This is a genomic window from Serratia sp. G204Y (assembly GCF_051172435.1).
Classification (GTDB): domain Bacteria; phylum Pseudomonadota; class Gammaproteobacteria; order Enterobacterales; family Enterobacteriaceae; genus Serratia; species Serratia sarumanii.
In genome coordinates this window covers 1,687,477-1,798,590 of the sequence record NZ_JBPIZA010000001.1, presented here as the reverse complement: position 1 = coordinate 1,798,590, position 111,114 = coordinate 1,687,477, and the positions used below count along the sequence as shown (strand labels likewise).

108 protein-coding genes and 1 pseudogene are annotated in these 111,114 nt (G+C 61.0%); 56 read left to right on the top strand and 53 right to left on the bottom strand.

Annotated features, from left to right (window positions below; all coding sequences use genetic code 11):
• The first annotated feature begins 260 nt into the window (after positions 1-260).
• The 5 genes from ACSBQQ_RS08745 (at position 261) to ACSBQQ_RS08725 (ending at position 5,695) form a co-directional block, all read left to right on the top strand.
• On the top strand, positions 261-1,190 hold the full coding sequence (locus tag ACSBQQ_RS08745; protein WP_033638124.1) for a sugar ABC transporter substrate-binding protein: 930 nt from the start codon (positions 261-263) through the stop codon (positions 1,188-1,190).
• 75 nt (positions 1,191-1,265) lie between these two features.
• Complete coding sequence (locus tag ACSBQQ_RS08740) at positions 1,266-2,750, top strand: sugar ABC transporter ATP-binding protein (protein WP_033646419.1); 1,485 nt, start codon at positions 1,266-1,268, stop codon at positions 2,748-2,750.
• Between the two features lie 15 nt (positions 2,751-2,765).
• Positions 2,766-3,806 carry an ABC transporter permease gene (locus ACSBQQ_RS08735; protein ID WP_025160279.1) on the top strand — a complete coding sequence of 347 codons (1,041 nt, stop codon included), beginning with the start codon at positions 2,766-2,768 and terminating at the stop codon, positions 3,804-3,806.
• Between the two features lie 64 nt (positions 3,807-3,870).
• Positions 3,871-4,791, top strand: coding sequence for a sugar ABC transporter substrate-binding protein (locus ACSBQQ_RS08730; RefSeq protein WP_043147241.1), 921 nt, complete (start codon positions 3,871-3,873; stop codon positions 4,789-4,791).
• Between the two features lie 139 nt (positions 4,792-4,930).
• On the top strand, positions 4,931-5,695 hold the full coding sequence (locus ACSBQQ_RS08725; protein ID WP_041034692.1) for an SDR family oxidoreductase: 765 nt from the start codon (positions 4,931-4,933) through the stop codon (positions 5,693-5,695).
• Between the two features lie 29 nt (positions 5,696-5,724).
• Here ACSBQQ_RS08725 and lhgO read toward each other — a convergent pair whose 3' ends face one another.
• From lhgO to metQ, 5 genes are all read right to left on the bottom strand, one after another.
• Entirely contained in the window at positions 5,725-6,915 is a 1,191-nt protein-coding gene (lhgO, locus tag ACSBQQ_RS08720) for an L-2-hydroxyglutarate oxidase (RefSeq protein WP_060428511.1), read from the bottom strand.
• Positions 6,915-7,634 carry a FadR/GntR family transcriptional regulator gene (locus tag ACSBQQ_RS08715; protein ID WP_033653838.1) on the bottom strand — a complete coding sequence of 240 codons (720 nt, stop codon included), beginning with the start codon at positions 7,632-7,634 and terminating at the stop codon, positions 6,915-6,917. Before ACSBQQ_RS08715 ends, lhgO begins: the two co-directional genes overlap by 1 nt.
• Positions 7,631-9,586: a TRAP transporter permease gene (locus ACSBQQ_RS08710; RefSeq protein ID WP_033646414.1), complete on the bottom strand. Its 1,956-nt coding sequence runs from the start codon at positions 9,584-9,586 to the stop codon at positions 7,631-7,633. Before ACSBQQ_RS08710 ends, ACSBQQ_RS08715 begins: the two co-directional genes overlap by 4 nt.
• Positions 9,587-9,599: 13 nt before the next feature.
• Positions 9,600-10,634 (bottom strand): TAXI family TRAP transporter solute-binding subunit, encoded by a 1,035-nt coding sequence (locus tag ACSBQQ_RS08705; RefSeq protein ID WP_033638131.1) that lies wholly within the window; start codon positions 10,632-10,634, stop codon positions 9,600-9,602.
• A 185-nt stretch (positions 10,635-10,819) separates the two neighbouring features.
• Entirely contained in the window at positions 10,820-11,635 is an 816-nt protein-coding gene (gene metQ, locus ACSBQQ_RS08700; RefSeq protein WP_033638132.1) for a methionine ABC transporter substrate-binding lipoprotein MetQ, read from the bottom strand.
• 236 nt (positions 11,636-11,871) lie between these two features.
• Here metQ and ACSBQQ_RS08695 point away from each other — a divergent pair, with 236 nt between their 5' ends.
• The gene (locus tag ACSBQQ_RS08695; protein ID WP_033638133.1) at positions 11,872-12,390 is read left to right on the top strand and encodes a hypothetical protein; all 519 of its coding nucleotides are present in this window, start codon (positions 11,872-11,874) and stop codon (positions 12,388-12,390) included.
• A gap of 147 nt (positions 12,391-12,537) precedes the next feature.
• Positions 12,538-12,963, top strand: a complete 426-nt coding sequence (locus tag ACSBQQ_RS08690; protein WP_033646413.1) for a universal stress protein — start codon at positions 12,538-12,540, stop codon at positions 12,961-12,963.
• A 43-nt stretch (positions 12,964-13,006) separates the two neighbouring features.
• On the opposite strand, the gene ygjK is transcribed toward ACSBQQ_RS08690, so the two are convergent.
• Both ygjK and ygjJ read right to left on the bottom strand, forming a co-directional pair.
• Positions 13,007-15,382 (bottom strand): alpha-glucosidase, encoded by a 2,376-nt coding sequence (ygjK, locus tag ACSBQQ_RS08685; RefSeq protein WP_080431103.1) that lies wholly within the window; start codon positions 15,380-15,382, stop codon positions 13,007-13,009.
• A 17-nt stretch (positions 15,383-15,399) separates the two neighbouring features.
• The gene (gene ygjJ / locus ACSBQQ_RS08680) at positions 15,400-16,470 is read right to left on the bottom strand and encodes a protein YgjJ (protein ID WP_039566552.1); all 1,071 of its coding nucleotides are present in this window, start codon (positions 16,468-16,470) and stop codon (positions 15,400-15,402) included.
• 331 nt (positions 16,471-16,801) lie between these two features.
• On the opposite strand from ygjJ, the gene ebgR reads away from it, so the two are divergent.
• From ebgR to ACSBQQ_RS08645, 7 genes are all read left to right on the top strand, one after another.
• On the top strand, positions 16,802-17,782 hold the full coding sequence (ebgR, locus tag ACSBQQ_RS08675; protein WP_060428513.1) for a transcriptional regulator EbgR: 981 nt from the start codon (positions 16,802-16,804) through the stop codon (positions 17,780-17,782).
• A 166-nt stretch (positions 17,783-17,948) separates the two neighbouring features.
• A complete protein-coding gene (gene ebgA / locus ACSBQQ_RS08670; protein ID WP_060435797.1) occupies positions 17,949-21,038 on the top strand; it encodes a beta-galactosidase subunit alpha in 3,090 nt (1,029 codons plus the stop codon).
• Positions 21,035-21,487, top strand: a complete 453-nt coding sequence (locus ACSBQQ_RS08665; protein WP_060428517.1) for a beta-galactosidase subunit beta — start codon at positions 21,035-21,037, stop codon at positions 21,485-21,487. The genes ebgA and ACSBQQ_RS08665 overlap by 4 nt, the downstream gene beginning before the upstream one ends.
• A gap of 58 nt (positions 21,488-21,545) precedes the next feature.
• The gene (locus ACSBQQ_RS08660; RefSeq protein WP_033646408.1) at positions 21,546-23,048 is read left to right on the top strand and encodes an amino acid permease; all 1,503 of its coding nucleotides are present in this window, start codon (positions 21,546-21,548) and stop codon (positions 23,046-23,048) included.
• Positions 23,049-23,150: 102 nt separating this feature from the next.
• Positions 23,151-23,465, top strand: a complete 315-nt coding sequence (locus ACSBQQ_RS08655; RefSeq protein WP_033646407.1) for an ArsR/SmtB family transcription factor — start codon at positions 23,151-23,153, stop codon at positions 23,463-23,465.
• Positions 23,462-23,791: an SRPBCC family protein gene (locus ACSBQQ_RS08650; protein WP_033646406.1), complete on the top strand. Its 330-nt coding sequence runs from the start codon at positions 23,462-23,464 to the stop codon at positions 23,789-23,791. The genes ACSBQQ_RS08655 and ACSBQQ_RS08650 overlap by 4 nt, the downstream gene beginning before the upstream one ends.
• 43 nt (positions 23,792-23,834) lie before the next feature.
• Entirely contained in the window at positions 23,835-24,428 is a 594-nt protein-coding gene (locus tag ACSBQQ_RS08645) for an ATP-dependent Clp protease proteolytic subunit (RefSeq protein ID WP_060428519.1), read from the top strand.
• 5 nt (positions 24,429-24,433) lie between these two features.
• Here the strand turns inward: ACSBQQ_RS08645 and ACSBQQ_RS08640 are convergent, their stop codons facing one another.
• The 6 genes from ACSBQQ_RS08640 to ACSBQQ_RS08615 are packed head-to-tail and all read right to left on the bottom strand — an operon-like array spanning position 24,434 to position 31,364.
• The gene (locus ACSBQQ_RS08640; RefSeq protein ID WP_060425000.1) at positions 24,434-25,300 is read right to left on the bottom strand and encodes a hypothetical protein; all 867 of its coding nucleotides are present in this window, start codon (positions 25,298-25,300) and stop codon (positions 24,434-24,436) included.
• Positions 25,301-25,344: 44 nt separating this feature from the next.
• A complete protein-coding gene (locus tag ACSBQQ_RS08635; protein ID WP_060424999.1) occupies positions 25,345-26,094 on the bottom strand; it encodes a fimbrial biogenesis chaperone in 750 nt (249 codons plus the stop codon).
• Positions 26,094-27,434 (bottom strand): fimbrial protein, encoded by a 1,341-nt coding sequence (locus tag ACSBQQ_RS08630; RefSeq protein WP_033638147.1) that lies wholly within the window; start codon positions 27,432-27,434, stop codon positions 26,094-26,096. Before ACSBQQ_RS08630 ends, ACSBQQ_RS08635 begins: the two co-directional genes overlap by 1 nt.
• A 29-nt stretch (positions 27,435-27,463) precedes the next feature.
• Positions 27,464-29,998 carry a fimbria/pilus outer membrane usher protein gene (locus tag ACSBQQ_RS08625; RefSeq protein ID WP_060428521.1) on the bottom strand — a complete coding sequence of 845 codons (2,535 nt, stop codon included), beginning with the start codon at positions 29,996-29,998 and terminating at the stop codon, positions 27,464-27,466.
• Positions 29,999-30,018: 20 nt separating this feature from the next.
• On the bottom strand, positions 30,019-30,771 hold the full coding sequence (locus ACSBQQ_RS08620) for a fimbrial biogenesis chaperone (RefSeq protein ID WP_223182005.1): 753 nt from the start codon (positions 30,769-30,771) through the stop codon (positions 30,019-30,021).
• Between the two features lie 59 nt (positions 30,772-30,830).
• Entirely contained in the window at positions 30,831-31,364 is a 534-nt protein-coding gene (locus tag ACSBQQ_RS08615) for a fimbrial protein (RefSeq protein WP_015377562.1), read from the bottom strand.
• A gap of 375 nt (positions 31,365-31,739) precedes the next feature.
• Here ACSBQQ_RS08615 and ACSBQQ_RS08610 point away from each other — a divergent pair, with 375 nt between their 5' ends.
• A complete protein-coding gene (locus tag ACSBQQ_RS08610; RefSeq protein WP_230200357.1) occupies positions 31,740-32,423 on the top strand; it encodes a helix-turn-helix transcriptional regulator in 684 nt (227 codons plus the stop codon).
• 179 nt (positions 32,424-32,602) lie between these two features.
• Here the strand turns inward: ACSBQQ_RS08610 and ychF are convergent, their stop codons facing one another.
• Positions 32,603-33,694 (bottom strand): redox-regulated ATPase YchF, encoded by a 1,092-nt coding sequence (ychF, locus tag ACSBQQ_RS08605; RefSeq protein ID WP_049211448.1) that lies wholly within the window; start codon positions 33,692-33,694, stop codon positions 32,603-32,605.
• Positions 33,695-34,028: 334 nt separating this feature from the next.
• On the opposite strand from ychF, the gene ACSBQQ_RS08600 reads away from it, so the two are divergent.
• Positions 34,029-35,558 (top strand): SulP family inorganic anion transporter, encoded by a 1,530-nt coding sequence (locus ACSBQQ_RS08600; protein WP_033646392.1) that lies wholly within the window; start codon positions 34,029-34,031, stop codon positions 35,556-35,558.
• A gap of 37 nt (positions 35,559-35,595) precedes the next feature.
• On the opposite strand, the gene pth is transcribed toward ACSBQQ_RS08600, so the two are convergent.
• Positions 35,596-36,186, bottom strand: a complete 591-nt coding sequence (pth, locus tag ACSBQQ_RS08595) for an aminoacyl-tRNA hydrolase (RefSeq protein ID WP_004941053.1) — start codon at positions 36,184-36,186, stop codon at positions 35,596-35,598.
• Positions 36,187-36,487: 301 nt separating this feature from the next.
• On the opposite strand from pth, the gene ychH reads away from it, so the two are divergent.
• Positions 36,488-36,766: a stress-induced protein YchH gene (ychH, locus tag ACSBQQ_RS08590; RefSeq protein WP_025302491.1), complete on the top strand. Its 279-nt coding sequence runs from the start codon at positions 36,488-36,490 to the stop codon at positions 36,764-36,766.
• A gap of 185 nt (positions 36,767-36,951) precedes the next feature.
• Here ychH and prs read toward each other — a convergent pair whose 3' ends face one another.
• The 3 genes from prs to lolB form a co-directional block, all read right to left on the bottom strand.
• The gene (prs, locus tag ACSBQQ_RS08585) at positions 36,952-37,899 is read right to left on the bottom strand and encodes a ribose-phosphate diphosphokinase (protein ID WP_004941061.1); all 948 of its coding nucleotides are present in this window, start codon (positions 37,897-37,899) and stop codon (positions 36,952-36,954) included.
• Between the two features lie 174 nt (positions 37,900-38,073).
• Entirely contained in the window at positions 38,074-38,940 is an 867-nt protein-coding gene (gene ispE, locus ACSBQQ_RS08580) for a 4-(cytidine 5'-diphospho)-2-C-methyl-D-erythritol kinase (RefSeq protein WP_033638162.1), read from the bottom strand.
• A complete protein-coding gene (gene lolB / locus ACSBQQ_RS08575; RefSeq protein WP_033638163.1) occupies positions 38,937-39,560 on the bottom strand; it encodes a lipoprotein insertase outer membrane protein LolB in 624 nt (207 codons plus the stop codon). The genes ispE and lolB overlap by 4 nt, the downstream gene beginning before the upstream one ends.
• 468 nt (positions 39,561-40,028) lie before the next feature.
• Between lolB and hemA the strand changes: the two genes are divergently transcribed.
• The 6 genes from hemA to kdsA are packed head-to-tail and all read left to right on the top strand — an operon-like array spanning position 40,029 to position 45,403.
• Complete coding sequence (gene hemA, locus ACSBQQ_RS08570) at positions 40,029-41,291, top strand: glutamyl-tRNA reductase (protein WP_033638164.1); 1,263 nt, start codon at positions 40,029-40,031, stop codon at positions 41,289-41,291.
• A gap of 31 nt (positions 41,292-41,322) precedes the next feature.
• Positions 41,323-42,408, top strand: coding sequence for a peptide chain release factor 1 (gene prfA / locus ACSBQQ_RS08565; RefSeq protein WP_033646391.1), 1,086 nt, complete (start codon positions 41,323-41,325; stop codon positions 42,406-42,408).
• Entirely contained in the window at positions 42,408-43,241 is an 834-nt protein-coding gene (gene prmC, locus ACSBQQ_RS08560) for a peptide chain release factor N(5)-glutamine methyltransferase (RefSeq protein ID WP_033646390.1), read from the top strand. Before prfA ends, prmC begins: the two co-directional genes overlap by 1 nt.
• Positions 43,242-43,282: 41 nt before the next feature.
• Positions 43,283-43,684: a SirB2 family protein gene (locus ACSBQQ_RS08555; RefSeq protein ID WP_170310367.1), complete on the top strand. Its 402-nt coding sequence runs from the start codon at positions 43,283-43,285 to the stop codon at positions 43,682-43,684.
• Positions 43,681-44,490: an invasion regulator SirB1 gene (sirB1, locus tag ACSBQQ_RS08550; protein WP_033646388.1), complete on the top strand. Its 810-nt coding sequence runs from the start codon at positions 43,681-43,683 to the stop codon at positions 44,488-44,490. Before ACSBQQ_RS08555 ends, sirB1 begins: the two co-directional genes overlap by 4 nt.
• 58 nt (positions 44,491-44,548) lie before the next feature.
• Entirely contained in the window at positions 44,549-45,403 is an 855-nt protein-coding gene (gene kdsA / locus ACSBQQ_RS08545) for a 3-deoxy-8-phosphooctulonate synthase (RefSeq protein WP_004941087.1), read from the top strand.
• A 48-nt stretch (positions 45,404-45,451) separates the two neighbouring features.
• Here kdsA and dauA read toward each other — a convergent pair whose 3' ends face one another.
• From dauA to ACSBQQ_RS08525, 4 genes are all read right to left on the bottom strand, one after another.
• The gene (dauA, locus tag ACSBQQ_RS08540) at positions 45,452-47,140 is read right to left on the bottom strand and encodes a C4-dicarboxylic acid transporter DauA (RefSeq protein ID WP_049211444.1); all 1,689 of its coding nucleotides are present in this window, start codon (positions 47,138-47,140) and stop codon (positions 45,452-45,454) included.
• Positions 47,141-47,372: 232 nt separating this feature from the next.
• Positions 47,373-47,858 (bottom strand): heme-degrading domain-containing protein, encoded by a 486-nt coding sequence (locus ACSBQQ_RS08535; RefSeq protein WP_049211442.1) that lies wholly within the window; start codon positions 47,856-47,858, stop codon positions 47,373-47,375.
• 138 nt (positions 47,859-47,996) lie between these two features.
• Complete coding sequence (gene mfd / locus ACSBQQ_RS08530) at positions 47,997-51,470, bottom strand: transcription-repair coupling factor (RefSeq protein WP_060428523.1); 3,474 nt, start codon at positions 51,468-51,470, stop codon at positions 47,997-47,999.
• Between the two features lie 22 nt (positions 51,471-51,492).
• The gene (locus ACSBQQ_RS08525; RefSeq protein WP_033646384.1) at positions 51,493-51,741 is read right to left on the bottom strand and encodes a hypothetical protein; all 249 of its coding nucleotides are present in this window, start codon (positions 51,739-51,741) and stop codon (positions 51,493-51,495) included.
• A gap of 38 nt (positions 51,742-51,779) precedes the next feature.
• Here ACSBQQ_RS08525 and lolC point away from each other — a divergent pair, with 38 nt between their 5' ends.
• Genes lolC through cobB form a run of 5 tightly spaced genes read left to right on the top strand, consistent with a single transcriptional unit; the run spans position 51,780 to position 56,748 of the window.
• Complete coding sequence (gene lolC / locus ACSBQQ_RS08520) at positions 51,780-52,982, top strand: lipoprotein-releasing ABC transporter permease subunit LolC (protein WP_039566510.1); 1,203 nt, start codon at positions 51,780-51,782, stop codon at positions 52,980-52,982.
• A complete protein-coding gene (gene lolD / locus ACSBQQ_RS08515; RefSeq protein ID WP_043147279.1) occupies positions 52,975-53,679 on the top strand; it encodes a lipoprotein-releasing ABC transporter ATP-binding protein LolD in 705 nt (234 codons plus the stop codon). The genes lolC and lolD overlap by 8 nt, the downstream gene beginning before the upstream one ends.
• Positions 53,679-54,926, top strand: a complete 1,248-nt coding sequence (lolE, locus tag ACSBQQ_RS08510) for a lipoprotein-releasing ABC transporter permease subunit LolE (protein ID WP_033646382.1) — start codon at positions 53,679-53,681, stop codon at positions 54,924-54,926. The genes lolD and lolE overlap by 1 nt, the downstream gene beginning before the upstream one ends.
• Before the next feature lie 53 nt (positions 54,927-54,979).
• Entirely contained in the window at positions 54,980-55,900 is a 921-nt protein-coding gene (nagK, locus tag ACSBQQ_RS08505) for an N-acetylglucosamine kinase (RefSeq protein WP_060428525.1), read from the top strand.
• A gap of 11 nt (positions 55,901-55,911) precedes the next feature.
• Positions 55,912-56,748, top strand: a complete 837-nt coding sequence (gene cobB, locus ACSBQQ_RS08500) for a Sir2 family NAD+-dependent deacetylase (protein ID WP_033638183.1) — start codon at positions 55,912-55,914, stop codon at positions 56,746-56,748.
• A 48-nt stretch (positions 56,749-56,796) separates the two neighbouring features.
• Here cobB and potD read toward each other — a convergent pair whose 3' ends face one another.
• Both potD and ACSBQQ_RS08490 read right to left on the bottom strand, forming a co-directional pair.
• A complete protein-coding gene (potD, locus tag ACSBQQ_RS08495) occupies positions 56,797-57,840 on the bottom strand; it encodes a spermidine/putrescine ABC transporter substrate-binding protein PotD (RefSeq protein WP_033638184.1) in 1,044 nt (347 codons plus the stop codon).
• Positions 57,770-58,087, bottom strand: coding sequence for a hypothetical protein (locus ACSBQQ_RS08490; protein ID WP_125460748.1), 318 nt, complete (start codon positions 58,085-58,087; stop codon positions 57,770-57,772). Before ACSBQQ_RS08490 ends, potD begins: the two co-directional genes overlap by 71 nt.
• On the opposite strand from ACSBQQ_RS08490, the gene ACSBQQ_RS08485 reads away from it, so the two are divergent.
• On the top strand, positions 58,077-58,778 hold the full coding sequence (locus ACSBQQ_RS08485) for a MurR/RpiR family transcriptional regulator (protein ID WP_060428526.1): 702 nt from the start codon (positions 58,077-58,079) through the stop codon (positions 58,776-58,778). The two genes, ACSBQQ_RS08490 and ACSBQQ_RS08485, sit on opposite strands and share 11 nt — an antisense overlap.
• Before the next feature lie 17 nt (positions 58,779-58,795).
• Here ACSBQQ_RS08485 and ACSBQQ_RS08480 read toward each other — a convergent pair whose 3' ends face one another.
• From ACSBQQ_RS08480 to ACSBQQ_RS08455, 6 genes are all read right to left on the bottom strand, one after another.
• Positions 58,796-60,181 (bottom strand): glycoside hydrolase, encoded by a 1,386-nt coding sequence (locus ACSBQQ_RS08480; RefSeq protein ID WP_060428528.1) that lies wholly within the window; start codon positions 60,179-60,181, stop codon positions 58,796-58,798.
• A gap of 24 nt (positions 60,182-60,205) precedes the next feature.
• On the bottom strand, positions 60,206-61,765 hold the full coding sequence (locus tag ACSBQQ_RS08475) for a PTS transporter subunit EIIC (protein ID WP_033638189.1): 1,560 nt from the start codon (positions 61,763-61,765) through the stop codon (positions 60,206-60,208).
• A 219-nt stretch (positions 61,766-61,984) separates the two neighbouring features.
• A complete protein-coding gene (potC, locus tag ACSBQQ_RS08470; RefSeq protein ID WP_033638190.1) occupies positions 61,985-62,767 on the bottom strand; it encodes a spermidine/putrescine ABC transporter permease PotC in 783 nt (260 codons plus the stop codon).
• Positions 62,764-63,624: a spermidine/putrescine ABC transporter permease PotB gene (gene potB / locus ACSBQQ_RS08465; protein WP_033646379.1), complete on the bottom strand. Its 861-nt coding sequence runs from the start codon at positions 63,622-63,624 to the stop codon at positions 62,764-62,766. Before potB ends, potC begins: the two co-directional genes overlap by 4 nt.
• Positions 63,608-64,723: a spermidine/putrescine ABC transporter ATP-binding protein PotA gene (gene potA, locus ACSBQQ_RS08460; protein ID WP_060428531.1), complete on the bottom strand. Its 1,116-nt coding sequence runs from the start codon at positions 64,721-64,723 to the stop codon at positions 63,608-63,610. Before potA ends, potB begins: the two co-directional genes overlap by 17 nt.
• Positions 64,724-64,748: 25 nt before the next feature.
• The gene (locus tag ACSBQQ_RS08455; RefSeq protein WP_126179550.1) at positions 64,749-65,021 is read right to left on the bottom strand and encodes a hypothetical protein; all 273 of its coding nucleotides are present in this window, start codon (positions 65,019-65,021) and stop codon (positions 64,749-64,751) included.
• A gap of 57 nt (positions 65,022-65,078) precedes the next feature.
• Here ACSBQQ_RS08455 and pepT point away from each other — a divergent pair, with 57 nt between their 5' ends.
• From pepT to ACSBQQ_RS08430, 5 genes are all read left to right on the top strand, one after another.
• Positions 65,079-66,308, top strand: coding sequence for a peptidase T (gene pepT / locus ACSBQQ_RS08450; protein ID WP_004941154.1), 1,230 nt, complete (start codon positions 65,079-65,081; stop codon positions 66,306-66,308).
• 299 nt (positions 66,309-66,607) lie between these two features.
• A complete protein-coding gene (locus ACSBQQ_RS08445) occupies positions 66,608-67,747 on the top strand; it encodes a tail fiber domain-containing protein (RefSeq protein ID WP_049196636.1) in 1,140 nt (379 codons plus the stop codon).
• A 38-nt stretch (positions 67,748-67,785) separates the two neighbouring features.
• Positions 67,786-70,017, top strand: a complete 2,232-nt coding sequence (locus ACSBQQ_RS08440; protein WP_265094592.1) for an S-type pyocin domain-containing protein — start codon at positions 67,786-67,788, stop codon at positions 70,015-70,017.
• Entirely contained in the window at positions 70,014-70,286 is a 273-nt protein-coding gene (locus ACSBQQ_RS08435; RefSeq protein ID WP_033638197.1) for a hypothetical protein, read from the top strand. Before ACSBQQ_RS08440 ends, ACSBQQ_RS08435 begins: the two co-directional genes overlap by 4 nt.
• 264 nt (positions 70,287-70,550) lie before the next feature.
• Positions 70,551-71,639 (top strand): malate/lactate/ureidoglycolate dehydrogenase, encoded by a 1,089-nt coding sequence (locus ACSBQQ_RS08430; protein WP_033647436.1) that lies wholly within the window; start codon positions 70,551-70,553, stop codon positions 71,637-71,639.
• A 44-nt stretch (positions 71,640-71,683) separates the two neighbouring features.
• On the opposite strand, the gene ACSBQQ_RS08425 is transcribed toward ACSBQQ_RS08430, so the two are convergent.
• The 3 genes from ACSBQQ_RS08425 to phoP all read right to left on the bottom strand — a co-directional run bounded on the left by ACSBQQ_RS08425 (position 71,684) and on the right by phoP (position 75,024).
• The gene (locus ACSBQQ_RS08425) at positions 71,684-72,805 is read right to left on the bottom strand and encodes a cupin domain-containing protein (RefSeq protein ID WP_048321478.1); all 1,122 of its coding nucleotides are present in this window, start codon (positions 72,803-72,805) and stop codon (positions 71,684-71,686) included.
• A gap of 84 nt (positions 72,806-72,889) precedes the next feature.
• On the bottom strand, positions 72,890-74,347 hold the full coding sequence (gene phoQ / locus ACSBQQ_RS08420) for a two-component system sensor histidine kinase PhoQ (protein ID WP_033638202.1): 1,458 nt from the start codon (positions 74,345-74,347) through the stop codon (positions 72,890-72,892).
• 5 nt (positions 74,348-74,352) lie between these two features.
• Positions 74,353-75,024, bottom strand: coding sequence for a two-component system response regulator PhoP (phoP, locus tag ACSBQQ_RS08415; RefSeq protein WP_033638204.1), 672 nt, complete (start codon positions 75,022-75,024; stop codon positions 74,353-74,355).
• Between the two features lie 380 nt (positions 75,025-75,404).
• Between phoP and ACSBQQ_RS08410 the strand changes: the two genes are divergently transcribed.
• Entirely contained in the window at positions 75,405-76,424 is a 1,020-nt protein-coding gene (locus ACSBQQ_RS08410; protein WP_060428533.1) for an ADP-ribosylglycohydrolase family protein, read from the top strand.
• Between the two features lie 21 nt (positions 76,425-76,445).
• On the opposite strand, the gene ACSBQQ_RS08405 is transcribed toward ACSBQQ_RS08410, so the two are convergent.
• Positions 76,446-77,210 (bottom strand): GntR family transcriptional regulator, encoded by a 765-nt coding sequence (locus ACSBQQ_RS08405; protein ID WP_048321479.1) that lies wholly within the window; start codon positions 77,208-77,210, stop codon positions 76,446-76,448.
• Positions 77,211-77,348: 138 nt separating this feature from the next.
• Here ACSBQQ_RS08405 and ACSBQQ_RS08400 point away from each other — a divergent pair, with 138 nt between their 5' ends.
• The 3 genes from ACSBQQ_RS08400 (at position 77,349) to ACSBQQ_RS08390 (ending at position 80,151) form a co-directional block, all read left to right on the top strand.
• The gene (locus tag ACSBQQ_RS08400; RefSeq protein ID WP_043147286.1) at positions 77,349-78,863 is read left to right on the top strand and encodes a PLP-dependent aminotransferase family protein; all 1,515 of its coding nucleotides are present in this window, start codon (positions 77,349-77,351) and stop codon (positions 78,861-78,863) included.
• Positions 78,864-78,978: 115 nt separating this feature from the next.
• Entirely contained in the window at positions 78,979-79,431 is a 453-nt protein-coding gene (locus ACSBQQ_RS08395; protein WP_060428535.1) for a GNAT family N-acetyltransferase, read from the top strand.
• A gap of 15 nt (positions 79,432-79,446) precedes the next feature.
• A complete protein-coding gene (locus ACSBQQ_RS08390) occupies positions 79,447-80,151 on the top strand; it encodes a GNAT family N-acetyltransferase (protein WP_033646373.1) in 705 nt (234 codons plus the stop codon).
• 51 nt (positions 80,152-80,202) lie between these two features.
• Here ACSBQQ_RS08390 and purB read toward each other — a convergent pair whose 3' ends face one another.
• Both purB and hflD read right to left on the bottom strand, forming a co-directional pair.
• Complete coding sequence (gene purB, locus ACSBQQ_RS08385; RefSeq protein WP_060428537.1) at positions 80,203-81,573, bottom strand: adenylosuccinate lyase; 1,371 nt, start codon at positions 81,571-81,573, stop codon at positions 80,203-80,205.
• A 22-nt stretch (positions 81,574-81,595) separates the two neighbouring features.
• The gene (hflD, locus tag ACSBQQ_RS08380) at positions 81,596-82,222 is read right to left on the bottom strand and encodes a high frequency lysogenization protein HflD (RefSeq protein ID WP_033638217.1); all 627 of its coding nucleotides are present in this window, start codon (positions 82,220-82,222) and stop codon (positions 81,596-81,598) included.
• 331 nt (positions 82,223-82,553) lie between these two features.
• Between hflD and kup the strand changes: the two genes are divergently transcribed.
• Positions 82,554-84,422, top strand: a complete 1,869-nt coding sequence (gene kup, locus ACSBQQ_RS08375; RefSeq protein WP_033646371.1) for a low affinity potassium transporter Kup — start codon at positions 82,554-82,556, stop codon at positions 84,420-84,422.
• A 51-nt stretch (positions 84,423-84,473) separates the two neighbouring features.
• On the opposite strand, the gene mnmA is transcribed toward kup, so the two are convergent.
• The 4 genes from mnmA to rluE all read right to left on the bottom strand — a co-directional run bounded on the left by mnmA (position 84,474) and on the right by rluE (position 87,124).
• A complete protein-coding gene (gene mnmA / locus ACSBQQ_RS08370) occupies positions 84,474-85,574 on the bottom strand; it encodes a tRNA 2-thiouridine(34) synthase MnmA (RefSeq protein WP_060387610.1) in 1,101 nt (366 codons plus the stop codon).
• Between the two features lie 106 nt (positions 85,575-85,680).
• Positions 85,681-86,127: an NUDIX hydrolase gene (locus tag ACSBQQ_RS08365; RefSeq protein ID WP_041034763.1), complete on the bottom strand. Its 447-nt coding sequence runs from the start codon at positions 86,125-86,127 to the stop codon at positions 85,681-85,683.
• 9 nt (positions 86,128-86,136) lie between these two features.
• Positions 86,137-86,475 carry a lysozyme inhibitor LprI family protein gene (locus ACSBQQ_RS08360; protein ID WP_033638222.1) on the bottom strand — a complete coding sequence of 113 codons (339 nt, stop codon included), beginning with the start codon at positions 86,473-86,475 and terminating at the stop codon, positions 86,137-86,139.
• 22 nt (positions 86,476-86,497) lie between these two features.
• Positions 86,498-87,124 (bottom strand): 23S rRNA pseudouridine(2457) synthase RluE, encoded by a 627-nt coding sequence (rluE, locus tag ACSBQQ_RS08355; RefSeq protein ID WP_060428539.1) that lies wholly within the window; start codon positions 87,122-87,124, stop codon positions 86,498-86,500.
• Positions 87,125-87,255: 131 nt separating this feature from the next.
• On the opposite strand from rluE, the gene icd reads away from it, so the two are divergent.
• Positions 87,256-88,509 (top strand): NADP-dependent isocitrate dehydrogenase, encoded by a 1,254-nt coding sequence (icd, locus tag ACSBQQ_RS08350; RefSeq protein WP_033638224.1) that lies wholly within the window; start codon positions 87,256-87,258, stop codon positions 88,507-88,509.
• Positions 88,510-88,583: 74 nt separating this feature from the next.
• Here the strand turns inward: icd and uspF are convergent, their stop codons facing one another.
• The 3 genes from uspF to ACSBQQ_RS08335 all read right to left on the bottom strand — a co-directional run bounded on the left by uspF (position 88,584) and on the right by ACSBQQ_RS08335 (position 89,720).
• Positions 88,584-89,033 carry a universal stress protein UspF gene (gene uspF / locus ACSBQQ_RS08345; RefSeq protein WP_033646368.1) on the bottom strand — a complete coding sequence of 150 codons (450 nt, stop codon included), beginning with the start codon at positions 89,031-89,033 and terminating at the stop codon, positions 88,584-88,586.
• 213 nt (positions 89,034-89,246) lie between these two features.
• Positions 89,247-89,474 carry a YgdI/YgdR family lipoprotein gene (locus tag ACSBQQ_RS08340; protein WP_033638226.1) on the bottom strand — a complete coding sequence of 76 codons (228 nt, stop codon included), beginning with the start codon at positions 89,472-89,474 and terminating at the stop codon, positions 89,247-89,249.
• Positions 89,475-89,486: 12 nt separating this feature from the next.
• Positions 89,487-89,720, bottom strand: a complete 234-nt coding sequence (locus ACSBQQ_RS08335; protein WP_060387615.1) for a YgdI/YgdR family lipoprotein — start codon at positions 89,718-89,720, stop codon at positions 89,487-89,489.
• A 346-nt stretch (positions 89,721-90,066) separates the two neighbouring features.
• Between ACSBQQ_RS08335 and tolA the strand changes: the two genes are divergently transcribed.
• On the top strand, positions 90,067-90,510 hold the full coding sequence (gene tolA / locus ACSBQQ_RS08330; protein WP_060387827.1) for a cell envelope integrity protein TolA: 444 nt from the start codon (positions 90,067-90,069) through the stop codon (positions 90,508-90,510).
• Between the two features lie 161 nt (positions 90,511-90,671).
• Here the strand turns inward: tolA and ACSBQQ_RS08325 are convergent, their stop codons facing one another.
• Entirely contained in the window at positions 90,672-90,962 is a 291-nt protein-coding gene (locus ACSBQQ_RS08325) for a hypothetical protein (protein ID WP_060428541.1), read from the bottom strand.
• 145 nt (positions 90,963-91,107) lie between these two features.
• On the opposite strand from ACSBQQ_RS08325, the gene ACSBQQ_RS08320 reads away from it, so the two are divergent.
• Entirely contained in the window at positions 91,108-91,527 is a 420-nt protein-coding gene (locus ACSBQQ_RS08320) for a GNAT family N-acetyltransferase (RefSeq protein ID WP_060428544.1), read from the top strand.
• Between the two features lie 61 nt (positions 91,528-91,588).
• Here ACSBQQ_RS08320 and ACSBQQ_RS08315 read toward each other — a convergent pair whose 3' ends face one another.
• Positions 91,589-92,704, bottom strand: a complete 1,116-nt coding sequence (locus ACSBQQ_RS08315) for an AI-2E family transporter (protein WP_048321484.1) — start codon at positions 92,702-92,704, stop codon at positions 91,589-91,591.
• A gap of 294 nt (positions 92,705-92,998) precedes the next feature.
• On the opposite strand from ACSBQQ_RS08315, the gene ACSBQQ_RS08310 reads away from it, so the two are divergent.
• On the top strand, positions 92,999-93,136 hold the full coding sequence (locus ACSBQQ_RS08310; RefSeq protein WP_162837928.1) for a hypothetical protein: 138 nt from the start codon (positions 92,999-93,001) through the stop codon (positions 93,134-93,136).
• A gap of 64 nt (positions 93,137-93,200) precedes the next feature.
• Here ACSBQQ_RS08310 and ACSBQQ_RS08305 read toward each other — a convergent pair whose 3' ends face one another.
• A complete protein-coding gene (locus ACSBQQ_RS08305) occupies positions 93,201-94,412 on the bottom strand; it encodes an MFS transporter (protein ID WP_060428546.1) in 1,212 nt (403 codons plus the stop codon).
• A gap of 227 nt (positions 94,413-94,639) precedes the next feature.
• On the opposite strand from ACSBQQ_RS08305, the gene ACSBQQ_RS08300 reads away from it, so the two are divergent.
• Both ACSBQQ_RS08300 and ACSBQQ_RS08295 read left to right on the top strand, forming a co-directional pair.
• Positions 94,640-95,098 (top strand): hypothetical protein, encoded by a 459-nt coding sequence (locus ACSBQQ_RS08300; RefSeq protein ID WP_060428548.1) that lies wholly within the window; start codon positions 94,640-94,642, stop codon positions 95,096-95,098.
• Positions 95,099-95,197: 99 nt separating this feature from the next.
• Positions 95,198-95,614: a DUF2000 domain-containing protein gene (locus tag ACSBQQ_RS08295; protein ID WP_060428550.1), complete on the top strand. Its 417-nt coding sequence runs from the start codon at positions 95,198-95,200 to the stop codon at positions 95,612-95,614.
• A 12-nt stretch (positions 95,615-95,626) separates the two neighbouring features.
• On the opposite strand, the gene ACSBQQ_RS08290 is transcribed toward ACSBQQ_RS08295, so the two are convergent.
• A complete protein-coding gene (locus ACSBQQ_RS08290; protein WP_060428552.1) occupies positions 95,627-95,977 on the bottom strand; it encodes a GFA family protein in 351 nt (116 codons plus the stop codon).
• 140 nt (positions 95,978-96,117) lie between these two features.
• On the opposite strand from ACSBQQ_RS08290, the gene ACSBQQ_RS08285 reads away from it, so the two are divergent.
• The 3 genes from ACSBQQ_RS08285 (at position 96,118) to ACSBQQ_RS08275 (ending at position 98,262) form a co-directional block, all read left to right on the top strand.
• The gene (locus ACSBQQ_RS08285; protein ID WP_025160266.1) at positions 96,118-96,327 is read left to right on the top strand and encodes a hypothetical protein; all 210 of its coding nucleotides are present in this window, start codon (positions 96,118-96,120) and stop codon (positions 96,325-96,327) included.
• Positions 96,328-96,478: 151 nt separating this feature from the next.
• Positions 96,479-97,573 (top strand): SMP-30/gluconolactonase/LRE family protein, encoded by a 1,095-nt coding sequence (locus ACSBQQ_RS08280; RefSeq protein ID WP_230200358.1) that lies wholly within the window; start codon positions 96,479-96,481, stop codon positions 97,571-97,573.
• Positions 97,574-97,617: 44 nt separating this feature from the next.
• Positions 97,618-98,262, top strand: coding sequence for a Qnr family pentapeptide repeat protein (locus ACSBQQ_RS08275; protein WP_049234408.1), 645 nt, complete (start codon positions 97,618-97,620; stop codon positions 98,260-98,262).
• A gap of 6 nt (positions 98,263-98,268) precedes the next feature.
• Here ACSBQQ_RS08275 and ACSBQQ_RS08270 read toward each other — a convergent pair whose 3' ends face one another.
• Positions 98,269-98,670, bottom strand: a complete 402-nt coding sequence (locus ACSBQQ_RS08270; RefSeq protein WP_060428614.1) for a hypothetical protein — start codon at positions 98,668-98,670, stop codon at positions 98,269-98,271.
• A gap of 560 nt (positions 98,671-99,230) precedes the next feature.
• Between ACSBQQ_RS08270 and cspE the strand changes: the two genes are divergently transcribed.
• Together cspE and ACSBQQ_RS08260 are read left to right on the top strand one after the other, a co-directional pair.
• The gene (gene cspE / locus ACSBQQ_RS08265; RefSeq protein WP_033638238.1) at positions 99,231-99,443 is read left to right on the top strand and encodes a transcription antiterminator/RNA stability regulator CspE; all 213 of its coding nucleotides are present in this window, start codon (positions 99,231-99,233) and stop codon (positions 99,441-99,443) included.
• Positions 99,444-99,557: 114 nt separating this feature from the next.
• Positions 99,558-99,636, top strand: a pseudogene (locus ACSBQQ_RS08260).
• A 213-nt stretch (positions 99,637-99,849) separates the two neighbouring features.
• Here the strand turns inward: ACSBQQ_RS08260 and ACSBQQ_RS08255 are convergent.
• Entirely contained in the window at positions 99,850-100,527 is a 678-nt protein-coding gene (locus ACSBQQ_RS08255) for an isochorismatase family protein (protein WP_016928046.1), read from the bottom strand.
• Between the two features lie 253 nt (positions 100,528-100,780).
• On the opposite strand from ACSBQQ_RS08255, the gene ACSBQQ_RS08250 reads away from it, so the two are divergent.
• Together ACSBQQ_RS08250 and ACSBQQ_RS08245 are read left to right on the top strand one after the other, a co-directional pair.
• Positions 100,781-101,209, top strand: coding sequence for a universal stress protein (locus tag ACSBQQ_RS08250; protein ID WP_033638240.1), 429 nt, complete (start codon positions 100,781-100,783; stop codon positions 101,207-101,209).
• Between the two features lie 315 nt (positions 101,210-101,524).
• Entirely contained in the window at positions 101,525-102,280 is a 756-nt protein-coding gene (locus ACSBQQ_RS08245; RefSeq protein WP_025302549.1) for an SDR family NAD(P)-dependent oxidoreductase, read from the top strand.
• 43 nt (positions 102,281-102,323) lie between these two features.
• On the opposite strand, the gene ACSBQQ_RS08240 is transcribed toward ACSBQQ_RS08245, so the two are convergent.
• Genes ACSBQQ_RS08240 through puuD form a run of 4 tightly spaced genes read right to left on the bottom strand, consistent with a single transcriptional unit; the run spans position 102,324 to position 106,443 of the window.
• The gene (locus tag ACSBQQ_RS08240; protein ID WP_060428556.1) at positions 102,324-103,604 is read right to left on the bottom strand and encodes an NAD(P)/FAD-dependent oxidoreductase; all 1,281 of its coding nucleotides are present in this window, start codon (positions 103,602-103,604) and stop codon (positions 102,324-102,326) included.
• A gap of 11 nt (positions 103,605-103,615) precedes the next feature.
• Complete coding sequence (gene puuC, locus ACSBQQ_RS08235) at positions 103,616-105,112, bottom strand: aldehyde dehydrogenase PuuC (protein ID WP_039566473.1); 1,497 nt, start codon at positions 105,110-105,112, stop codon at positions 103,616-103,618.
• 15 nt (positions 105,113-105,127) lie between these two features.
• The gene (gene puuR, locus ACSBQQ_RS08230) at positions 105,128-105,685 is read right to left on the bottom strand and encodes an HTH-type transcriptional regulator PuuR (RefSeq protein ID WP_033638246.1); all 558 of its coding nucleotides are present in this window, start codon (positions 105,683-105,685) and stop codon (positions 105,128-105,130) included.
• On the bottom strand, positions 105,682-106,443 hold the full coding sequence (gene puuD / locus ACSBQQ_RS08225; protein WP_043147308.1) for a gamma-glutamyl-gamma-aminobutyrate hydrolase: 762 nt from the start codon (positions 106,441-106,443) through the stop codon (positions 105,682-105,684). Before puuD ends, puuR begins: the two co-directional genes overlap by 4 nt.
• 219 nt (positions 106,444-106,662) lie before the next feature.
• On the opposite strand from puuD, the gene ACSBQQ_RS08220 reads away from it, so the two are divergent.
• The 4 genes from ACSBQQ_RS08220 to ACSBQQ_RS08205 all read left to right on the top strand — a co-directional run bounded on the left by ACSBQQ_RS08220 (position 106,663) and on the right by ACSBQQ_RS08205 (position 111,091).
• On the top strand, positions 106,663-108,081 hold the full coding sequence (locus ACSBQQ_RS08220) for a glutamine synthetase family protein (protein ID WP_033646355.1): 1,419 nt from the start codon (positions 106,663-106,665) through the stop codon (positions 108,079-108,081).
• A gap of 308 nt (positions 108,082-108,389) precedes the next feature.
• Entirely contained in the window at positions 108,390-109,760 is a 1,371-nt protein-coding gene (locus ACSBQQ_RS08215) for an APC family permease (RefSeq protein WP_060428558.1), read from the top strand.
• A gap of 91 nt (positions 109,761-109,851) precedes the next feature.
• Positions 109,852-110,745, top strand: coding sequence for an aromatic amino acid DMT transporter YddG (yddG, locus tag ACSBQQ_RS08210; RefSeq protein WP_043147310.1), 894 nt, complete (start codon positions 109,852-109,854; stop codon positions 110,743-110,745).
• Between the two features lie 73 nt (positions 110,746-110,818).
• Positions 110,819-111,091 (top strand): hypothetical protein, encoded by a 273-nt coding sequence (locus ACSBQQ_RS08205; RefSeq protein ID WP_004941292.1) that lies wholly within the window; start codon positions 110,819-110,821, stop codon positions 111,089-111,091.
• The last annotated feature ends 23 nt before the right edge of the window (positions 111,092-111,114 follow it).

Here is a 111,114-nt window from a genome sequence, read left to right as displayed (position 1 = left end):
CCTAAATTATGAAATAAACATTTAATAAAACGGTAAAGACGCCGTTTGTTGTGCCAGGGGTTTATTTCAATTGGTTGTTTTTAATCTATTTTGAGACATCGATCACCATTTTTACAACGGCCTTGATACGGCGATAACGCGGTAAATTCGCCGTATCAAAGGGATAACTCCGACCGTATTGTTGTTTGAATGTAAAAAATATTTTTCATTAGCTGTCAACCAACAGACCTCTTCATTCTAACGATTAAAGGGTAACGAACATGAAGCTGAAGAAACTGATCGCCGCCTCGGTACTGATGTGCATGCTGCCGGCCAGCGTGCTGGCGAAAGACATCAAGATCGGCGTTTCCATGGCTTACTTCGATGACAACTTCCTCACCATTCTGCGCCAGTCGATGCAAAACAAAATGAAGGCCGACGGCAACGTCAGCGGCCAGTTCGAAGACGCCAAGGGCGACATCGCGCAGCAAATTCAACAAATCGAAAACTTCGTCAGCCAGGGCGTCGACGCCATCATCCTCAACCCGGTGGATACCCAGGGCGTCAAGCCGATGATCAAGCTGGCCGAGAAGGCCAAGATCCCACTGGTGTTCGTCAACCGCAAGCCGGAAGTGGCGCTGCCGGCCGGCATGGCCTACGTCGGCTCCGACTCCAAGCTGGCCGGCAAGCTGCAGATGGAGGAACTGGCCAAGCTGATGAACGGCAAGGGCAACGTGATGATCCTGATGGGCGAGCTGTCGAGCGAAGCCACGCGCGACCGCACCCGCGGCGTGGAAGAGGTGGCGGCCAACTACCCCGGCATCAAGATTATCGATAAGCAAACCGCCAAATTCTTCCGCAAAGAGGCGGTAGACGTCACCACCGACTGGATTTTGTCCGGCCAGCAGATCGACGCCATCGCCTCCAACAACGACGAAATGGCCATCGGCGCTATTTTGGCGCTGAAGCAGGCCAAGAAATCCGGCGTGCTGGTGGCCGGCGTTGACGGCACGCCGGACGCGCTGGAGTTCATCAAGAAGGGCGATCTGGCGCTGAGCGTGTTCCAGGACGCTAAAGGCCAGGGCGAAGGCGCGGTGCAGACCGCCGTTCAACTGGTGAAAGGCGAGAAAGTGGAGAGCAACGTGCTGATCCCTTACCAGCTGATCACCCAGGCCAATTACCAGCAATTCGCCGATAAAAACAAGAAATAAGCCTTGAAGCCCGCCGCGGGCGCCGGTGTGGGGCGAGCGCGGCGGAAAACGTGGGTCAGTGCGGAGGTAAGCGGTATGTACCCTTATGTTCTTGAGGCCGAAGGCATCAGCAAGCAGTTCCCCGGCGTCAAAGCGCTGGATAAGGTCTCGATTAAAATCAAACCCGGCAGCGTGCACGCGCTGATGGGGGAAAACGGCGCGGGCAAATCGACGCTGATGAAATGCCTGATCGGCATCTACCACCCGGACGAAGGCTCGATCAAAATCAAAGGCCGGCCGGTCACCTTCAGCGACACGCTGCAGGCGCTGCATTCGGGCATTTCCATGATCCACCAGGAGCTGAACCTGGTGCCCTACATGACGGTGGCGGAAAACATCTGGCTGGGGCGCGAGCCGGCGCGGCTGGGGTTCGTCAACCACGAACAGCTGAACGAACAAACCCGCGAGCTGCTGGCGCGGCTGAACATCAAACTGCAGCCGGACACGCTGGTGGGCGAGCTGAGCATCGCCAATCAGCAGATGGTGGAGATCGCCAAGGCGGTGTCCTATAACGCCGACGTGCTGATCATGGACGAACCGACCTCGGCGCTGACCGAAGGCGAAGTGGTGCACCTGTTCGCCATCATCCGCGAGCTGCGCGAGCAGGGCAAAGGCATCATCTATATCAGCCACAAGATGGACGAGATCTTCGCCATCACCGACGAAGTGAGCATTTTCCGCGACGGTACCTTCATCGCCTGCGACAAAACCGAAAACCTGACCAAACAGTCGCTGATCACCATGATGGTGGGGCGCGAACTGACGCAGATGTTCCCTAAATTCAACAACAATATCGGCGAGGAAGTGCTGCGGGTGGCGGGGCTGCGCCGCAGCGGCTGGTTCCATGACGTGTCGTTCAGCGTCAAGCGCGGCGAGATCCTCGGCGTCGCCGGGCTGGTGGGCGCCGGGCGCAGCGAAGTGATGGAAAGCCTGTTCGGCATGCACCCGGCGGACGGCGGCGAGATCTTTATCGAAGGCCAGGCGGTGAAGGTGGATTCCCCGGCGAAGGCGATCGAGAGCGGGTTGGCGTTCCTCACCGAAGACCGCAAGAAATCCGGCCTGTTTCTGGTGCTGTCGGTGGTCGAGAACATGAGCATCGTCAACCTGTCGGAATACATCGGCAAGAACGGTTTCGTCAGCCATGTGCAGATGGCCAAAGACTGCATGGAGCAGATTAAAAAGCTCAACATCAAAACGCCGACCATGGATCAGATCATCAATAACCTCAGCGGCGGCAACCAGCAGAAGGTGCTGATCGCGCGCTGGCTGCTGGCGCAGCCGAAAATCCTGATCCTCGACGAACCGACGCGCGGCATCGACGTGGGGGCGAAAGCGGAAATCTACCGCCTGATCAGCGAGCTGGCCAACCGCGGCGTCGCCATCATTCTGGTCTCCTCCGAACTGCCGGAGATCCTCGGCATGAGCGACCGGGTAATGGTGATGCACGGCGGCCGCATCACCGGCATTTTGGACAAAGACGACGCGGACCAGGAGAAGATCCTGGCGCTGGCCTCAGAATAACGAAGGGTGAACATCATGAGTAACGTAAAGATTGAGAAGCCGCTCTCCGCCGATTCAACGGGCAAGGGAACGCTGTTCTCCGGGCTGAGCGGCAAAATGCCGAAGGATACCGGCATCTTCATCGTGATGATCGGCATCGCGCTGATCTTCGAAATCCTCGGCTGGTACATGCGCGATCAGTCGTTCCTGCTGAATCCGAACCGCCTGCTGCTGATCGTGCTGCAGGTGGCGATCATCGGCATCATTGCGGTGGGCGTCACCCAAGTGATCATCACCACCGGCATCGATCTCTCCTCCGGCTCGCTGATTGCGCTGACCGCGGTGGTGGCGGCCAGCCTGGCGCAGACCTCGGACAGCATCTCGCCGATGTATCCGGGGCTGCTCGATCTGCCGGCGGCGATCCCGATCGGCGCGGGGATCGGGGTGGGCATCGTCTGCGGCTTTATCAACGGCTTCCTGATCACCCGCACCGGCATTCCGCCGTTCATCGCCACGCTGGGGATGATGGTGTCGGCGCGCGGCCTGGCGCAGTACTACACCAAGGGCAACCCGGTCAGCTTCCTGTCGGACGGCTTCACGTCGATCGGCCAGGGCGCAATGCCGGTGATCATCTTCCTGGTGATTGCGGTGATCTTCCATATCGCGCTCAAGCACACCCGCTACGGCAAATACATCTACGCCATCGGCGGCAACATGACCTCGGCGCGGGTCTCCGGCATCAACGTCAACAAGTACCTGGTGACGGTTTACACCATCGCCGGCGGCCTGGCGGGGTTGGCGGGCGTGGTGCTGGCGGCGCGCGTCAGCAGCGGCCAGTCGAGCATGGGGATGTCGTATGAGCTGGACGCCATCGCCGCGGCGGTGATCGGCGGCAGCAGCCTGATGGGCGGCGTCGGGCGCATCACCGGCACGCTGATCGGCGCGGTGATACTCGGCCTTATCAAAAGCGGCTTCACCTTTATCGGCGTCGACTCTTACATTCAGGACATCATCAAGGGCGTGATTATCGTCGCCGCCGTGTCGATCGACATGCGGCGCAACCGCAAAAAACACTGATTGCCGTGAATTGCCGCCGGCGTCAGGGTTGGCCGGCGGCTTTTTTTTACCTGGGGGGCACATCATGAACTACCTGAAAGGGCTGTGGCTGGCGGTGGCGCTGTGCGCGTCTACCCCGGCATGGGCGCAAACCATCGGCGTGTCGATGGCCTATTTCGACCAGAACTTCCTCACCATCATCCGCCAGGCGATCGACAAGGAGGCCAAGGCGCGCGGCATCACCGTGCAGTTCGAGGACGCGCGCGGCGACGTCGGCCGCCAGACCGATCAGGTGCAGAGCTTTATCAGCGCCGGGGTGGACGCGATTATCGTCGATCCGGTCAACTCGGCCAGCACGCCGGTGATGACCAAAATGGTGCAGGCCGCCGGCGTGCCGCTGGTGTACGTGAACCGCACGCCGGGCGATACCAAACTGCCGCAGGGCGTGGTGTTCGTCGGCTCCGACGAGCGGGAATCCGGCACGCTGCAGATGGAAGAGCTGGCGCGGCTGGCCGGCTATCAGGGCAACGTGGCGGTGATGATCGGCAACCTGACCGACGCCGGCGCGCTGCAGCGCACCAAAGACGTGGAGCAGGTGGTGAGCAAGTACCCGAAAATGAAGGTGGTGCAGAAGCAGAGCGCCAACTATTCACGCAGTGAAGGTATGGATCTGATGATGAACTGGCTGACCAACGGCGAAGCGATCGACATCGTCGCCGCCAACAACGACGAAATGGCGATCGGCGCAATCATGGCGCTGCAGCAGGCGGGCAAGGCGGACAGGAAAGTGCTGATCGGCGGCATCGACGCCACGCCGGACGGCCTCAAGGCGCTGGCCTCCGGCAAGATGCAGGTCACTGTGTTCCAGGACGCGGTCGGCCAGGGCAAAGCCTCGGTCGATGTGGCGCAGCGCATGATCAACGGGGAAAAACTCGAACCGTATTACTGGATCCCGTTCGAGCTGGTGACGCCGGCCACGATGCAGAAGTATGCGGCCAGGCCGTGAGTTAACCGTCAGATTCGCGTTGCCGGGGCGCTGCTTGCAGCGCCTTTTTTATTGGCGTCAGTTACATGTCCGCTTGCGGCCAGCGCGGCGCCGGATCTTGCTTCACACTGAGGATCTTTAAACCGTGTGAGGATGAGCGATGAATGCATTAAACGGCAAGGTGGCGGTGATCGGCGGCGCCAGTTCGGGGATCGGCAAAGCGGCGGCGCTGCTGTTCGCCCGCCAGGGGGCTGCGCTGGTGTTGGGCGCGCGGCGCGAGCCGCTGTTGGCGGAGCTGGTGGAGGACATTCGGCGCGAGGGCGGCCGGGCGCTTGCGGTGGCGGGCGACGTGCGCGACGAAGCCTTCGCCGAACGGCTGACGGCGACGGCGGTCGACGAATTCGGCGGGCTGGATATCGCCTTCAACAACGCCGGCACCTTAGGGCCGCTGGGGCCGTCGCTGGCGTTGAGTGCCTCAGAGTGGCGCGAGGTGTTGGAAACCAACCTGTCCAGCGCCTACTACGGCGCCAAATATCAAATCCCCGCCATGCTGGCGCGCGGCGCGGGCTCGGTGATTTTCACCTCCACCTTCGTCGGCCACACCGCGGCGTTTCCCGGTACGGCGGCCTATGCGGCCGGCAAGTCGGGGCTGATCGGCCTGACGCAGGCGCTGGCGGTGGAGTTCGGCGGGCGCGGCATTCGGGTGAACGCGCTGCTGCCGGGCGGCACCGATACGGCGATGGGCCGGCAGATGAGCCATACCCCGGAGGCGTTGGCGCAGGTGGCCGAACTGCACGCGCTGAAGCGGCTGGCGATGCCGGAGGAGATCGCGCAGGCGGCGCTGTATCTGGCGTCTGACGCTGCTTCATTCGTCACTGGCACCGCGATGCTGGTGGACGGCGGGGTGTCCATCCAGCGCGGCTGAGGCCACGGGCGCCGTGGCCTCAACGGGTGTCAGAAAGCGGACAGGTGGCGGCTCACGATCTCGCGGCCGATCTCCAGCGAGGCGGTCGCTGCCGGAGAGGGGGCATTGCACACGTGCAGCGAGCGTTTACCCTGCACGAAGTGGAAGTCGTCCACCAGCTTGCCGTCGGCGGTCAGCGCCTGGGCGCGCACGCCGGCCGGGCCGGGGCGAATATCCTGCTCCTGCAGCGCCGGGATCAGCCGACGGGCGTTCTCGGCAAAGCGGCGGCGCGACAGCGAACGGCGCATTTCCGCCAGCCCTTCGCCGAGGTAGTTGCCGGCGATTTTCCAAAAGCCGCGATAGCCGAGCACCTCGCTCAGATCGCGCAGGCTGAAGTCGCATTTGCGGTAGCCTTCGCGTTTGAAGGCCAGCACCGCATTGGGGCCGACGTCGCGCTTGCCGTTATACATACGGGTAAAATGCACGCCGAGGAAAGGGAAATCCGGGTTGGGCACCGGGTAGATCAGATGGTTGACCAAGTGGTTTTTCGCGTCGTCCAGCACATAGTATTCACCGCGGAACGGCACGATCTTCATGCCGGTTTCGTAACCGGCCAGTTTGGCGATGCGATCGCTGAACAGCCCCGCGCAGTTGATCAGCAGTTTTCCCTCGAAGGAGTCGCCGGCGGCGGTGACGGTGACGCCGCCGGCGTGTTCGCGGATGGCCTCAACCTGATGGCCGTAGGCGATCTCGCCGCCGCGCCGCACGATGATCTCCGCCAGCTTGGCGGCCACCTCCGCGTAGTTGACGATACCGGCGTCGGGCACCAGCAGCGCTTCAAGGCCATTGACGTGCGGTTCGCGCTCCCGCAGCTGCGCCTGCGACAGCCGGGTGACCTGCAGGCCGTTTTGCAGGCCGCGCTGATAGATGTTCTCCAGCCGATCCAGTTCGTTTAGCTGGGTGGCGACAATCACCTTGCCGCATTGGTCGTGATACAGGTCGTGTTCGCGGCAGAAGGCGAACATGCTGCGGTTGCCCTGTTTTGCCAACTGTGCTTTCAGGCTGCCGGGCGTGTAGTAGATGCCGGAATGCACCACGTTGCTGTTGTGGCCGCTTTGGTGCGCCGCCGGGCCGCGCTCTTTTTCCAGGATCAGAATGCGCCGCTGCGGATCCGCTTCCTGCAGCGCATTCACCACGCCGAGCCCCACCAGGCCGGCACCGATAACGATCGCGTCGTACATCACGGCTCTTGCTCCTCGTTTTCCAGGCGGCGTAATTTGCCGCGTACGTTGTTCAGATGGCTTTGCATGGCGGCGGTGGCCGCCGCCGCATCGCCGTCGCGAATGGCGATAAATACCCGCTCATGTTCGTCGATCACCCGCTGGCGCTCGGCCTGCCGCCCTAGGTTTTTGCTGAGCGAGTACACCAGCACCCCCAGATACAGCTCGTGCATGTTATCGAGGATCTGCACGAAAAAGGGGTTATGCGAAGCCTGCATGATGGCGCGGTGGAACAGGTAGTCCTGCCGATAGCCGATCTGGCCGTCGTTGAGCGTACAGTCACGAAAGGCGAGGTGCGCCTGTTCGATCGCCTGCAACTCCTGTTCGGTGCGGCGCTCGGCGGCCATGCGCGCCGCCTGCTGTTCCATGACTTCGCGCATTTCCAGCAGCGCTTCCACCTCGCAGCGGTCGGCTACCTCCATCACCAGCGGTTCGTATTTGCTCAGCAGCGAATGCTGTTCCACCCGGTGGCCGCCGCCCTGGCGTGAGGAGATGATGCCGCTGACCTCCAGCACGCCGAGCGCCTCGCGCACCGGCACCCGGCTGACGCCGAACGCGTCCGCCAACACGTTTTCCGACGGCAGCTTCTCGCCGACCGGAAAGGTGCCGTCGTTGATGCCGGCTTTCAGCTGCGCCAGCACCTGATGAGAGGCTTTCTGGCGCGTGACCTTGCGGATCATGACGCGCCTCCCGGCAGCGCGGCGCGCTGTTTATAGCGCAGCAGGTGCATGGCGGCGGCGGCGGCGATCAGGGCCGCGCCGCCCAGATCGGTCATCAGGCCCGGTTTGATCAGTAAAATCGCCGCCGCGGTAAACAGCACCCGCTCCAGCCAGTGGGTCTTCATCAGCCAGAAATTGGCGCTGGCGATCGACAGGGCGTAGATCCCCACCAGCGCGCTGATCACCATATGCAGCACCGACAGCGGGTTGAGATCGTCGCCCTGCATCAACAGCATCGGGTTGTAGACCAGAATGAACGGGATGATAAAGCCCGGCAGCGCCAGGCGCACCGCGTCCCACGAGGTTTGCATCGGATCGGCTCGGGCGATGCTGGCGGCGGTGTAGCTGGCCAGCGCCACCGGCGGCGTGATGTTGGACAACGCGCCGAACCAGAACACGAAGAAATGCGCCGCCAGCGGCAGCACGCCGGCTTTGATCAGGATCGGCGACACGGTCACCGCCACCACGATGTAGAGCGCGGTCGAGGGTAGCCCCATGCTGAGCACGATGCACACCAGCATCACCACCAGCAGGATCATCCACAGGGTGTTGTCGGTCATGGCGACGATGTTGAACGCCAGCGTGGAGCCGATGCCGGTCATGGTCACCACGCAGATGATCACGCCGATGGCGGCGCAGGCGATGGTGACCTGGATCGAGCCGCGCGCCGCGTCGTTCAAGGCCAGCGCGATTTTTTTCGGCGTCATGCGCACCGAACTGTCGGGGGTGAGCCAGCTGGCGACGATGATGGCAATGATGCCGAGGAAGCCGGCATAGATCGGCGTTTTACCCAGCAGCAGCGTGCCGATGACGATGACGAGCGGCAGCAGCAACAGCCCGCGCGCCTTCAGCACCGCGCGCACCTGAGGGATGTTCTCCTTGTTGATGCCCTTCAGGCCCTGTTTCTTGGCCTCCAGGTCGATAGCCATGATCAGCGCGGCGTAATAGAGCAGCGCCGGCACGATGGCGGCGATGACGATGGTGGTGTACGAGATGCCGAGGAAGCCGGCCATGATAAACGCCGCCGCGCCCATGATGGGGGGCATGATCATGCCGCCGGTGGAGGCGGTGGCTTCCACGGCGCCGGCGAAGCGGGACGACAGCCCGATGCTTTTCATCAGTGGAATGGTGAAGGTGCCGGTGGTGGCGACGTTGGCCACCGCGCTGCCGCTCAATGAGCCGGTCAGTGCCGACGAGATCACCGCCACCTGGGCCGGGCCGCCGCGGCGGCGTCCGGCGGCGGCCAGCGCCAGATCGTTGAACAGCGCGGTTGCGCCGCTGACGCTGAGAAAGGCGCCGAACAGAATAAACACCACGATGGCGGTGGAGGCGGTGGACAGGGTGATGCCGAAAATCCCCTCGCTGGTCATGAACAGCCGATACAGCAGGCGTTCCACCGAGAAGCCCCCGTGGCCGAAAATGCCCATGAAGTACTGCCCGAACAGCGCATAGAGGATGGCGAAAGTCGCCAGGCCGGGGATGAAATAGCCGGTGGTGCGCCGCGCGGCTTCGAACAGCACGCCGATACCGATCGCCGCCATCACATAATCGGTGGCGTTGGGGATGCTCTTGCGCACCACGTGCAGATCGACGTAGTTAACGTAGAAATAGCCGTAGCTGACCAGCGTCAGGATGATGAACAGATAGTCCCAGCGGTTGAAACTGCGGGTGGCGTGCCGGGCCGAGAAGGGGAACAGGATAAAGCCCAGGATCAGAATGCCGCTCAGGAACGTGGTGTTGCGGTAGAACTCCTGCGTGTTGGACAGCGCGTTGGCGTAGATGGCATAGGCGGAAATGGCGATCGCCAGGACGGTTGCCAGCTGCAAATAGATGCCGCTCAGCGGCCGGTTGCCGGCGCCGGCTTCCTTGTCCAGATCGACGGCGGGCTGCGGTGAAGAAGGGTGAGTGCTCATACGTCCTCCTGGGTTAGGGGTTGGCGGCCAGCGCGGCGGCTTCCGGCGGGATCAGATAATCGGGTATCTCGACGCCGGCTTCGCGGTAGTAGCGATAGGCGCCGAGGTGCAGCGGCACGGAAACGCCTTTCAGCGCATTCTCCAGCGAGATGTATTTGGCCGAGCTGTGCACCTGGTGCACTTCCGGCAGGTTCTCGAACATCGTTTTGGTCAGGTCGTACACCAGCTTTTCATCGAGCCGGCTGAGGGCCACCAGAATATTGGGCTGCGCGATGGTGGCGACCGCTTTGGGCTGGCGGGGGTAGGTCTCCGCCTTGATGTCGAAGCGGAACCAGGAGTTGGCGATGGCGTTGATGCTGGCCAGCTGTTCGTCGGTGACTTCCAGGATGCGTGCCGGCACGCCGCTGGCATACATGTCGGTGACGGCGGCGGCCGGCACCCCGGCGGGCAGGGCGCCGCCGTCCAGGCGCCCGTCGCGCATCGCGGAAACCGTGTCGCCGTAGCCGAGGTATTCCGCCGACAGCGACTTCTTGGTCAGGTTGACGCCCTGTAGGATGATCATCGTCGACTGTTCGGTGCCGCTGGCCTGCGGCCCGACGGAAAAGCGCGTGCCGGCGATATCGTTCAGCGTGCCGTCTTTGACCCGGCTTTCCAGCATCACGAAGTGTTCGACGTTGGGCCACAGCATGGAGATGGAGCGCAGATCGCCGTAGGCGCGGCCGTCGAAGTTGCGCACGCCCTGATAGGCTTCGACGGCGATCAGGCTCTGCAAAATCGCCAGCTGCGCCTCGTCCTTTTGCAGCAGATCGATATTCTCGATCGAACCGGCGGAGGATTGGCCGGTGACCTGTATCCCCTGGCGTTTCAGCCGGTTGCTCCAGACGTTGGCCAACCCGACGCCCATTGGGTAGTAGGTGCCGCCGGTGGAGGCGGTGGCGACGGAGAGGAAGGTTTTATCGGCGTTTTCCGCTTTACCGGCGATGGCCAGCAACGCGGCGCCGACCACGGCACAGGTAACAAGCAACGCTTTGATTTTTCTATTTTTCATTATTTTCCCCAGCGGTTTTTTGAAACAAATAGAAAACATTTACGCAAACTTGTATACAACATGGCAGCTTTATTCACCTAAAGCGCCGTGCTTGATTTGTGATCTGAGTGGGCGAAAATTGAACGGCGCGGCGGAGGGCGGAAATGAAAAACCCGCGGCGGGCGCCACGGGCATGCGGGGGAGGGTTACCAGCCTTTGACGGCGTCGCCCTTGTAGATGTCGGCGGCGCTGGCCGCCACTTCATCGGTCTGATAGGCCTTGACCAGATCCTTCACTTTCTCGCTGTCTTTGTTGTCGATGCGGCTGGCGAAAATGTTGACGTACGGCGAGTTTTTGTCTTCGACAAACAGCCCGTCCTTGGCCGGCGACAGGCCGATCTGGCTGGAATAGTTGGTGTTGATGATCGCCAGCGTCACTTTCTGATCGTCCAGCGCGCGCGGCAGCTGCGGCGCTTCAATCTCGACGATCTTCAGCTTTTTCGGGTTGCCGACGATGTCCAGCGCGGTCGGCAGCAGGCCGACGCCGTCTTTCAGGGTGATCAGCCCCTGTTTTTGCAACAGCAGCAGCGAGCGGCCCAGATTGGTCGGATCGTTCGGCACCGCCACCTGCGCGCCGTCCGGCAGCTGGCTGAGTGCGGTTATCTTCTTCGAATAGCCGGCGATCGGGTAGACGAAGGTGTTGCCCACCGCGGCCAGCTTGTAGCCGCGTTCCTGCATCTGCTTGTCGAGATACGGCTTGTGCTGGAAGGCGTTGACGTCCAGATCGCCGTTATTCAGCGCTTCGTTTGGCAGCACGTAGTCGTTGAAGGTCACCACCTCCACGTCCAGATCGTATTTCTGCTTGGCGACCTTTTGCACCACCGCCCACAGCGACTGATCGATGCCGGCGCTGATGCCGACCTTGATGTGGTGATCGTCCTGTGCCGTCGGGCCACAGGCGGTCAGCAGCAGCGTGCCGGCGGCGGCCAGCGCCAGGGTGAGGTTTTTCAGCGTAAATGTCATTTTCCCAGGGTCCTTGTCAACATTGCCTGCTAATTTGGGCGGGCAGAATAGTGGCAGTGACTGTAGGTAATCACTGGGATAAAACAAAATACTGATTCACTATGACTCATAGCGATTAGCTATGAGCGGCCGCCGCCTGGCGCGGTGCGGATTGTTTTGACGGCGAATCGGCGGGCTTATTATGATAGCCGTTGGCCCGCGAGGGCAGACTGGGTACTGAAACGAAGGAAAAAACAATGCGATTGAACACTTGGAGCAAGGCGCTGCTGCCGCTGGTGGTGTTGGCCTGCGTCTCGGCGACTCAGGTTCGGGCGGCGGAGAGCGATACCGGGCCGATCCCCAAACAGCTGCTGGGCAACTGGCGCGTCAGTAAAATTGTGCCGACTCAGACCACCGGCTGCTGGGATCAACAGCAGGCGCAGAGCCTGATCGGCGGTAAAATCAGCTATAAGGCGGATGCATTCAGCTGGAACGGCACGGCGCTGAAAAGCGAAGGTGCCACCGTCAGCACCGTAGAAGCGCAGGAGTTCGTCGAGGACAATTCCGGCAGCAGTTCCTACATCGATTTCCCGATGCTGGGCATCAGCACGCCGTCGGTCGAGCGCGTGGCCATTCAGCACGCGGATACCGTCATCAAAGGCATCACCGATCAGGGCACCGATGGGGTGCCCGGCGATAACGTGCTGGTGAAAGACGCCAACACGCTGATCCTGTCGCTGTGCAACGTCTGGTTTGAGGCGCAGCGCGAAAAGTAATCTCTCCCTTCCGCCCCGGCAACGGGGCTTTCCCGCCGTTATCTCTCCCGCCGCGCGCGCCGTTTCTGAACTAAAATTAACCATAACGATATGACTCTGACGTGATATCGGAGCCTCGGCTCTACCGAGTCCATGACAGGAGGCGCTATGTGTTACCACCATATTGTCATCGCCACCGATCTGAGCGATGACGGCAAACGATTGGTCGAAAAGGGGGCGCTGTTAGCGGAGGCGCTGAAGGCCAAACTCTCGCTGATCTATGTGGACGTCCACTACGACACTTACCATGCGGCAATCGGCTTTTCGGAGCACAGCTATGAGGGCGCGTCGTTCGAAGAGAAGATCCGCAAAGAGCTGGAACCCACCACGCAAAACGTCAATTATCCGATCACGGAAGTGATTATCGGGCGCGGCGGCTTTGTTGACGAACTGCGCACGGCAGTGGTGGACAAGAATATCGATCTGCTGGTGTTCGGCCACCACCACGATTTGTGGAGCAACCTGTTTTCTTCCACTCGCAACGCCATCAACCAGCTGAATATCGACGTGCTGGTGATCCCGATCCGCTCATAAACGCGGGCCACCGCCGGGCAACGATGGCGGTGGCCGCTGCGGCTTATTGCGTGAAGAAGTCGTTATACAGCATGTACAGGTGCGCCGCGCTCCAGGAGAAGTTCGGCGCGCCCTGTTGCTTGCCGGTGAGCGGGTTGTAGTTCTCGCGGATCGGCCCGTCGGCGACCAGGCCGTCGGCGTGGCGGAAGAAAGCCTGCGCCATCGCCACCGCATCGTCGCGATAGCCGTAGCGTTCCATGCCCTTGAGGCCGAAATACAACTGATCGACCCACACGCGGCCGCGCCAGTAGATGTCCGCGCCGAACGCCGGATTGGTCAGCGCCGCGGTACCGAGCGGCACGTAGGTATTGAACTCGCGCGGATCCTTCATCACCCTGACCACCGCATCGGCGTGCGGCTGGCTGGCGGCGCCGTTGAACAGCGGCGACCAGCCTTCCGGCCCTTTGCCGCGTTCGACGATCGGTTTGCCGGCGCAGCCGTTGGCCAACGGCCGGCTTTCGATGCGGATGTCATAGAAGAAACCGCTGTGCTTGTCGAACATGCAGGTGTTGATGTAGGCCGCCAGCCGGTCGGCTTTGGCGCGGAAGGCGGCGGCCTCGGCGCCGTGGCCGAGAATATCGGCCATCTCCGCCAGATAGCGGTTGTCGCTGTACATGTAGCTGGCCTGATCCACCGACTCCTGCAGCAGCGAATAGCCGAGCAGCGTGCCGTCCGGCGCGCGGTTTTCGGCGAATTTCACCTGCCAGTCTTCGCGTTTGCCGCCCTGCGCCAGGTAGCGCGCCAATTGATCCGGATCGATAAAGCCGAATACCGCCGCGTCGTCGCGGCCCGACTCCCAGGAGGCGGCGGTCTGCGCCGGGATCTCGATGCTGTCGTACTGCCCCTCGCGCACGATGCGATCGTAATTGTCGAGGCCGGCCAGCGTTTGCTCGCGCTGCCCGCGTTTGACGGTGAACAACATGCGTCCGTCGGGGGTATTGTGCGCTTTGTCGCGGGTTGCGCCGTACTCCGGCACGCCGTTGCCGTTGTGGTCACGGTTGCGCAGCCACCAGTCATGGTAGGCCACCAGCTTCGGGTACATCTCCGCCAGCCAGCCCTTATCGCCGGTGACGCGATACACCTCCATCACCGCCCAGGCCGCCAGGCTCGGCTTGGTGTTGCGCTCGTTCCAGTTACCGCCGTCGCCGCCGCGCTCCGGGCTGGGGTTGTAGGCGATAAGGTCGGGCAGGAAACCGGCGTCCCACGGGCGCAGGGCATCGCCCGGCCGGATCTGGAAGGCGAACACCGCGCGGATGTTGTCCTTGGCCACGTCCGGGTTGAAGTGCGCCATGGCGTAGGCCTGTTTCCAGGTGTCCCACGGCCAGGTCTGGTTGCCGGAGAACCAGCGTCCGGTCACCGAGGGGGTGACCGAGTCGAACTTCATCGCCCTGGCGGCGCCGCGCCAGTTGCCGTTGAGCGTTTCCATCGCTTTGACCGCCACGCGGGTTTGTTCCGCCGTGGCGTGCGGGTTGCTGAGCCCTGTGGCGAGATAGCGTTCCCAACGCTGGGCCGACGCGGCCATATAGCGCTGCGGGTGAGCGAGGATGTCGGCGATGGCGCGTTGTTCGCGCCGCGCTTCTTCGGCGGTAAGCAGGTGCGAGTAGGTGGTGTACAGGGTGGTGGAGCTGGCGATGCGCGCCGTGGCGCGGAAGCGATGGCCGTCGACCGTGGTGCGCTGCGGCAGCGATTTGTGGATCTGATACTCGGACTGGCCGGAGGTCATCAGCTGCGACGGCGCGCGCACTTTGCCGAAGGTGACGCGCAGGCCGTCAGCCGTTGGCACAATGCGGCGCGTGTAGTCAGGAAATGCCTGCTCGAGGGTCGCCGGCGGCTGCGGTTTTTGCTCTTTGGCCGCGTAGCGCTCCAGCAATTCACCGTCCCACACCAGCTCCAGCGGCGTGTCGGTCAGGATTTGGGTTTCCAGCAGCGAGGTGCGCGCGCCAGCGAAGCGCAGCGTCAGGTTGACGGCCACGCCCGGCGCGCTGAGCCGCTGCACCAGGGCACCGGGCAGGCTGTAGGCCGTCATGGTGAAATGCACCGGTTTACCGTTTCGATAGACGCTGAGCCGATCGAAATTGTTGGCCATAAAGTTGATGTACTCTTCCGTCAGCAGCGCCGGGCCGGGGAAACCGCCCATGCCTTCCGGCCCGCTCGGCAACAGGTGGCCGTGCCAGGCGCCGAGATCGAAGAACGGATTGAAGCGCTGGTGATCGTCGAAATCATAATCGAGCATAAAGTGCGGCGCGCCGCGGCGGTCGATGACGTTTTTATAGCGCTCGGCCAACGGGGCGTCGGCGTCGGGCGTTTTCGGCGCGCAGCCCGTCAGCGTCAGCGCGAGGGTGAGGGCAGTGGCCAGCGGGGTCAGGGGAGTCATGTTCATCGTAGGAGCCTCAACGGTTACCAATAGAAATATTGCATCAGGAACACCGAGTTGCTGGCGCCGGTGCTGTCGTTGCGCATGAAGAATTTGCTGTCCAGCGCGGTGGCCAGCTTGCCGCCGGCGTATTCATACCAGACGCCGCACTGGGCGTATGAGGTGGCAGTATCCGCCGCATTATCAAACCGGTGGCGGGCGTAGCTGTAGGCGGTGGAGAGATACAGCCCTTTGGCAGTTTCCGTCATCGCGCTGAGCATCAGGCCCGACTCGCTGCCGGAATGGCCGCCGCTGTCGCCTTTGCCGGTGTGGTGCCAGACGCGGCCGGCCAGGTGTTGGCCGCGCAGCCCCAGCAAAAACAGCTGCCCCAGGCCGTCGGTCACTTCCAGGCCGTTCAGCAGCGTCAGATTGTCCTGCAGGTCGTACTGGGTGTAGCCGTTGATCATCGCCCGATAGGTGTACTTGTCGGAATAGCGATCGTATTTGCCGAAGTGCAGCAGCGCCTTGCTCTCGTCGATGCGGCTTTCCGGCGCCGCCGTCACGCTGTAGCGAAAGCGCCCGGTCAGGTTTTGCAGCTTGGCGGCGTAGCTGAGATCGCGGGTGTTGGGGATCACGTAGCCGTATTCCGGCGTGAAGTCGCCCCACCATTGCAGGTCGTCGAGCGACGAGTCGTTGCGCACGCTGAGCATCATCTCGGTGCCGTCGTCGGTGCGGTAACCGCCGTAAAAGCGGTTCAACCCGCCCTCGAAGCCGCCCCAACCGTGGCCCGGCGTCCAGGCGTGGCCCTGGCTGTCCGCCTGCACGGTCCAGCCTTCGCCGTAAATCAGGCCGAACCAGTGGCCCCGTTTGATCTCCAGGCCGCCTTCGATATAGGTGCCGTCGCTGTATTGATGCTGATGTTCGCCGTTCAAATAGACGCTGCCGCCGATGCCGAGCTCGCCGTAAAAACGCAGGGCGGTCGCGGCGCTATCGGGTAACGGCGGCGGCGGGAGCTGATTGCGCTCCGCCGGGGTCACCGGTTCCTGCGCCGCCCAGGCGGGCGCGTTAACGAGCAGCAACAAGGGCAACAGGGCGTGATGGCTTAGTGATTTCATGGGGCATAGGCCTGGTGTTGGGTGGATCGGAACGTCAGCCGAGCGGCGGCTCACGCGAGGTCGCTCCCGGCTCCCTGGGAGAAAAAACCGCCCCGGCGGGACGGTAAACGGCAGGTATATTAGTAAAATATTTAGTAAAAAATATGCTTTAATCAGTAAATCGTTAACTTGATCACAGCGGGTGAAATGGGTATCTTTCGCTGCAGGCGCCCGGCAACGGCTGGCATGAGCGTGTTCTGGCCTGGTCTGGGAAGGAGAGGAGGCGGGCGACGCTGTACGCCGCGGCGCTATCCGATTAAGCTACCGTTTTTCGTCTGTGCATTGGGACTCTATGGCCACACTGAAGGAAATTGCTGAAGCCGCTAATGTGTCCGTCGCCACCGTTTCGCGCGTGTTGAATGACGACCCCACCCTGAGCGTGAAGGCGCAAACCCGCCAGAAGATCCTGGAAGCGGCGGAACGCCTCGAATACAAGATCGCACCTTCCAAACGGCAAAGCGGGCAACGCCTGCATTTCGCCGCGCTGTTCACCTATACGCAGGGCGTGGAGATCAACGATCCCTATTACCTGGCGATGCGCTACGGCATCGAGACGCAGTGCGAAAAGTTGGGCGTGGCGCTGAGCGCCGGTTACGACTGCAACGGCGACAAGGCGCTGCCGGCGGCCGACGGCCTGCTGGTGATCGGCCGGCCACAGCCCGCGCTGTATGAGCAGCTCGGGCAGCAGGAAACGCCGGTGGTGTTCATCGACGGCGTGGTGGAGGATGAGCGGTTTGACTGCGTCAATGTCGACCTGTACAAGATCAGCCGCAAGGTGATCGACTACTTCATCGGCCGCGGCTATCAGCGCATCGGCTTTATCGGCGGGCGCGACCATCCGGCCGGCATCGACCAGCGCGAGCAGGCATTCGTCGAGTATGGCCGGCAGCAAAATGTGGTGCGAGCGCAGGACATTTACCACGGCGATTTCAGCAGCCAGTCGGGCTACCAGTGCGCGAAAGCGATGTTGCAGAGCCAGAATGGCTATCCGCCGGCGCTGCTGGTGGCGACCGATTCGATCGCCATCGGCGTGCTGCGCGCGCTGCACGAACACGGCATTCAGGTGCCGGGGCAGATCGCGCTGATCAGCGTCAACGATATTCCCACCGCCCGCTTTATTTTCCCCGCCTTGTCCACGGTGCGCATCCCTTCGGAAACCATGGGCGCACAGGCCGTCAACCTGCTGGCGGAGCGGCTGCGCGATGAGCGCGCCGTCCCGCTGTCGATCTTCGTTCCCAGCTCGCTGCAGCTGCGCGACACCACCGTCGCCTGACCGGCCCCCGCCTCGGCGGGGGCGTTGGCGCTCAAAATTAACGTCATGATAAAAAAAGGCCTTTGAGATTTATTGTGATCCTGTCGTCATTTGGTAAATATCAACTGTAGTTTTTACTAAATATTTACTATCGTTTCCGCATTGCACAGGTGTCGGGAGACGTGACGTGAATAATTGGGAAAACATTGAAAAACAGTCGGAGCACCGGTTGGCGCCGCGCGCGAGCTTCTTCAGCTACGCGGACGCCGGGCAGGCGCTGAGCTTCGATCGCAACGCCAGCCGGCGTTTCCAACTGCTGAGCGGCCGCTGGCGCTTTCGCTTCTTCGAGCACCCGGCGCAGGTGCCGGCGGCATTTTACCGAGAGCCGATGAACGACTGGGGCGATATGGCGGTGCCGGGCATGTGGCAGTTGGAAGGGCACGGCCACCTGCAGTACACCGATGAGGGCTTCCCGTTCCCGATCGACGTGCCTTACGTGCCGACCAATAACCCCACCGGCGCCTATCAACGCCACTTTACGCTCGACGCCGGCTGGCAAGATCAGCAAGTGCTGATCAAATTCGACGGCGTGGAAACCTACTTCGAGGTGTACGTCAACGGCGACTATGTCGGCTTCAGCAAGGGCAGCCGGCTGTGCGCCGAGTTCGACATCAGCCCCTATGTGCGGCAGGGCGAGAATCTGCTGTCGGTGCGGGTGATGCAGTGGGCCGACTCCACCTACATCGAAGATCAGGACATGTGGTGGATGGCCGGCATTTTCCGCGACGTCTATCTGATCGGCCAGAGCGCTACCCACCTTCACGATCTGACGCTGGTCACCACCTTCGATGAGCGCTATTGCGACGCGCAGTTGGCGATCGATGCCGAGCTGCGCCATCTCGGTGTGCAGGCCGCCGAGGGCTGCCGCCTGCAGGCGCAGCTGTTCGACGGCGATCGCTGCGTGGCGGAGCAGTGGCGCGACGATCTGCGCGTCGAGCGGGCGCTGAGCTGCCGTTTCGAACTGCCGGTCAGCCGCCCGCAGCAGTGGAATGCGGAAAATCCCTATCTGTATCAGCTGTTGCTCAGCCTGTATGACGGCGCCGGCAACCTGCTGGGCGTGGTGCCGCAGCGGGTGGGGTTCCGCGAGATTGCGGTGCGCGACGGGCTGATGTACGTCAACGGCCGCTACCTCAAGCTGCACGGCGTCAACCGGCACGATCACGATCACCGCAAAGGGCGCGCCGTCGATATGGCGCGGGTGGAGCGCGATATCGTGCTGATGAAGCAGCACAACATCAACTCGGTGCGCACCGCCCATTACCCCAACGATCCGCGCTTTTACGAGCTGTGCGATCTCTATGGCCTGTTCGTGATGGCGGAGACTGATTTGGAAAGCCACGGCTTTGCCAACGTCGGCGATCTGAGCCGCATTACCGACGATCCGCGCTGGGAGCAGGCCTACGTCGAACGCATCGAGCGCCACGTGGCGGCGCAGAAAAACCACCCGTCGATCATCATCTGGTCGCTGGGCAACGAGTCCGGCTACGGCTGCAACATTCGCGCCATGGCCCGGCGCTGCAAGGCGCTCGATCCGACCCGTCTGATCCACTATGAAGAAGATCGCGACGCCGAAGTGACCGACGTGATCAGCACCATGTATTCCCGCGTGGCGATGATGAACGCCTTCGGCGAATACCCGCACCCCAAACCGCGCATCCTGTGCGAATACGCCCACGCGATGGGCAACGGCCCCGGCGGGCTGTTCGAATACCAGTCGGTGTTCAACCGCCACGCCAGTTTGCAGGGGCACTACATCTGGGAGTGGTGCGATCACGGGCTGCTGAGCCACGACGAACAGGGGCGCGAGCGCTACCAGTACGGCGGCGATTACGGCGACTACCCGAACAACTACAACTTCTGCATGGACGGCCTGATCTACCCGGACCAGCGCCCCGGCCCCGGCCTGCGTGAATACCAGCAGGTGCTGTGCCCGGTGGAGGTGACGGCGGAGGAAGGCGCAGGCGACGTGCTGCGGGTGAAAAACCGCTATTGGTTCAGCTCGCTGGCGGACATCACGCTGAAGGTCAGCGTCAAGACCGACGGCCGCCAGGTGGCGAGTTACGAATTCAAGCTGCCGCACCTGCAGCCGGGCGAGAGCGAAGACATGCACCTGCCGGTGTTGGCGCTGGGGCAGGGGGAAACGCTGATCGACGTGGCGGTGCATAAGGATAGCGCCACCCGCTACAGCGAGAGCGGCCAGCGGCTGGGACATTATCAGCATCTGCGCCGGGCGGCGACGCGGCGACCGGCTCCACCACCGGCCGATGCGCCGGCGCTGCAATGCCGCGAGGAAAATCATCGGCTGATCGTCAGCGGCGGCCGGTTCCAGCTGGCGTTCTCGCTGCTGAGCGGCGAACTGCTGTCGTGGCGGGTAGACGATGAAGAAGTGGTGGGGCGCGCGCCGCGCATCACCTTCTTCAAACCGGTGATCGATAACCATAAACAGGAATATGAGGGGATTTGGCTGCCGCATCACTTCCCCATCATGCAGCAGCACTTCCGCCGCCTCACTCGGCAATGGCAGGGCGAGGATCTGCTGATCGAGGTACATAGCCTGATCGCGCCGCCGGTGTTCGACTTTGGCATGCGCTGCACCTACCGCTGGCGCATCTCCCCGCAGGGCTACGTCAGCCTGGATCTGGCCGGTGAGCCTTACGGCGATTTCCGCCAGATTATCCCGAAAATCGGCCTCGATTTCGGCATCAGCCGCCGTTTCGAACAGGTGGAATACTACGGCCGCGGGCCGGGCGAGAACTACCGCGACAGCTGCCGGGCCAACCTGATCGGCCACTACCGGCAGCGCGCCGACGCGCTGTTCGAACACTATCCGTTCCCGCAGGACAACGGCAATCGGCAGGACGTGCGCTGGCTGAGTTTGCAGGACGCGGCGGGCAAGGGGATCTTCATCCAGCCGCGACGGCCGATCAATTTCAGCCTGTGGCCCTACAGCGCCGAGATGCTGCACCAGGCCCAGCACATCAACGAGCTGGCACCGAGCGACTGCCTGACGCTGAACCTGGACGACCAGATCCTCGGCCTCGGCTCCAACTCCTGGGGCTCCGAAGTGCTGGATACCCACCGGGTCTATCTGGCGCCGTTCAGCTACGGTTTCACGCTGGTGCCGTTCGACGGGCGGCAAACGCAGGGCGCCGCGCTCGCCGGTTATGACTTCGCGCCCGCTCACCACCACCCGCAGTCTGCGGAGGAAAACGCATGATCATTCTCGAATCCCTGGCGGAGTTCCAGCGCATCTATCACAGCGGCAAGAAGTGGCTGCGCTGCATGGATGCGATCGCCAATATCGATCGCATCAGCCCGAACGTGTGCCATTCGATCGGCGACTCGCTGACGTATCGGCTGAGCGTCGGCGCCGGCCGCCAGCACGGTTGGCTGGAGGGCAACCGCCGCTACTTCGACGTGCACTATTACCTCGAGGGGGAAGAGACCGTCGAGGTTGCCGACAAACGGGCGCTGACGACGGTGGCGCCCTATCAGGACGAAACCGACCGCGAGTTTTTCAGCGGCGAAGGCGAGAGGCGCCAGGTCGGCAAAGGCAACGTGGCGATCTTCGAAAACCACCAGGCTCACCGCTTCACAGAAAGCGGCAAGGTAAAAAAAGTCATTTTAAAAGTGACGGTGGAAGACAGCTATTTTGTTAACAAATAGCGCACTCGCCGATCGATAACAACAAACCGAAGTCCCCTACACCATTCGGAGAATCTCTATGGCTGCGTCGAACAGAAACACCATCGGCAAGTTTGGCCTGCTGTCGATGACGTTTGCGGCAGTGTTCAGTTTCAACAACGTGATTAACAACAATATTCAGCTCGGGGTCGCCTCGTCGCCGGTGTTCCTGGTGGCGACCATCATTTACTTCATTCCCTTTTGCCTGATCATCGCCGAGTTCGTCTCGCTCAACCGCAACTCCGAGGCCGGCGTTTATGCCTGGGTGAAAAGCGCGCTCGGCGGGCGCTGGGCGTTTATCACCGCCTACACCTATTGGTTCGTGAACCTGTTCTTCTTCACCGCGCTGCTGCCGCGCGTCATCGCCTACGCTTCTTACGCGTTCCTGGGCTATGACTACGTGTTTACCCCGCTGACCACGGCGATCATCAGCATCTTCCTGTTCGCCTTCTCGACCTACATCTCCAACAGCGGCGCAAAACTGCTGGGGCCGATGACCTCGGTGACCTCGTCGCTGATGCTGCTGCTGACGTTTTCCTACATCGTTCTGGCGGGCGCGGCGGTGCTGGGCGGCATCGAACCGGCCGACCCGATCAACGTGCAGGCGATGACGCCGAACTTCAACTGGGCGTTCCTCGGCATTACCGCCTGGATCTTCCAGGCGGCGGGCGGGGCGGAGTCTGTGGCGGTGTACGTGAACGATGTGAAAGGCGGCAGCCGCGCCTTCGTGAAGGTGATCATCGTTTCCGGGCTGTTCATCGGCGTGCTGTATTCGGTGTCTTCGCTGCTGATCAACGTGTTCGTCCACCGCGCTGACCTGCATTTCACCGGCGGCACGGTGCAGGTGTTCGAAGGCCTGTCGGCGCACTTCGGCCTGCCGACTGTGCTGATGAACCGCTTTGTCGGCATCGTCTCCTTCACCGCCATGTTCGGCTCGCTGCTGATGTGGACGGCGGCGCCGGTGAAGATTTTCTTCACCGAGATCCCGAAGGGCATTTTCGGCGAGAAAACCATTCGTCTGAATCGGCACGGCGTGCCGACGCGCGCCGCCTGGATCCAGTTCTTCATCGTCATCCCGCTGATGCTGATCCCGACGTTGGGTTCCAGCAGTGTGCAGGATTTGATGAACACGCTGATCAACATGACCGCCGCGGCCTCGATGCTGCCGCCGCTGTTCATCATGCTGGCCTACCTGAATCTGCGCCTGAAGTACGACCGGGTGGCGCGCGATTTCAAAATGGGCTCGCGCCTGCAGGGCATCGCCATCGTCAGCGTGCTGATCGCCATCTTCACCGTCGGCTTCTTCGCCTCGACGTTCCCGACCGGCGCCAGCATCATGACCATCGTGTTCTATAACGTCGGCGGGCTGGTGGTGTTCCTCGGCTACGCCTGGTGGAAGTACAACCGCTACGCGAAAAGCCTGAGCGCCGAGGCGCGCTACCACGAAGACATGCCGTTGGCGCGCCTCGTGCTCGAAGCGCAGGAAGGGGCGCAGGCCGGGCAATCCGCGCTGACCACGCCCGTTTGCAATAAACCGCTGTAATTTCTCCTCTATCGGCTCCGTGCTCCGGCGCGGAGTCTCGCTTTGCGCAAAAATCCTGCCCTGGCGCTTGCATAATACATAAGTGAATACTAATGTATTTGTATGAACGAAAATGACATCTTCAAGGCGCTGGCCGATCCGACTCGCCGCACCATCTTCGACAAGCTCGCCGTCGGCAGCATGAACGCCAGCGCGCTGCGCGAAGGGCTGCCCATCAGCCAGTCCGCGATGTCGCAACACCTGGCGGTGCTGCGCAATGCCGGGCTGGTGCGCGAGACGAAGCAGGGGCGCTTCGTCAATTACCAGGTCGACCCGGAAGGGCTGGCGCAGATCGCCGATTGGCTGGCGAAGTACCGCGCCTGGTGGCCGGCGCGCATCGACGCGTTGCAAACCTTGCTGAAGGATATGGATCAATGAACAAACAGGCTGAGCAGCCGCCGCGCGATCGGCTGATATTGGAGTATTCGCTCGATGCGCCGCCGGAAAAAGTGTGGCGAGCGCTCAGCATTCCCGAGCTGCGCGAGCAGTGGCTGCCTCCGGGGGATTTGGCGCAGGCCGAACCGCTGGCCGCCACGCCGGGCGAAGCGGTGAGCTACCGTCTGCGTGACGACCGGCCGCCGTTCCTTGAAAGCGTGGTGACGCTGCAGATAGTGCCGGACGCCGCTGGCGGCAGCCTGCTGCGGATTATCCACCAGCTCGACGCCGCCAATGACGGTTCGGTGACGATGATGCTCGCCGCCTGACGCGTTAAATTCATTTCCCTTTTGCCAACCCAGGAGTTCACCGATGCGTGAGAAGATGATGCTCGTCCCGATGGTGGTGGAACAGACCAGCCGGGGAGAACGTTCCTTTGATATTTATTCGCGCCTGCTGCGCGACCGGATCGTTTTCCTCAATGGCGAAGTCAACGACGACGTGGCCGAAATGCTGTGCGCCCAACTGCTGTTTCTGGAAGCGGAAAACCCGGAGAAACCGATCCACCTGTACATCAACTCGCCGGGCGGGGTGATCACCAGCGGGCTGGCGATTTACGACACCATGCAGTATATCCGCGCGCCGGTGCATACGCTGTGCATGGGCACCGCGCGCTCGATGGGCTCGTTCCTGCTGATGGCCGGAGAGCCGGGCCACCGCATGGCGCTGCCCAACGCCAGCCTGCACGTGCACCAGCCGCTGGGCGGCTTTCAGGGGCAGGCCTCCGACATCTTGATTCATGCCGAAGAGATGAAACGCACCAAAGACACGGTGATCCGGCTGTACGCCAAACATTGCGGCCTCAGCTACGAAGAGGTGGAGCGGGTGTTGGATCGCGATCGCTTTATGACCGCCGACGAAGCGGCGGCCTGGGGGTTGATCGATCGGGTGCTGCGGGAAAAGTAAACGGCTCAGCGGGGCTCGGTGGCCTGCGGCGTGTGCCAAACTCGTTCAAGCCCGAATTCGACCATCGCGAAATAGAGGCTGAAATAGCGCTCCGCCATGATAAAGAACGAACTGTTGAGTTCGATCACCACGTTATTGGTGGTGGTCAGCAGGCCGGATTTTTCCGCCGCCTGCAGAATGCGATTCACGTGCGCGCGTGAGACGGAGCACGACTTGGCGATTTTCGCCGAGGAGAGCAGCAGAAAGGGGGAGTCCTGCCGGATGCTTTCGATATGCAGCATCAGCAGCACCATGTGGCCGGCGTCCTTGCTGATAAACAGCCCGGATTGCGGCACCAGATCGATCAGGTAAATCTCCTTGAGCATCAGCTGCCCGTAGGCGGCGAAAAAGGTGGGCAGAAAGTCGGGCGCCGCCAGCAGCGCCGCGATGGGCATCTGTGGCGCCAGCGCCTGGTAGGGCCGCGCCATCGAGGCGATCAGCGCTTGGGTTTCCGCCAGCGCGTGCGGCGTAGGCTTATAGCGCAGTTGGCGCTTGTCATGTTCACAGGGTTTGACCTCCAGCCGGCGGCCGACCCGCAAAAAGAACAGAAAGGAGTCCAGGGAGTTCTCGCTGATGATGTTCTTCCCTTTAAAAAAGGCTTTGATGTCTTTCAGCCCGGCGGCGGGCTGGTGGTAGTAAATGGACAGGATGGTGGAACAAATGATGAACCGGCTGTTCCTGAAGATGATTTTGTAAAACAGCGGATGCTTCTTGTAGGTCTCCTTCAATAATTCCCCGTGTTTGACGATGGCGGTATGAAATGCCGGTGACTGCCTGATGTTGTTGGCCTGTTTCTCCAGGTGAAACTGTAGCTGGAATCTGCTTAGACTCATTTTTCCCTATTTCCTGTACTTAAAAAATGTACTGCTTTTTATCGTTATGGGGTTGCTGTGTATGACTTGACGATCTGCTGGCCCTGGTCGTTGATGAAGGTGGCCTGAACGGTGATCTGAGAAGGGAGCGTCGGCGCCGCAACGCCGTCGAGGTGATAATCCCGCATGCTGAACGGTGCGGTCATCATGTCGCTTTCTTGCCGCACCGGGTAATCGCGCCTGCCGGTTTGCACGGCGATGCGGGCGAAGGAGAGATAAAACGCCGACCGGTTGTGACAGCGCAGCAGATAGCCGCCCGGCGATTTTTGCAGCGAGAACGAGACGGCCTCGGCCGCGTTTTCGGCGTTTCCCTTTAGCGCTTTGGGGCGGTAGAAGATTTTCATCTGCGTGTTCATCGCCAGCGTCACGCGCGACGTCAGCGGCGGCCTGGTCGGCTGGCTGGGCGGGATCTCATACAGATTAAGCCAGAACACCGACTCCCGGTCGGTGGGCAGGTTCGCGCCGGCAAACAGGATCCGTAGCCCTTTCAGCGCCGAAGGCGGCAGGGCGAATACGCTGGGCAGGGTGACAAACGGCGCGCGCGACAGTTCGGGGGCGGCGTTGACGTCGCCGTTATCGACCCAGGTTTGCGCCACGATCGGATAGCCGTTGGTGTTGAGCAACATCAGGGTTTTTTCCGTGTCGCCCTCGCGGAAAATCACCCGGGTGGCGGAGGCGATGATGCCCGCCTGCGCGCCCATGGCCGCCAGCGCCAGCAGCAGGGCGCATCCGATCGTCAGATATTTCTTTCTCATCATTGCACCTTAACCCAGACGTAGGCCCTGGCGTCCACTTTGCCGGCGGTGACGGTTTGCCCGGGCAGCCGGGCGAGCGTGGCGGTGAGCTGGGTGGTGTAGTGGGTGAACCCCGCCGCGGTGCTGCCGCCGCCGCTGGCGCCGTTGAGCACCGGATACCAGCCGGCGTCGTTGCCCTGCGGGCATTGCCCGGCGCTGCAGCGCGCCCAGCCGACGAAGTTCATCGGCGCGCCGTTGCCGGCGTTGGCGAGCGCGATGCCCACGCCGGTGGCGACGCTGCTGTCGGTGCCGTAGCCGCTGGAGAGCAGGTAGCTCACGCCGCCGTTGGCGCTGACCAGCCCGAGCTGCTGCGCCGCGACATAGCTTTCATACGGCACCTGCAGGCCGAGGGCGGTATTGTTGCTGCTGACGCCGGACACGGCGGCATTGTCACATTCGATATTGATGGTGAACTGCGCCTGTGAGGTTTGCCCGGCGGTCAACTGGCTGACGGATATGGTCGGCAGGATCACCAGCGGCGTGACGTTGCGCGCCACGCAGGTGGCGGTATAGGTCAATGAGGAGATCGGTGCGGTGCCCATGCCCATCGCGTTCCAGCGCCCGGTGCCCCAAGTGGCGTAGTTGGTGGCGGAATCGCTGCCGATAGGATCCGAGGCGATGCCGGGCCCCTGAAAGGTGACATAGCCGTTCGGCTGCGTGCAGGTATAGTTCGAATTGCCGGTGGTCGAGGCCATGCCCACCAGCGGGTTGCCGGCGCTGTAGCCGCAGTAGTTGCTGGCGCCCGCGCCCGGCAGCGAGCTGATGCGGATCAGGTCGGCACGGATGGCGCTGAAGTCTTTCACCCGGATCTGAATTTTGCTGCCGACGGTGGCGTAGCGGGTAATCGGCGCCGACTGCCAGTAGCGGGTAAAAACCTTGCCGGAATCCAGATGGGTCAGGCGGATGCCGACGTAAGGGAAGTAGGTGGCGTAGTAGTTGGGGTTGCCGTCCTGGGCGCCCAGATCGTAATAGCCGCCGACGCGATCGTCGCCGTTGGTGGCGAAGACTTCATAGATCTGTCCCGCGTCGCCGGCGTCGCACTCATACAACACTTTGTTGGGATCGGGATAGCGCGTGCCGGAGGTGAGATCGAACACGCTGGTGCCCAGCGGCGTGCCGACGGGCTGCAGGTAAGTGCTGGTCAGGTTAACCCGGCCCAGCGCCGTGCCCACCCCGCAGGGATCGCAACCGGAATCGATCCAGGGGGCGACCCGGGTGCATTGCGCCAGCGCGGCGGGCGCGCCGCACAGCGACAGGGCGAGCAGAGCAAGGGCGGCGATCGGGTAAGAAATGCGTTTCATCGTCTCTCCTGAGAATCAGTGTGAACGGGCTAGCGGCACGGGGCGCTGAGCCGTTGAATCGGGCCGTCTTCCCCGGCGGGCAGACGGTAATGCAGCGTGCATTGTTGGCCGGGCGCGTCGCCCCAGTTCAGCGTCAGCGCGCCGGCATTCCGGTCGCTGCGCAGATACACCTGATTGGCCTGGCCGACCATGCCCACGCTGTTGCCCGCTGCGTCGAGGACGTTGGCGCCCATCGGGATCGGCGCGTTATCGGGCCGCTGCGCGGTGATCAATAGCGCTTGGCCGCGCACGGTGTTGAAGCGCAGGCGCACCGTGGCGCCGGCGTACGGGGCGACGCGCCGCTGGCCGTCTTCCAGCTCCGCTTTGTCGTTCATGCCCTCGGGGTTCAGCGCGACGGTGTTGTAGTGATAGGGCACCAGCGACGGCGCCAGCGCGTAGCCAAAGCGATCGACGCGCGCCCCCTGGCCGTCCATCACCCGTGCGCCGCTGGCGCCGGGCGCCTCGATCAGGGCGAAGGTGTCGCCGACATACGGCCCTAATGTCACGCCGCCGCGGTGCGCCACCACCGCCCCCTGCAGCGACAGGGAACCTTGTCGATACTGGCGTGCGGTGGAGAACGAGCCGGTGACGTTGGCGTAAGGCAGACGGGTTTGCAGGTTGCCGCCCCAGATGCTTTGTTGGCGATCGTCGTCGGTGGTGAAGTTCAGGCCGTAGCTGACCGGCTGTTCGTCGCCGACGCTGCCCGATAGCGCGGCCTGATAGTTGCCGCCCTGGCCCTGGCTGTGGTTGGCCAACAGCGAGACGCTGGGGGCGGATGATGAACGCCCGAGCGGGAAGCTCAGCGACAGGGCGGTGACGGTCTGCGCGCTCTGCGCCAGCGGCGCGCTGTAGACGTTATCCAACGGCCCGTAGCCGCGGTAGTCGCCGTTGCTGTAGCCCAGGCTGCGGGTGCGGGTGACGGAGAGGTTAAGCGCCACGCCGTTGCCGAAGGTTTTTCCCCAGCCCAGCTGGAGCTGATTGTCGCGGCCGCGCTGATCGCGGTAGTCCTGAGTCGAGCCGGACATCGTCAGGCTGCCGAACGCCCCCATCCCCTGATTGACGGCGACCTCGAAACGCGACCGCTGGCGGTAAGAGTCGGATTGCCAGTTTTGGCCGGTGGCGGCGGCGCGCCGCACGCCGAGCACGTCGCTGAGATCGCGAAAGCCTTCGGTGGAGTAGCGGTAGCCGGCGATGGACAAGGTGGTGTCCGTCGGGCTGAAGGTGCGGCTGTAAGAGAGGTGCAGCATCCAGCCGGCGGCGCCGCCGTCCGGCAGGCTGGCGTGGGAATAGGTGGTATCCATGCCGAACGCGCCCAGCCAGCTGCTGTACACGCCGCCCAGCATCATCGCCTGATAGCCGTCCGCCAACTGGTTGCCGAGGTTGAAGGTCAGGGCGTTGGTCAGGCCGTGCTGCCAGGTCACTTCGCTGAACAGATCGTTGTCGCCGACGTAGCGGGAACGGCCGACGATCGCCGAGTAGCGCGACTGGCCGGGGCGGATGGATTCCGGCACCGCGGCGAACGGCACGGTGAAGGTGCTGACGCTGCCGTCGGCTTCCGTCACCACCACGCTGAGATCGCCGGCGTAGTTGGTGGCGTACAGATCGCTGATGGCGAACGGCCCCGGCGCGACGGTGGTTTCATACAGCGTGCTTTTGCCCTGCAGCACCGTCACGCGCGCGTTGCTTTTCGCCACGCCGCGCACCACCGGCGCATAGCCGCGCTGCGAATCCGGCAGCATGCGGTCGTCCGAACTGAGCTGAATGCCGCGAAAGCCCAGGCCGGAGAAGAAGTGCCCGTCGGTAAAGCCTTCGCCCAACAGCATTTCGCTGCGCCAGGGCAAGATCGCGCGCTGCACGTAGCGGCGGCTGGTGTCCAGATGGCCGCCGAACTCCCGATCGTAGCGGTAGCTGGACTGCTGGCGGTAGCGCCATAGCCCGAGGTTGAAGCCGCCGTTCAGGTTGGCGTAGGTCGAGTCGAGATCGCGGGTTTGCCCCTGTCGGTAACTGACGTGGTACTGGTTGAGGTTGTAATTGACGAAGGCCATCGATTCGCCGCTGTCCAGGCTGGCGGGATTGACGCTGCCGCGCGGCCGGCCGTTCAACAGCGCCTGCGGAATGCTCAGATCCAGCCGCAGCCGCGAGATATCGGCGTTCACCGTGATGTCCTTCAGATCCCGGCCGGGCAGCAGGCATTCCGCTTCGGCGGCCGCCGGCGGATTTTTCAACCCGAAGCGCGCCAGCTGCGGCCGATCGAAACAGGGTAGCACCTGCTTGCCTGCGCGTACGAAGCGAATTTGATCGCGTTCGAGAAACTGGCCATTGAGGTACAGATCGATCTGATAGCTGCCCGGAGCGACGGCGTCCTGTTGGTTGAACTGGCTCAGGGCGCTGTTGCTCAGCACGCTGCCGCGCAGCAGCGCGGGATCGAAGGTATAGCCGTCGGCGGCGGCGCAGCCCAGCGGCAGCGCCAGCAGCGCGCAACACCAGCGTGCGGGCAGCGGCGTCGCCTTGCAAGCATCGAACATGAAAACCTCCCTGTCTGGTGTCAGCGCGCGACGTTCAGGGTGCGTGAGATTTCCACCCCATAGTCATTGATGACGCGCAGTGCGACCTGCCGCACCTCCCCATTCACCGGCCAACTGGCCTGTGAAAACGGCGGGATCAGATCCGCCTGCGGGATGGCGATGCGCTTCGCGCCGCTCAGGATCGCGGCCTGGCTGACGTTGGCGTAGTAGCCGGTCGGGTTGTCGACGCGCAGCGCGTTGCCGGCCTGGCGCAGGCTGAGCCGATCGATGACGTGGTTGGCGTCGCCGGCCAGCCCGGCGGGGCGATAGAACACCTTCAGCCGATTGGTGACCACCAGCAGCAGTTTGTTCTTGTCGCTGTCCGTCTGGCGCACGGCGGGCACCTGCAGGAAGTTGAGATAGAACAGCGATTCGCGATCGCGCGGCAGCGGCTGGCCGACGAACGACAGCCGCACCATCTGCCCGCTGTGCGGATTCATGCGGAAGATCTGCGGCGAGGCGACGAAAGGTGCATCGGCGTTTTCCGGCGTGGATTTGGGGTTATTGATGTCGAGCCAGATCTGCATCAGCGCCGGGGTGCCGTCGTCGTTGGTGAACTGCAGCGTTTTTTCCCGCGCCTCGGCGGGGTAGATCACGCGGTTGCCGAGCAGCGTCACGCTGGCCGAGGCGTGGGTAGCGGCAAAACTCATCAGGCAAAGCGACAGGGCGGCCCATCGGCGGGCGGAGCGGGTTATCTGCGGCATAAACGTGAACCGATAAAGGGAGCGAGTCATTCAGCGCCGCCCGGCGAGAGGCGGCGCTGGTATCAACAGGTATGGCGCCTGACGCCGGCTTATTTGTAGCTAATGGCGAACTGTGCGGTGGCGATCACCGAACCGGCCGCCACGCCGGTGTCTTCCGCGTAGTAGCGAGCCACCAGGTTCTGTGAGGTGGAGGTGGCGTCTTTCGCCAGCGTCATCGCCGACGTGGTGACGGTCGAACCGCTGGCGAACGACAGCGGCGTAGTGGCGTCGCTGTCCAGCAGTTGAATGGACACCTTGGCCGCATCGCCCGCGTTGCCCAGGTTGCCGTTGGTGGTCGGGTTGTTGCCCGCCAGCACGGTTTTGATCGCCGTATCGCTGGTTGCCGCCGCACAGCCGGTCACGTTGACGGTGAAGGTGGTGTCGCCGGCGGTGGCGCCTTTGGTGGCGAGTTTGCTGGCGGCGACGGTCGGCAGCAGAACGACCGGATTGGATTGGTTACCGTTAATATTCACCGAGCAGGTTTGCGTGCTGACTTCGCCTTTAAATTGCACCGTATTGGACGAAGCGGCCGCACAGGCGCCGGAGAGAGCCAGCATGGATAATGCGACTAATTTAACATTCATGTGAAATGCCCTTTAATTTACTTTAGATAAAAGCTTTCCTGACAGTAATAAATTACTGACGTGCGGTTGTTGATTAATCATGTTGCGCAATTGTTTTTTAAACGCGTCGGCAAACATGGATTTTCATCCTAACAAACTAAGAATTTTCCCTATAGATGTTTTGAATAAGGCAATAAGGTTATGGTGCCCGTTGTTACATTTTTTTTCATTTTCGCTTATATCATACAAAATAGAAAATAGATCTATATCATTGCGTTGCGTTTTTATTGGATCGCCAGTTTTTTCTGTTGAAATAATTTGAAACATTCATGCCTTTTTTGCGTATTAATCAACATGCTGACGGTTGCGTGATTATTTGAGAAACATGTTATCAAGATGTTTTATATCGGTGTGCTTTGCAGGCGAATTACCCCAAAAAAGAGCAGCGACAAGCCGCCTGAGGTGTGGAAGCATGCTTTCATGCTGATAAGGAGAATTAAAGTGAGAGTGATTTATATCGACGGTTCACCGCTGTGCCGGCTGGGTATGAAAACATTACTGGGCGGCGGCGTGATAACCTTATCCTCACCCAATATGAATATTATTAAAAATATAATTCCGGCGCCTGATTTAATTATTACGGAGTTTCCTCAGGAGATTTACCGGTTCGAGGCGTATTTAAATTTCATTAAATATTCACGTGGTGAATATAAAGATGTCCGGTTACTGTTCTTTATCGATAAGACTTCGCCGCTGATCCTGGCGTTTATCGCCGCGGCGCAGCCGGATGCGATTTTGCACAAACGGGAAACGCTGCAGGTGGTGCGAGAGACCTGCGCGGCGCTGGTCTGCCGTGAGGAGGAAGGTGAGCGGCGCATGATGAACCGGCATCGGGCGGCGGCAATCACGCCTGGCGAGGCGGCGGTGCTGTGTGAAACCGCGCGCACGGAAGATATTCGCCTGACCGCGCGGCGGTTGAACCTGCACCCGAAAACCGTTTATTCGCACCTCAATAACGCCGGCAAAAAGTTCGGCATCCGCAATCGGGTGGAACTGCTGAAGATGATTGCGCTGCTGTAGCGCGCCGTTAGCGGGTTTTGCAGCGGCAGCGATTCGCCGGTCACTCGGCGGCAAACCGGCCCTCGGCGTGGAAGGGGGAAATGGGAGAGTCTGAGTCTGGGGAGATAAAAACAAAAATCCACGCCGAAGCGTGGATTTTTCCGTTTCCGGCAGCCGAGAGCAATGCTGCGGGGAAGGGCTTAGACGTTGAACAGGAAGTTCATTACGTCGCCGTCTTTGACGATGTAGTCTTTACCTTCGGAGCGCATTTTGCCGGCTTCTTTGGCGCCTTGTTCACCCTTGTAGGTGATGAAGTCGTCAAAGGCGATGGTTTGCGCGCGGATAAAGCCTTTTTCGAAGTCGGTGTGGATCTTGCCGGCCGCCTGCGGAGCGGTGGCGCCGACCGGGATGGTCCAGGCGCGCACTTCTTTCACGCCGGCGGTGAAGTAGGTCTGCAGGTTCAGCAGTTCATAACCGGCGCGGATCACGCGGTTCAGGCCCGGCTCTTCCAGGCCCAGCTCGGCCATGAACTCGTCGCGATCTTCGTCTTCCAGCTCCGCGATGTCGGATTCCACGGCGGCGCACACGGCAACCACCACGGAGCCTTCGGCGTCGGCGATTTTACGCACGGTGTCCAGGTACGGGTTGTTCTCGAAGCCGTCTTCGTTGACGTTGGCGATGTACATGGTCGGCTTCAGGGTCAGGAAGCTCAGGTATTTGATCGCCGCTTTGTCTTCGTCGCTCAGATCCAGCGCGCGCAGCATGCCGGCGTTTTCCAGGTGCGGCAGGCATTTCTCCAGCGCCGCCAGCTCGGCCTTGGCGTCTTTGTCGCCGCCTTTGGCTTTCTTCTGCACGCGGTGGATGGCGCGCTCGCAGGTGTCGAGGTCAGACAGCGCCAGCTCGGTGTTGATCACGTCGATGTCTTCGGCCGGATCGACCTTGTTGTTGACGTGAATGATGTTGTCGTTCTCGAAGCAGCGCACCACGTGGCCGATGGCTTCGGTTTCGCGGATGTTGGTCAGGAACTGGTTGCCCAGGCCTTCACCCTTGGACGCGCCTTTCACCAGGCCGGCGATGTCGACGAATTCCATGGTGGTCGGCAGAATGCGCTGCGGCTTGACGATCTCGGCCAGCTTATCCAGACGCGGATCGGGCATCGGCACCACACCGGTGTTCGGTTCAATGGTGCAGAACGGGAAGTTGGCTGCTTCAATGCCCGCTTTGGTCAACGCGTTGAACAGGGTGGATTTGCCTACGTTAGGCAGGCCGACGATACCGCATTTGAATCCCATGTTGTAATCACCTTAAATATCTTAACTATCAGCCGGTTAGGTTTAATCGACTGCATAAAGGGCAAAATAATGCCGCCATTATACACGTAATGGGCGTTTATCTCGATCAGACTTGTTTGGCCGGGGCGAGCGCAGCGCCCGCGGCCGGTTTTTGATTGAGATTTGGATCACATTTACCCATACTGGCCGTTCCGATTAACCGACAGGAAACGCGCCGGATGTATTTCTTGCCTACGCCACCCTGAGCTGTGCCCGCCTGCAGTCTGCCGCACCTTGCGGTACCCCATACCCGCTACGCGGGGAGATGATGTCATCTGTCATAAGTGAATAATGCATGTTTAATCTGAGTAACGTCAGGATCGCGGACGTTAAAAATGAAGTCCTGGCGGGCTTTGTGGTGGCGGTTTCGATGATCCCCGAGGCGGTCGGCTTTTCGCTGGTCGCCGGTCTTTCGCCGATCGTCGGTTTGCACACCGCGTTTATTATCGGCCTGGTCACGGCGCTGTTCGGCGGCAAGCCGGGCATGGTTTCCGGCGCCGCCGGCTCTATTGTGGTGGTGCTGATGAGCCTGGCGGCGCAGTACGGCATGGGCTACGTGCTGTGGGCCACGCTGTTTGCCGGGGGGATTCAAATCCTGATCGGCGCCTTCCGGCTGGGCAAGTTCATTCGTCTGGTGCCGCTGCCGGCGATCCACGGCTTCGTCAACGGTCTGGCGATCGTCATCATGCTGGCGCAGCTGAAGATGATCGCCGGGCAGGGGCCGCTGATGTACGGCCTGGTGGCGCTGGCGATTGCGGTGGTGGTGCTGTTCCCGCGCCTGACCAAAGCCATTCCGTCTTCGCTGGCGGCGCTGCTGGTGGTTTCGGCGTTGGCGATCGGCCTCAATCTGCACACGCTGCGGGTGGGCGATCTGGCGGACATTTCCGGCGCGCTGCCGCACTTCAGCCTGCCGACGGCGCCGTTCACCCTGGAAATGGTGCGGGTGGTGCTGCCCTATGCGGTGGTGATTGCCCTGGTCGGTTTGATTGAATCGCTGCTGACCATGACGGTGCTGGATGAAATGGGCGGCAAGAAGGGCAACGGCAACCGCGAAAGCATCGCGCAGGGCGCCGGTAACGCGGTATGCGGCCTGTTCGGCTGCTTCGCCGGCTGTGCGATGATCGGCCAGTCGATCATCAACTTCACCTCGGGCGGGCGCGGGCGCCTCTCCGGCACGGTGGGCGCCATCCTGCTGATACTGTTCGTGGTCAGCCTGTCGCGCTATATCGGCCTGCTGCCGGTGGCGGCGCTGGCCGGGGTGATGCTGGTGGTGTGTTACAACACCTTCGAGTGGAGCTCGCTGCGCCGTTTGCGCCGCATGCCGAAGGCGGACGCGCTGGTGATGCTCGCCGTCACGCTGATCACCATCTTTACCGATCTGGCGGTGGCGGTGATCAGCGGGGTGATTATCTCGGCGCTGGTGTTCGCCTGGCAGCAGGCGCGCATCCGCGTGCGCCAGCGGCAGGTGACGGGCGACGTGGCGGTGTATCAACTGGATGGCCCGCTGTTCTTCGGCTCCGCTGCCGCTTTCGCCGAACTGTTTGACCCGCAGAGCGATCCGCAGAACGTGGTGCTGGATTTTGCCGGCACCCGGGTGATGGATTCCAGCGGCGTAGAGGCGATCGATAAGCTGACGGCGCGTTATCTGTCGGCGGGAAAAAGCATTCGGCTGCGCCACCTGAGCGGCGACTGTGTGCGTTTACTTAAACGCGCCGGGCCGTTCTGCAGCCATGAGCTGGACGATCCGCAATATTACGTGGCGGAAGAGGGCTTCACCGCCGATGACCGCCGCGTGAGCGAGGAGACCTTCAACCCGCGCGGCTAGATGCCGGCAGCGGGCAGGGCGCCCGCTGCGGCAAGGTTCAGGCCTGCGCCTTGAAGCTGTGCAGGCGCTGAACGGTTTTTTCCAGCCCGTCCTTCATCAGCATCTCGGTGCAGCGCAGCGACTCGTCGATCGCTTCGTCGATCATCTTCTGCTCGCTGGCCGGCGGTTTGCCGAGCACGAAGCCCACCACCTTGTTCTTGTCGCCCGGATGGCCGATGCCGATGCGCAGGCGGTAGAAGTTCGGGTTGTTGCCGAACTTGTTCTGGATGTCTTTCAGGCCGTTGTGGCCGCCGTTGCCGCCGCCGAGCTTGATTTTGGCGACGCCGGGCGGCAGATCCAGCTCGTCGTGCGCCACCAGGATCTCGTTCGGTTCGATGCGGTAGAAGTTGGCCATCGCCAGCACCGCTTTGCCGCTCAGGTTCATGAAGGTGGTCGGCACCAGCAGGCGCACGTCGTTGCCCGCCAGGTTCAAACGAGCGGTGTAGCCGAAGAACTTGCTCTCTTCTTTCAACTGCTGATTGTGGCGCTGGGCCAGCAGATCGACGTACCAGGCGCCGGCGTTGTGGCGCGTTTGGGCATATTCCGCGCCCGGGTTGGCCAGGCCAACTATCAATTTAATACTGCTCACTGGGAGATTCACTATGATCAGGGTAATGGAAAGGGCCTTAGTCTACCTGCCGGGGCGGCGAATGACAAAATCCGATCCCCATCGTCGCCTTAGGTAAGAAAGACGAATGATTCATTAGCTGAATAATTCAATTTGTCCGCTAATTTTCAGCGGCGCGTTAAGAAGTGTCAATAATTCTTTACCATTTGTGATCGCCTCCGCAATCCCCTTGCCGTAACAAGGACTATACTTAACTTATCAAAGTGGGTTAACAAGTTGCAGCGTTATCCCGGTTGGCACATGGCAATCATGGAGGTGGCATATGAAACGTAGAAGCGCGGACAGAATGGGCAACTTTTTTATGGGGCTGGGGCTGGTCGTGATGATCGGTGGCGTCGGATACTCCATTATTGCTGAAGTATCCCAGTTCAATTTACCGCAATTTTTCGCCCACGGCGCCATCATGAGTATCTTCGTCGGCGCGCTGTTGTGGCTGGTGGGCGCGCGTATCGGCGGCCGCGAGCAGGTGGCGGATCGTTACTGGTGGGTAAAACACTTTGATAAACGGTGCCGCAACGACCAACATCGTTCGTCGCATTGATTAAAAAATCAGAAGGGAAGCGAGAGCAGGGCAAGGGAAAATCTGCCGTGCATTAAGGTTTGAGGTCATGTTGGACTACGAGTAGAAAACCCGTTGTTGCTTACGCACCAACGGGTTTTTCTTTTTCTGCTGTCGGGCTCGCTATCTTTCCGGCGCGGTGGGCGCCGCACCGGAAAGACGACGCATCAATGCTCGAACATTGCAGAGATCGACTCTTCGTTGCTGATGCGGCGGATGGCTTCAGCCAGCATGCCGGACAGGGTCAGAGTGCGAACGTTTTTCAGTGCCTTGATTTCCGGCGACAGCGGAATGGTGTCGCAGACGATCACTTCATCAATCACCGAGTTCTTGATGTTGTCCACGGCGTTGCCGGAGAAGATCGGGTGCGTCGCGTAGGCAAATACGCGCTTGGCACCGCGTTCTTTCAACGCTTCAGCCGCTTTACACAAGGTACCGCCGGTGTCGATCATGTCGTCGACCAGCACGCAGTCGCGGCCTGCCACGTCACCGATGATGTGCATCACCTGAGAAACGTTCGCGCGCGGGCGGCGTTTGTCGATGATGGCCATGTCGGTGTCGTTCAGCAGTTTGGCGATGGCGCGGGCACGCACTACGCCGCCGATGTCCGGGGAAACCACGATCGGGTTTTCCAGGTTCTGCTGCAGCATGTCTTCCAGCAGGATCGGGCTGCCGAACACGTTGTCTACCGGAACGTCGAAGAAGCCTTGAATCTGCTCAGCATGCAGATCCACCGTCAGAACGCGGTCAACCCCTACGCTGGAGAGGAAATCGGCAACCACCTTGGCGGTGATCGGCACACGCGCGGAACGCACGCGGCGATCCTGGCGGGCATAGCCGAAGTAAGGGATAACGGCGGTAATACGACCTGCGGAGGCGCGACGCAGGGCGTCGACCATCACAACCAGTTCCATCAGGTTGTCGTTGGTCGGGGCACAGGTGGACTGGATGATGAAAATATCACCGCCGCGTACATTTTCGTTGATTTGCACGCTCACTTCGCCGTCGCTAAAACGACCTACAGCGGCGTCACCAAGGCTGGTGTACAAACGGTTGGCAATACGTTGTGCTAGTTCCGGGGTGGCGTTACCAGCAAAAAGCTTCATATCAGGCACGAGAAGAACCTCAGGCTTGCGTCCAGAGAAGATATTGTCATACGACATCGCCAAGGGGCAGTCGGCGACGCCGGCGCAATATACATACGGGTATGTAAAACTAAAATTGAGACCGCAGGCAGCGCAGGGATAACAGGGCCAGGTGTGTATGACCCTGCGCAGCGAAACGTTGAGCTACGACTCAAACCGCCCGGAACGAATGCGATGTAGTGGGGAGACGTTAACGCCGCGCGCTACAAAACCACACAACCACTCCGGGGCTTGATTTAACACCTGACGGGCGGCGATTTCTGTGTCGAATTCAGCAAACACACAAGCACCTGTGCCAGTCAGGCGTGACGGGGCGTATTCTAACAGCCATGAAAGAAGCTGTTCAACCTCGCGAAAACGTTTTCTTGCGATCGGTTCGCAATCATTTGCGTACGGTGCCTGCAACAGCTCACTTAAGGAGCGAACCGGGGTGTCTCTTTTCAATTCGGGGTCGCCGAAGATAACCGGCGTCGGGATGCCGACGCCGGGATGCGCCACCAGATACCACTTTTCCTGCGGCTCGGCCGGTTGCAGGCGCTCGCCGATGCCTTCGGCGAAGGCGGCGTGGCCGCGCACGAACACCGGCACGTCGGCGCCGAGGCTGAGCCCCAGCTCGGCCAGTTGGTCGTCGCCAAGACCGCAGCGCCACAGTTCGTTCAGCGCCACCAGCACGGTGGCGGCGTTGGAGGAGCCGCCGCCCAAACCGCCGCCCATCGGCAGGCGCTTGTCGATGCTGATGTCGGCGCCGCGCGGTGCGGTCTGCAGGCCGCGTTCATCGCAATAGCGCTGCAGCAAGCGGGCGGCGCGCACGATCAGGTTCTGCTCGTCCGGCACGCCGTCGACCGGCGTCAGCAGATGAATGCGATCGTCCTGGCGCGGGTCAATGGTCAGGGTGTCGCCGTAGTCCAAAAACTGGAACAGCGTCTGCAGCAGGTGATAGCCGTCTTCACGACGGCCGGTGATGTACAGAAACAGGTTGAGTTTCGCGGGGGAGGGCCACTGGCGGATCATTTGAGCGTCCAGTTGTCCATTTTCAGCTTGATGCGCTGGTCGCCCTGCTGCAGCTCCAGGCGGTTCGGCAGCGTCGGCTGCACCTCGTTGCTGTAGCCCTGGTAATCCACTTTCCAGGTCTGGCCGCCTTGCTGGTAGGTCAGCTTGCTCAGGCGATATTGGTCATCCAGCGCAAAATCGCCGGCTTCGCCCGGCAGACCGAGCATCCACTGGCGCAGGTTGTTCAGCGGGATCGCCATGCCGGTCAGCTTGCGGATCATCTCTTCCGGGTTGTCGCTGACGTAGCGTTTGCCCTGGTTGTCGGTCAACTGCACCACGTTTTTCTGCACGTTGAGATCCATTTCCGTGCTGCCGAGCGGGTTGGTCAGCAGCAGGCGGTAGCGCTCCGGCGAGAACTGCTGCCAGAAGAAGCGGGCGTAGACTTTTTTCTGATCAGACAAGTAGGCGAAGGAGCCGCGGGTCTGATAGGTGCTGAGCTGCTGCACCGCCTGCTCATGGGCGCGCCACTGCGGTGAGGTCGGGCTGGTGGCCGGGCCGGTCGGCTTGGTGGTGGTACAGGCGGCCAGCACCAGGCTGGCCAGCGGGATCAGACGGAGCAAACTAACTTTGCGTATTGGCATAACTTTCTCTTGTCCTTTTGTCCTTGCGGGCATGCGCGACGAAACCCGGATTCAGCGCTCACGCTAACGGGGCGGCGGCGGCGCGTCAATTTTTTGCTGCATCGCGTTGAATCTTGCCGCTTTTACCGGCGCAATGCCAACCCGGCACGCGCGTCGGGGTCGCCATTAAGCGTAACACAATCGCCTGAAGGCGGGGGAGGCGCGCCCGATAAGCGGTGCCTTCGTTGCGCAAACGCCGCCGTTGTGTACGCCGAATAGCGTGCGCGTTATCGCAAACTGCGCTAAAATTTAAGCAATCGACCTACCTCATGACTATTTATCCTGCTGTATTTATTGCTTATTCATTAATTGATGTCATCTATGACAGCGATTGAACGGAAGATGCGGTTGTTACTTTTATTGATCCCGCGCATCAAGTAGAATGCCGTTCAACGAGAACCCGTACCAAGATAAGTATTACTCGAAGCAATGACCCTGCTGGCGTTAGGTATAAATCACAAAACCGCTCCGGTTTCTCTGCGTGAAAGGGTGACCTTCTCGCCAGAGTCCATCGATGAGGCGCTGACCAGCTTGCTCCAACAACCGTTGGTGCAGGGCGGCGTCGTGTTGTCCACCTGCAACCGCACCGAGCTGTACCTCAGCGTAGAGCAGCAGGAACACATGCACGAGCAGCTGGTCGCCTGGCTGTGCGCCTATCACAACCTGCGCCCGGAAGAGGTGAAGAAAAGCCTGTACTGGCATCAGGGCAACGACGCGGTCAGCCATCTGATGCGGGTGGCCAGCGGGTTGGACTCATTGGTACTGGGCGAACCGCAGATCCTCGGTCAGGTGAAAAAGGCCTTCGCCGAGTCGCAACGCGGCCAGTCGCTCTCCGGCGAGCTGGAGCGTCTGTTCCAGAAATCCTTCTCCGTCGCCAAGCGCGTGCGCACCGAAACCGACATCGGCGCCAGCGCGGTTTCCGTGGCGTTCGCCGCCTGTACGCTGGCGCGGCAGATCTTCGAATCGCTGGCCGATCTCAACGTATTGCTGGTGGGCGCCGGCGAAACCATCGAGCTGGTGGCGCGCCACCTGCGCGAGCATAAAGTGCGGCACATGATCATCGCCAACCGCACCCGCGAGCGCGCGCAGCTGCTGGCGGACGAGGTCGGCGCGGAGGTGATCACCCTGCCTGAAATCGACGAACGCCTGGCGGACGCCGACATCATCATCAGTTCCACCGCCAGCCCGCTGCCGATCATCGGCAAAGGCATGGTGGAGCGCGCGCTGAAGGCGCGCCGCAACCAGCCGATGCTGCTGGTGGATATCGCCGTACCACGCGACATCGAACCGGAGGTCGGCAAATTGGCCAACGCCTATCTGTACAGCGTGGACGATCTGCACGCCATCATTCAAAGCAATCTGGCGCAGCGCAAAGCGGCGGCGGTGCAGGCAGAGTCGATCGTGCAGCAGGAAAGCACCAACTTCATGGCCTGGCTGCGCTCGCAGGGCGCGGTGGAAACCATCCGCGACTACCGTTCGCAGGCCGACCAAATTCGCGCAGAGATGGAAGCCAAAGCGCTGGCCGCCATCGCGCAGGGCGCCAACGTGGAGCAGGTGATACACGAGCTGGCCCATAAACTGACCAACCGTCTTATTCATGCCCCCACCAAATCCCTCCAGCAGGCCGCCGGCGACGGCGACGTGGAGCGGTTGCAGTTATTACGCGACAGCCTCGGGCTGGATCAACATTAGTTTTCTCTATTAACAGGGTTTATTACCACGCATGAAGCCTTCTATTGTTGCCAAACTGGAAGCGTTACAAGAGCGCCATGAAGAAGTGCAGGCGCTGCTCGGCGATGCCGGTGTCATCGCCGACCAAGACCGGTTCCGCGCGCTGTCGCGAGAATACGCGCAGCTGACCGACGTCAGCCGCTGCTTCCTGGAATGGCGTCAGGTGCAGGAGGATCTGGAGACGGCGGAAATGATGCTGGACGATCCGGAGATGCGCGAAATGGCGCAGGAAGAGCTGAAACAGGCGCGGGCGGCCAGCGAAGAGCTGGAGCAGCAGCTGCAGGTGTTGCTGCTGCCGAAAGATCCGGACGATGAGCGCAGCTGCTTCCTCGAAGTGCGCGCCGGCACCGGCGGCGATGAGGCGGCGATCTTCGCCGGCGATCTGTTCCGCATGTACAGTCGTTACGCCGAAGGCCGCCGCTGGCGCGTCGAGGTGATGAGCGCCAACGAAGGCGAGCACGGCGGCTTCAAGGAAGTGATCGCCAAAGTCTCCGGCGATGGCGTGTACGGCCAGCTGAAGTTTGAATCCGGCGGCCACCGCGTGCAGCGCGTGCCGGAAACCGAATCCCAGGGGCGCATCCACACCTCCGCCTGCACTGTGGCGGTGATGCCGGAAGTGCCGGAAGCCGAGCTGCCGGACATCAACCCGGGCGATCTGAAAATCGACACTTTCCGCTCCTCCGGCGCCGGCGGCCAGCACGTTAACACCACCGACTCGGCGATCCGCATCACCCACCTGCCGACCGGCATCGTGGTGGAGTGCCAGGACGAACGTTCACAGCACAAAAACAAAGCCAAGGCGATGTCGGTGCTGGGCGCGCGCATTCGCGCCGCCGAGATGGCCAAGCGCCAGCAGGCCGAAGCGTCCACTCGCCGCAACCTGCTGGGCAGCGGCGATCGTTCCGACCGCAATCGCACCTACAACTTCCCGCAGGGGCGGGTGACCGACCACCGCATCAACCTGACGCTCTACCGTCTGGACGAGGTGATGGAAGGCAAACTGGACATGCTGATCCAGCCGATCGTGCAGGAGTATCAGGCCGACCAGCTGGCTGCGCTGTCCGCCGAGCAAGAGTGATGGACTATCAACACTGGCTGAAAGCCGCCGCCGCGCGTTTGACCCACAGCGACAGCGCCCGGCGCGACGCGGAAATCCTGTTGGGTTTCGTGACCGGCAAGGCCAGGACCTTCCTGATGGCGTTCGGTGAAACCCTGCTGACGCCGCCGCAGCAACAGCAGCTGGAGACGCTGCTGGCGCGCCGCGAGCGCGGTGAGCCGGTGGCCTATCTGGTGGGCGAGCGCGAGTTTTGGTCGCTGCCGCTGTCGGTTTCGCCCGCAACGCTGATCCCACGCCCGGATACCGAATGCCTGGTGGAATTGGCGCTGGCGCGTCTGCCGCCGCAACCCTGCCACTTCCTCGATCTCGGCACCGGCACCGGCGCCATCGCGCTGGCGCTGGCCAGCGAGCGCCCGGATTGTTCGGCAATCGGCGTCGATGTGCAGCCGGAGGCGGTCGCGCTGGCGCAGCATAATGCGCGCAAGCTGAAGATCGACAACGTCCGATTTCTACAGGGCAGCTGGTTTGCGCCGGTGGCGGGGCAACGCTTCGCGCTGATCGCCAGCAATCCGCCCTATATCGATGCCGCCGATCCGCATTTGTCGCAGGGCGATGTGCGCTTCGAGCCCGGCAGCGCGCTGGTCGCCGCCGATCATGGGTTGGCGGATCTGGCCGCCATCGTGGGCCAGGCGCCGCACCATTTGCAGCCGCAGGGTTGGCTGCTGTTGGAACATGGCTGGCAGCAGGGCGAGAGCGTGCGCGCGCTGCTGCAGGCCGCCGGATTTTCCGCTGTCGCCACCCACCGCGATTACGGCGACAACGACCGCGTGACGCTCGGCCAATGGCCGGGATAAGCGCCACTGATAATAACGACGCCCGCGCCATTTAAGGGAGCATCATGACTGCATACACCGCGTTGAAACATTTCCATTTGCTGACGGTCGCCATCAGTATTACCTTGTTTGTGCTGCGTTTCTTTTGGCAGTGGCGCCGCTCGCCGATCATGGGCCGCCGCTGGGTCAAGGTAGCGCCGCACCTGAACGACACGCTGCTGTTCGTCAGCGGCATCGCGCTGGTGGTGACGTTCGGGTTTTATCCGCTGCTGGGTATGGACTCATGGCTGACCGAGAAGCTGTTTGGCGTTATTATCTATATCCTGCTTGGCTACGTCGCATTGGGCAAGAAGACCAAAAGTCAGCGGCTGCGAACCGTGGCGTTCGTGCTGGCGTTGGGCTGCCTGTACCTGATAATTAAACTTGCCACGACGAAAATACCGTTTCTGATGGGATACCTATGAGTAGCATTGCTGATTTTGAATTTAACGCCTCGCCGCTGAGCGAAGGGGTGATCCTGGTGTCGCAGTCGGTGCGGCGCGATTTCCCGGCTGCCGACGTGGAGCGCAAGCTGCAACAGCTGGTGGACGAAGCGCGCGCGGCGGTGCCGGCCGATATCACTCAGGAGCAGCAACTGGATGCGCTCATCGAGCTGTTTTACAAGACCTGGGGCTTCGGCGGCGCCAGCGGCGTGTACCGCCTGTCGGACGCCATCTGGCTGGACAAAGTGCTGGAAGGGCGGCAGGGCACGCCGGTCTCGCTGGGCACCATTTTCCTGCACATCGCCAACGCGCTGGATCTGCCGCTGCTGCCGGTGATTTTCCCCACTCAGCTGATCCTGCGCGCCGACTGGCTGGACGAAGAGCTGTGGCTGATCAACCCGCTTAACGGCGAAACCCTTAGCGAACACCAGCTGGAAGTGTGGATCAAGGGCAACTTGGGGCTGGGTGCCGAGCTGGAAGACGACGACCTCGACGAGTCGGAGAACATCATGGTGGTGCGCAAGATGCTCGATACGCTGAAGGCCGCTCTGATGGAAGAAAAACAGCTGGAAATGGCGCTGCGCACCAGCGAAACGGTGCTGTGCTTCGATCCGGAAGATCCGTACGAGATCCGCGACCGCGGGCTGATTTACGCCCAGCTGGAGTGCAACCATATCGCGATTTCCGATCTCAACTATTTTGTCGAGCAGTGTCCTGAAGACCCGGTCAGCGAAGTGATCAAAGTGCAGATCCATTCGATTGAGCCGAAACAGGTGACGCTGCATTAATTCAATGACTCCGCGCAGTGTGCAAGGCGACGGTTACAACCTTAACAAAGGCGAAAGCATGAAACAGAAAGTGGTTAGCATTGGCGATATCGACGTAGCAAACGATCTGCCGTTTGTGCTGTTTGGCGGTATGAACGTGCTGGAATCGCGCGATCTGGCGATGAGCATCTGCGAACACTACGTCACCGTGACGCAAAAACTGGGCATTCCTTACGTATTCAAGGCCTCTTTCGACAAGGCCAACCGCTCTTCCATCCACTCGTACCGCGGTCCGGGCCTGGAAGAAGGGATGAAGATCTTCGAAGAGCTGAAAAAAACCTTCGGCGTGAAAATCATCACCGACGTGCATGAAGCGGCGCAGGCGCAGCCGGTTTCCGAAGTGGTTGACGTGATCCAGCTGCCGGCCTTCCTGGCGCGCCAGACCGATCTGGTGGAAGCGATGGCGAAAACCGGCGCGGTGATCAACGTCAAGAAGCCGCAGTTCGTCAGCCCGGGGCAGATGGGCAATATCGTCGACAAGTTCAAAGAGGGCGGCAACGACCAGGTGATCCTGTGCGATCGCGGCAGCAACTTTGGCTATGACAACCTGGTGGTCGACATGCTGGGCATCAACGTGATGAAAAACGTGACCGGCGGCCATCCGGTGATCTTCGACGTGACCCACGCGCTGCAGACCCGCGATCCGTTCGGCGCCGCGTCCGGTGGCCGTCGCGCTCAGGTGGCTGAGCTGGCGCGCGCCGGCATGGCGGTCGGCCTGGCCGGTCTGTTCCTCGAAGCGCACCCGGATCCGAACAACGCCAAGTGCGACGGCCCGTCCGCGCTGCCGCTGGACAAGCTGGAGCCGTTCCTGGCGCAGATGAAAGCCATCGACGACCTGGTGAAGAGCTTCCCGGAGCTGGATACCAGCAACTAAGCGCTCGTCGCCATAAAAAAAAGCCCGACTCGTCGGGCTTTTTTACGTTTAGGCACCGGTGGCCGCCAGCGCTTCCGGCAGCGTCGGGTAGAACTGCAGGCGGCCCTCTATCGGTTGCACCCGCGCGCGCGCCAGGGTTTTCAGCGGCTGGAACGGCACGTCGGTGATCACCAGCTTTTTGTCCGCCGGCAACTCGTCGATAAAGCGCCGCAGGGCGCTCAGGCCGCCGGCGTCGAGCACCGGCACCGCATCCCACTGCAGCACGATCGTGCGGTAGCCTTCGCTGCGCGCCAGCAGTTCGGTAAAGATGCGCTCGGCGGCGGCGAAGAACAGCGGGCCATTCACCCGCAGCACCAGGCGGCCGTGGTCGGCGCTCAGCTCACTCAGCTTTGTCATACGGGCGATACGGCGCATAAACAGCAGCGACGCCAGCACGATGCCCACGGTAATGGCGATCACCATGTCGAACAGCACCGTCAGCGACATGCACAGCAGCAGCACCAGAATGTCGTCCTTCGGCGCCCGGCGCAGCAGGTAAACCACCTTGTGCGCCTCGCTCATGTTCCAGGCGACCATCAGCAGCAGCGCCGCCATCGCCGCCAGCGGCAGGTAAGAGAGCCACGGCGCCAATACCAGCAGCGCCAGCAGCACCAGCAGCGCGTGGATGATGGCGGACACCGGCGAGGTGGCGCCGGCGCGCACGTTGGCCGCCGAACGGGCAATCGCGGCGGTGGCGGTAATGCCGCCGAAGAACGGCGCGATGATGTTGCCCGCGCCCTGGCCGATCAGTTCGCTGTTCGAGTTGTGCTTCTTGCCGGTCATGCCGTCGAGCACCACCGCGCACAGCAGCGATTCGATCGCGCCGAGCATCGCCATCGAAAACGCCGCCGGCAATAGGGCGGAAACGGTTTGCCAGCTCAGGGTGAACGGCTGCCCGCCGCCGCCCGGCAGATCCCAGGGCAGCAGCAACTGCGGCAGGATCGGCGGGATGCCCTGCCCGCTGCTGCCGTCGGCCAGCAGGTAGCTGAAGCGCGAGCCGATGGTCGCCACCGGGTGATCAAACAGCGCCAGCAGTCCCATCAGCGCAGTGCCCGCCAGCAGCGCCGGCAGGTGGCCAGGCACCCGCAGGCCGAGCTTGGGCCAGAAGATCAGGATCAAGAGCGTCACCGCGCCGATCAGGGTATCACCGAAATCCAGCGTTGGCAGCGCCTGCAGCAGGGCGTGCAGTTTGCCGACGTAATTTTCCGGCGTGTGCGCCAGCTGCAGGCCGAAGAAGTCCTTGATCTGCATGGTGGCGATGGTGATGGCGATGCCGGAGGTAAAGCCGAGGGTCACCGGCAGCGGAATGTACTCGATCAGCCGGCCCAGGCGCGCCAGCCCCATCAGCAGCAGAAACACCCCGGAGATCAGCGTGGCGACCAGCAGGCCGGCCAGGCCGAACTGCTGCGAAACCGGATACAGGATCACCACGAAGGCGGCGGTGGGGCCGGAGACGCTGTAGCGCGAACCGCCGCTGACGGCGATGACGATACCAGCGATGGCGGCGGTGTACAGGCCGTACTGCGGCGGCACGCCGCTGGCGATCGCCAGCGCCATCGCCAGCGGGATGGCGATAATACCGACCGTCACCCCGGCGATAGCGTCTTTCAGCAACCGCGCCAGGCTATAAGGTTCCCGCCAGCAGGCGTCTATCAGCGCGCTGAAGGGGCGAATTTTGTTTATTTCATGCGTTTTCATCTACGGTGCGTACCAAATCTTCAAAAGTGAAAGGAATGGCGGGCCCGATGAGGTCCGTCTTGTCACGTGATAGATACCATACGCCTTTTGCTCAGCGGATTACCAGACCTGTATCAATTTGGCGCAGGAAATCAGAGAGTCGCCCTTTTGTTTGGCGCTAAATGCCGATAACAGATAAGTCAGCCGCAGATTCTGCGGCTGAAAAGCAAAGGAACAATCGAGGTTTTAACGGTTAGTGCAGGGCGGGAAGAGATAAGCCGAGAAAGTTCGCTAAAGTGCTCACCAACAGCTGATGGTCTTCTTTCTGCGGCGCGCCGGAAATGCTGATGCTGCCGACGCAGCCGAGGCCGGTCAGGGTGAGCGGGAAGGCGCCGCCGTGCACCGAATAGTCGCGCACGTTCAGCCCGTAGCGTTCCTCCAGCGACGTTTGCCGCTGCTGCAGGCGCAGGCCGATGGCGTAAGAGCTTTTGTGAAAATGGTTCACCAGATTACGCTTGCGCCGCACCCAGTCGGCGATGTCCGGCGTGGCGCCCGGCATGGCGTAATAAAACAGCGTTTGCCCGGCCAGTTGGATCTCGATGGCGATGCTCAGGCCGCGCCGCTCGGCGGCGGTTTTCAGCGCCGCGCCCAGTTCCCAGGCGGTGGCGGCATCAAAATGGGTAAAGGCCAGCGTCGCTTCCTGTTCGCTGAGCGCCTGCAGTTCATCGTCGATATTCATGCGGTTCTCCCCCGATAACACAGGGCACAGAGTAGCCTGAAGCGCCTGGGGAGGGATAGAAGGCTTGGCGATAAGATAGAACCGCCCGGCCGCAGCCGGGGATGGGAGCGTGCGCCCCGGCGAGCGGGGCGCGTGGCTTCAGGCCGCCAGCGTGTGTTCGCGGAAGGCGTCCAACAGCTCTTCGGTGAACGTCAGGCGTTTTTGGCGATCGGCCAGATCGAGCGTGAACTTCAGCTTGCTCGGGCCGTCCAGGCGGTAAACCTGCGGATTGCCCTGCAACAGGCCAATCAGATAACCGGGATCGACGCGGTTGTTGTCGCCGAACTCGATAAAGCCGCCGCGCTCGTTGCTCTCGATGCGTTTGATGCCCAGCTTCTGCGCATGCAGGCGCAGCGCCGCGCACTGCAACAGGTTGCGCGCCGCGTCCGGCAACTGACCGAAGCGGTCGATCAGCTCGACTTTCAGCTCATCCAGCTCGCCGTCGCTCTTCGCGCTGGCGATGCGCTTGTACAGCGACAGGCGGGTATTGACGTCGGGAATGAAATCTTCCGGCAGCAGCGTCGGCATGCGCAGTTCCACCTCGGTCTGGCTGCTGGTGAGATCTTCCAGTGACGGTTCGCGGCCGTTTTTCAACGCATCGACGGCGCTTTCCAACAGCTCCATGTAGAGCGAGAAGCCGACGGTGGTCATCTGGCCGCTCTGGTCTTCGCCCAGCAGCTCGCCGGCGCCGCGGATCTCCAGATCGTGGGTCGCCAGCGCGAAACCGGCGCCGAGATCTTCCAGCGACGCGATGGCCTCGAGCCGTTTATGGGCGTCGGTGCCCATGGCTTTCGGGTTTGGCGTCAGCAGATAGGCGTAAGCCTGGTGGTGCGAGCGCCCGACGCGGCCGCGCAGCTGGTGCAGCTGCGCCAAGCCGAAGCGATCGGCGCGCTCGATGATGATGGTGTTGGCGCTGGGAATATCGATGCCGGTTTCGATGATGGTGGTGCACACCAGCACGTTGAAGCGCTGGTGGTGGAAATCGTTCATCACCCGTTCCAGATCGCGCTCGCGCATCTGGCCGTGGCCGATGGCGATGCGCGCTTCCGGCACCAGCTCCGCCAGGCGCTGCGCCGCTTTCTCGATGTTTTCGACGTCGTTGTAGAGGTAGTAAACCTGGCCGCCGCGCAGCACTTCGCGCAGGATCGCCTCGCGCACCACCAGGCTGTCGTATTCGCGCACGAAGGTCTTCACCGCCAACCGGCGCGCCGGCGGGGTGGCGATGATCGACAGATCGCGCATGCCGCTCATCGCCATGTTCAGGGTGCGCGGGATCGGCGTGGCGGTCAGCGTCAGGATATCGACGTCGGCGCGCATCGCCTTGATACGTTCTTTATGGCGCACGCCGAAGCGGTGTTCTTCATCGACGATCAGCAGCCCCAGGTCTTTCCAGCGCAGATCGCTCTGCAACAGCTTGTGGGTGCCGATGATGATGTCCACCTTGCCTTCTGCCGCGTCGTCCAGCACCTGCTGCTGCTCTTTGGCGCTGCGGAAGCGCGACATCATCTCGATGCGGATCGGCCAGGTGGCGAAGCGATCGCGGAAGTTGTCGAAGTGCTGCTGCGCCAGCAGGGTAGTCGGCACCAGCACCGCCACCTGCTTGCCGTTTTCCACCGCCAGGAAGGCGGCGCGCATCGCCACTTCGGTTTTGCCGAAGCCGACGTCGCCGCACACCAGGCGATCCATCGCCAGCGGCTGACACATGTCGCTCAATACGGCATTGATCGCCTGTTCCTGATCCGGCGTGGTTTCGAACGGGAAGCTCTGGCAGAACAGCTGATACTGTTCGCGGTTGTGTTTGAAGGCGAAACCGGCCTTGGCGGCGCGCTGGGCGTAGATATCCAGCAGCTCCGCCGCCACGTCGCGCACCCGCTCGGCCGCTTTCTGCCGCGCGCGCGTCCAGGCGTCGCCGCCCAGTTTGTGCAGCGGGGCGTTTTCGTCCGCGCCGCCGGCGTAGCGGCTGATCAGATGCAGCGAAGAAACCGGCACGTACAGCTTGTCCTCACCGGCGTAGGAGAGGATAAGGTATTCGGCCTTGATGCCGCCGGCCTCCAGCGTGGTCAGGCCGACGTAGCGGCCGACGCCGTGCTCCAGGTGCACCACCGGCTGGCCGGGATGCAGCTCCGCCAGGTTGCGGATCAGGGTATCGGTGTTGATGGTGCGCCGGTTGTCCTGCCGGCGGCGGCTGACGCGCTCGCCGAGCAGATCGCTTTCGCAGATCAGCGCCCGCCGGCGCAGGCCGTCGAGGAAGCCGTGTTCCGCGGCGCCGACCATCATGTAACGGCCCGCCGTTTCCGTCTGATCGAGGCGTTGAATCAGCGCCGGCGCCAGCTTGATGCGGCCGAGCAGATCCTGCAGCGTTTCACGCCGCCCCTCGCTCTCGACGGAGAAAATTACGCTGCCGTCGAAGCCTTCGATAAAGCGCCGCAGGTTATCCAGCGGGGATTTATGCTGCGCCTGCACCGCCAGATCGGGCAGGGCATGGTAGTCCAGATTGGTATTGCCGGCCTTGGCCGGCAGCTCATCGGTTTTCAGCGCGATGCGCGGCCAGGCCTTCAGCTCGCCGAACAGCGCGTCGACGCGCAGCCACAGCGTATCCGGCGCCAGCAGCGGGCGCATCGGATCGACGCGGCGGCTTTCGTAACGCTGGTTGACGTCTTGCCAGAAGCGCTCGGCGGCGCCCTCCAGATCGCCGGTATTGACGATCAGCGTGTTGGCCGGCAGGTAGCTGAACAGCGACGGCAGCGGCTGGCTGAAGAACAGCGGCTGCCAGTACTCGATGCCGGCCGGCCAGGCGCTTTTGCTGACCTGCTGATAGATGTGTTCGGCGTCGCGGCGCACCTCGAACTGCTCGCGCCACTGGCTGCGGAACAGCTCGATGGCGTTCTTGTCGGTGGGGAACTCGTGGGCCGGCAACAGATTGATGGCCTCGACTTCGCTCAGCGTGCGCTGGCTATCGACGTCGAAGATGCGCAGGCTGTCGATTTCGTCATCGAAAAAGTCGATGCGGTAAGGCTCATCGCTGCCCATCGGGTAAAGATCGAGCAGCGCGCCGCGGGTGGCGAATTCGCCGTGCTCCATCACCTGATCGACGCTGCGATAGCCGGCCTGTTCCAGCTGCGCGCGCAGCTTGTCGCGCGACAGGCGCTGGCCTTTCTTCATCACCAGCGCGTGGCCGTGCAGGAACTCGTGCGGGCAGACGCGCTGCATCAGGGTATTGACCGGCAAAATGATCACGCCGCGCGCCATGGTCGGCAGATGATACAGGCTCGACAAACGATCCGAGATGATTTCCTGATGCGGCGAGAAGCTGTCATACGGCAGGGTTTCCCAGTCGGACAGCGTGGTCACCATCTGGTCGGTGAACTGCTGGATCTCGTCGCGCAGCCGCAGGGCGTTTTGCATGTCCGGCGCGATCAGCATCACCGGGCCAGGGTGGCGTTCGACGATCTCGGCGCACTCCACGGCGCAGGCCGCGCCGGTCAGTTGCCCCAGCTGGCGCAGATCGCCTGCGCGATCGGGCAGAGAATAACGAGGGGATGAGGAACGGTTACGGCTATCGGAAGTGCTCATTCAGGTATCTTTAATCAATGTGTTAGAGGGCGTTCCGGCACGGATAACCCAGCGCCTTTATGCTGTTTATAGTAGCCCAGCGGCCGGCAAACTGACACAGCAAAAAGCGCTGCTCATCGCTTTTTTGCCGATTATTTAACCGGTTGACGCCGTCGACTTTTTGCGGCGACGGGTCAATATTGCGCTCATCTGCCGCCGCCGTTCTCCTCTGCGCCACGCAATAAAAGATCGTCGGGTGTTCCCTAAACGAGGGAGAGCCTTTATCATCCATGATCACTTTGCTTAAGCCACGGCTATCAAACGGATTTCATGTATCAACCTGTCGCGTTATTCATTGGCCTGCGCTACATGCGCGGGCGAGCCTCAGACCGCTTCGGGCGGTTTGTTTCCTGGCTTTCCACCATCGGCATTACGCTGGGGGTGATGGCGTTGGTCACCGTGCTGTCGGTGATGAACGGATTCGAAAAGGATCTGGAGAACAACATCCTCGGCCTGATGCCGCAGGCGTTGATCACCAGCCCGCAAGGATCGGTTAATCCGCAGCAGCTGCCGGCCTCCGAGGTGCAGAAGCTGCAGGGCGTCACGCGCGTTGCGCCGCTGACCACCGGTGACGTGGTGCTGCAAAGCGCCCGCAGCGTGGCGGTCGGGGTGATGCTCGGCGTCAATCCCGACGAGGCCGATCCGCTGACCCCGTATCTGGTCAACGTCAAGCAGCAGCAGCTGCAGCCGGGCCAATACAACATCATCATCGGCGAACAGCTGGCGGGGCAACTCGGCGTCAAACGCGGCGATTCGCTGCGCGTGATGGTGCCGAGCGCCAGCCAGTTCACGCCGATGGGCCGCATTCCCAGCCAGCGTCTGTTCACCCTCATCGGCACCTTCCACGCCAACAGCGAGGTGGACGGCTATCAGCTGCTGGTCAACCAACAGGACGCTTCGCGCCTGATGCGCTACCCGGCCGGCAACATCACCGGCTGGCGCCTGTTCCTGCAGCAGCCGCTGGCGGTCGATACCCTCAGCCAACAGCCGTTGCCGGCGGGCACGGTCTGGAAAGACTGGCGCGATCGCAAGGGCGAGCTGTTCCAGGCGGTGCGCATGGAGAAGAATATGATGGGGCTGTTGCTCAGCCTGATCGTGGCGGTGGCGGCGTTTAACATCATTACCTCGCTCGGCCTGCTGGTGATGGAGAAGCAGGGCGAGGTCGCCATTCTGCAGACCCAGGGGCTGACCCGCCGCCAGATCATGTCGGTGTTTATGGTGCAGGGCGCCAGCGCCGGCATCATCGGCTCGCTGCTCGGCACGCTGCTCGGCGTGTTGCTGGCCACCAACCTGAATAACCTGATGCCGATCCTCGGCGCCCTGATCGACGGCGCTTCGCTGCCGGTGGCGGTCGATCCGCTGCAGGTGACGATCATCGCCGTGGTGGCGATGGCGGTTTCCCTGTTGTCCACGCTTTATCCTTCATGGCGCGCTGCCGCCGTACAACCCGCTGAGGCTTTACGTTATGAGTAACCATCTTTTGCTGCAGTGTGACAACCTGTGCAAGACCTATCAGGAAGGCAATCTGCACACCGACGTGCTGCGCAACGTCAGCTTTGCCATGCAGCAGGGCGAGATGATGGCGATCGTCGGCAGCTCGGGTTCCGGCAAGAGCACCCTGTTGCACCTGCTGGGCGGGCTGGACTCGCCGACCTCCGGCGAGGTGATCTTCAAGGGCGCATCGCTGAACGCCATGTCTTCGGCGGCCAAGGCCGAGCTGCGCAACCGCCAGCTCGGCTTCATCTATCAGTTTCACCATCTGCTGCCGGACTTCACCGCGCTGGAAAACGCCGCCATGCCGCTGCTGATCGGCGGCGCCAAGCCGGCGCAGGCGCAGGAGAAGGCGCGGGAGATGCTGGGGGCGGTCGGGCTGGAAAAACGCAGCAAACACCGCCCGTCCGAGCTTTCCGGCGGCGAGCGTCAGCGCGTGGCGATCGCGCGCGCGCTGGTCAATAATCCGGCGCTGGTGCTGGCGGACGAACCGACCGGCAACCTGGACAAACGCACCGCGGACAGCATCTTCGATCTGCTGGGCGAGCTGAACGTGCGTCAGGGCACCGCTTTTCTGGTGGTGACGCACGATCTGCAACTGGCCAAGCGCCTGAGCCGCCAGCTGGAAATGGCCGACGGCCACCTGCAGGCGCAGCTGACCCTGATGGGGGCCGAGTAATGGCGGGAGCCTCACTGTCCTTCCTGACGGCCCTGCGTTTCAGCCGCGGCCGTAAACGCGGCGGCATGGTGTCGCTGATTTCGGTCATCTCCACCATCGGCATCGCGCTGGGGGTGGCGGTGTTGATCGTCGGCCTGAGCGCGATGAACGGCTTTGAGCGCGAGCTGAAAAACCGCATTCTGGCGGTGGTGCCGCACGGCGAGCTCGAGCCGGTAAATCAGCCGTTCAGCGGCTGGCCGTCGATTCTGCAGCGGGTGGAGAAGGTGCCGGGCATTGTGGCCGCCGCGCCGTACATCAACTTTACCGGCCTGATGGAGAACGGCGCGCAGCTGCGCGCGGTGGAAGTCAAAGGCGTTGATCCGCAGCAGGAGAGCCGGCTGAGCGCGCTGCCGCAGTATGTGCAGGGTGATGCCTGGGCCAACTTCAAGGCCGGCGAACAGCAGGTGATCCTCGGCAAGGGTGTGGCCGACGCGCTGGGTGTGAAGCAAGGCGCCTATGTGACGGTGATGATCCCCAACAGCGACCCGGAAATGAAGCTGCTGCAGCCGAAGCGCATTCGCCTGCACGTGACCGGCATTTTGCAGCTCAGCGGCCAGCTCGATCACAGCCTGGCGCTGGTGCCGCTGGCCGATGCGCAGCAGTATCTCGACATGGGTGACAGCGTCACGGGTATCGCCCTCAAGATGAACGACGTGTTCGCCGCCAACAAACTGGTGCGCGACGCCGGCGAAGTGACCAACGCCTACATTTACATCAAGAGCTGGATCGGCAAGTACGGCTACATGTACCGCGATATCCAGATGATCCGCGCCATCATGTATCTGGCGATGGTGCTGGTGATCGGCGTGGCCTGCTTCAACATCGTTTCCACGCTGGTGATGGCGGTGAAAGACAAAAGCGCCGACATCGCGGTGCTGCGCACCCTGGGCGCCAAAGACGGCTTTATCCGCGCCATCTTCATCTGGTATGGGCTGCTGGCCGGGCTGCTGGGCAGCCTGAGCGGCGTGGTGATCGGGGTAATCGCCTCGCTGCAGCTGACCAACATTATCCGGGGCATCGAGAAACTGGTCGGCCACTCCTTCCTGTCGGGCGATATCTACTTCATCGATTTTCTGCCTTCCGAGCTGCACTGGCTGGACGTGCTGATCGTGTTGGCGACCGCCATCGTGCTGAGCCTGTTGGCCAGTTGGTATCCGGCGAGGCGCGCCAGCCGCATCGATCCGGCGCGGGTGCTCAGCGGACAATAAAACCCACGGGGAGGCAGCGATGCCGCCCCGTTTTTTTAGCCTGGGGATGGGTTATGTACTACGGTTTCGATATGGGCGGCACCAAGATTGAGCTGGGGGTATTCGACGACAACCTGCAGCGCATTTGGCAAAAGCGGGTGCCGACGCCGCGTGAAGACTACCGGCAGCTGCTGGCCACGCTGGGCGATCTGACCCTCGAGGCGGATGCGTTCTGTGGCCGCAGCGGCAGCGTCGGCATCGGCATTCCGGGCCTGCCCAACGACGATGACGGCACGCTGTTTACCGCCAACGTGCCGGCGGCGATGGGGCGGCCGTTGCCCCGCGATCTGGCGGCGCTGATCGGCCGCGAGGTGCGCGTCGACAACGACGCCAACTGCTTTGCGCTGTCGGAGGCCTGGGACGACGAGTTTCGCCGCTACCCGACGGTGCTGGGCATCATCCTCGGCACCGGCGTTGGCGGCGGCCTGATCGTCGATGGCAAGACGGTGCCTGGGCGCAACTATATCGCCGGCGAGTTCGGCCATTTGCGCCTGCCGGTGGACGCGCTCGAGGTGCTGGGGCGTGATGTGCCTCGCGTCGCCTGCGGGTGCGGCCACCAGGGTTGCATTGAAAATTACATATCGGGCCGCGGTTTCGAATGGATGTACGCCCATTTCTATGGCCGGCACTTGCCCGCCACCGAGATCATTGCGCATTATCAGGCGGGTGAGGCGCAGGCGGTGGCTCACGTCGACCGCTTTATGGACGTGCTGGCGATCTGCCTGGGCAACCTGCTGACGGTGCTGGATCCGCACCTGGTGGTGATCGGCGGCGGGCTGTCGAACTTCGACGCCATTTACCAGGCGTTGCCGCAGCGGTTGCCGGCGCACCTGCTGCGGGTGGCCCGGCTGCCGCGCATCGAGAAGGCGCGCTATGGCGACGCCGGCGGCGTGCGCGGCGCAGCGTTCCTCAATTTGGTAAACAGGGAAAAGTAAGGAGAGAGTTAATGCACACTCGCCATCGGCTGTGTCAGTTTCGCAAGAGTAAGCATGTGCTGCATCAGCGCTTTCGTTCACGCATTTTTCACCGTGACACCATGGCGGCGGCCGAGCTGAAAAAGCCGTTTGTGGTGGTGTTGACCGGGGCCGGCATTTCGGCCGAGTCGGGCATTCGCACCTTCCGCGCCGCGGATGGGCTATGGGAAGAGCACCGGGTGGAGGACGTCGCCACGCCGGAAGGTTTTCAGCGCGATCCGGCGCTGGTGCAGGCGTTTTACAACGAACGCCGCCGCCAGCTGCAGACGGAGGAGATCGCCCCGAACGCCGCGCACCGCGCGCTGGCTGATCTGGAAGAGTGGCTGGGGGAAAACTTCCTGCTGGTCACGCAAAACATCGATAACCTGCATGAGCGCGCCGGCAGCAAGCGGGTGCTGCACATGCACGGCGAACTGCTGAAGGTGCGCTGCACCCAGTCGGGGCAGGTGTTCGAATGGCCCGGCGATCTCAGCGTTGACGACCGTTGCCATTGCTGCCAGTTCCCGGCGCCGCTGCGGCCGCACGTGGTGTGGTTCGGCGAGATGCCGCTGGGCATGGACGACATTTACCAGGCGCTGAGCAAGGCCGATTTCTTCGTCGCCATCGGCACCTCCGGCCATGTCTACCCGGCGGCCGGCTTCGTGCATGAGGCGCGGCTGGGCGGCGCCTACGCGATGGAGCTGAACCTGGAGCCAAGCCAGGTGGAGAGCCAGTTCGACGAGAAGCACTATGGCCTGGCCAGCGAAGTGGTGCCGCGCTTTGTGCACAAGTTCCTGGTGGGCAAGGTGGCGCGGGCCGACAGGCCCTGAGAAAGGCATCAGGGCGCACTGCGCGCCCTGATGGGATGGCGGGGCGTATTAGCGCCCGGCTTTCAGCTTTTGGAAGTAGCTTTCATACAGCGTGCTGGCGTCGCCGACGTCGTTTTGCCACTCGCCGTGCTCAATCACCGCCTTGTCCGGGTAGAGTGACTTGTCGTTGGCTATCTCCGGCGACAGCAGTTTCTTCGCCGCCAGGTTCGGCGTCGGGTAACCGATGGTTTCCGCCACCTGCACCGCGATTTCCGGCCGCAGCAGGAAGTCTATCAGCTTCAGCGCCCCCTCGACGTTGCGCGCGTTGGCCGGAATGGCCAGGCTGTCCATCCAGAAGATCCCGCCTTCCTTCGGCCAGACGATCTCCAGCGGCGTGCCGGCCTGGCGCGCCACGAAGGCCGAACCGTTCCACACCATACCGACGTTGACTTCCCCTTCCATAAACGGGTTGCCCGGGTTGTCGGAGTTGAAGGCCAGCACGTTCGGCATCAATTTCTGCAGTTCGTGATAGGCGGCTTCGATCTCTTTCGGGTCGGTGGTGTTGCCGGAATAGCCCAGCTTGAGCAGCGCCATCTGGAACACTTCGCGCGCGTCGTCGGTCAGCAGCAGGCGGCCCTTGTACTGCGGCTGCCACAGATCGGCCCAGGCGGTAACGGTAGAGGGATCCTGTTCGTCGCTGTTGACGCCGATGGCGGTAGCGCCCCAGATGTAGGGGATGGAGTAGTCGTTGTTGGGATCGAACGGCTTGTTCAGCAGGGTAGGATCGAGATCCTTGAAGTGGCTGAGCTTGCTCTTGTCGATTTTTTGCAGCATGCCTTCCTTGCTCATCTTGGCGATGAAGTACGTGGAAGGCACCACCAGATCGTACGCGCCGTCTTTATAGGTCTTCAGCTTGGCGTACATACTTTCGTTGGATTCATAGGTGGAATAAATCACCTTGATGCCGGTTTCCTTGGTGAACTGCTCCAGCAGCCCCGGCGGGACGTATTCAGTCCAGTTATAGAAATACAGTGTTTTGCCGTCAGAGGCGTTTGCAGAGCAGATACTCAGCGCCATCATCCCGGCTGCGAGCAGATGTGACCACTTTTTCATGCAGCGTATCCTTCAGCAGTCGTGAGCCGAACCCGTATGAGCCGCCGTTTTCGGCCGCGCCATACCCCAGAAAGGGGCCATTATAGGGGGCGGGGCGGGGTGGGTAAAGGCGGTTATCCCGCAGGCAAATCAAGGGGTTTGGCGGCTTAAAGCGCATCACAATTTGATTGTCTCGCGCTGGACAGGCGGTGAAGCGCGTGCGAAACAATAATTTTGGCGAATAAACGAGGGCGGCGATGAATTTCAAACAGGTCTTCAGCCAGGCGGAGCTCAGCAAGACGGATCTGACGATTTTGCACTGCATTCTCGATAATCCGGACGCCTGCATCGACGACGGCATCCGCGCGGTGTCCGCACGCTGCTACAGTTCCCCCTCGACGCTGGTGCGGCTGGCTAAAAAGCTGGGCTTTCGCGGCTATCTCGAACTGGTCTATTTCATCAAATTCAACCTGACGATGGCGCCGGCCTATCAGGCGGAGCGCGCTACGCCGGCGGTACCGCCGGCGCAGTTTCTCGATCTGCTCGACAGCGGCAAGATCCTGATCCACGGCAGCGGTTTTTCGCAATTGGTGGCGCAGTATATGTACAACAAGTTTATGACGCTGGGCGTAGACAGTTACCTGTCGCTGTGGCCGGATTTCGACATTCTTGACCGTGAGACGCGCTTTCGCTTCGATATGGTGATCGTGATTTCAAAGTCGGGCAACAGCGGCTCGGCGCTGAGCTGGAGCGAGGCGGTGAAGCGTAACCGCATCCTGTTGGCGGCCTTCTGCGGCGACGGCGACAGCCCGCTGGCGCAGCAGGCCGACATGACCTTTCTGTTTGAGGACCGGCAAAAATACGATCACGATATCTACTATCCCAATCCGTTTTTCGGCCACTGTCTGTTGGGATTCGAGAATGTGATCACCGCCTGGTTTGAACGACGCGGCCGCTGACGGCCGCGCCGCATCGCTTAGCGCCAGTGCCCGGCATACTGACGGTGGGCCTGCAGGTACTCCTCCACCAGCATTTTCGCCAGCGAGTAGGAGTTGACCAGCGGGTGCACCATCAGCGCCTTGATGGCCAACTGGCGGTTACCGGTCAAGATCGCCGCCACCGCCAGCCGTTCGTACTCTTTCACCTGCGAAATCAGGTTCTTCTGGGTGTCGGGAATATCACGCATTTTGACCGGCTGAATGCCGGCGCTGCTCAATTCGCAGCTGATTTCGATCACGTCTTCCGGGTGCAGAAAATCGAGCGTGTCGCGGTTTTGCATCGATACCACCACGCGTTTTTGCCGGCCGCTGTTGACCGCCTCCAGAATGTCGATCGCCACCCCGGCATAGCCGCCGCTGTCCGGCTGTTCGATAAACTGTTGCAGCGTCAGCATCTCACGCGTTTTCACCTTGCCCTGGCTGGACTCGCGCTGCATATAGGAATTTTCGCGCTGCAGGTAATGGCTGAAGTAGACAGAGAAGGCATGCTCCAACTGACGGGGGATGTCCAGCTCGCCCAACGCCGACAGCATTTGGCGGTTGATCGCCGCGATTTGTTCGCCGCGGGTCTCGCCGCCCTCGACGATGGCGGCGATCGCCTGCTCACGGTAGTAGTAATAGTAGAGATACTCGTTGAGCATCAGGTTGTCCGACAGCGCCACCAGCTCCGGCGAGAAGTATTTCATGCAGGTTTCGCGATACAGGCGCGGATCCGCCAGCAGCCGTTCCGTGACCGGCTCGCCGTTGACGCGCGCATTGCGGAACCAGGAAAGGTGATTGAGGCCGAAGCAGTCGACGCTCAGCTGGTCTTCGCGGCAGTCCAGCAGCTCGGCCAGTTCGCGGATGAACTCGCTGGGGGCGTCGCAGATGCCGTAGACCCGGCGCTGGAAGCCGGATTTGATGATCGCCTCGGTCACCATGCCGGAAGGATTGGTGAAGTTGAACAACACCGCGTCCGGCGAGGAAAGCTGCTCGATCAGGCGGCAATAGTCGAGGATCGCCGGAATCGAACGCATCGCCATGGCGAAGCCGCCGGCGCCGGTGGTTTCTTGCCCAAGCAACTGGTGATTGAGCGCGATGCGCTCGTCATGGATGCGGCCTTCCTCGCCGCCGATGCGCAGGGTGGTGATGATGTAGTCGGCGCCTTGCAGCGCCTGGCGCGCATCGCTGCTGAGGCTGAAAGCAATGTCGCCGCGAATGCGCTGGAATACGCCCTGCGCCAGGGCGCCGTAGATCGCCAGATGGCGCTCATCGGTATCCATAAACACCACTTCGGTAATGCCGATGCGATGGGCGTTATAGGCGATGGATTTGGCGAGGAACGGGGAACGCACGCCGCCGCCGCCGAGAACGGTTAATTTCATTCGATATCTCCCATTAATAAAGCGTTAGAGTGCCGCTAAATATTTCTCTACCTGATTTTTGACCTTGCCGACCGTGACGCCGTAAATCACCTGCACTTCACGGCGATTCTTCACCACGCCTTTGGCGCCGGTGCTTTTCAACGCGGCCTCATCCACCCGCGCCATATCCTTTAATTCCACCCGCAGCCGGGTGAAGCAGTTGTCGACGGAAATAATGTTTTCCTTGCCGCCCAGCGCGCGAATAATGATGCCGCTCAGTTCGTCCGGGTTATTTTTGCGGTTCCGGTAATCCTGTTTGGAATAGAGTTTGACGTCCTGATCATCTTCGCGGCCCGGCGTCTTCAGATTGAGCTTCAGCACCAGCGTTTTGAACACCAGGTAATACACCGCAAACTGCACCAGGCCGATGACCACATACAGCGGCCAACGGGTGAGGGAGACCGGCAGCGGCAGGTTGTAGGCCAGGAACTCGACCAGCCCGCTGGCGCCCCAGGGGCGCACCTGGAACAGGTTGCAGGCCACCTGCGACAGCGCGGTCAACACGGCGTGGATCACCCACAGCAGCGGAGAGATAAACAGGAAGGTGAACTCTATCGGCTCGGTGATGCCGACCAGGATCGAGGTGGTGATGGCCGGGATCAGAATTGCCTTGGCCAGCATTTTCTTTTCCGGTTTGGCGGTGTGATAGAAAGCCAATGCCGCGCCCGACAGGCCGAAGATGGTCACCATCCCTTGCTGCGAGAAGCGCAGCGCTTCGTTCATCAGCGGCGAGATGCTCGGGTCGCGCATATAGGCCAGGAAAATTGCCTGCGAGCCGGAGACGGTCTGGCCGTCCTGCACGATTGAACCGCCGATGCTGGTGAGCTGGAACGGCGACCAGATAAAGTGGTGCAGCCCGGTGGGGATGAGGAATTTTTCGAAGAAGCCGTAGACGAAAACCCCGAGCGAGCCGGAGCTTTTCATAAAGCCGGTCAGCGCGATCAGGCCCTGTGAGATGGCCGGCCACAGGTAGCTGAAGGCGACGGCGTACAGCATGATGATCGGCGTCATGGCGATCAGCACCAGTTTGGCGCCGCCGTAGACCGAGAACACGCCGTTGAGCTCGACGTTGCACAGGCGGTTGTGCACCCAGGCGATGGTGACACCGAGGATAAGACCGAGAAAAATGCCCATATCCACCACGGTAAAGCCCAGCAGTTCAGTCTGCCCGGTGCCGTAATATTCGCCGTTGATCTTGGCCGCGACGTGGCCGCTGAGTTGCAGATAAGACGAATTGGCGCCGAGGAACATGATAAAGCACATCACCGCAACCAGCGCCGCTTCGCTTTTTTTGTCTTTGGCCAGGCCGTAGGTAATGCCGATGCAGAAAATCAGCCCGAGATTGCCGAATAACGGCCAGAAGGTATCGCCGATCATTTTACCGATAGAGAACACGGCGGAATGTTCATTGATAAGTGTGGCATTGGTGAGAATAGAACTGAGCGCCAGAATCAGACCGATCACCGGCAGGAAAAATATCGGCCCCATCATGGCTTTGGAGAAAAGCTGCAGCTTGCTTAAGATATTATCGATAATACCTTTCATGGCAGTTCCTTTTTATATTTTAATGGATGACGACGTTGCTGAATAAACTCCCTGGAAGCGAGAAAAAAATAAGGCACCTTGCCTGGATTCAGTTATAGGGGGAAGTTTTCGCCGCTGCAATCGGCGGGGCGGAAATAGGCACCGATGGTCAGGGAGTGACAACCGGTGCCGATTGTGAAGGGGATCACAACCGGGCGCCGCAGCGCCCGGCGGGGAGGATTATTCGGCCTTGGGCGCGCGATCGCGCATCACCCACTGGCTGGCGATCACCAGCACCAGCGACAGCAGCAGCAAAATGGTGGCCAGCGCGTTGACCTCCGGCGAGACGCCGACTTTCACCATCGAATAGATCTTCAGCGGCAAGATCTCGTAGCTCGGGCCGGTAACGAAGGAGGAGACGACCACGTCGTCCATCGACAGGGTGAAGCTCAGCAGCCAGCCGGCCGCCACCGCCGGCATCGCCAGCGGCAGGATGATCTTGCGCAGAATGGTGAACTCGCTTGCGCCGAGATCGCGCGCGGCCTCCAGCATCTTCACGTCGAAGCCTTTCAGGCGCGCGTAGACGGTCACCACCACGAACGGCAGGCAGAAGGTGATGTGCGAGAACAGCAGCGACCAGAAGCCGAGCGAAATGCCCAGCAGCATGAACAGCACCAGCAGCGAGATGGCCATCACGATGTCCGGCGACATCATCACCACGAACAGCATGCCGCCGACGAACGGCTTGCCGCGGAAGCGGTAGCGGTACAGCGCCACCGCGGTCAGCGAGCCGATCAGCGTGGCGAAGGTAGCGGAGAGCACCGCCATGGTCAGCGAATGGCCGGCGGCCTGCAGCAGGCTGTCGTTGTTGAGCAGCGTGCTGTACCACTGGGTGGTGGCTCCTTGCCAACTAATGCCGAAGCGCGAGGCGTTGAAGGAGTTGACGATCAGGATGACGATCGGGATATACAGATAAGCGTATACCAGCGCCATAAAGCCGCCGCGCAGCAGACGTCCGATCATGCCAGATCCTCCTTCTTGTTCAGCAGGCGGGCGGCCCGGTAATAGACCAGCAGCAACAGCCCCATCACCAGCGTCAGGCAGATGCTGGTGGCCGCGCCGAACGGCCAGTCGCGGATATTGAGGAACTGGCTTTTAATCACGTTGCCGATCAGCAGATTCTTGGCGCCGCCCATCAGATCGGCGACGAAGAACAGCCCCATCGCCGGCAGCACCACCAGCAGGCAGCCGGCGATAATGCCCGGCATGGTCAGCGGCACGATGATGCGGATAAAGGTCTGCAGCTTGCCGGCGCCGAGATCGCGCGCCGCCTCCAGGCAGGACTTATCTAGCTTTTCGATGCTGGAGTAGAGCGGCATCACCATAAACGGCAGCAGGATATACACCAGGCCGAGGATCACCGCTTCCGAGGTGTACATGATGCGCAGCGGCTTGTCGATGACGCCGATCCACAGCAGCGCGTCGTTGAGATAGCCGCGGGTGCTGAGAAACAGCTTCAGGCCGTAGATGCGGATCAGCGAATTGGTCCAGAAGGGCACGATCAGCAGAAACAGCAGCAGCGGTCGCACCTTCTGCGGCAACCGCGCCAGGATAAAGGCGAACGGGTAGCCGATCGCCAGGCAGCACAGGGTGGCGATCAGCGCCATGTTCAGCGAATGCAGCAGCACCTGGGCATACAACGGATCGAACAAGCGCCGGTAGTTGTCCAGCGTGAACACCATCTGCACCAGATTGGCGTCGTCGCGGGTCAGGAAGCTGGTGGCGATGATCATCAGGTTCGGCATGAACACGAACAGCAGCAGCCAGGCGACGACGCCGACGATCACCACATTCTGGAAGACTTTACGCGATTTCTTCATCGGCCAGCACCACCTCCCAGCTTTCAACCCAGGTCACCGCCATCTTCTGGTTGAGCGAGTGGTCGACGTCCGGATCGTCTTCATTGAAGAACTCGCTGACCATCACCGTTTTACCGCTCTCCAGCTCAACCACCGACTCCAGCGTCATGCCTTTGTAGTTGCGCTCGCGCACGTAGCCGATCAGCCCGTCGTGCTGCGCGCTGTCGTTCACTTCTTCTACCCGCAGATCCTCCGGGCGCAGCAGCACCTTCAGCTTTTGGCCCGGCTCTGCCGGCAGATCGGCATAGATGTCGCACTCGCGGCCTTCGACGTTGGCGCGCACCCGCTGCGCATCGAGGCGCTGCAAGACCACCGCGTCGAAGATGTTGATCTCGCCGATAAAGCTGGCGACGAACAGGTTCTTCGGCTCTTCGTAGATCTCACGCGGCGTGCCGTCTTGCTCGATGCGGCCTTCACGCATCACCACGATGCGATCCGACATGGTCAGTGCTTCTTCCTGATCGTGGGTGACGAACACGAAGGTGATGCCCAGCTTGCGCTGCAGCGCCTTCAGCTCGTTCTGCATCTGTTTGCGCAGCTTGTAGTCCAGCGCCGACAGCGATTCGTCCAGCAGCAGCACCTTCGGCTTGTTGACCACTGCGCGGGCGATGGCCACGCGCTGCTGTTGGCCGCCGGAGAGCTGGCCCGGCCGCCGCTTGGCGAAGGCATCCAGCTGCACCATGCGCAGCGCCTCTTCGACGCGCGGCGTCAGTTCCGCCGCCGGCACCTTTTGCATGCGCAGGCCAAAGGCGACGTTGTCGAACACCGACATGTGCGGAAACAGGGCATAGCTCTGAAACACGGTGTTGACGTGGCGATGTTCGGCCGGAATGGCAGTGATGTCCTGGCCGTCGAGCACGATGCGGCCCCGATCGGCGTCTTCAAGACCGGCGATCAGGCGCAGCACCGTGGTTTTGCCACAGCCGGAGGGGCCGAGAATGGTGAGGAATTCGCCGTGGTTAATCGCCAGTTCGAGATCGGCAATGATGGTTTTGCCATCGAACGCTTTGCTCAGGGCATGCAGTTCAACAAGGGGAGTCAGAGAGGATGTCTCAGTCATTTATCGTATTACTCTATCCCGTGGGCTAATGCAGATAGAACCGCAACTGGAAAAGACTGCCGGAGCTTGCGGAATGCCCGCTGATCAAATGAAGCTCAAACCAGTTGCGCCAATGGAAATTTTTCGAGCGCGCATGATAGACGCTGAATGCCGGAATTGAAAGCCGATCCGGCCCAGATGCCGCGTTTTTCATCATGATAGCGACAAATGACCCTGTGATGACAGTGTTATTTCCCTCAGAAATCATCACAAAGATTAATGATATTGGCGAATTCTGGTTAAAAATGACCTGACGCAATATTTGATCCTGATCGGTTTCGCATAATGAAACGCGATATTCTGAGGGGCCGCTACCATGGACAAATTACTTGACCGCTTTTTCAACTACGTCTCTTTCGACACCCAGTCCAAAGCGAACGTAAAGCATGTGCCGAGCACCGACGGGCAGTTGAAGCTGGCGCGTGCGTTGCAGCAGGAAATGATCGCGCTCGGCTTCGAGCGGGTGTCGCTCAGCGAACACGGTTGCGTGATGGGCACCTGGCCGGGCAACGTCGCCTGGCCGGTGCCGGCGGTCGGTTTTATCGCCCATCTGGATACCTCGCCGGATTTCAGCGGCAAACACGTCAATCCGCAGATCGTCGAGAACTATCGCGGCGGCGACATCGCGCTCGGCATCGGCGATGAAGTGCTGTCGCCGGTGATGTTCCCGATCCTGCACCAGATGCTGGGGCAAACCCTGATCACCACCGACGGCAAAACGCTGCTGGGCGCCGACGACAAGGCCGGCATCGCCGAGATCCTCACCGCCATGGTGCGCCTGCGCGCGCGCAAAATCCCGCATGGCGACATCCGCGTAGCCTTCACCCCGGACGAGGAGGTAGGCAAGGGGGCGCAGCTGTTCGACGTGGCGGCCTTCAATGCCGAATGGGCTTATACCGTGGACGGCGGCGGCGTCGGCGAGCTGGAGTGCGAGAACTTCAACGCCGCCTCGGTGACGATCAAAATCCTCGGCAACAGCGTGCACCCCGGCAGCGCCAAGGGCGTGATGGTCAACGCGCTGTCGCTGGCCACCCGCATTCATCAGGCGCTGCCGGCGGACGAAGCGCCGGAGACCACCGAAGGCTACCAGGGCTTTTATCACCTCAGCAGCATCAAGGGCAGCGTGGAGCGCGCCGAAATGCACTATATCCTGCGCGACTTCGAGCGCGAAGGATTCGAGGCGCGCAAGCGCAAGATGGTGGACATCGCCCGTGAGGTCGGCAAAGGCCTGCCGCGCGATTGCTATATCGAAGTGAGCATCGAAGACAGCTATTACAACATGCGCGAACAGGTGGCGGAGCACCCGCACGTGATTGCGCTGGCGCAGCAGGCGATGCGCGACTGCGACATCGAACCGGTGATGAAGCCGATCCGCGGCGGCACCGACGGCGCGCAGCTGTCGTTCCGCGGCCTGCCGTGCCCGAACCTGTTCACCGGCGGCTACAACTACCACGGCAAGCACGAGTTCGTGACGCTGGAAGGCATGGAGCAAGCGGTGGCGGTGATCATGCGCATCGCGGCGCTGGCCGCCGAGCGGGCGCGGTAAACACCTTCGTTCCCCGGCCGGCTTGCGCCGGCCCGCATTCCCTTTTCTGATACGCCCGGCGGGCACAGCGCGCCCGCCGTTCTCTTATCATTCCCTGCCTCATTGTTGTCCCCTTCACCATACAACCCGTGGTGAGGGAATCCCGTTATCCTCAGAGATAGAGTGCTGGTTATGCATACAGGGTTGCTGTGTGCTTAACCGGTTTTACAGCTTCGGTGCGGTGAGCCCAGTGGCCAGGGAATGCTGGGGGAATGAGCGCTGTTAACCGCCATCAAACAGGACGTAAGAGGGTAATAATCATGGCAGAAGAAAAGAAAAATGCTCAGGTGATTAACGGCGTTAACGACGATATTGCCGAACTAAAATCGCTGTCTACGCTGCGCCAGCGCGTGGTCAGCGACGGTGAAATCGTCTCCAAATCGGCCAACGGTTTTCGGCTGGCAAATGGCAATACCGGTGTGATGCTGCGTAATGATGGCGAGGCTTTCTACTTACTGACAACTCAGGCTGGGCAAGCTCAAAACGGACAATGGAACACCTCGCGTCCTTTCGCTTTCAGCCTGGCTTCCGGCAGGGTTGCACTCGGCAACGGCGTTGATATTTCCGGTGGTGCGATGGTATCGCATGACGCGGGTATAGGGGCTGTGACCACTGGACCCACTCCCCTGATAAATGGGCAGGCATACAACGCACCGTATATTCATACGCGCTTCGTCACCAGCGGAGTCAGTTCTTCTATGATGATGGGCGCGCGGATTATCCCCGGGAAAGAAGATACGGGATTACTGGCTTATAGCGACCTTGCGGGACGCTGGAATGAAATTCAAGTAAAGGCGAACAGCGAGCTCTCTGCCGGGCAACTGACAAAACGTAACGGCAATGGCTGGATTGTCGCTGCCGGCAATATTGACGTTTCAGGTAAAGCAGAACGTATTACCAATGGGGTGCGTCTTCAGGGAAATGGGGATCTGAGCGCAGATATTTATCATATTGAACACATTAGCCAATACCATGCCATGGCATTCCATGTGGCCAACGGCGGGGCGCAAGGATGGTATGAGTTCCGGAATAACGGTCATGCCTACACCAACGGCGCCTGGAACAGCAGCTCCGATGCCCGCATGAAAACGGACATCACCCAAATCGAAGGCGCATTGGACAAACTAGCCCGCATCGGCGGCTACACCTACCTCAAACAGGGCGTGCCGGAGGCCGGGGTGATCGCTCAGGAAGTGGAGAGCGTATTGCCGCAGTCGGTAACCCAAACCGAGTTGAAGCTCAACGACGGCAGCGTACTGAAGGATGCGCGGGGCATCAATATCAACGGCGTGGTGGCGTTGCTGGTTGAGGCGCTTAAGGAAGAGCGAGCGGCCCGAGAAGGGTTGGAATCGCGGTTGGCGGCGTTGGAAGCCAGGATTTCAACATCTCAAAATGTTTGAGCTGCGGCCAATTGACGATGTTTTCAACGGAGTAATTATTGCGGCTGAATAATGCAGTATTTGCTCCGCCTGCCTTGAGCAAGGAGAAAGATATGGGCGGATTTAACTATGGTGGTGGAAAAGGGGATGGGACTGACTGGAGTTCTGAAAAAGGAGATACTCCCGAACCCGGTGGCGGCTCCAATGGCAATGGCGGTCGAGACAGTGGCAACGACAACTCTCAGGCGGGTGCTTTCCAACGCCAGATGACCGCAGTGCTGAATGATCCAGCGATTAAAAGCATGCTGGCGGATTTGCAAAAGCGGGCTCTGCGCATTAGTCCATCGGCGAAAGTTGAGTTAGTCAGTGTAGATGCCCGCGGTCTGCTGAGTATAAGCCTTTCGGGTATGCGTCGAGAGCAGTCTCTCGCCGTAGAGATGGCTTTCCAGTCAGTGCGACCGCGAATCAAAGGGGATTTAATATCTTCATTTACCACCAGCGAGGGCACAGTAAATGAAAATACGCATTATTTAGGAAAGGTTGAAACCGGCTACCGACTCGGTGATTACGAGCGTGGGCCCAGCGGTAACAATGGTGATGCCAATACGGTGGCGGAAAACAACGTTACGTTTAGTGCCTATTCCTCTGTTTTTCAAGGGAAGATACCACCGGGCTATTGGCTGAATAACAATAAAGTCATGACTGAGGTTGTGATTGAGTATGAGATTAACGGTGGGGGGAAAGGAGACAGTCGGACGGGGTACCGAAAAACCACAGTAGAAGTTCCTTCGCTTACCCGTGCTTACCAACAGTGGCAACAGATGCTTAAGGATGTCGCTGAGGAACAGCGGAAAGCAGAAGAAGCCCGCAAGGCCGAAGAAGCTCGTAAGGCCGAAGAGGCCGGCAAAGCCGAAGAAGCTCGTAAGGCTGAAGAGGCCCGCAAAGCTGAAGAAGCTCGCAAGGCTGAAGAGGCTCGCAAAGCAGAAGAAGCCCGCAAGGCTGAAGAGGCCCGCAAGGTGGAAGCCGCAAGAAAAGCGTTGTTCGCCAAAGCGGGGATTCTGGATGCACCGGCATACTCCCCGGAAAAGCTAAAAGCGGCCAATGCGGCACTGGCTGCCGCAGGCGCCATGGTGCTTAACCGCGCGCCCGCGATGCTGCAGACGTCGATGGTCGGGCAAGGTGTGATGACGACCACGAGCGAACTGGCTGGCTGGGCAGCGAGCGCGTCGTGGCGGGCGGCCTACGAAGTTGGCAGTATACGCGCCGGCACCGCAGTCGCCGCCGGATCGGTGCTGGGGGCTTTTGCCCTCGGCTTCTACCCGACGGAGGTCGGTGCAGGGAGCGATCGGGTGCCAGGGCGGGATGTCAATCTGTTTGCCCTCCAGGCGAGCCTGGCGGCGGCGGGCAGGGCGACCATCCAGCCCGGCATGACCTCGGTCGATTTGCCGGTGCGCGGATTTATCACCACTGACGATGACGGGAGACAGAGCGTCAACTTCGTCAGAACGGGCGTCGGCGGCGTATCGCCGAGCGTGCCGGTATTCAGACCCGTTCGCGATGAGCTGACGGGGCTGGACAAAATCACGCTGCCCGCAATAGCGGGGGTGCCGGCGAGGACGATACTGATTAACCCGGTGCCGACCGGGCCGGCCGCGCCGCCGCATACCGGCAACGGCTCACCGGGGCCCAAATCGCCAGTGCATACCGGCACCGGCATCAGGCAGGCGGACAGCATCGTGGTCACCACCTTCCCGGCGGATGTGGTGCAGGATCTGCAAGACTTTATCCTGTGGCAGCCGGATGCGACGGAGATTGGTGTAGAGGCCATCTATGTGATGGTGAGCAAGCCCTATGGTGAAACCAACGCCAGGGGCAAATACAGCGGTCGTGAATACAACACCAATAAAGCTGGAGGCCCCATCCAGAATCTGGATTGGAAAGGGGCCAGCATCGACCGTGCTGGCGTGGATAAGGTGAAGTTGCATACTGGGCGTTTTACAGAGTCGGACGCTAACAAAGTGATGATCGGCCGCCTGGAAAAGATCTTGAAGGGAGAACTGCCCCCCACCGATACTGACAGGCGATTTTATACACATGAGATCAGGGAATTGGAGCGTTATCGCAATTTGGGTATTAAAGATGGCTCTGTGCCAGATAATCAAGGGGAAGTGTGGAATAATACGCATACTGCGACGTTGGAAGATTATCAATTAGGCAACAGCGAGGCTTTGCTCTATACGCAGGAGGCTTTAGACGCTGCTGAACAACAAGAGTTGAGGATGCTAAAATGATTGATTTAGAACGCTTGGCAAAAGAAGAAAAAATTTCTGACGTCATTGCCTTTTTGGTGAGAAATGAGGATGGGTTTGGTTATCCCCAAATGGATCGATTCTTTAGTCGCCATAATTTCGCAGTAATTGGGAATGGTGAATTCAGGCGGGTGTTCGAACAGTTACGTCAGAATGGTGTTATTGAATGGGGCGACAAAATGCTTGTTAAAAAAGGCCCCAACTGGAAAGAGCCGAAATTCGTAACCGAGAAAAAATACGGTATCGAATAGCCGTGGTTATGGTCTGATTCGTGCATTTTTAACCCCCAGCAAACGAAATTTTGTTGGGGGTTTCCTTTTTTGGAAGGTGGGGGGCACCATAACGCGAGTCTTGTGCCGGGTGGCAAAAGTAGCGGTCCTCGCTCTTTTTGTCGCCTGGGCTAACGTGCGGATACTGTAGTTAAAACGGGACGCTTGCGATTATCATAATCGCTTGCCGCAACAAGGCGTTGCTCATAGTGTGGAAGCACATTCCCCACGCATAAGGACCGCATGATGAGCACCGAATACCGTATCGCCAGCCCGCATTTGGCGCAGTTCGTTCAGGCGATTTGGCGCCAGGCCGGCAGTACGGCGCGCGAAGCCGAGCTGGTGGCCGATCATCTGGTGCAGGCCAATCTGGCCGGGCACGACTCGCACGGCGTCGGCATGATCCCCAGCTACATGGCGTCGTTGGCGCAGGGGCAATTGCAGCTCAATCAGCACGCCGAAGTGGTGCGCGACGCCGGCGCGGTGCTGACGCTCGACGGTGCGCGCGGTTTCGGTCAGGTGGTGGCCAGCGAAGCAATGGCGCTGGGCATTGAACGCGCCGGCAAGCTGGGCCTGGCGGCGGTGGCGCTGCACAACGCGCACCATATCGGCCGCATCGGCCATTGGGCGGAGCAGTGCGCCCGCGCCGGTTTTATCTCGATTCACTTCGTCAACGTGGTGGGCGATCCGATGGTGGCGCCGTTCGGCGGCAGCGATCGCCGCTTCGGCACCAACCCGTTCTGCGCCATTTTCCCGCGGCCGGGCCGCACGCCGCTGCTGTTGGATTTCGCCACCAGCGGCATCGCCTTCGGCAAGACTCGGGTGGCCTATAACAAAGGGTTGTCGGTGGTGCCGGGCTATCTGATCGACGAACACGGGCGGCCGACTGCCGAACCGAAGGTGATGCACGAAGCGCCGTTCGGTTCGCTGCTGCCGTTCGGCTTGCACAAAGGCTACGCGCTGGCGGCGATGTGCGAAATCCTCGGCGGCGCGCTCTCCGGCGGCCGCACCACCCACGCCGCCACGCTGAAAGCCGACAGCGACGCCATCTTCAACTGCATGACCACCCTGATCCTCGATCCTCAGGCCTTCGACGCCCCGCAAATGCAGGCCGAGGCCGAAGCGTTTATCGGTTGGGTGAAGGCTTCGCCGCCGAGCGGCGAACAGCCGATCGCCGTCCCGGGAGAGTGGGAAGAGGCCAACCGCGCGGCGCGGCTGGAGCAGGGCATCCCGATCGATGCCAATACCTGGCGGCAGATTTGCGCGGCGGCGGAACAGGCGGGCATGACGGCGGGGGAACTGGCGGATTACCGCGCGCAGGCGCGCCAGGGATAAAAAAAAAAGCCACCCGGCAGGGTGGCTTGTTCGCGTGACGGCAATCAGTCGTTAAAGTACCAATAGCCGCTGTTGACCAGCGCGGTCAGCAGCGCCAGGAACGACGGGTCGTCTACCGCGTCGCCGAGCAGGGCGGCGTCGACGCCGAAGTGCTGGCAAAGGGCGTCTGCGGCCTGCAGCTGGTCGGTGTCGATCAGCTCGCCGTTGACGAAGCAGCGATCGCCGACGCGCAGCACGCGCAACCCGCCCAGGCGCTGCAGCGCTTCACCCTGTTGCAGCAGCTCGTAGATTTCCCCGGCCTGATACGGCGGCTCCGGCGGCGCCAGATCCAGCTCGTGGCGCGACTGGGAGATAAACTCGCCGAACCAGTGCTGGAAGTGTTCCGGCTGTTGCACCAGATCCAGCATCATCTGCCGTAAGGCGTCCACTTCCTGCGGCAGGATCTCCGCCGGGTGTTCGCGCAGTTTAACGTCCGGATCGCCGTAGCGTTTGCTGCCCAGCTCGCGCGCCAGCACGTAGTCGGCGAAGCCGCTCACCAGCTCGCGGCCGTTCGGCGCGCGGAAGCCCACCGAATAGTTGAGCGCGTTTTCCAGCGCGTAGCCTTCATGCGGGAAGCCCGGCGGAATGTAGAGAATGTCGCCCGGCTCCATCTCTTCGTCGATGATGGCGTCGAACGGCTCCACCTGCAGCAGATCCGGGTGCGGGCAGTGCTGTTTCAGCGGCGTTTTTTCCCCGACGCGCCAGCGGCGGCGGCCGGTGCCCTGAATGATGAACACGTCGTACTGATCGAGATGCGGGCCGACGCCGCCGCCCGGTACCGAGAAGGAGATCATCAGGTCATCCATCCGCCAGTCCGGCAGCTGGCGGAACGGGCGCATCAGCGCCGCGGAAGGCTCATGCCAGTGGTCCACCGCCTGCACCAGCAGCGACCAGTTGTTTTCGCTCAGGTGATCGAAGCTCTCGAAGGGGCCGTGCGCGACCTGCCAACGGCCGTCCTGGTGGCTGACCAGGCGGCTGTCCACTTCGTTTTCCATCGCCAGCCCGGCCAGCTCATCCGGGGAGATCGGATCGATAAAGTTTTTGAAGCCGCGCTTCAGAATCACCGGACGCTTTTGCCAATAACGTTGCAAAAAATCGTTCCAGTCCAGGTCTAATTGATAATCCATGTTCTATTCCAGGAGAGAGGAGTGAGCCTGTGTGCGATTATAACGGAAGTTTGGCCCCGTGGATCGGGGCCGCAGCGGCATAATTTACTCGTTGTGGTGGGTGTCGTGCTGGCGGGCGAAGGTGACCTGCATGCGTGCGCCGCCGAGCGGGCTGTCGCTGATGACGATTTCGCCGTCGTACTGCTCGATGATCTCCGCCGCCACCGACAAACCCAGGCCCTGGCCGGGGCGCAGGGTATCCACCCGCTGGCCGCGCTGGAAGATCAGCTGGCGCTTGCTTTCCGGGATCCCCGGGCCGTCGTCGTCGATAACGATGGTGAGGTTTTTCTCGGAGTGCAGCGAGGTGATCTCCACGAACTCCAGGCAGTATTTGCAGGCGTTTTCCAACACGTTGCCCATCACTTCCATAAAGTCGTTTTTCTCGCCCATAAAGGTCACTTCCGGCGAGATGTCCAGCGTGATCACCACCCCTTTGCGCTGATAAACCTTATTTAGCGCCACCACCAGGCTGTCGAGCAGCGCCGGCACCGAATGGATCTCGCGCGTCAACACCGTCTGGCCGGAGTTGATGCTGGCTCGGTGCAGGTAGTAACCGATTTGCTGCGAGATGCGTCCGATCTGATCCAGCATGATCGGCTCGGCTTCTTCGATGGTGGTCTGCTTGCCGCTGCGCAGCGAGCGCAGGGTGCTTTGCAGCACCGCCAGCGGCGTTTTCAGGCTGTGGGTCAGATCCGACAGGGTAGTGCGGTACTTGGTGTAGCGCTGGCGTTCGTTGCGCACCAGAATGTTCAGATTGCGCACCAGCCCGCGCAGCTCGCTGGGCGGGTTCTCATCCAGCTGATCGCGCTCGCCGTTCTCCAGCTCGCCCACCTGATTGACCAGCGCCTTGATCGGCCGCAGGCTCCAGTAGGCCGCCAGCCACAGCAGCGGCACCACCAGCAGCAGGTTGGCCAACAGCACGTAGCTGAACCACTCCCACACCACGTCAGATCGCTGCAGCTCCTGCGGAATGCTGTCGACCACCACGATGGTCAGCGCCGGCAGGCGAGGCGTGGCGGCATAGGTATTGACCGCCACCGAGTGGGTCAGCGCGTTCTGATCGGTATCGTCGTAATTCTTCAGTTGATCCTGCGCTTTGGGGTTGTCCCCCAGCACTTCGCTACTGACGCGGGTGTCGGTGTCGATTTCGTAAAAGCCGGACTCCTCCAGCCATTCCTTGTTGATCAGCTTCTCCAGCTCCGGCACCTTGCGCTGGCTCCACAGCAGGTTGCCTTTATCGTCGTAGATAAATACCAGCGTCGGGAAGTTGAGATCGATATCGGGGGGAATGGCGATGGTGAGCTTGTTGTCTTTCCACTGCGCCAGGCTGAAGAACAGGTTGCTCTCGCCGCGCAGCAAGCGGAAGGCGGTTTTGTCGAAGCTGACGATATAGCCGACGACCGCCACCAAACCGTAAGAGAGCGACAGCGCCAGGATCACCCCGGCGGTCGCCATCAGGAAGCGGGCACGCAGCGAAAACGGTTTTTTATTCTTGTTGAACATTATGTTCACTTCGCGTCAAAACGATAGCCCTGGCCACGTACCGTGGTGATCACTTCATGCGGGTATTCCGCCTGCACTTTTTTACGCAAGCGGCCCATCAGCACGTCGATGGTGTGGCTTTCGCGCAGCTCGGCGTCCGGGTAGAGCTGCAGCATCAACGAATCCTTGCTCACCACCTTGCCGGCGTTGCGGATCAGGGTTTCGATGATGGTGTATTCAAAGGCGGTCAGCTTGATTTGCCGATCGTTGACGCTCAGTTCGCGGCGCGACAGATCGATCTGGAACGGCGGCAGCACGATCACCTGCGAAGCCAGGCCGCTGTTGCGGCGCATCAGCGCCTGCATGCGGGCGATCACTTCTTCCAGGTGGAACGGCTTGGTGACATAGTCGTCGGCGCCGGCTTCCAGCACCGCCACTTTGTCCTGCCAGCTTTCGCGGGCGGTCAGCACCAGGATCGGCAGCTTGGCCTGGTGCGCGCGCCAGCGGCGGATCAGGCTCAGACCGTCTTCACCCGGCAGGCCGAGATCGACGATGGCGATATCCGGCGCGTGCTCCTGCAGGAAGTAATCGGCTTCCTTGGCGTCTTCGGCCGCGTCGACCTGATGGCCCATCTCGCGCATCTGAACGGAAAGGTGGTGGCGCAGCAGACCATTATCTTCAACAACCAGTACTCGCATGGCGAACTCCTGTGACTATGCGGGTGAACGTCCTGTCACCCACGCGATAAAAAGGGAACACGCTCTGCGGCGTGTCAGGGGATAACGCGGCCACCTGAACCATGTTGACAAAAAGTGCTGAGGCTATGGTAGGTATAACCCGCCCGGCTCGCAAGAGAGCCGAAGCAATGTATTAAAATAAGCGTTATCAATTTGTTCGCCGACATTATCGACAAGTTCTGATAAACGTCGGATAAACAGCGGCGGGGCGACGTTAAACGCAACTTAAACGCGCCGGGCATTGCCCGCGGAAAGAACGTGTGAGCCGGGGCGCTTGATAAGCTTTAAAGGTACTAATAAGGTATTATTGAGGCATCGGCACATTTTTTCAGGAGCGACGGATGAAGCAGTTAACCCAGGCGGAACGCATAGCGGGCGCACTTTACGGACAGATGCTGGGCGACGCGCTCGGCATGCCTTCCGAGCTGTGGCCGCGCGAGCGGGTTAAGCGCCACTTCGGCTGGATAGACGGCTTTCTCGACGGGCCGGCGGAGAACACCGCCGCCTGTTATTTCAAGGCCGGGCAATATACCGACGATACCGCGATGGCATTGGCGTTGGCCGATGCGCTGGTGGAGGCGCAAGGCGAGGTGGTGCCGGAGCTGATCGCCCGCAACGTGATCCGCTGGGTGGACGGTTTTGACGCTTTCAACAAGAACATTCTCGGCCCCAGTTCCAAACTGGCGCTGAGCGAGCAGAAAGCGGGCACACCGATCGCCGAGTTGGAAAACAACGGCATCACCAACGGTGCGGCGATGCGCATTTCGCCTTTGGGCTGCGTGCTGCCTTCCGCGCCGCTGGAGGACTTCTGCCGACAGGTGTGGCTGGCCTGCAGCCCGACGCACAAATCCGACATCGCCGTCGCCGGTGCGGTGGCGATCGCCTGGGCCGTGGCGCGGGCGGTGGAAGGGGCTGACTGGGCCTCCATTCGCCTGGCGTTGCCGGGGGTGGCGGAGTATGCCCAGCGCCGGCAGGAGACGACGTTCAGCCCTTCGCTGGCGGCGCGCATCGAACTGGCGTTTCAGGTGGTGGATGAAGCCATCGGCACCGAGCAGGCCTCCGAGCGGGTTTATCAGCTGATCGGGGCCGGGGTGAGCACTATCGAGTCGGTGCCCGCAGCGCTGGCGATGGTGCAGCTGGCGCAAACCGATCCTACCCGGTGCGCCGTGCTGTGCGCCAACCTGGGCGGCGATACCGACACCATCGGCGCGATGGCCACCGCGATTTGCGGCGCGCTGCACGGCGCCGAGGCGATTGAGCCGGGGCTGCTGGCGGAGTTAAAACGGGTGAATCCGCTGGATATCGGGGCTTACGTTCAGGCGTTCGCGCGTTTTCGCCGCCGCCGGCAGGGCGAGGCGTAAGCCGCCGCGTGACGCAACGGGTCAGCTTTCGCTGGTAAATTCGTACATGTCGCTGCGGCAGAAGCTTTCACTGTATTCGATCGGCTTTTTTTGGTGGTCGAACAGCGTCTGGCGCACGATCAGCAGCGGCATCGGCTCCGAGAGCCGCAGCGCCTGACGGATATCGTCGTCGGCCATCGCCGCGCTGACCTGGCTGCGCAGCGATCCCATCTCCACCTTATTGCGCCGGAAGTAGTCGTACAGCGAGATGCCGATCTCGTCGACGTTGGCAATTGCCGTCACCACTACGTAGGACACCGCCACCGACATTGGCCGCCGATCGATCAGGTGAATGCGTTTGAGCTGGTAGATCGGCGTTCCGGCCGCCAGCTGGAGCTTTTCAGCCAGTTCAGCGCCGGCGGGTATCCGTTCGCGGCTGATCCACTGCGTATCCGGCCGGCGCCCCTGCTGTATTACCTCGCGCGAGAATCCTTTGACGTCCGCCAATGAATAGAACAGCTTCGGCTCGGGCCGCTGCGATTGGATAAAGGTGCCGTAGCCGCGCGAACGGCCGATAATGCCGTCCTGCTCGAGGCAGGCCAGCGCCTTGCGCACCGTGATGCGCGAGATGCCGAGCCGTTCGGTGAACAGGCGCTCGCTGGGCAAAAAATCTCCCGCATTCAGCAACCCCTGCTCGATGGCCTGGCGCACCGAGGCGTTGAAGCGCAAATACAGCGGCATCGCGCCCGCGCTGGCCAGATCCTGCTGCAGTTTGTCCAGCAGACGCTGGTTGGTCTCCTTGCTCATAGCCGACGGAAGTCCTGTAGCCGCAATGCGATGGCTTATTTAAGGGGATTTCGCCGGGCAGCGCAACTGCTGCCGCCGCCGGGAGGAAATGAGGTAGAGTAGTGCGTCGGCCCCTGAGCCAGGAGAAACAAATACCCCATGAGCGATACCCCACGACACGCGGACGACGCGGCGATCCTGGCCGCCTTCGCGCAGCAGCGGCGGCAAGGTCTGACCCGGCGTTCGGCGCTGCATCAGGCCCTGATACAACTAATCGCCGCCGGAGAACTGCCCTGGCGGACGCAGCTGCCGCCGAGCCGCGCGTTGGCGGCCCGGCTGACGGTGGCGCGCGACACGGTGGAACAGACCTACGCGCGGCTGGAAGCGGAGGGGTTCATCAGCCGAACGGTGGGGCGCGGCAGCTTTGTGCGTTATCGCTGCGACACGCTGCTCGGCCGTGAACTGCTGGCGACGGCGGCAGGGCAAGAGGCGCGGTTGGCGGAGCGCGAGCTGAGCGATCGCGGCCGGGCGCTGCTGGCGGTCAGCCATACGCCGCACACCAGCCGCCAGGCTTCGCTGACGCCTTCGCTGGCGGACCTGCGGGCGTTTCCCATCGAGCAATGGCTGCAGCAGGAAAAGCAGGCGCTACGGCGGCACGGCGAGCGGCTGTTGGGGTATGCCGATCCGCAAGGGTTGCCGGAGCTGCGCGCGGAGATCGCGCGCTATCTGCAGCGGGAGCGGGGCGTGAAGGCGACGGCGGAACAGGTGATCGTGGTGACCAGCTCTCAGCAGGCGTTGGCGCTGTGTACGCAGGTGCTGTTCGATCCCGGCGATGCGGTGTTCGTCGAAGAGCCGGGTTACCAGGGGGCGAAAAAGCTGGTGCAGTCGGCGGGGCTGCAGGCGCGGCCGATCGGCATCGACGAGCAGGGATTGGACGTTGGGCAGTTGATGCAGGCCTCGGGCGGCGGACGGGGCGTTTACATCACGCCGTCCCATCACTACCCGCTGGGGTATTCGCTGAGCCTCGAGCGGCGGCTGGCGCTGCTGCAGTGGGCGCAGCGGCAGCGGGCCTGGATCATCGAAGACGACTACGACGCCGAGTTCAACTATGACCGGCAAACCAAGGCGGCATTGCAGGGGCTGGACAGCGGCGGGCGCACGCTGTACATCGGCACCTTCAGCAAGACGCTGTTTCCGGGGCTGCGCATCGGTTTCATGATTGCGCCGCCGCAGCTGGTGCGGCCATTGGTCGCCGCCAGGCAGTTTCAGGACGGCTACACGTCGGCGCTGGCGCAGATGACGCTGTTCCACTTCCTGCACGAGGGCGGCTACGCCGAGCATCTGCGCAATATGCGCACGCTGTACAAGGCGCGGTTGGACGTGCTGTATGACGCGGTGCATCGTCACCTGGCGGCCTGGACGCGCCCGGCGCTGCCGCAGGGCGGGCTGCAGCTGGTGTGCCCGTTGGCGGATGCGGCGACGGAGCGGCGGCTGGTGGCGGCCGCCGCCGAACGGGGGATTCGACTGTACGGCCTGGCGGACTTCTACACCGGCACGCCGCAGCGCGGGGCGCTGGTGCTCGGCTTCTCGGCCTATACGCCGGATGAGATCGTGCGCTTTATCGCGACGCTGGCGCAGGTGTTCAACGCGCTGCCGGTGGCAAGCGACGGCTAAAATTGGTCTGCTCTGCGTTTCGTATTGGTCCGTATTGTACCGTCGCCGCGCGGTGTATTCTGCCGCTATCCGGTTATTTCCCTAATGGAAATAACATCTTACTCCGTGAGGCGCTATGAACCTATCCAACCCTGAAGTGACTATCCGCAGAATCAATGGCGACGACAAAGCGCAATGGCTGGCGCTGTGGCAGGGATATCTCGATTTTTACCGCGCCGACGTGGCGCCGCAGGTGACCGATCGCACCTTCGAACGCCTAGGGCAGGATGAACAGGTGTACGGGCTGGTGGCGCAGGATGCCGACGGCCAACTGCTCGGGCTGATGAACCTGGTGTTCCACCCGTCCACCTGGAGCGCGGTCGGCTATTGTTATATCGAAGATCTCTATGTGTCGCCGCAGGCGCGCGGCCACAAGGTGTCGGAAAAGCTGTTCGAACAGGCGTATCGCTTGGCAGAGATGCGCGGCAGCGATCGGGTCTACTGGATGACCCAGGAGTACAACGCGCCGGCGCGTTCGCTGTACGACAAAATCGGCAGAAGAAGCTCGTTTATCGTTTATACCCGTTAACCGCAGGAGGCGTTTATGGCAATGAATCGTTATGGTCAGCCGGTTGGCGAACCGATGCCGGATTGGCAGCCAGCTCGCCGCCCCGGCGGCGCGACGCTCGGCGGGCGTTTCTGCTCGCTGGCGCCGCTCGAGCCGCAGCGGGATTACGCCGCGCTGTTCGAGGCGTTTCAGCTGGCGCCGGACGGCCGCGACTGGACCTATCTGTCCATCGAACGGCCCGATACGCCGGCGGCGATGTTGCAGCATCTGGAGACGCTGCAGGCCAACCCGGCGCTGGTTAATCTGACGGTGTTCGACGCCGCCAGCGATGCGCCGGTGGGCACGGTGGCGCTGATGCGCATCGACGAAGCCAACGGGGTGCTGGAGATCGGCCACGTCAGCTGGTCGCCGTTGATGAAACAGCGCTCCAGCGCCACCGAGGCCATCGCGCTGCTGCTGCGCTATGCCTTCGACACGCTGGGCTACCGCCGCTGCGAGTGGAAGTGCGACAGTCATAACGCGCCGTCGCGCCAGGCCGCGCTGCGCTTTGGCTTTCGCTACGAGGGCAACTTCCGCTTCGCGGTGATCGTCAAGGGGCGCAGCCGGGATACCGACTGGTTCGCCATCACCGCCGACCGCTGGCCGACGGTGCGGCAGGCGCTGGCGCGCTGGCTGAGTGCGGACAACTTCGATGCGCAGGGGCGGCAGATAGCCCGGCTGCAGGTGCTGCGCGGCGAATAGCAAAGAAAAAGGCGGCCCGCAGGCCGCCTTGTCGTTGTCAGGCTAAAGCGCTTATTTCAGCTCGTCGACCATGGTGGTGGCGCGGCCGATGTAGTTGGCCGGGGTCATCGCCTTCAGACGGGTTTTCTCTTCTTCCGGCAGCGCCAGGCCATCGATGAACGCCTGCATGCCGGCGGCATCCACGCGCTTGCCGCGGGTCAGCTCTTTCAGCTTCTCGTAAGGTTTCTCGATGCCGTAGCGGCGCATCACGGTCTGGATCGGCTCGGCCAGCACTTCCCAGTTGTGATCCAGTTCGTCCAGCAGGTGCGCCTGGTTCACTTCCAGCTTGCTGATGCCTTTCAGGGTGGCCTGATAGGCGATCAGCGCGTAGCCCAGGCCTAAGCCCAGATTACGCAGCACGGTGGAGTCGGTCAGGTCGCGCTGCCAGCGGGACACCGGCAGTTTGCCCGCCAGGTGGCCCAGCACGGCGTTAGCCAGGCCCAGGTTGCCTTCGGAGTTTTCGAAGTCGATCGGGTTGACCTTGTGCGGCATGGTGGAAGAGCCGATTTCGCCGGCGATGGTCTTCTGCTTGAAGTGGTTCAGGGCGATGTAGCCCCAGATGTCGCGGTCGAAGTCGATCAGGATGGTGTTGAAACGCGCTACGCAGTCGAACAGTTCGGCGATGTAGTCATGCGGCTCGATCTGGGTGGTGTACGGGTTCCAGGTGATGCCGAGCGAGGTCACGAACGCTTCGCTGAACTGATGCCAGTCCACTTCCGGGTAAGCGACGATGTGGGCGTTGTAGTTGCCGACCGCGCCGTTGATTTTACCCATGATCTCCACGCGCTCCAGCTGGCGGTACTGGCGCTCCATGCGGTAAGCCACGTTGGCGAACTCTTTGCCGACGGTCGACGGGGTCGCCGGCTGGCCGTGGGTGCGCGACAGCAGCGGAATATCGCGGTATTCCAGCGCCAGCCCTTTCAGCGCGTCGATGATCTTGCGCCAGTAAGGCAGCACCACGTCCTGACGCGCGCTTTGCAGCATCAGCGCGTGCGACAGGTTGTTGATGTCTTCGGAGGTGCAGGCGAAGTGGATGAACTCGGACACCGCGTGCAGCGCAGGCACCGCCGCCACTTTTTCCTTCAGGAAATACTCGACCGCTTTCACGTCGTGGTTGGTGGTGCGCTCGATGGTTTTGATGCGCTGAGCGTCTTCTTCATTGAATTCCGCGACGATTTTGTCGAGGAAAGCGTTTGCGTCGGCGTCAAAAGCGGGAACTTCCTTGATTTCTGCGCAGGCCGCCAGTTTTTGCAGCCAACGTACTTCAACCTGTACGCGGAATTTCAGCAGACCGTATTCGCTGAAAATGGGGCGCAGTGCGCTGACTTTATCACCGTAGCGTCCATCAACGGGGGAAACGGCGGTCAGTGAGGATAATTCCATCGGTAGCAACTCCTGGGATCGATTAACAATGAGCAACGATATTTTGCGCCTGCTTGAACAGACGATTACGGGAAAACATTAACTGCAGGCGGCTGCCGCCGACCTGTTGCCACAGCACGGCGGCGCGAATGCCGGCCAGCAGCGTGGCACGAACCTTGGCCTGCACCTGCGGGTTCTGCAAGATAGCCGGCGAGCCGGTCACCTGGATGCGCGGCCCGAGCGGGCTGACCACGTCGACGTAAATGCCGGCCAGCGCGCTGATGATGGTGTCCGACTCAAGATCGAAGTGCGCCAGCTGGCGTTCGAGCTGGCTGAGGCGTTCACCGAGCGTGTTCATCGCCTGTTTGTTGGCGTTGAGTTTGCGCTCCAGCACCATCAGGCTGATGGTGTAGCGGGTCAGTTCCGCGCCCGGCCCTTTGTTGTTGGCGTTAAGCACGCCCATCAGGGTTTCGAGGCCGACCATCAAATTGCGTTCTTCACCGCCGAACACCGCCAGCGTGGAGGGCGGGTCCATCTGCAGCAGGCTTTTCAGCGAGGTCTGAAAGGCTTCGCGGTTGCATTGCCCTTCATGGGCCAACTGCTGAACCAAACGCGCCGACTGGCTGATACCCGCCATGGCCAGCGTGATGTCATAATAATTCTTCGCCACGATTACTCCTGTAAACGCTGTGAACGGTACATGGCTTACTGCATAAGGTTGTGTGTATCGCAGGGGTAACGGCGGCGGCCGCGAACGGTAACGAACGGGCGTGGCTGTAACAACGATGACAACGAATGCCGCGGATCATGCCACAAAATCGAGGCTAAACCCAGCGTCTAATACGCCCGAGACGAGGCGGAGGCGCCGTACGGCGCAGAACTGCGCAGACAGGCGGCGAAAATCGCCGGCGCGGCGGCGCGAACTTATTGTTGCGGCGGCAAATAAAGTGCGGCGGCTGCATCTATACTGCCAACGTGAGCCCTCAAATAAAGATCTTCATATGCACGTAAAAAACAAGCAGCCGCTGCCGGCGGTAACGCTGGCGGCCATCGGCGTGGTGTACGGCGATATCGGCACCAGCCCGCTGTATACCCTGCGCGAATGCCTGACGGCGGAGGAGGGCATCACCATGACGCCGGCCTCAATCTACGGCTTTTTGTCGCTGATTTTCTGGCTGCTGACGCTGGTGGTGTCCATTAAATACATTTGTTTCGTGATGCGCGCCGACAACGACGGCGAGGGCGGGATCCTGACGCTGATGTCGCTGGCGATCCGCAGGCTGGATGCGCGCTGGGTGCCGGCGGCGGTGCTGATCGGGCTGGTGGGCGGCAGCTTCTTTTACGGCGACGGGGTGATCACCCCGGCCATTTCGGTGCTTTCGGCCATCGAGGGGCTGCAGATTATCGCCCCCGAACTGGACAGCTTTATCGTGCCGCTGTCGCTGCTGGTGCTGACCGCGTTGTTCGCGATACAAAAGCGCGGCACCGGCAGCGTCGGCAAACTGTTCGCCCCGGCGATGGTTATCTGGTTCCTGACGCTCGCGCTGCTGGGCATCGGCGGCATTCTGCAGCACCCTGGCGTGCTGCGGGCGCTGAACCCTTACTGGGCGGTGAATTTCTTCCTCGAATACAAGACGGTGTCGTTCTTTGCGCTGGGCATGGTGGTGCTGTCGGTCACCGGCGCCGAAGCGCTGTACGCCGATATGGGCCACTTCGGTAAAAAGCCGATCCGTCTGGCGTGGTTTACGCTGGTGGCGCCGGCGCTGGTGCTGAACTACTTCGGCCAGGGGGCGCTGCTGCTGACCAATCCGGCGGCGATCAACAACCCGTTCTTCCTGCTGGCGCCGACCTGGGCGCTGATCCCGCTGCTGGTGATCGCCACGCTGGCGACGGTGATCGCCTCGCAGGCGGTAATCTCCGGCGTGTTCTCGCTGACGCGGCAGGCGGTGCGGCTGGGCTACCTGCCGCCGATGCGCATCATCTATACCTCCGATCAGGAGTCCGGGCAGATCTACATTCCGGTGGTGAACTGGCTGCTGTTCGCAGCGGTGCTGATCGTGATTATCAGTTTCAAACACTCCAGCAACCTGGCCTCGGCTTACGGCATCGTGGTGACCGGCACCATGCTGCTGTCGTCGATTTTACTGAGCATCGTGGCGGTGAAAAACTGGGGCTGGCCGCGCGCGCTGGGCGGGCTGATGCTGGTTGTCATGCTGTGCATCGACGTACCGCTGTTCGGCGCCAACCTGATCAAGCTGGCGACCGGCGGCTGGCTGCCGGTGGTGCTGGGGCTGATGATTCTGCTGATCATGCTGACCTGGAAGACCGAGCGCTCGCGCCTGATCCGCCGGCTGCGCGACAACCAGGAGGGGCTGAGCGCGCTGATCGAGTCGCTGGAGGAGGCGCCGCCGAAGCGGGTGCCGGGCACCGCGGTGTTTATGGAGCGCACGCCGCACGCGGTGCCGCTGGTGCTGTTGCATAACCTGAAGCACAACAAGGTGCTGCATGAGCGCGTGGTGCTGCTGACCATCGTCACCACCGACATGCCGTACGTGCATAACGTGCAGCGGGTGGCGATCGAACAGCTGTCGGCGAGTTTCTGGCGGGTGGTGGCGAGCTACGGCTGGCGCGAGACGCCCAACGTCACGGACATCCTTTACCGCTGCGGGTTGGAGGGGATGAGCTTCACCATGAACGAGACCTCGTTCTTTATGTCGCGCGATACGCTGGTGCTGGGCAAGCGGCCCTGGTATTTGCGCGTGCGCGGCAAGGTGTTCCAGCTGTTGCAGCGCAATGCGCTGCGCGCGCCGGATCTGTTCGAAATCCCGCCGAATCGGGTGATCGAACTGGGGGCGCAGGTGGAATTTTGAATAAAAAAAACGCTGCGATAAATGCAGCGTTTTTCTTGGACGGCAGGCGAATTACGCCAGGCGCTGTTCGATGATGCCGCCGCCGAGGCAGATTTCGCCCTGGTAGAACACCGCCGACTGGCCGGGGGTGACGGCGGAGACCGGCTCGTCGAAACGCACTTCGATGCGTTCGCTGTCGAGCGGGGTCACGGTGCAAGGGATATCCTGCTGGCGATAGCGGGTCTTCACCGTGCAGCGGAACGGGCCGCTCAGCGGCAGGCGATCCACCCAGTGCAGCTGCTGCGCGATAAGGCCGGTAGACATCAGGCGCGGGTGATCGTGCCCCTGGGCGACCACCAGCACGTTGTTGGCCACGTCTTTATCCACCACGTACCACGGATCTTCGCTGCTGTCTTTCAGGCCGCCGATGCCCAGCCCTTTGCGCTGGCCCAGGGTGTGATACATCAGGCCCTGGTGTTCGCCGACGGTCTGGCCGTCAACGCTGACGATCGGGCCCGGCTGCGCCGGCAGGTAACGGCCGAGGAAGTCGCGGAACTTGCGCTCGCCGATAAAGCAGATGCCGGTAGAATCTTTCTTCTTGGCGGTGACCAGCTCCAGCTGCTCGGCGATGCGGCGCACCTCCGGCTTCTCCAGTTCCCCGACCGGGAACAGGCTTTGCGCCACCTGCTCGTGGCTCAGGGTGTAGAGGAAGTAGCTCTGATCCTTGTTGCCGTCGACGCCGCGCAGCAGGCGGCTCTTGCCGCCCACGTCCTGGCGGCGCACGTAGTGGCCGGTGGCGATGAAATCGGCCCCCAGATCTTCGGCGGCGAACTCCAGGAAGGCTTTGAATTTGATCTCTTTATTGCACAGGATGTCCGGGTTCGGCGTGCGGCCGGCCTTGTACTCTTCCAGGAACAGCTCAAACACGTTGTCCCAGTATTCCGCCGCAAAGTTCACCGTGTGCAGTTCGATGCCCAGCTTGTCGCAGACCGCTTGCGCGTCGGCCAGATCGGTCGCGGCGGAGCAGTACTCTTCGTCGTCGTCTTCTTCCCAGTTCTTCATGAACAGCCCAGCGACCTGATAGCCCTGTTGCTGTAACAGATAGGCGGTAACGGAAGAGTCGACGCCGCCGGACATACCGACGATTACTTTTTTCTGGCTGTTGTCTGACATGGGGATCTCACGAACTTGAACACGAACCGTGCTGATAAAAACAAGCGCAGGATTTTACCACGTTGGCCGCGCCGGCGCACTGTTCATCTTGTGCTGCCCCGCGCCCTTAAAACGGCCAGGCGAAGCTGCCGACCAGCGACAGCGGGTAGCGCTCCGGCTGCTGGTAGCTGCGAATGCTCTCCGCCACCAGCGCGGAACGCAGGTTGGGTGCCTGCAAGATCTCGTCGGCGCTCAGCCACAGGCAGCGATCGATATCGCTGTCGTGCGGCTCGGTCGGCAGCGGCTGTTCCAGCTCGATAACGAAGCAAAAACGCAGGAACGGCGTGCGATCCGGCGCGATCCACTGGTGCAGGCGCAGGAACGCCTGCGGCGCGGCGCGGATGCCGGTCTCTTCCCACAGTTCGCGCTCGGCGGCCTGCACCAGCGTCTCGTCGGCCTCCAGGTGGCCGGCCGGCTGGTTCCAAAGCGCTTTGCCGTTGATGGTCTCTTCGACCACTAAAAATTTGCCGGCGGCGTGCACCACGCAGGCCACGGTGACGTGCGGTTTGAACATGCGCTCTCCTTACAGCGGTTTGTCGATGCGCCGGTAGATATCGTCCAGCTCGGCGATGCGGGTGCGATAGCTTTTGAGCAGGCAGGCGGTGTCGCCGCCGCACCGCTGGCGTTTTGCCAGCCAGTCCTGCTGGCTATCCTGCATCGCGCCGCGCGCGCCCATGGCGAACAGGCCGCGCAGGAATTGGTATTTTGTGGCCATTTGCACGTCCAGATCGTTCAGCGTGCGGTCGGCGCAGATGGCGCGTTCATCGCTGCCTGCCGCCTTGGCGCAGTCGAAGCTGGCGGCCTGGGCGGCGAGCGGGGCCGCCAGTGCGGTGAACAGCAGCGCGGTCAGTGTGTTCCTCATGGCGCCTCCATCAGTTATCGGTCTACAGGGAATCGATAGTTTTCCATTCACCAGGTTGCAGTGAACCCAGCGAAAGATTACCCATACTGTAGCGAATCAGGCGCAGGGTAGGGAACCCGATATGCGCCGTCATGCGACGCACCTGGCGGTTTCGCCCTTCATTCAGGGTGATTTTCAGCCAGCAAGTAGGGATGGATTTACGTTCGCGGATCGGCGGGTTGCGTGGCCACAGCCACTGCGGCTCGGCCACCAACTCCACCCCGGCGGGCAGCGTGGGGCCGTCTTTCAGCGTGACGCCGCTGCGCAATGGCGCCAGATCGCTCTCCTGCGGCGCGCCCTCGACCTGCACATAATAGATTTTGCCGGTGCGTTTGCCCGGCTGGGTGAGCTGCGCCTGCAGCTGGCCGTCGTTGGTCAGCACCAGCAGCCCTTCGCTGTCGCGATCCAGGCGCCCGGCGGCGTAAACGTCGGGGAAGGGGATGTACTCTTTCAGCGTGGCGCGGCCGGCTTCGTCGGTGAACTGCGGCAGCACGTCGAAGGGCTTGTTGAATAACACAATTCGGCGCGGCCCTTTCGGCGCGGCGGGTTTGGCGGTATTCGGCTTGCTGAATCGTTTAACTTTGTGATTTCTAACAGAGAATTTTTTCATAACGGTTGAGATTACGGATGATAAGCGCATTATAACCGAATCCGTTTCGGATTGGCGCGGACCGAATATTCAAGTAGTATCTACACGCATCTTACAAAGCATTAACAAAATTGCGCTTGAAGGAGAGGTTGATGGAAAGCAAAGTAGTTGTTCCGGCAGAAGGTAAAAAAATCACGGTTGACGCCCAGGGTAAACTGGTTGTTCCTCATAACCCGATCATCCCGTTCATCGAAGGCGACGGCATCGGCGTTGACGTGACTCCTGCCATGATCCACGTGGTTGATGCGGCCGTTAAAAAGGCTTACCACGGCGAACGTAAAATCTCCTGGATGGAAATCTACACCGGCGAAAAATCTACCCACGTTTACGGTAAAGACGTGTGGCTGCCGGACGAAACTCTGGACCTGATCCGCGACTACCGCGTCGCCATCAAAGGCCCCCTGACCACCCCGGTCGGCGGCGGCATCCGTTCTCTGAACGTGGCCCTGCGCCAGCAGCTGGACCTGTACGTGTGCCTGCGCCCGGTGCGTTACTACCAGGGCACCCCAAGCCCGGTGAAACAGCCTGAGCTGACCGACATGGTGATCTTCCGTGAAAACGCCGAAGACATCTACGCCGGCATCGAGTGGAAAGCCGGCTCCGCCGAAGCGGACAAAGTGATTAAATTCCTGCGAGACGAAATGGGCGTGAAAAAAATCCGCTTCCCGGAGCAGTGCGGTATCGGCGTGAAGCCATGCTCCGAAGAAGGGACCAAGCGTCTGGTGCGTGCGGCGATCGAATACGCCATCACCAACGACCGTGACTCTGTGACCCTGGTTCACAAAGGCAACATCATGAAGTTCACCGAAGGTGCCTTCAAGGATTGGGGCTATGAGCTGGCGCGCGAAGAGTTCGGCGGCGAGCTGATCGACGGCGGCCCATGGCTGAAGATCAAGAACCCGAACACCGGCAAAGAGATCGTGGTTAAAGACGTGATCGCCGACGCCTTCCTGCAGCAAATCCTGCTGCGCCCGGCGGAATACGACGTGATCGCCTGTATGAACCTGAACGGCGACTACATCTCCGACGCCCTGGCGGCCCAGGTCGGCGGCATCGGCATCGCACCGGGCGCCAACATCGGCTCCGACTGCGCGCTGTTCGAAGCGACTCACGGCACCGCGCCGAAGTACGCCGGCCAGGACAAAGTGAACCCAGGCTCTATCATCCTGTCCGCAGAGATGATGCTGCGCCACATGGGCTGGTTCGAAGCGGCTGACCTGATCGTTAAAGGCATGGAAGGCGCCATCGCCGCCAAGACCGTAACCTATGACTTCGAACGCCTGATGGAAGGCGCTAAGCTGCTGAAATGTTCAGAGTTTGGCGATGCTATCGTAGAGCACATGTAAGTGTGTTTGGCGTTTGAATAAGAGCGGGAGCCTTAGGGCTCCCGTTTTTTTATTGTTCAAATGGGCATGGGATATCAAGGATTGGCCGATTCACGCACCACCAGCACCGGGCAATTGGCGTGGCGCACGACGGCGGTGGCATTGGAGCCGAGGAGGTAAGTGATCGCAGAAGGGCGGTTGGAACCCATCACAATAATCTCCGCGTTAAGCGCATCAGCGAGTTCCAGGATCTGATCTTTAGGATCGCCGACGGCCACGTGCGTGGTCACTCTATCTTCAGGCACGCTGAATTCTTTGGCCGCTTTCGCCAACCCTTCGGTCGCTACCGCAATGATTTCGTCTTTGGTTTCTATCGCCGCGGTGGCGGCAAAGCCGAAAGCGGCGTAGGTGGCGCGTGACGGGATCACCGCCAGGAAATGGACGTGGGAGTCTTCGAGCCTGGCGAGCGCGTTGACATGTGGGATGACCTGCTGCGTTAATTCCGGCTCGGTAATATCGACTGGAACCAAGATAGTTTTATACATACTCCCTCCTTATCATTATCAAATAACTCCACTTATTGGATTATAGCTGTTCGACGCAGGGAAAGGAGAGATCCGTATGGCAAACCCGGGAACGTTGGCGCTGAAATGTCAGGTGTTCGACGTTATCGTTAAATGCAGGCAAGTACGCCGGGTTTAGAGTAGAAAGGGAGCCATTGGCTCCCTTGGTGTTAGCTGGCTGAGATTATCGGAACCTTAATGAGGGATCTCTGAAACCTCTTTGACTTCCGTCTTGTTGATTTGCTGTTTAACGCCATTGGCGTCGGTATAACCGAGCAACCCGGCAGAAGTTTCTTTCGGCTTGCCGTCACTGATGAGCGTTCGACCGTCGTGGGTATGGATGGCGTAGCTGGTGCGTGTGCAGCCTGACAGTGCGGCGATGGCAACCAGGGCGATCGCGGGAAGAACAAGCGTTTTTTTCATTTGAAGCTCCTTTTAGTTATCCAACTCACTCATGTTTGCAATCTGGTCTCGATTGATCTGTTCCGTTTTGCCCGTTTCAGCGTTTCGATAGGAGACTAACCCGGTATCTGTATCGACCTGAGGTTTGCCGTCGGTGACAATGGTCTTGCCATCCGTTGTTTTGATCGCCTGATTGGAAGCGCAGCCCGCAATGAACATCACCGTAGTTGCAGCAAGAAGCGCGGCAAAGAGTCGTTTTCTTTTCATACCTACCATCCTGGTTACTTAAACGAATTTAATATCAGGAAAATAAGTATAGGCAGATTTTCCAGATTGCCAGGGTTGAAAGTGCTTATGGTGGGATAAAAAAGTAAGAATAACTTAATTTATTGATGGGGTGATTACCCATTCGGGAGATGTCGATAGGTCAGGGGGCTCAGGCGTACGGCTCGGTGAGGAGGTTAGGGTTTCATATCATCACCTACTCACGATTTTCCGCGTGCCAGTGCGTGATGTCATTGGTGGTTTGGCGTTAATTCTGTATAAGTATTCATCGGGGATCTTTTCGAATACAACGTTGATTCGGCTGATAATCATCCATAAGGACAGGGATATGAAAATAACGCATTCAGGCTATAAAACCGGCGCCGCCACCTTATTGGCGGTGATGCTCGCACTGGCATTAACGGGGTGTGCCAAGAGCACTGTCCCCAGCCAAACCGTTCCGGCGAATAAAGGGGTCGATGATCTTTTCGCCAACCTTGGTGAACCAAAGACGCCTGTGCCGGGAAAAGAGAAAGAACAGTATTTTGCCCAGTTGCTGGCCGTGATTCAAAGCCATTTGAAAGATGCAGAAGCCTACTCAGGCAGAAGTTGTACATTGCGCATCAAGCTGGCGCCGGATGGTCTGCTGATCAGCGTTCGGGCTGAACAAGGGGAGCCGCAACTTTGCCAGGCCGCGATAAAGGCAATCGTCAATGCGCGTTTGCCTAAGCCGCCAACGGCCGCGGTTTACGAAGCGGTCAACAACGGCACGTTGGAGTTTCGGCCGATATGAAAGTAAAGGGCGGCAACTGCGATGCCAGATAATTAAACCAAAGTCGCAGGCCGTACTTTCATGCGGCCTGTGAGTATTGGGTTGTGCAATATTTCGTATAGCGTTTCCTAATGCTGAAGCCAGTCTTTTCGGCATTATTTCACGGCATATGTTGCCAAGATTTACCGATACATCATTGCGCTCACGCGCTCGCTTCGATCTTTAAAACCGTTGCTGCGCATCGTGACCACGTAATAGCGGTAGTGATGCTTCTGCGCGTACTCGTGCACCAGCTCTTCAGCAAACAGGCCGCTGAAGGTGACGGTGGTGACGAAGGTCAGCCCTTTCACTTCGTAGGTGCTGATCTCTTGCGGAGTGCCGATATACGGCGGCGGGAACACGGTTTTGTGGAACTGGCAACCTGTCAGCAGCAGGGTAAACAGCAGGGCGGCGGAGATTTGCGGTATTTTCATCGGGAAATGTTTTCCTTCCTTGGCGTGTTTTTAGTAACTCTATAATAGGATTACAAAATTTGGCGGGGATGTAAAAATTATCCCGCTTCGGTTGCCGTTTTGTTGAAGTGGTTCCGCCGTCATCCATACGAATGAGGGGTTAAATATGCTTGTGCGCCTTGCTGCTGAAACCGATGCCGCAGCGCTGATCGCCCTAGACAGCGTTGCTCAGAATGCGCCGCAGCGCGCGGCGCAAATCCGCGCCTGGTGCGCGCAGGGCATCTGTTTTCTTGCCGAGGAACAGGGCATGGCAATGGGCTATGGCGTGCTGCACTATCACTTCTTCGGCTGCGGCTTTATCGAGATGTTGATGGTCGGCGAGCGCTATCGCCGCCGGGGCGTCGGGCAGGCGCTGATTGCGGCGTTGAAGTCCCATTGCCGGCACCCGAAGCTGTTCACCTCCACCAATCGCTCCAACCTGCCGATGCAGCGGCTGCTGCTGAACGCCGGGTTTGTCGCCAGCGGTCGGATTGACAATCTCGATGACGGCGATCCGGAGCAGGTCTTTTTTATCCCGGCGCGCTGATACAAAACCACTGACAAAAAAGGGGCCCAACTGGGCCCCTGCGTGATTCGCTGCGGGAAGTTTACTCCACCGCGTCGGGATGATTTTTGCCTTCCTCGATAAACGCTTCGTCGATCTCTTCGATGTTCTCCTCGCTGTCGCGGCCGGACAGAATGTTCCAGCAGGCGATGAACAGCGCGGCGATCAAGGGGCCGATGACGAAGCCGTTGATGCCGTAGATCTCCATGCCGCCCAGGGTGGAAATCAGGATCAGGTAGTCCGGCATTTTGGTGTCTTTGCCCACCAGCAGCGGGCGCAGAATGTTGTCCACCAAGCCGATCACCACCACGAAGAACACTACCAGGAAAATGGCTTTCCACAGCATGCCGGTGGCGAAGAAGTAGATCACCGCCGGCACCCAGATGATGGCGGAGCCTACGGCCGGGATAATCGACAGGAACGCCATCAGCGCGCCCCACAGCAGGCTGCCGTCGATGCCGGTAAAGTAAAACGCCAGCCCGCCGAGCGCGCCTTGCACCACGGCGACCACCACCGTGCCCTTGACGGTGGCGCGGGAGACGGCGGCGAACTTCACGAACAGGTGGTGTTTTACATGCTGGGAGAGCGGCAGCGCTTCGAGCGCCAGGTTCACCAGATAGGGGCCGTCTTTCAGCAGGAAGAACAGCAGGTAGAGCATCACGCCGAAGCCGACGACGAAGTTGAAAGTGCCCTTGCCGATCAGGAAGACGCTGCCCGCCAGATATTGCCCGCCCTTGAGCGCCACCTCGGAAAGCTGCTTTTGTATCTCGGCGGCGCTGTTGAGGTTATGTTCCGCCAGGAAGCGCTGCGCCCAGCCGGGCAGGTGGCGCATAAAGTCCGCCAGCATGGCCGGCAACTGGCTGTTGTTGGTCTGCAGCTTGGTGTAGATCACGTTGAATTCCATCGCCAGCGACGAGGCGATGATCGCCAACGGCGTGAACACGATCAGGCAGATCAGCGCCACCGTCAGCAGCGACACCACGCCGTTGCGTTCGCCGACGTACTGCTTCAGTTTCTTTTTTACCGGATGGAAAATCACCGCCAGAATGACCGCCCACAACACCGAGGAGTAGTAAGGCCCCAGCACGTCGAAAAAGGCGGCGGTAACGATGAACAGGATCAGAATAAAGAATCCCTTGGAAATGCCTTTAGACATCATAGTCGTCCCTCAAAAGATGAATTTTCAGCATAGATGAACTGAATGAAAACAACACTATCATCACCTTTACTTAACCGGTAGGGGATTTTTAGTGGCGTATTCCATAGGGTTATTAAGGGCAAGGCGGGCGCCGCAGGGTGAACAGGCGGCGGCGTGAGAAAAGAAAGAGGGCTAAATAATTAACAAAATTTATCGATTGTGTTTCATTTTGTGAGCCGCACTTGCCGCCTGCGCCAGGCTTTCCTAGTGTTGATGAGGGCGGCCGTTCGCCCGATACCACGAAGGAGTATGCAAATGACAGAACACAAACGACTCGGCGTCATCGAGAAGACGCTACTGATCGCCTTTGCCGGCCTGCTGGTGTATTTCGCGGCCACCGGCGCCTTGTCATTGTCGGGTCTCGATCATCATTGGCCTTATCCTTCGCGATAGGTAGGCACCTGCACCAGGGAAAATTCAGCACCGCTTATAACAAACAAAACCACCTTTCTGCTTATCACCCCGCCTTATGCCGCCGGCTGAGAAAAGCCAGCGCCAACAGCGCCCCTGACACGGCCGCCGCCAGCACCAGCCAGGCCGGGGCCGCCCAACCGGCTGCGGCCACGATGGCGCTCAGCGCAACCGGGCCGATCACCTGGCCGAGATAGTTCCCCTGCATCACCAGCCCCAGGCTCAGCGGCAGCAGCGTCGGTTCCGGCGTCGCCGCCGGCGTGGCGGCCAGAATGGTGGCGGGCAGCATGCCGGCGATGGCGCAGAACAGGAAACACAGCGGGATCAGCAGGGCGTTGGGCGTTATCGGCAAGAAAATGCCGATGCCGAAGACGCCGATGATCAGGCTGGTGGCCGCGAGCAAGCTACCGGCGCGCAGACCGCGCGACAGCAAGAGCCCGGCGGCGAGGTTGCCGATGATGTTCGCCGCCACCGCCGCCGCGCTGATACCGCCGGCGGCCGCCAGCGACAGGCCGATGCGCTGCATCAGGAAGATCGGCAGGAAGGTCATCACCGAGAAAAATTGCAGGTTGTAGGTGGCGAACATCAGCGCCAGCAACAGCGGCCGGCGCGCACTCAGCAGGGTGGCCAGCGCTTGCCGCAGCGGCAGCGACGGGGTGTGAGCGTTGGCGGTGCGGCGGGACGTGGTCAGCGGCAGCAGCAGGGCGGCCAGCAGCGTCAGCGCCGCACCGGCCTGCCAACTCTGCTGCCAGCCGGCGAGATGGGGGCCGAAAAACAGCGAAATGGCGATGCCCGCCGGCATGAAGGTGCTCCAGATGCCGAACACCAGGCTGCGCTGCGCCGGGGCGACGATGCGGTTCAGCACCGCCGGCGAGGCGACCACCACGATCACGAAGCCGAGGCCTTCGACAAAGCGGCTGACGATCAACCCGCTGAAGTCGTGCAGCGCGGCGCCGGTAAAGCTGGCGGCGCTGATGATCAGCAGCCCGAGCGCCAGCAGCCGCCGGTCGCCCCAGCGGCGCACCAGCAGCCCGGCGGCGATGCCGCCGAACACCCCGACGAAGGGAAAGGCCGAAATAACCCAGCTCAGCGCTTCGAGCGAACGGCCGAACTCGGCCTCCAGCGCCGGCAGCGCGATGGTGGCCTTGCCCACGTGCAGCGCCGCGGCGATGCCGGCGAACAGCACGTTGATGACGGCTAGCCAGGGCGTGGCGGCGGGGAGAACGCGGTCGATGGCGTCCGGTTTAATCGCGGTCATAACACTCTCCAGTGGCGGTAACGCCATCACTATGTGCTCTTGCAACGGCTGAGGTCGTTCAAATGCTGCGCTATCACGTGGGGAAATTATTCATTTCGAGCTTTATTGAGCGCCTTCGTTGTTTGGTTCGCCAGCGTGCCGCCCGGCGTGGACGCTGATCCCCCTGCAGCGGTTTACTGTTCCGGCACGCAGCAGGCGTGTTGAATTCATTTTATAAGGAGCAGTGTATGTCAGAGATGATGAACGAGAGTGGGGCGCCGGCCATTGAATGGAGCTATGGCGGCCGGGGTGATGATATCAGCAGCAGCCTGAGCCTCGACACGGTTGAGGAGCAGCCGCAGGGTTTCTTGATGACGGTCGATCGGCCGGTGCAGATCTTTAAAGATGCGCTGTCGCCGATGATGGCCTTTGTCACGCTGCTGCGCCCGCTGTACGCCAAAACGAGCGAGGGTTTCCAGTACGTGCCGGTTTCCAATCCCTGGACCGACGTGCAGCGCCTGCCGGCCAGCGCGGGCTATCTGGGCGTGCAGGTCAACGCCGGGCTGTTCTTCCACGGCGCCAAGCCGACGCACTATAAAGATCGCGACGGCCAGATGAAACCGATCGACGGCGGCACGCTTTTGCAGCACATCACCGTGCTGCATCAGGTGGAGCAGCCGCTCGGCCCGGGTGAAGGCGCCGTCTGAGCCGGCAGCGTTATTACGGGGGCCGGACGCGGCCCCTTATCGTGCCTTGAAACCGTGCGCCGGTTGGGTAAAACTGGCTGCCTATTCAAGGAGAAGAGTATGTACAGCGACAACGAGAAAAAGTTTTATATCATCCTCAACCGCAATCACGAACCGGCCACGCTGTTTAACGCTTCCTGCCATCTGACGGCGGGCATCACCGATCTGATCGAACCGCGCGAGTTTCACCACTACCCGAGCAGCCTCGACGGCGTCAGCGCCAACATGAGCCACTACCCGATGGTGATCTTGCAGGCTAAAAACAGCAGCCAGCTCAGCAACCTGATTCTGAAGTGCAAGGAAGAGGGCGTGTTGTCCAACTTCTTCACCACCACCATGCTGTCGCACTCCGCCGAACAGCAGATCGCCGACACCGCCAACACCCCTTACGAGCAGCTGGATTTCGTGGCGGTGGCGCTCTACGGCGACGCCGAACAGCTTAAGCCGCTGACCAAGAAGTTCTCCGTCTACCGCTGAAAACGCGGCATCTCAGACGCTGGCGCCGTCGTAGCTGTGGATCTGCAACGCATCCAGAGCGACGTCAGGCACGCAGCGCAGGTTGACGGCGCACATCGCGGCGCCGTCCGGCGCTGTGCCGTAGGCGAAGGGCTGAGCGCCGCAGACTCGGCAGAACTGATGGCGGATCTTGTGCTGATTGAAGGTGTAGGCGCTGAGCTGGTTCTGGCCGCTGTTGAGCGTGAAAGCGCTGATGGGGAAGAACGACAGCAGCAGCCCTTTGCGGCGGCAGATCGAACAGTTGCAGCTGAGGGCCTCGGTGGGCAGTTCGGCGTCCACGGAGAAGGTGACGGCGCCGCAGTGGCAGCTTCCCTGGAATGGCATGGCGATGATCCTGTAGCAGGGGGCGTGTTTGCCCAGTATAGTGCAATTTATCGTCACTCGGCCGCGCAGGGCCTGGTTTCCTTAGTAAATGCGCGGTTTTCTGGTAGGTTAGAGGTTAACGTCATCAAAAGGAGATCGCGATGTTAGAACATTACTATCCGGCCAATATGGGCGCCAAACCGGTCACGGACGAACAGCATAAACGGCTGGTGGCGGTGCAGGCGGCGCTGGAACTGATCAAGGCCACGCTGTCGGATACCAACGACGGCAACGGCGTGGACTTCCAGCTGAAGGCGGCGGAGAAGCACATCGGCCCGATGGCCGACGCCATTCAGGAAGCCCTGAAGTAACGGTTCGCCGTCGCCTCAACCGCCCGCCCGGGCGGTTTTTTTTGCGCCGATTACTGCGATTTTTTTAGTAGCGCATTGCCTTTTTCCCGGCTGGTGCCGTGAGCGACGCGATCCTACTCTAGCGATCCGAGTCCTCATCAGGATCATGCTTATGTTCCGCTTCTGCCTCTTTTCTTTCTTGTTGCCGCGGCGCCGGCGCCTCACCCGCTTGGCCGGTGTCGCGCTGTTTCTCAGCGGCGTCATGCAGGCGCAGGCCGCGCAGCGCATCGACTTCTCGCCGGATGCCGCCGGCGCTTATCCTGAGGGCATCGCCTGGAATGCGCGCGCCGGTGCGTTCCTGGTGTCGTCCCTGCGTGGCGGGCAGCTCGGCCTGGTCTACCCGGATGGCCGCTATCGGCGCTTTTCGACCGGCAGTGGGCTTATCACCACCTCCGGCATGCTGGTGGACGCCGAGCGCAACCGGGTGCTGGTGTGCAACGAAGACGTGGGCGTATCCCTCAACTCAGCCTCCGGCACGCGCAATCGCGTGGCGCAGGTGCTGGAGTTCAATCTCGATACCGGCGCGCTGCAGCAGACGTACGATCTTTCATCGTTAAGCCGTGGGCCGACGCTGGCCAACGATCTGGCGCTCGACGTGCAGGGCAATATCTACGTGACCGACAGCTTCCAGCCGCAGATTTACAAGATTGACCGGGCAACGCGCCAGGTGTCGATTCTGGTGCGCTCGGCGCGTTTGATCCCCGCCGACGCCCCCGCCGCAGCGCAGGGCACGCAGCCTTATCTCAACGGCATCGTGTATCACCCGGATGGCTATCTGATTGCGGCGGACTACACCCGCGGGCTGTTGTGGAAGGTGACGCTGGATAACGCGCCTGCAATAAGTGAAATCAGGCTGCCGCAGCGGCTGAAAGGGCCGGACGGGCTGCGGCTCAAAAACGCCCATGAATTGGTGATCGTACAGTCTTTTCCGGGGAGAAAAGGGGGCATGTCCGGCAACGTAACGCTGCTCGCCTCGAACGACGGTTGGGCCAGCGCGCATATCACGGCGGTCGCCACGCCGCCGGAATTGGATGGGCCGACCGGCGCCGCGCTGCGCGATGGCGAAGTGTGGGTGGTCAACTCCCGTTACCCCCGTTTGTTTGCCGACGTCGCTCAGGCGGAGAGCGTCAGGACATTCAGCATCGTCAAGGTGGCGTTAGAGCGGAGGCCCGCCGATCGGCGACGGTTGCCAACCCTGCCGGAATAGGATTAAATGCCGCACTGACTGTATAAATAAACAGGTGCGCTGCGATGAGTCTGATGTTGAAGGGTGAAAAGATTGACCGTAACCGCTTTACCGGCGAGAAGATTGAAAACGGCAGCTTTATGCTGTGTGATTTTTCGGGCGCCGATCTGACCGGCACCGAGTTTATCGGCTGCCAGTTTTACGATCGTGACAGCCGACAGGGCGGCAATTTCAGCCGTGCGGTACTGAAAGACGCCAGCTTCAGAAGCTGCGATTTGTCGATGGCCGACTTCCGCTACGCCAGCGCCCTGGGGCTGGAGATCCGCGAATGCCGCGCGCAGGGCGCCGATTTTCGCGGCGCCAGTTTTATGAACATGATCACCAGCCGCACCTGGTTTTGCAGCGCCTATATCACCAAAAGCAACCTGAGCTACGCCAACTTCGCCAAGGTGGTGCTGGAGAAATGCGAGCTGTGGGAAAACCGCTGGCACGGCGCACAGGTGCTCGGCGCCAGCTTCAGCGGCTCCGATCTGTCCGGCGGCGAGTTCTCCGGATTCGACTGGCGAGCCGCCGATGTCACCCAGTGCGATTTGAGCAACGCGGAACTGGGCGAGTTGGATTTGCGTACCACCGATCTGCAGGGCGTCAAAATGGACAGCCACCAGGCCGCGCAGCTGCTGGAGCGGCTGGGGATCGCGATCGTCGGCTGAGAGGGGTTAAGGCGATGATTGGGCAAATAAGCGATTTAAGGCTTTATCCGCGTCCACCGGAATGCGGCGTTGCATTACCGGGATAGTGAAGCGCGGATCCTGTGAGAGGTGGCGAGCTTGCTCGTTGAGCGGCACGACGGCGATGGCCAGGTTGTCGTTGGCCTGCATAACGCCTTCCTGTTCGAACAGGGCGAACACCGGTGCGGTGTGCGCAGTACCCAACGAGCAAGCCGAAATCCAATAGTGCCCGTCTTGGGCAAATTTGCACTGTGCCGTTTGCAGGCTAATTGCGCTGATCTGTTTGGCGATCAAGGCATTCGCGTTTTCCACATAGCTTGGTGGTGCCGGCTGGCAGCCTGCCAAACTGAGTGTCAGCACAGCTAGCGTCAGTGTTCTTTTGCCAATCATAGCCATCCTTGAGGTCATTTCCTGCGAATATAAATAATTATCGTAGCAACGATAATGTACCAGTGTCGAGAACAGATTGATTTATTAAGTTTTTATGACTTTTTCATGACGATTAAGCGCTTATCCCTGTTTTTATAGCAGAGAGCGGTTTCGCGTGAAGGGAAGAACATAACGCGGAAGCGGCGGCTATTTGCGCTTTCATAGTCAGCCCCGGTGCTGTGATCTTTGGCGATCAGCGCTGCGAGTCTAGCTGTTCGTTGTGTTTCACTCCGCCCGTAGCGACAGGCGTCAGCGGCCTTTTGCGATAATAAATTTATGAGCCATATGAATATAATTTAAAATATATCTTGCTTAAATAACTCAGCCGTGTGTAAATAGCGTCATCGGTTTGTAGTACAGACCTTATGAAAGCAGTTTTAGTAAAGCAGTTCTCAGTATTAGCGATATCCCTCAGATACCTCTTCTTCCGCGAATTTTCTTCTCTAGTGCCCCATAAGTTTCCAATAAAAACAGACCTCTATCGCCCTATGGCGTCGCAAAAATATAAAGGAAATATCTCTATGTCTACTAAAATGACTGGTTTGGTAAAATGGTTTGATGCAGGTAAAGGCTTCGGCTTTATCACCCCGGCAGACGGCAGCAAAGACGTGTTCGTACATTTCTCTGCTATCCAGAGCAACGATTTCAAAACGCTGGACGAAGGCCAACAGGTTGAGTTCACTATCGAAAATGGCATGAAGGGCCCTTCTGCCGGCAACGTGGTCGCGTTATAATTTTCGGCCGAGGTCCGATTTCTTACGACAGCGATGAGGGTTTAAGCCGGAGCAGTTAAGAAATAACGTCCTCAGCCTGAATAAACTCCGGGTTCGCCCGGAGTCTTTACCAATACGTCATTAGCTCAGCAGGAAGAGCGGCAACGAAATTATCCGTTGGCGGACTGGGGTTCGATTCCTCGATGACGTTCCAATAATTAATTATTATTGGCAACAGAAAAACAGATTGCCGCAGAATTAATAACGCCGCGCTTCAGTCTATTTTTCTGTTGTGAAAAAGTCGCGCTTAGGCTGCGTAATGTTGGAGTGTTGGATGGACGCTTACGCCATAACATGACAGCCGGGAAAGTCACCGGCACGCGATTCATAGCCCCGGCCTTGGCCGGGGTTTTTTATGCCCGCGATCTTAACGCTGGGAGTCCAGCAGTTCGTTGTTTTTCACTACGTCCTGCGCTTTGAGGTAGCTCTCGATCAGCAGTTGATAGGCCGGGAAGATTTTGGTGTAAACCTCGGCCCACTGCTGAGCGTCGGCGCGGTTCCAGCTGCCCTGCAGCTCCGAGGCCACGCCGGCGGTGTCGATCGGCACCACGCCGGCCTGCACCACGCGCGCCAGGGTGATTTCCTGCGCCATTTTCGAGTAGGTGCCGGAGGCGTCGATCACCGCGAACACTTTATAGCCTTCGGCCACCGCGCTGATGGACGGGAAGGCCATGCAGACGCTGGTGATGGTGCCGGCGATGATCAGAGTCTTGCGGCCGGTGGCTTTGACCGCCGCCACGAAGTCCGGGTTGTCCCAGGCGTTGATTTCCCCTTTGCGGGCGACGTATTGCGCGTGCGGCGCATTCTGATGGATTTCCGGGATCAGCGGGCCGTTCGGGCCCTGCGGCACTGAAGCTGTGGTGATCACCGGCAGTTTGCTGAGGGTGGCGATGCTGGCCAGGGCGGCGGCGCGGGCGCGCAGTTCGGTCATCGGCATGTCGGCGACGGTCTGGAACAGGCCGCTCTGATGGTCGATCAGGAGCATGACCGCGTCATTGGCATCAATAACAGGACGCTGGCCGTTGAAGTTGGCTGGAGTGCTCATGGTTTTTTCCTTCTCTTGTCGTGAGGTCAATGGGTATCTGCTTTGATTGATAAGGCTGAAACTCAGCGCTTGTCTACAGTGTAGGGAGGGGAGAAAAATCCGGTAGACCGCAAAGGCGGGATGCATCGTTCCACAGATGGAACGATTGCGAGACAGGCGAGCGAACCGGCGCTGGGCTAAACTTAAGGTGCATGAGAAACATGCGGCAAGGAGCGCCATCCTGTTTACGGAGTTGACGAGGAGGGCCGCCATCATGGCTTATCGGCATATCGTTGTCGCCACGGATCTCAGCGAAGACGCCGAGTTCCTGCTGGGCAAGGGCGCCAGGCTGGCCGCCGCGCTCAATGCCCAACTTTCCCTGATCTATATCGACATTCATCGCGCCGGTTATTACGTCGATCTGGGCGTGGGCGATTATAACTACACCGATCGCACCTTTTCAGAGCGGGTGAAGAATATGCTCAATGCGATCAAAGGGCAGTCGTCGTATCCGGTTGAAGAGGTGATCGTCAGCCGCGGCGCGTTGACGGAGGAACTGAACCGGGTGGCGAAGGAGAAAGGGTTCGATCTGGTGATCTTCGGCCACCATCACGATGTCTGGAGCCGACTGGTCTCTTCGGCGCGTCAGGCGATCAACGAGCTGAACGTCGATCTGCTGGTGATCCCCATCGAGAAAAAATAGTCGCGGCCGCCTGCGGGCGGCTGCCGTTTTTCATTCACATCGCTTATTTCTGAGCGGCCATAACCGCCTATCCGCAATAGTCCCGCTGGCTGACAATCCGCCTTGAAAATAGTGACAGGCCGGGATTTTATTTTATCCATCAATATGTTGGCCAAAGTCCGATAAAGGTTAACCCAGCGCATTGAAATCACTGACATACCTCCTTTTGGTTAATAAACCGCACGTTTTGACTGGCGCTCAGGGGAGGGGCGTCTTATCCTCGGGGCAATGAGATTTGTATGACTTATATAAATACGTTCACATGGAGGAGGTCTCATGCGTTTTGACAATAAAGTCGTGGTTATCACCGGTGCGGGCAATGGCATGGGGGAAGCGGCGGCGCGGCGGTTCTCCGCCGAGGGCGCCATCGTGGTGCTGGCCGACTGGGCTAAAGAGGCGGTAGACAAGGTTGCCGCTTCGCTGCCGAAGGGCCGGGCGATGGCGGTGCATATCGACGTGTCCGATCACGTCGCGGTTGAAAAAATGATGAACGAGGTGGCGGAAAAACTGGGCCGCATCGACGTTCTGCTGAACAACGCCGGCGTACACGTGGCGGGCAGCGTGCTGGAAACCAGCGTCGATGACTGGCGGCGCATCGCCGGGGTCGATATCGACGGCGTGGTGTTCTGCTCCAAATTCGCCTTGCCGCATCTGCTGAAGACCAAGGGCTGCATCGTCAATACCGCGTCGGTGTCCGGCCTGGGCGGCGACTGGGGCGCGGCCTATTACTGCGCGGCGAAAGGCGCGGTGGTCAACCTGACGCGCGCCATGGCGCTGGATCACGGCGGTGACGGCGTGCGTATCAACTCGGTCTGCCCGAGCCTGGTGAAAACCAACATGACCAACGGTTGGCCGCAGGAAATCCGCGACAAGTTCAATGAGCGCATCGCGCTGGGGCGCGCGGCGGAGCCGGAAGAAGTGGCGGCGGTGATGGCGTTTCTGGCCAGCGACGACGCCAGCTTTATCAATGGCGCCAACATTCCGGTCGATGGCGGGGCGACCGCCTCGGACGGCCAACCGAAGATCGTTTAAGCGTTAACGCACAGGCCCGGCCAGGATGACCGGGCCTGCTGTTTTAGACGCCGATACGGTCGCGCAGCGTGTAGTAGGCCGCGCCGATGGCGGTGAACGGGATCTGCAGATTGCGACCGCCGAAGAACGGCAGGTGCGGCAGCTTGGCGAAGGCGTCGAAGCGTTCGGCGTCGCCGCGCATCAGCTCGGCGATCAGCTTGCCCGCCAGATGGGTGCAGGTCACGCCGTGGCCGCTGTAGCCCTGCATGTAGTAGACGTTATTCTCCAGCCGGCCGAACTGCGGCATGCGCGACAGCGTCAGCAGGAAGTTGCCGGTCCAGCGATAGTCGATACGCACCCCTTTCAACTGCGGGAAGGTCTTCAGCAATTTTGGCCGTATCAGGTTGTCGATGTCGTCCGGATCGCGCGCGCCGTACACCACGCCGCCGCCGTACAGCAGGCGATGATCGGCGGTGATGCGGTAGTAATCCAGCAGGTAGTTACAGTCTTCCACGCAGTAGTTCTGCGGGATCAGCGCCTGCGCGATCTCCGGCGCCAGCGGCTCGGTGGCCACCACCTGAGTGCCGCACGGCATGCTGCGCTTGGCCAGCCGCGGCTCCAGCTTGTCGCCCAGATAGGCGTTGCCGGCGACGATGACGAAACGCGCCTTCACCTGGCCGTTGGCGGTGCTGATCAGCGCCGGTTCTCCGTGGCGGATGTTCGTCACCGCCGATTGCTCGAAGATGCGCCCGCCCTGCAGGCGAATCGCCTCGGCCTCGCCCAGCGCCAGGTTGAGCGGATGGATGTGGCCGCCGCTGTGATCGAGCAGCGCGCCGACGTAGCGATCGCTGGCAACCTCCTGGCGCACCCGGTCCGCATCGAGCAGCTCGAGCTGGGTATTGCCGTAACGTTCCCAGTTGCGTTTTTGCTCGATCAGCGCATGGAACTGCTTGTTGTTCAGCGCGGCGAAGATGCCGCCGGGGCGATAGTCGCAGTCGATGGCGTAGCGGCTGATGCGGCTGCGGATGATCTCCGCGCCTTCAAACATCATGCTGCCGAGCAGGCGGGCGCTTTCCGCGCCGTAGCGCTCTTCAATCACATCGATGTCGCGGCTGTAGGAGTTGACCAACTGGCCGCCGTTGCGGCCGCTGGCGCCGAAACCGATGCGCGCCGCTTCCAGCACCACCACGTCGTAACCGGCTTCCACCAGGAACAGCGCGGAGGAGAGGCCGGTATAGCCGCCGCCGATCACACAGACGTCGCACTCGATCGATTCGTTCAGTTGCGGATAGGGCTGATGTGCGTTGGCCGTGGCCGCATAGTAGCTTTTTACGTGTTCAGTCATGAGATAAGCCCTTATTCCAGCGAGATCCAGGTGGTTTTCAATTCGGTGAACTTGTCCAGCGCGTGCAGCGATTTGTCGCGGCCGTTGCCGCTCTGCTTGTAGCCGCCGAACGGCACGGTCATGTCGCCGTCGTTGTAGTTGTTGACGAACACCGTGCCGGCTTTCAGCTGGCGCGCCATGCGGTGCGCACGGCCCAGATCGCGGGTCCAGACCGCGGCGCCGAGGCCGTAGTCGCTGTCGTTGGCCAGCTGCAGCGCCTGTTGCTCGTCGTCGAAGGTAGTCACCGCCAGCACCGGGCCGAAGATTTCATCGCGCGCCACGCTCATGGCGTTGTTCACCTGGGTGAGGATGGTCGGCCCCAGATAACCGGCGTGGTCGCCCTGCGGATGGTCGCGCCCGTCGAGGAACAGCGCGGCGCCCTGGCTGAGCCCTTGATCGATATAGCCGGCCACTTTCTCGCAGTGGCCGCTGTCGATCAGCGTGCCCATCACCGTGTCGGGATCGAGCGGATCGCCAGGAGCGAAGGCCGCCGCGTGTTTGCGCAGCGCCTGTAGGAATTCCTGCTGAATGCTCGCCTCTACCAGCAGGCGAGTGCCGGCGATGCACACCTGCCCCTGATTATAGAAGATGCCGGCGGCAGCGCTGCGGGCGGCCTGATCCAGATCCGGGCAGTCGGCGAAGACGATATTGGCGCTCTTGCCGCCGGCCTCCAGCCAGACGCGTTTCATGTTCGATTCGCCGGCGTAGATCATCAGCTGCTTCGCCACCGGCGTGGAGCCGGTAAAGGTGAGGGCGTTGACGTCGCGGTGCAGCGCCAGCGCCTTGCCGGCGTCGTGGCCATAGCCGGGCACCACGTTCAGCACGCCGTCCGGTAGCCCGGCCTGCTGCGCCAGTTTGCCGAGCAGGATGGCGCTGAGCGGCGATTTTTCGGAGGGTTTGAGCACCACGCTGTTGCCGGCGGCCAGCGCCGGGCCGAGTTTCCAACAGGCCAGCAGCAGCGGGAAGTTCCAGGGCACGATGGCGCCGACCACGCCGATCGGCTCGCGCTCGATCAGCGCCAGCGCCTCGCGGCCGGTGGGGGCGATTTCGCCGTAGACCTTATCGATCGCTTCGGCGTACCAGCGGATGCAGCGAATGGCGCCCGGCACGTCGTCGCGCAGGCTGTGGCGAATCGGTTTGCCGGTGTCCAGCGTTTCCAGCAGCGCCAGCTCTTCGTGATGCTGCTCCATCAGATCGGCGAAGCGCAGCAGCGTGGCTTTGCGCTGCGCCGGGGCGGCCTGCGCCCAGTCGCCGCGTTCAAAGACGGCGCGCGCCGCGCTGACCGCCCGATCGATGTCGGCGGCTTCGCCGCGCGCAACCTGCGCCAGCTCACGGCGCCCGGCGGGATCTTCCACGGCGAAAAATTTCCCCGCGGCGGCCGGCTGGTAGCGGCCGTCGATAAACAACCGGTGCTCAATCTTCAGGGTCTGCGCCCGTTGTTGCCAATACTGCAAATGGTGAAAGTTCATGCCTGGCTCCGTTGATCAGAATGTCGTCGGCGTATGGGCGCTGATAATCCGGCAAATGCGCGCCGACGTGTTGCTGAAACTGTGGGGGATGCCGGTATTGATGGCGTAGCTCTGCCCGGCCAGCAGGTGATAGCTCTGGCCGTTGACCTGCAGCACCACTTCGCCCTCCAGCAGCGTGCCGATCTCTTCCCCCTGATGTTTGATGCGCTCGCCGGTGGTGGTGCCCGGTTCGTAGGTCTCGATCATCATCGCCAGCGTGCGGTTCGGGTCGCCGTTGTGGATCAGCTTCATCGAAACGCCCTGGCTGCCGATTTCGATCAAATCGTCACTGCCTATCACGATCTGCGGCTCCGCCGGTTTTTCCGGCTCGGCGAAAAACGCCGACAGCGACAGACCGTATACCGTCAGCAGCTTTTGCAGCGTACTGATGGCCGGGCTGACCTTATCTTGTTCGATAGTGCTGATGGCGCTGTGGGTTAACCCAGACAGTTCGGCGACCCGGCGCTGCGACAACCCTAATTGTTGACGGATCTGCGACAGACGTTTTCCCGGTGCCAAGCTGACGTCGCTCATGGGCGTTTTTCCTTTTGATAGTTCCGACAGGCGGTGATGAAACCATCAAACAACAGGCGCGACAGGGCGTACTCGTCGCTGTTCCACTCCGGGTGCCACTGCACGCCGAGCGCGAAGGGCTGATCGCGCACGCTGATCGCCTCCACCAGCCCGTCGGCGGCGTGCGCCTCGATGCGCACGCTCGCGCCCAGGGTTTTGGCGCCCTGGCCGTGCAGCGAGTTCACCCAGAATCTGTTGCAATCCGGTATCAGTTGCGAAAGCAGCCCCCCTTCCTGAACGATGACTTCGTGGGCGGGGGCGTATTGCTGTTCCAGCGGCAGGTCGTGGTCTTCACGATGCTCCAGCAGCTCGGGTAGTTCGTACAGGCGGCGGTGCAGGGTGCCTTGGGTGGCGACCACCATCTCCTGCATGCCGCGGCAAATGGCGAAAAGGGGAATGCGCCTGTCGAACGCCTGGCGGATCAGCGCCAGGCTCAACGCGTCTCGGCCAGGATCGGCGTCAGGCTCATCGCCGTTTTCACCATAAAGGTGCGGCTGCACATTACTGGGGCTGCCCGGCAGCAAAATGCCGTCGAGTCGCGGCAGCAGTTCCGCCAGCATTTCCGGCTCCGCCAGCGCGTGCGGCAGGGCGATCGGCAGGCCGCCGGCGGCGATAACGGCATTCAGGTACTTTTCTTGCAAGGTCTGTGTGAGGTGCCCGTTTAACCTATACCTGCACATGACGACGCCGATGACTGGTCTGTTAAATATATTGTCCATGCTATCCCCTTGGTACGTTCGAAATTATGAACGATAAGCATCTCCACCGCCGATTTCGTTCAATATTCTATAAATCTAGCAGTCGGTTGGACAATATTCAAACCAAAAGTAACACTTGCAAAACAAATTTTTTTCATCTACGTTTCATTTGTGGGCATTATATTGAACAAGACGGTCAATAAACATCGACGACAGCAAAACACAAACGGCGGGTGAACCATGCAGACCAACATCGTAGAAGTGGAAAACTTTGTTCAGCACAGTGAAGAGAGACGAAGTAGCGCGTTCCAGCGCGAAGTGAAGAAGTATCTGGAACGTTATCCGTTAACCCAACATGTCGACGTACTGTTGACCGATCTGAACGGCAGCTTCCGCGGCAAACGCATCCCGGTCGGCGGCCTGAACAAACTTGAGAAGGGCTGTTACTTCCCGGCGTCGGTATTTGCGATGGATATTCTCGGCAACGTCGTAGAAGAGGCCGGGTTGGGGCAGGAGCTGGGCGAACCGGATCACGTGTGCGTGCCGGTGCCGGGCACGCTGACGCCGTCGGCGGCGGACCCGCAATATATCGCGCAGGTGCTGCTCACCATGCTGGATGAAGATGGCACTCCCTTTGACGTTGAACCGCGCAATGTGCTGAACCGAGTGTGGCAGCGCTTGCGTCAGCGCGGGCTTTCCCCCGTGGTAGCGGTAGAGTTGGAGTTCTATCTCATCGATCGTCAACGCGACGCGGAGGGCTATCTGCAGCCGCCGTGCGCGCCGGGCACGCAAGAGCGCAACACCCAAAGCCAGGTGTATTCCGTCGATAACCTCAACCATTTCGCCGACGTGCTGAGCGAGATCGACGAACTGGCGCGTTTGCAGGGCATTCCGGCGGACGGCGCGGTGGCGGAGGCGTCGCCGGGGCAGTTCGAGGTCAACCTGCACCATACCGACGACGTGCTGCAGGCCTGCGATCACGCGCTGGCGCTGAAGCGGCTGGTGCGCATGGTGGCCGAGAACCACAACATGCAGGCGACCTTTATGGCCAAGCCGTATGAGGAACACGCCGGCAGCGGCATGCACGTGCACATCAGCATGCTGAACGCGCAGGGCAACAACGTGTTCGCCGACGACGACGGCGAAGATTCGGCGCTGCTGAAACAGGCGCTGGCGGGCATGATCGCCCTGATGCCGTCTTCGATGGCGCTGCTGGCGCCGAACGTCAACGCCTATCGCCGCTTCCAGCCCGGCATGTATGTGCCGACCCAGGCCTCCTGGGGGCATAACAATCGCACCGTGGCGCTGCGCATTCCCTGCGGCGATCGCGATAACCACCGCGTGGAGTACCGCGTGGCGGGCGCCGACGCCAACCCTTATCTGGTGATGGCGGCCATTCTGGCCGGCATCGTCTACGGGCTGGAAACCGCGCTGCCGCTGCCTGAGCCGGTGACCGGCAACGGGCTGGAGCAGGACGGGCTGCCGTTCCCGATCCGCCAGAGCGACGCGCTGTACGAGTTCGAACATCAGCCGGTGCTCAATGCATTGCTGGGCGAACGTTTCAGCCACGTCTATCTGGCCTGCAAAACCGATGAGCTGGTGCAGTTCGAGCGCCTGATCACCGAAACCGAAATCGAGTGGATGCTGAAAAACGCCTGATCCCGCTCACCCTGCGACTACCGCGCGCGTCCGGCGCATTTCATCGGCTCTCCTGTGGCCGGTGAGGCTGCGCGCTGCGGTACAGAATTTCTTCTATCACGGCGTACAGGACGCCGACGAGGAAATAAATATGACTCAGTCATTCCCATGCGCAGACGTTTGCCTGTGCCGCAGTGCATACGGGCCGGTCGCCGGCCGCCCGACAGTGACCCCAACCCGTTTTACCCGCCGCCTGAGCAGCAGTTTCCCCGCGGCCTCTCTGAATGACGTTGCACGGTTGACAGCAGAGGACCAAGAGGGGAAATGCCATGACGATTAAAGCCATCGACGGCGGCCCGGCGGGCAAACCGCAGCTGCGCAAATCCCTCAAGCTGTGGCAGGTGGTGATGATGGGCCTGGCCTATCTGACGCCGATGACGGTGTTCGATACCTTCGGCATCGTCTCCGGCCTCACCGACGGCCATGTGCCGACCTCCTATCTGTTGGCGCTGGCCGGCGTGCTGTTCACCGCCATCAGCTACGGCAAACTGGTGCGCCAGTTTCCTACCGCCGGCTCCGCCTACACCTATGCGCAGAAGGCGATCAACCCGCACGTCGGTTTTCTGGTGGGGTGGTCATCGCTGCTCGATTATCTGTTCCTGCCGATGATCAACACGCTGCTGGCGAAGATTTACCTGACCGCGCTGTTCCCGGAAGTGCCGCCCTGGGTGTGGGTGGTGGGCTTCGTTATCTTGATTACCGCCATCAACCTGAAAAGCGTCAATCTGGTGGCCAACTTCAATACCCTGTTCGTGCTGGCGCAGGTGGCGATCATTCTGGTGTTCATCTACCTGGTGGTGCGCGGCCTGCACAACGGCGAGGGGATGGGCACGGTGTGGAGCTTGCGGCCGTTCCTCAGCGAGAATGCGCACCTGCTGCCGATCATTACCGGCGCCACTATCCTGTGCTTCTCGTTCCTCGGCTTTGACGCGGTCACCACGCTGTGCGAAGAGACGCCCGACGCCGCCAAGGTGATCCCGCGCGCCATCTTCCTGACCGCGCTGTACGGCGGGGTGATCTTTATCAGCGTGTCGTTCTTCATCCAGCTGTTTTTCCCGACCATTCAGCGTTTCCACCAGCCCGATGCTGCGCTGCCGGAGATCGCGCTGTACGTCGGCGGCAAGCTGTTCCAGTCGATCTTCCTGTGCGTGACCTTTATCAACACGCTGGCATCCGGCCTGGCGTCGCACGCCAGCGTGTCGCGCCTGCTGTACGTGATGGGGCGTGACAACGTGTTCCCGGAGAAATTCTTCGGCTACATCCACCCTAAATGGCGCACGCCGGCGCTCAACGTGCTGATGGTCGGGCTGGTGGCGCTGTCGGCGCTGTCGTTCGATCTGGTGACCGCCACGGCGCTGATCAACTTTGGCGCGCTGGTGGCCTTTACCTTCGTCAACCTGTCGGTGATCAGCCACTTCTTCATTCGCGAAGGGCGCAACAAAAGCTGGAAGGATCGCTTCAACTTCCTGTTCCTGCCGCTGGTGGGGGCGCTGACGGTGGGGGTGCTGTGGCTGAACCTGGAGAAGAGTTCGCTGACCATGGGGCTGATCTGGGCGACGCTGGGCTTCGGCTATTTGGCCTGGCTGACCCGACGCTTTCGCCAGCCGCCGCCGCAGCTCGAGCGGCAGCCGCAGCAATAAATTCACAGGCGGGAGTTTCCCGCCTTTCTTTTTGGCGCGTGCGGCAGTAGAGTGAAAAACCCGATAAAAAATAACCCATTGGACCCGCCTTATGCCCGCTTTGCCCTCGCGTACCCGCGCCACGCTGTTCGGTTTGTTGGCCATTGTGCTGTGGAGCAGCGTCGTCGGCCTGATTCGCAGCGTCAGCGAAGGGCTGGGGCCGATCGGCGGCGCGGCGATGATCTACAGCGTCAGCGCGGTGTTTCTGCTGGTGGCGCTTGGCGTGCCGAAATGGCGCAGCTTTCCGCGGCCTTATCTCATCGTCGGCAGCCTGCTGTTCGTCAGTTACGAGATCTGCCTGTCGCTGTCGCTCGGCTACGCCAATACCCGCCTGCAGGCGATAGAAGTGGGCATGATCAACTACCTGTGGCCCTGTTTCACCGTGCTGATGGCGCTGGCGCTCAACGGCCAACAGGCGAAATGGTGGCTGCTGCCGGGGCTGCTGCTGTCGCTGTTCGGCATCGGCTGGATCATGAGCGGCGAGGGCGGCTGGTCACCGGCGCAGATGCTGGCCAACGTGCGCAGCAATCCGCTCAGCTACGGGCTGGCGTTCAGCGGCGCGGTGATCTGGGCGCTGTACTGCAACCTGACCAAGAAGATCGCCCAGGGCAGCAACGGCGTGGTGCTGTTCATTGTGCTGACCGCGCTGGCGCTGTGGCTTAAATATGCCTTCAGCGCGGAAAGCGGCATGCAGTTCAGCGCCGGCGTGACTGTGACGCTGCTGTGCGCCGGGGTGGCGATGGGGGCGGGGTATGCCGCCTGGAACGTCGGCATTCTGCACGGCAACATGACGCTGCTGGCGACCGTCTCTTATTTTACCCCGGTTCTGTCGGCAGTGTTCGCCGCGCTGGTGTTGCACACCTCGCTGACCGTCAATTTCTGGCAGGGCGTGGCGATGGTCACTCTCGGCTCGCTGATCTGTTGGCGGGCAACCCGTGGAAATTAACGGAAATTATCCGCCGTCGGCGCAATGTTGAACTAGAATTTAACTAGCCATGTTGCCTGAAGGAACGACGACGATGAGAAGCGACATTCAATTTATTCAACAACCCGAAATCGACGTGCATCACTACGAGCGCGGCGATACCGTGCGCCTGACCACGGCGAATCTGCGGCATGAATATCAGCTCGACGTTTATATTTTGCGCCGCGACGACAAGCTGATTTACGGCTCGGTCGTCGCGGCGGCGCCCAAGACCGATATCCCGGTCGCCAGCTGGGAGGTGAAAAACGGCGAAGAGGTGGCGTTCCGCCAGGAAAACATCGCCAAGGCGGTGCCGGCGGTGAACTGATTTCGCTTTGCGTATTTTTTACT

Coding starts and splice junctions, on each gene's coding strand:
- ACSBQQ_RS08745 (WP_033638124.1), top strand. CDS start 261: ATGAAGCTGAAGAAACTGATCGCCGCCTCGGTACTGATGTGCATGCTG.
- ACSBQQ_RS08740 (WP_033646419.1), top strand. CDS start 1,266: ATGTACCCTTATGTTCTTGAGGCCGAAGGCATCAGCAAGCAGTTCCCC.
- ACSBQQ_RS08735 (WP_025160279.1), top strand. CDS start 2,766: ATGAGTAACGTAAAGATTGAGAAGCCGCTCTCCGCCGATTCAACGGGC.
- ACSBQQ_RS08730 (WP_043147241.1), top strand. CDS start 3,871: ATGAACTACCTGAAAGGGCTGTGGCTGGCGGTGGCGCTGTGCGCGTCT.
- ACSBQQ_RS08725 (WP_041034692.1), top strand. CDS start 4,931: ATGAATGCATTAAACGGCAAGGTGGCGGTGATCGGCGGCGCCAGTTCG.
- lhgO (WP_060428511.1), bottom strand. CDS start 6,915: ATGTACGACGCGATCGTTATCGGTGCCGGCCTGGTGGGGCTCGGCGTG.
- ACSBQQ_RS08715 (WP_033653838.1), bottom strand. CDS start 7,634: ATGATCCGCAAGGTCACGCGCCAGAAAGCCTCTCATCAGGTGCTGGCG.
- ACSBQQ_RS08710 (WP_033646414.1), bottom strand. CDS start 9,586: ATGAGCACTCACCCTTCTTCACCGCAGCCCGCCGTCGATCTGGACAAG.
- ACSBQQ_RS08705 (WP_033638131.1), bottom strand. CDS start 10,634: ATGAAAAATAGAAAAATCAAAGCGTTGCTTGTTACCTGTGCCGTGGTC.
- metQ (WP_033638132.1), bottom strand. CDS start 11,635: ATGACATTTACGCTGAAAAACCTCACCCTGGCGCTGGCCGCCGCCGGC.
- ACSBQQ_RS08695 (WP_033638133.1), top strand. CDS start 11,872: ATGCGATTGAACACTTGGAGCAAGGCGCTGCTGCCGCTGGTGGTGTTG.
- ACSBQQ_RS08690 (WP_033646413.1), top strand. CDS start 12,538: ATGTGTTACCACCATATTGTCATCGCCACCGATCTGAGCGATGACGGC.
- ygjK (WP_080431103.1), bottom strand. CDS start 15,382: ATGAACATGACTCCCCTGACCCCGCTGGCCACTGCCCTCACCCTCGCG.
- ygjJ (WP_039566552.1), bottom strand. CDS start 16,470: ATGAAATCACTAAGCCATCACGCCCTGTTGCCCTTGTTGCTGCTCGTT.
- ebgR (WP_060428513.1), top strand. CDS start 16,802: ATGGCCACACTGAAGGAAATTGCTGAAGCCGCTAATGTGTCCGTCGCC.
- ACSBQQ_RS08665 (WP_060428517.1), top strand. CDS start 21,035: ATGATCATTCTCGAATCCCTGGCGGAGTTCCAGCGCATCTATCACAGC.
- ACSBQQ_RS08660 (WP_033646408.1), top strand. CDS start 21,546: ATGGCTGCGTCGAACAGAAACACCATCGGCAAGTTTGGCCTGCTGTCG.
- ACSBQQ_RS08655 (WP_033646407.1), top strand. CDS start 23,151: ATGAACGAAAATGACATCTTCAAGGCGCTGGCCGATCCGACTCGCCGC.
- ACSBQQ_RS08650 (WP_033646406.1), top strand. CDS start 23,462: ATGAACAAACAGGCTGAGCAGCCGCCGCGCGATCGGCTGATATTGGAG.
- ACSBQQ_RS08645 (WP_060428519.1), top strand. CDS start 23,835: ATGCGTGAGAAGATGATGCTCGTCCCGATGGTGGTGGAACAGACCAGC.
- ACSBQQ_RS08640 (WP_060425000.1), bottom strand. CDS start 25,300: ATGAGTCTAAGCAGATTCCAGCTACAGTTTCACCTGGAGAAACAGGCC.
- ACSBQQ_RS08635 (WP_060424999.1), bottom strand. CDS start 26,094: ATGAGAAAGAAATATCTGACGATCGGATGCGCCCTGCTGCTGGCGCTG.
- ACSBQQ_RS08630 (WP_033638147.1), bottom strand. CDS start 27,434: ATGAAACGCATTTCTTACCCGATCGCCGCCCTTGCTCTGCTCGCCCTG.
- ACSBQQ_RS08625 (WP_060428521.1), bottom strand. CDS start 29,998: ATGTTCGATGCTTGCAAGGCGACGCCGCTGCCCGCACGCTGGTGTTGC.
- ACSBQQ_RS08620 (WP_223182005.1), bottom strand. CDS start 30,771: ATGACTCGCTCCCTTTATCGGTTCACGTTTATGCCGCAGATAACCCGC.
- ACSBQQ_RS08615 (WP_015377562.1), bottom strand. CDS start 31,364: ATGAATGTTAAATTAGTCGCATTATCCATGCTGGCTCTCTCCGGCGCC.
- ACSBQQ_RS08610 (WP_230200357.1), top strand. CDS start 31,740: ATGTTTTATATCGGTGTGCTTTGCAGGCGAATTACCCCAAAAAAGAGC.
- ychF (WP_049211448.1), bottom strand. CDS start 33,694: ATGGGATTCAAATGCGGTATCGTCGGCCTGCCTAACGTAGGCAAATCC.
- ACSBQQ_RS08600 (WP_033646392.1), top strand. CDS start 34,029: ATGTTTAATCTGAGTAACGTCAGGATCGCGGACGTTAAAAATGAAGTC.
- ychH (WP_025302491.1), top strand. CDS start 36,488: ATGAAACGTAGAAGCGCGGACAGAATGGGCAACTTTTTTATGGGGCTG.
- ispE (WP_033638162.1), bottom strand. CDS start 38,940: ATGATCCGCCAGTGGCCCTCCCCCGCGAAACTCAACCTGTTTCTGTAC.
- lolB (WP_033638163.1), bottom strand. CDS start 39,560: ATGCCAATACGCAAAGTTAGTTTGCTCCGTCTGATCCCGCTGGCCAGC.
- hemA (WP_033638164.1), top strand. CDS start 40,029: ATGACCCTGCTGGCGTTAGGTATAAATCACAAAACCGCTCCGGTTTCT.
- prfA (WP_033646391.1), top strand. CDS start 41,323: ATGAAGCCTTCTATTGTTGCCAAACTGGAAGCGTTACAAGAGCGCCAT.
- prmC (WP_033646390.1), top strand. CDS start 42,408: ATGGACTATCAACACTGGCTGAAAGCCGCCGCCGCGCGTTTGACCCAC.
- sirB1 (WP_033646388.1), top strand. CDS start 43,681: ATGAGTAGCATTGCTGATTTTGAATTTAACGCCTCGCCGCTGAGCGAA.
- kdsA (WP_004941087.1), top strand. CDS start 44,549: ATGAAACAGAAAGTGGTTAGCATTGGCGATATCGACGTAGCAAACGAT.
- dauA (WP_049211444.1), bottom strand. CDS start 47,140: ATGAAAACGCATGAAATAAACAAAATTCGCCCCTTCAGCGCGCTGATA.
- ACSBQQ_RS08535 (WP_049211442.1), bottom strand. CDS start 47,858: ATGAATATCGACGATGAACTGCAGGCGCTCAGCGAACAGGAAGCGACG.
- mfd (WP_060428523.1), bottom strand. CDS start 51,470: ATGAGCACTTCCGATAGCCGTAACCGTTCCTCATCCCCTCGTTATTCT.
- ACSBQQ_RS08525 (WP_033646384.1), bottom strand. CDS start 51,741: ATGGATGATAAAGGCTCTCCCTCGTTTAGGGAACACCCGACGATCTTT.
- lolC (WP_039566510.1), top strand. CDS start 51,780: ATGTATCAACCTGTCGCGTTATTCATTGGCCTGCGCTACATGCGCGGG.
- lolD (WP_043147279.1), top strand. CDS start 52,975: ATGAGTAACCATCTTTTGCTGCAGTGTGACAACCTGTGCAAGACCTAT.
- lolE (WP_033646382.1), top strand. CDS start 53,679: ATGGCGGGAGCCTCACTGTCCTTCCTGACGGCCCTGCGTTTCAGCCGC.
- nagK (WP_060428525.1), top strand. CDS start 54,980: ATGTACTACGGTTTCGATATGGGCGGCACCAAGATTGAGCTGGGGGTA.
- cobB (WP_033638183.1), top strand. CDS start 55,912: ATGCACACTCGCCATCGGCTGTGTCAGTTTCGCAAGAGTAAGCATGTG.
- potD (WP_033638184.1), bottom strand. CDS start 57,840: ATGAAAAAGTGGTCACATCTGCTCGCAGCCGGGATGATGGCGCTGAGT.
- ACSBQQ_RS08485 (WP_060428526.1), top strand. CDS start 58,077: ATGAATTTCAAACAGGTCTTCAGCCAGGCGGAGCTCAGCAAGACGGAT.
- ACSBQQ_RS08480 (WP_060428528.1), bottom strand. CDS start 60,181: ATGAAATTAACCGTTCTCGGCGGCGGCGGCGTGCGTTCCCCGTTCCTC.
- ACSBQQ_RS08475 (WP_033638189.1), bottom strand. CDS start 61,765: ATGAAAGGTATTATCGATAATATCTTAAGCAAGCTGCAGCTTTTCTCC.
- potC (WP_033638190.1), bottom strand. CDS start 62,767: ATGATCGGACGTCTGCTGCGCGGCGGCTTTATGGCGCTGGTATACGCT.
- potB (WP_033646379.1), bottom strand. CDS start 63,624: ATGAAGAAATCGCGTAAAGTCTTCCAGAATGTGGTGATCGTCGGCGTC.
- potA (WP_060428531.1), bottom strand. CDS start 64,723: ATGACTGAGACATCCTCTCTGACTCCCCTTGTTGAACTGCATGCCCTG.
- pepT (WP_004941154.1), top strand. CDS start 65,079: ATGGACAAATTACTTGACCGCTTTTTCAACTACGTCTCTTTCGACACC.
- ACSBQQ_RS08445 (WP_049196636.1), top strand. CDS start 66,608: ATGGCAGAAGAAAAGAAAAATGCTCAGGTGATTAACGGCGTTAACGAC.
- ACSBQQ_RS08435 (WP_033638197.1), top strand. CDS start 70,014: ATGATTGATTTAGAACGCTTGGCAAAAGAAGAAAAAATTTCTGACGTC.
- ACSBQQ_RS08430 (WP_033647436.1), top strand. CDS start 70,551: ATGAGCACCGAATACCGTATCGCCAGCCCGCATTTGGCGCAGTTCGTT.
- ACSBQQ_RS08425 (WP_048321478.1), bottom strand. CDS start 72,805: ATGGATTATCAATTAGACCTGGACTGGAACGATTTTTTGCAACGTTAT.
- phoQ (WP_033638202.1), bottom strand. CDS start 74,347: ATGTTCAACAAGAATAAAAAACCGTTTTCGCTGCGTGCCCGCTTCCTG.
- phoP (WP_033638204.1), bottom strand. CDS start 75,024: ATGCGAGTACTGGTTGTTGAAGATAATGGTCTGCTGCGCCACCACCTT.
- ACSBQQ_RS08410 (WP_060428533.1), top strand. CDS start 75,405: ATGAAGCAGTTAACCCAGGCGGAACGCATAGCGGGCGCACTTTACGGA.
- ACSBQQ_RS08405 (WP_048321479.1), bottom strand. CDS start 77,210: ATGAGCAAGGAGACCAACCAGCGTCTGCTGGACAAACTGCAGCAGGAT.
- ACSBQQ_RS08400 (WP_043147286.1), top strand. CDS start 77,349: ATGAGCGATACCCCACGACACGCGGACGACGCGGCGATCCTGGCCGCC.
- ACSBQQ_RS08395 (WP_060428535.1), top strand. CDS start 78,979: ATGAACCTATCCAACCCTGAAGTGACTATCCGCAGAATCAATGGCGAC.
- ACSBQQ_RS08390 (WP_033646373.1), top strand. CDS start 79,447: ATGGCAATGAATCGTTATGGTCAGCCGGTTGGCGAACCGATGCCGGAT.
- purB (WP_060428537.1), bottom strand. CDS start 81,573: ATGGAATTATCCTCACTGACCGCCGTTTCCCCCGTTGATGGACGCTAC.
- kup (WP_033646371.1), top strand. CDS start 82,554: ATGCACGTAAAAAACAAGCAGCCGCTGCCGGCGGTAACGCTGGCGGCC.
- mnmA (WP_060387610.1), bottom strand. CDS start 85,574: ATGTCAGACAACAGCCAGAAAAAAGTAATCGTCGGTATGTCCGGCGGC.
- ACSBQQ_RS08365 (WP_041034763.1), bottom strand. CDS start 86,127: ATGTTCAAACCGCACGTCACCGTGGCCTGCGTGGTGCACGCCGCCGGC.
- ACSBQQ_RS08360 (WP_033638222.1), bottom strand. CDS start 86,475: ATGAGGAACACACTGACCGCGCTGCTGTTCACCGCACTGGCGGCCCCG.
- rluE (WP_060428539.1), bottom strand. CDS start 87,124: ATGAAAAAATTCTCTGTTAGAAATCACAAAGTTAAACGATTCAGCAAG.
- icd (WP_033638224.1), top strand. CDS start 87,256: ATGGAAAGCAAAGTAGTTGTTCCGGCAGAAGGTAAAAAAATCACGGTT.
- uspF (WP_033646368.1), bottom strand. CDS start 89,033: ATGTATAAAACTATCTTGGTTCCAGTCGATATTACCGAGCCGGAATTA.
- ACSBQQ_RS08340 (WP_033638226.1), bottom strand. CDS start 89,474: ATGAAAAAAACGCTTGTTCTTCCCGCGATCGCCCTGGTTGCCATCGCC.
- ACSBQQ_RS08335 (WP_060387615.1), bottom strand. CDS start 89,720: ATGAAAAGAAAACGACTCTTTGCCGCGCTTCTTGCTGCAACTACGGTG.
- tolA (WP_060387827.1), top strand. CDS start 90,067: ATGAAAATAACGCATTCAGGCTATAAAACCGGCGCCGCCACCTTATTG.
- ACSBQQ_RS08325 (WP_060428541.1), bottom strand. CDS start 90,962: ATGAAAATACCGCAAATCTCCGCCGCCCTGCTGTTTACCCTGCTGCTG.
- ACSBQQ_RS08320 (WP_060428544.1), top strand. CDS start 91,108: ATGCTTGTGCGCCTTGCTGCTGAAACCGATGCCGCAGCGCTGATCGCC.
- ACSBQQ_RS08315 (WP_048321484.1), bottom strand. CDS start 92,704: ATGATGTCTAAAGGCATTTCCAAGGGATTCTTTATTCTGATCCTGTTC.
- ACSBQQ_RS08310 (WP_162837928.1), top strand. CDS start 92,999: ATGACAGAACACAAACGACTCGGCGTCATCGAGAAGACGCTACTGATC.
- ACSBQQ_RS08305 (WP_060428546.1), bottom strand. CDS start 94,412: ATGACCGCGATTAAACCGGACGCCATCGACCGCGTTCTCCCCGCCGCC.
- ACSBQQ_RS08300 (WP_060428548.1), top strand. CDS start 94,640: ATGTCAGAGATGATGAACGAGAGTGGGGCGCCGGCCATTGAATGGAGC.
- ACSBQQ_RS08295 (WP_060428550.1), top strand. CDS start 95,198: ATGTACAGCGACAACGAGAAAAAGTTTTATATCATCCTCAACCGCAAT.
- ACSBQQ_RS08290 (WP_060428552.1), bottom strand. CDS start 95,977: ATGCCATTCCAGGGAAGCTGCCACTGCGGCGCCGTCACCTTCTCCGTG.
- ACSBQQ_RS08285 (WP_025160266.1), top strand. CDS start 96,118: ATGTTAGAACATTACTATCCGGCCAATATGGGCGCCAAACCGGTCACG.
- ACSBQQ_RS08280 (WP_230200358.1), top strand. CDS start 96,479: ATGTTCCGCTTCTGCCTCTTTTCTTTCTTGTTGCCGCGGCGCCGGCGC.
- ACSBQQ_RS08275 (WP_049234408.1), top strand. CDS start 97,618: ATGAGTCTGATGTTGAAGGGTGAAAAGATTGACCGTAACCGCTTTACC.
- ACSBQQ_RS08270 (WP_060428614.1), bottom strand. CDS start 98,670: ATGATTGGCAAAAGAACACTGACGCTAGCTGTGCTGACACTCAGTTTG.
- cspE (WP_033638238.1), top strand. CDS start 99,231: ATGTCTACTAAAATGACTGGTTTGGTAAAATGGTTTGATGCAGGTAAA.
- ACSBQQ_RS08255 (WP_016928046.1), bottom strand. CDS start 100,527: ATGAGCACTCCAGCCAACTTCAACGGCCAGCGTCCTGTTATTGATGCC.
- ACSBQQ_RS08250 (WP_033638240.1), top strand. CDS start 100,781: ATGGCTTATCGGCATATCGTTGTCGCCACGGATCTCAGCGAAGACGCC.
- ACSBQQ_RS08245 (WP_025302549.1), top strand. CDS start 101,525: ATGCGTTTTGACAATAAAGTCGTGGTTATCACCGGTGCGGGCAATGGC.
- ACSBQQ_RS08240 (WP_060428556.1), bottom strand. CDS start 103,604: ATGACTGAACACGTAAAAAGCTACTATGCGGCCACGGCCAACGCACAT.
- puuC (WP_039566473.1), bottom strand. CDS start 105,112: ATGAACTTTCACCATTTGCAGTATTGGCAACAACGGGCGCAGACCCTG.
- puuR (WP_033638246.1), bottom strand. CDS start 105,685: ATGAGCGACGTCAGCTTGGCACCGGGAAAACGTCTGTCGCAGATCCGT.
- puuD (WP_043147308.1), bottom strand. CDS start 106,443: ATGGACAATATATTTAACAGACCAGTCATCGGCGTCGTCATGTGCAGG.
- ACSBQQ_RS08220 (WP_033646355.1), top strand. CDS start 106,663: ATGCAGACCAACATCGTAGAAGTGGAAAACTTTGTTCAGCACAGTGAA.
- ACSBQQ_RS08215 (WP_060428558.1), top strand. CDS start 108,390: ATGACGATTAAAGCCATCGACGGCGGCCCGGCGGGCAAACCGCAGCTG.
- yddG (WP_043147310.1), top strand. CDS start 109,852: ATGCCCGCTTTGCCCTCGCGTACCCGCGCCACGCTGTTCGGTTTGTTG.
- ACSBQQ_RS08205 (WP_004941292.1), top strand. CDS start 110,819: ATGAGAAGCGACATTCAATTTATTCAACAACCCGAAATCGACGTGCAT.